This window comes from Streptomyces sp. NPDC048257, assembly GCF_043201855.1.
Taxonomy (GTDB): domain Bacteria; phylum Actinomycetota; class Actinomycetes; order Streptomycetales; family Streptomycetaceae; genus Streptomyces.
Genome location: NZ_JBICZI010000001.1, coordinates 112,694 through 223,458, shown reverse-complemented (window position 1 = coordinate 223,458; position 110,765 = coordinate 112,694). Strand labels below are relative to the sequence as shown.

The following is a 110,765-nucleotide window of genomic DNA, read 5'->3' as shown; positions in this document are numbered from 1 at the left end:
CTGGACCTCCGGGGCACCACGCGCGAGGAACTCGCCCTCATAGGTTTCAAGTGCCTGGCGTTCCCGCTGCTGACCTGGGCGGTGTGCGGGCTGCTCGTCGGCGTACGGGGCGAGTGGCTGGCGTACCTCGTTCTGATCGCGGCGATGCCGACCCCACAGAACCTGTTCATCTTCGCGCAGCGCTACGACGTCGGCGTCGACCTCTCCGCGTCGATCGTGATCAAGAGCTCGATCGTGTCGCTCCTGCTGCTGCCCCTGTGGCTGCAGGCTGTTGCGATATGAACGCTCTGTCTCTGGCGCCGTCTCCGACTCGGCCGGCGGCCCCGCGTCGCCGGAGGCGCCTCCGTGAGCCTTTGCGCTGGGGGCGGCTTGGCTGTCGGCCTTCGCCGGGATGGGGTGGTGGCGGCCCGAACCGTTCCGGCCGGTCATGCCACTGACCTCCGATTCTCACCCGATGCAGAATCCCGTCGATCACCTGCGGGTCATCCCGCCCCCTCTTGCCAGGCCCGTAGCCGACCGGCAGGGAACGGCCGAGGAACCGGTTTCGCATGAATCGTTTGGAAGTCACCGGTACGGACATATGCGAAGCGTAAGACGTCTAAGGGGACGATATGGGCACTGGTGAGAAAGCGAAAGCTGAGATAGAACGAGTTGCGGGAAGGGCTGTGAAGAAAGCAGCCCACGCCATGGGCAAGGAGGACCTGGCCGCCAAGGGCGCCGCTCTGGAAGCCCGGGGCAATGCCCGGCGCGTCAAGGAGAAGGGCAAGGACGCGTTGAGTTGACTCGCGTCAGATCCTTGGTCGTGCGGGTAGAGCCTCGAAGGCTTGGACCCGCCTCAATGGCACAGAAGCAGAAGTGCACCGCTCATTTTCGCGACGGGACGGGAAGGAAACATGGGCATACTTGCTTGGATTCTTATCGGTCTGTTCGCGGGCATCATCGCCAAAATGCTGATGCCCGGGAAGGACCCGGGCGGCATCATCATCACCATACTGATAGGCATCGCGGGCGGCCTGCTCGGTGGGTGGCTCGGTAAGGTGATCTTCGGAGTGGACTCCATCGACGGCTTCTTCGAGATCTCGACGTGGATCGCCGCCATCGTCGGCTCCCTCATCCTTCTCGGGATCTTCCGCCTCTTCAGCCGTGCTAGGCACTAGCAGAAACGGCAGCCGGACGCCGGTCCCTTCGATACGCGAAACGGCTTCCCTGCGCGAGCGGGCGAAGCCGTTTCCTTCGTGCACCGCACGCGCGGCCCACGGTGGCCTGAGCCCGACGAGATCGCGCTGCGAGGGGTCGCTCCGAGCCCGGCGGACCCAATCGAACCTGGCATCCGCGCCCTGGCGTGGCGCGGCCTGTCTGTAACCCGTGCAGGACGCGTGTCATCCTACGGCGCAGCGCACGTCGAGCGGCCCACACCGTCACTCGCACTCCCCACATTGTCAGTCGCAAGAGGATCCGCCCCACGACAGGTCGTCGCATCCAGCGGACAAGCGTCCAACGCCGTCTCCATTGATGTCCGTGCCACCCCGGAGTGAACTTCACGCTTGCCTCCCCGCAGCTACGGGCCGGCGTTCTCGTCGTCGGCAAGACAAATTTCGGATTTATGGGAGAACCCTCTGTAAGTCCATGTGCGCCCCCTACCCGGTTTCAAACAACGAGAACGCTGCCAATTGCCGCAATCGTTGAGGTACCCCCGTGGCGCGCGCGGACCAGGCCAAACCATGTGGGCGGGCTACATGATGCGGGTGACGGTGACGGTGACGGTGACGGGCGCCGACCGGGGTGATCGTGATCCGGGTCGTCGAGGGGCAACATGGCGCCGAGTCGTACCGTGCTGCGGATCGCGTTGACGACCCGGGCGGCGAGGCCGTGGCCGGCCTCTCCCCGGGCGTATCCGTCACTTCCCGGTCCGGTCGGTCAGCGGCTGTTGCGCGGAGGTCGGTGGGGTGAAGAGCGCGCCCTTCGCCGTCTCCCTCGCCCGCTGACTCACCGAGACCGGGGACTTCTGTGGTCCGGCCACGCTGCATGTGGCGATGGGGTGCGCGGGGGGACGACTCCCATCCAGCGCGCAATGTTCGGCCGCGCCCGCTCCCCACTGCTCCGCAAACGCTCGTGCTGGCGTGAGCGACGCGCTGCCGGGGTGGGATGGGGCCGACCGGATTCGAACCGGCGTCCTCCCACATGCGGTGAAGGCGCGACAACCACTGCGCTACAACCCCATCCCGCCCTTGATCGTACGGGCCATCCGCACTCCATGGCTCTGAGTTTCCCACCCCGGCGGATCGCTCAGCGTGACAACGTCGGAAATCCTGAGCCGGAACCCGTTCCCGTGGACAGAGGCACCCGGGCCCGACCGTCGGACAGGGACACGGCGCTCCCACACGCCGAGGGAGGCGTCCTCACGGTCGGTGGCGAGAGCCGCCTACCGTCGGGCAAGAAGCCGAACACGCGATGACCCTTGTCCTAGATGCAAGGAAATGCGTATCCCCTCTCGCGAGGGGTAGGGGCTGAGCAGGCTTGTACTGCCACGTGCCGAGTGGCGGGAGGTGAGAGCAATGGGTGCAGGTAAGAAGGTCAAGAACGTCGCCAAGGCGACCAAGGGCAAGGTGAAGGAGAACACGGGCAAGGCGGTGGGAAACGAGAGCCTGGAGGCCAAGGGGCGGGGCGAGCAGATGATGGGTGACGCGAAGCAGACCGCCCAGAAGGCCAAGGACACGCTGAAGCACTGACACGCCGAGGTGAGGCTGGTACGCGAGGTGACGTGGGGGTGAGGGCCGATGGGAGATCTCCCACCGGCCCTCACTGTGTCCTCGCTGCTGCTTCGCGGGGATCATGCGGGCTGCCGGCGCCGGCGTCGGCGGGGCGGAGCGGGCTCGTCCTCCTCCTCTCCCTCCTCGTCCGGTTCGTCGTCCGGTTCGTCGTCCGGTTCCTCGTCCGGTTCCTCGTCCGGTTCCTCGTCCGGTTCCTCCTCAGGTTCCTCCTCCGGCTCCTCGTCTTCCTCTTCAAGTCCCTCGTCGCTGTACTGAGCGTCCTCGTCCTCGTCCCCTTCTTCGCCCTGCTCCTCGCCGTCCGCGTACTCCTCCTCGTCCTCCTCGGCGCCGCCGTCCTCGTAGTCGCCTTCGTCTGCCTCTTCGGCTTGTTCTTCTTCGAGGGCCTCTTCGTGTGTCCGGACGACTTCGCCGTCGCGGATCTCGCCGCGCCAGCCTTCCGGTTCGTCGGTGGTGAGCATGGCGTGGCGCAGGAAGTTCTTCAGGTCCAGGCGCAGGCGGCGGCCCTGCGCGCGCCAGATATTGCCGGTCTTTTCGAAGAGTCCGGAGGGGTAGTACTCGACGACGATGACGATGCGGGTCAGCGACGGCGCGAGTTCGTGGAAGGTGACGCAGCCGCGGGTGGTTCCCTTCGCGCCCTGAGAGGTCCACACGATGCGGTCGTCGGGTACCTGTTCCTGGACGGTGGCCTTCCAGCTTCGCGTGGAGGGGCCGACCTTGACCTTCCAGTCGCTGGTGGTGTCGTCGTCGCGGGAGACGTCGCGGACGCCCTTGGTGAATCCGCTGAAGTCCTCGTACTGCGTCCAGTGGTCGTAGACCGTGCGCAACGGCAGGCCGACGTCGAGGGCTTCGACGATGTTGACGATTTTGCCGCCACTACTCTTGCGGCCACGGCCCTTGCCGCCGCCGAACGCCTCGGTGACCTTGTCCTTGAGGTTGCCGAGCTTCTGGCCGGCAAACGCCTTCAGGGGGGAGTCGCCCTGCAGCAGCCGGCCGCCGATGCCGGCGACGTCCGAGAGGCTGCCGTTGTTGTCAGCGACGTCGTGGAGCTGGTCGGTGACGTCCGAGAGCTTGTCGGTGGCCTTGTCTGCCAGCTGGTCGGCCTGGGCGGCGAGGTATCCCGTGAGTTCCTTCAGCAGCTTGTCCATCCCGGTGGGGGACTCCGACGAGCCTGTGCGGTCTGAGGTTGCCATGACCTACCTCCGCGTGGACGGCTTGCGCGCCGCCGTCTTCTTGGCGGCCGTCTTGCGTGCCGGGCTGCGGCCGGTGGTCTTCTTGGCGGTGGCCTTGGTGGCAGCGCTCTTGCGTGCCGGGCTCTGAGAGGCGCTCCTCTTGCGCGGCGGGGCGCTGGTCTTCTTCGCGGCCCCCCTGGACGCGGCGCTCTTCTTGGCGGGCGCGGCCTTCTTCGCCGGCCGGCTGCCGGCCGCCTTCTTCGCCGCCGTTGTCCTGGCGGGAGAGGACTTCTTCGTCGCGGCCTTCTTCGCGGGTGCGGCCTCCCTCGAGGATGCTGCCTTCTTCGTAGGCGTCCTCTTGGCAGGTGCGGCCTTCTTCGCAGGGGCTGACTTCTTCGCAGGCGCTGACTTCTTCGCAGGCGCTGACTTCTTCGCCGGGGTGGGGCGCCGAGCGGTCCTTCGGGCGGGGGTCGCGGTCTTGCCGCTCCGTGCGCGAGCCGAGGTGCGAGTCCGGCGAGGCGGCGGGGGAGGCTCCTCCTCCTCCTCCTCCTCTTCTTCCTCTTCCTCCTCCGGCTCTTCCTCTTCTTCGGGTTCATTCTCTTCGGCTTCCGCCTCCGGCCCCTGCTCGCCCTCTTCCTCCTCTTCCTCCTCTTCGTCTTCTTCGGCCTCGTCCTCGGGCTCCGCGTACCCCTCCTCCTCGTCCTCTCCTGCGTAGTCCTCGGCTTCCTCGTCCTCGTACGGTTCCTGGTCCTCGTCCTCGTCCTCCTCCTCGTCGTCCTGACCGCTGCGGGTGAGCTCGAGGGTGCGCTCGTGCAGTACGCCGGCGAGGTCGGCGAGCTTCCGGTTGGCCGCGACAGCCAGCGCCTGCTTGCCTGCGTCGAGGGCTTCTCCGCGCAGCTGCTCGGCGAGTTCCTCGAACTGGGGCATCTCCTTGAGCCGGGAGGCGCCTTCCTTGAGCAGCTGGCCGGGTTCGAGCCCGAAGCGGCGACCGGCGAGATAGGTCGCCATGGTGAACGCCAGGCGGCCTTTCTTCGTACGGCCGAGTATGTATCCCCCAGCCACAGCGGCTGCGAGCGCGATCTTGGTGGTGTCCTCCATGATCATCCCCTGCCAGGGCGCTTTCGGTCTTGGTGGTGTCGCCCGGGGGCGGTGGAACGCCACGCTCACACTGCCCGCCGGCGAGAGGGAGGTCCGGCCGGAGGCCGCTCCCAAAAGGCTTCTGCCCCGATGTGGGGCTTATACCTGGATTTGGTGACATTCTAGTTTCTGTGAGGCCGTCTCCCCAAGGGAGGGGTATATGGCCGCAGCGGAACCTGCACGCCCCCGGCGGGCCTCTTCGCACGCCGTCGGCAACGGCGAAGGGCAGGACAGGGAAAGGCTCGGGCGCACTGCGCCCCGGCGCCGTTCCGGAAAGACGGGCGCGGCGGCGGCGATGCGTGCCGCGGCGCAGCAGCTCGCTGAACTACTGGGCCGGCCGCCGGATTCGGTCTCCTCGCTCAAGCCGACCGAGGACGGCTGGGAGGCGCAGGTGGAGGTGGTGGAGCTGGACCGCATCCCCGACACCACCAGCGTGATGGCCAGCTACCGGGTCGCGCTGGACGAGGACGGCGAGCTGATCTCCTACGAACGCACCCGCCGCTACACGCGCGGCATGATCGACCGGCAGCCCTGAGCGCTCGGGAAGGCCGGCGGAAGGAGGCGCCATGACCATGGTGCCGCAGGGCGGCGGCCCCGTCGCCCGAGGTCAAGGAGGCGGCACGAGCAGCCTCTACGACGTCCTGGAGCTCATCCTCGACCGCGGGCTGGTCATCGACATCTTCGTCCGCGTCTCGCTGGTGGGCATCGAACTCATCAAGATCGACGCGCGCATCGTGGTGGCCAGCGTCGACACCTACCTCCGCTTCGCCGAGGCCTGCAACCGCCTCGACCTCGAAGCAGGCCGCAAGGCCCCCGCCCAGCTTCCCGAAGTCATGGGCAACATGCTCGAAGGCGGGGCCCGCGGGAAGTCCAAGGGAGCCATCAGCGGTGCCGTCGAAGCCGTGACCGATTCCCTGACCGGTAAGCCCTCCAAGTCCAGGGAGCCGGAAGAGGAGGAAGAGGCGGAGGAAGAGGCACCCAGGAGACGCCGCCCTGCCGCCCGGCGCCCCGTACGGCGGGAGAAGGAGTAACCGATGCCGCTCTACGTGTACTCGATCGCCGCGAAGGACCACCCCCACCGCCTGGACGGCGTCAGCGGCGTCGGCTCCGACCCCTCGCCGCTGCGTACGGTCACTGCTGGATCCCTGTGCGCGGTGGTCAGCGACATCGTCGAGGAGATCCGGCCCAAACGCCGCGACCTGACCGCCCACCAGCAGGTCCAGGAGCTGCTGATGGCCGACGGGGTGATCCTGCCGCTGCAGTTCGGCTACGTCGCCACCGACGACCTCGCGGTCCGCCAGGCCCTCGAGTCCAACGCGGAGAGCTACCTCGGTGCGCTCCAGCGTCTGGAGGGCTGCGCCGAGTACCACGTCAGGGTCTCGCAGACCGATGAGGCACCTCTGCTGCAGCAGATCCTTCAGGACGTGCCCGAGGCGAGCGACCTCAACGACCGGATCCGTGGCGGAGACCGGGATCCGGGCCTGCCACTGGCCCTGGGCGAAGTCATCGCCCGTGAGGTGCAGGTACGGCAGGAGACTCTGGCGGCCGGCCTGACCGAGGCGCTCGCCCCCTTCTCCCGCGAATACCTGGCCCACCCGCCCTCGGGGAACGACGTCCTCAACCTCTCCCTCCTCGTCCCAGAAGAGCACAAGGAGGATCTGCGCACCGCGGAGGCCAATCTGGCCCGCGAGATCGGCAGCGGCATCGACCTGCGGTTTTCCGGCCCGCTGCCCCCCTACAGCTTCGTCCAGTAACCACCCCGCTCAGGAAGGGGGAACGCTATGGGACTCCTGACCTACCTGCTGACGCTCCCCGCAGCACCGGTACGCGCTGTCACCTGGGTCGCCCAGCGCGTGGTCGACAAGGCCGAAGAGGAGTACTACGACCCCGCTCCGATCTGGCGCCGGCTGGCCGAACTGGAGCAACAGCTCCTGCGCGGAGAGATCGACCAGGAGACCTTCGACCTCCAAGAGGACGAGCTGATCGACCGGCTGGAAGAGATCGCAGCGTTCCGGCAGCAGCTTCCCTGAGTCGACGACGCACAAGGAGGGGCCACCGTGACCGAATCCCTGCCCGGCCGACCCGGAAGCTTCGCCTCCCGCGCGCCGATGCCGTACGGGCAGTCCTCTTCCAGCCTCGCCGACATTCTCGAGCGGGTCCTGGACAAGGGCATCGTCATCGCCGGCGACATCCGCATCAACCTCCTCGACATCGAGCTGTTGACCATCAAACTCCGCATCCTGATCGCTTCCGTGGACAAGGCCAAGGAGATGGGCATCGACTGGTGGGAGCACGACCCTTCCCTGTCCACCCGGCACACGGGCAGCCCCCTGGAACAGGAGAACCGCCGCCTGCGCGCCGAACTCGAAGCCCTCCGCGGTCGGCTCGGACCCGGCGAGCACGACGAGTACGACGAGGAAGAAGCCCCGGGCGAGGAACGGGGCGGCCGACCGGCCGGCCGTCGACGGGAGAGCCCTCCGTGAACACCCCCGGCAGCCTCACCTACGTCTACGCGGTCACCCACCGGAGCGGCCCGTTGGGCGACGCCCTCGCCGGCCTGCACGGCATCGGCCAGGCGCCGCTCAGGTTCCTCCCGCTCGCCGCCGACACCGCCGACATCGCCCCAGGTACCCCGCACGCGTCGCTCGCCTTCGTGGCCGGCGACGTACCCGAACAGGACTTCAACGAGACCGCCCTCAAGAAGAACTTCGAGGACCTGGGCTGGCTTGAACACGTCGCGCGCACCCACCACGACGTCGTCCAGGCCGTCGCCGCCCGGGCCCCCGTCCTGCCCCTGCGCATGGCCACCGTCTACCAGGACGACCACCGGGCCCGGCAGGCGCTCTCCGCCCAGCAGGCCGTCTTCACACAGCGTCTCGACCAGCTGCGCGCCCACACCGAGTACGGCGTGAAGATCTACCTCACGCCCGACACCACAGAGCCCCCTCCTGCGGCCCCCGCCCCGCCCGCCAGCCCGGGCAAGGCCTACCTGGAGGCCCGCAGAGCCCAGCGCCACTCCCGCGACGCCGTCTACCAGCAGGCAGAGCAGGCCGCCGAGACCATCGAGGCCCTCGCTTCCCGCCATGCCACGCAGCGCGTACGCCACGCACCCCAGCGCGGCGAACTCACCGGTCCCCAGGAGAACGTCCTCAACGACGCCTACCTCATCCCCGACGACCAGGCCGGGCAGTTCCAGGCCGCCATCGCCGACGCAGCCCGCAGTTTTCCCGGCCTGCGCATCGAGGTCACCGGCCCCTGGGCTCCCTACTCCTTCGCCATGCCGGCACCCGACCCGGCCGACGCCCCCGAGCCGCCACGATGACCGTCAGCGAACACGGCGAACCCCTGCCCGGCCGACAGGTCGCCCTCGTCGACCTCCTCGACCGGCTCCTGAGCGGCGGAGTCGTCCTCACCGGCGACATCGTCCTGTCCATCGCAGACATCGACCTCGTCCGCATCTCACTGCGCGCCCTCATCGTCTCCGTCAGCTCCGAGACCGCCCCCGCCCCCACCCGGGCGCAGGAGACAGGACGGCGGACGCAATGAGCCATGAACATCCCCCGCCCCCACACTCCCGGCCCGGCCGAGTCCAAGACCTCGGCGACAACCTGTCCCAGGCCTTCCGCCTCATCCAGGCACCCCCCGCCCCTCACGACCAACCCTCGCGCCCCGCCCACCGCCTGACCACCGACCCGGACGCCGTCGGGGAAGACCTCCTGAAGCTCGTCCTCACCATCGTCGAGCTCCTGCGCCAGCTCATCGAACGCCAAGCCCTGCGCCGCGTCGATGCCGGGGATCTCACCGACGAACAGGAAGAAGAACTCGGCGCCACCCTCCTCGCCCTCCATGACAGCCTCGCCGACCTCTGCGAGGAACACGGCTACGCCCTGGAAGACCTCAACATCGACCTCGGCCCGCTCGGCCCCCTCCTCCCGCCGCGGGTCTGACGCCCGCCTCGACGACAGTGCCGGCGGCCGCGATCAGCGGGCCGCAAGCAGGTCCAGCTCGTCCTGGTACAGCAGGGCGGCATCACGTTCCATCCCGGCGAGGTGACCGCTGAGTTCCAGGGAGAGCACCCCGTGCAGCCGGGTCCGGAAGGAGATGGCCAGGCGCTGCGCCGACGCGGTGTCGGCCCGCCCTACCGACGACGGCCCAGGGCCATCGGCCAATGGGGCCTCGGGCGTACTCGCGGGCGCGTCAGGCAGATCGGCACAGGCATCGGTGAGTATGTCCATGATCTCCGCCGCCAGCGCGGCGACGTCGGCGGGGCCACGGTAGCCCGGCACCGGAGGTCCGTAGACGAGGAAATACCGTTGCGGATCATCGAGCGCCCACGCGCGCAGGGCCTGCCCTAGGCCGGCAAGATCCCCTTTTCCCTGCACAGTCGCAGCCCTGAGTGTCCCCACCAGACTCTGGTAGGCGTCATGCACCAATTCCGTGAGCAATTCGTTGCGGCTCGTGAAATAGCGATAGAGCCCGGCGCCGCTCAGGCCCATGACTCTGGCGATTCCGCTGAGGGAGAGCGCAGACGTCCCGGCAGCGGCGATCTGCTCCCAGGCCCGTTCCTTGATCTCCGAACGCACTTGTTGCCGGTATCGCTCACGGGGGGTTGTCGTCGAAGCTGCTTCACCCATGACAGCCTCCTCCTCGCGAGTTACACCCTATCGCTCGCGAGGGATTGCTGTGCTTCGCGCCCACCATGAATCCGGCAATGGAGCAGCCTCACCTCCGGGGTTCCCGTCCCGGTCGGACCGATTCGAGCGCAGCGATCTTCTACCCGCGTGTCCCAGCGGACACGACTCCACCGGAATGCGCCGTCGGCCGGCCGTTTGGTTGGCGACCGAGCCGGAATGCGACATGCGGGAGCGACAGCCGACCGATCACGGCAGCGCGCCCGAACCGTGGGAAGCTTGTTTGGCCGCTCCCCATGTACGCCGAGGAGGAGCGACCCCCCCCTGTATGCGGCCGGGCCCCGGCCTATGGACGATTCGGCCCTCCAGGATCGGCGACGGCAGGGACACGGGCCTGCAAGCCCGGAGGCGCGGGAGTACGACATGCCAAACAACCCCGATCCGAAGGTCGGAGCGAGGCTGTACGACGCGGCCTACTACCAGGGGAACGCCCTCACGGTGCGCCCCGACGGATGGGACAGGGGGGAGGGCGCAGTCGTGTACTCCCTCGCCTACCTCGGATTGCGGCGCCTCGGCTCCTTGCAGGCCCCCATCGAGGCCTCCGACCCCGACAACCCGTTCCACCAGGCCATCGGCTGCGTCACCCACATCACCGTGTGGGCGTACAGGCCCGGCACCTGGCCAGACCACTTGGACGAGCTCGGAACGACCTGGCAGCAGTACAGCGCTGATACCGCCGACCTCGGCGCTTGGGCGGCGAGAACCAGGTACGTACGCGTCTGGCAGCAGACGAATGACGGAGTCTTCGACTTGGACCTGCTCACGGAGGACAGCTTCAGGGCTCCGATCACGATCATGGAGTGACAAGCAGCCTCCGGTGGTCCTGGCGGCCCGGATCCGGTCTTCCGCCCGGGCGTGCATCCGGTGACGGAGCTCGATTCCACCGAGTCCGGAGCGTGGGCTCGCACCGCAGCACCGCGACCGCACCGGCTTGCAAAAACACCCCGCGACCGCTCGGCCGTCAGTTCTTCTTCAGCTCCTCGGCGAGCATCACGAGGATGCCGCTGGGACCGCGGAGGTACGTGAGCTTGTAGAGGTCCTCATAGGTGGCCACACCGCGAAGGGGAAGGCATCCGTGCTTTGCGGCTGCCTCAAGGGCTTTGTCGATGTCGTCGACTGAGAAGGCGACGCGATGCATGCCAATCGCGTGGGGACGAGTGGGCTCCGACTCGATCGCTTCGGGGTGGATGTACTCGAAGAGCTCAAGGCGGCCGTGACCGTCTGGCGTCTGGAGCATCGCGATCTTGGCGTGATTGCCATCAAGGCCGACGGCGGTGTCGGCCCATTCACCACTGACCGTGTCGCGGCCGATGACCGTGAGGCCGAGGTCGATGAAGAAAGAGATCGTTTCTTCGAGGTCGCGAACGGCAATGCCGACGTTCTCCAGTTTGATGGCCATGCGTTGCATGCTACCGAGCCGGGCCACCGCCGCCCTGAGCACCAGTCGCCGCTCCTGGTGTGCGGTGGGCAGGCACGTCGGCCCCCACGCTGCCCCCGCCTCAGGCGGGCTGGTCATCGCCGCCGGTGATGGGGACCCTGCGCGGCTTGGTTGCCCCCGACTTGTAGATGCGGACCGTCAGGACGCCACTGTCCAGGGTGGCCTCGGTCCTCTCGCTGTCGATACCCCCCGACAGGCCGGCGCGGTAACAGAACTTGCCGGTGCGGTGGGTGAGAACCTTGTCGGACCTCCTGTCGAGCTCGCCCGTGATGCACAGATCGTTGCCGTCCATCTCCACGGCGATGTTCTCGCGGGGAATGCCGGGCATCTCGGCTTTGATCACGTACGCGTCGTCGGTCTCCTCCTCTTCGGTCAAAGGCGTCCACCACCCTTGACCGGGCTGGGTGAGGGTGGCCTGCTCCAGGAAGTGGCCCATTTGGTGGCGCATGGACCCGAAGGGGTGCCGGGGATCCAGCCAGCCCGGGCTGGGGCGGCGCCACGTGGTGTCGCTGGAAGTCCGTCGAACCGAGAAGTTCATCACGGTATCCCCTTCCCTCGTCACGCTTGGTACATAACGGTCTCAAGCGAGCGGGTAACGGCATGCTCCTGCAGGATGCGCCTTCCCCGATACCCGCCCGCCATGCGCATCGGAGCGGGGCAAGACGATCGGCGAGGCGGCCGCGACACGCCGCAGCAGGGCGGCGGCCCTGGTCGGTGGGGGATCAGGGACCTGCCTGCAGGTTTCGGCGACATCACGGCTGGATCACGAAGCGCCCCGAATGCTTGCCCCCGTAGCCAAGGTGCAGTCGCCGACCGATGTTGTGTGGACGCGGACGACGCGAGCAGTCCGTGGACGGGGTGGGCAGGGCCAACAGGTCCCTGTCCTGCGGGAGCCGGGCAACGCCGGGCTGGTGCGGGACAGTATGGGCAAGTCGGTTTCACCGAGCCGGAGTTCGGCGAGCGTCCGCAGGGTGGGCCCGGGGAGGGCCCGTAGCAGGGCGGTCTTGCCGTTCCCCCCGCTCGCCGACGACGGCGATGGAGCGCCGGGGCGTCAGCTCGGCGTGTCACGGTCGGGACGGGCCCCTTCTGCGTAGGTGAGACCTCAAGCGGGGCCGTCGAGCCTCCGTTCGGGTGGCGTCACTCCTTAGCCGACGGCAAGTGCCGCTGAAGGCAGGTCGGTCCGTGCTGTGCTGTGGCCACGGCCCGAAGGTGGTCGTGCGCGAGCCCGTCCGCCGTTCGTGGCAGGCCCGCCCCAACAGCGAAGGAGGACTGATGTCACACCAAAGCAAGGACCGGCGAAGCCGGCGCGCGATCGGCCAACTGCTTGCCTCTGTAGTCCTGTTGACCGTCGCCCTGCTGAACGTCTCCGGGGCTGACGCCGCTGCGGTCCACTCCAAACCGAACCGCGACTGGGACGCCATCGCACGGTGTGAATCCGGCGGGAACTGGCGGGCGAACACCGGCAACGGACATTACGGCGGATTGCAGTTCACCCAGTCGAGCTGGAACGCGGCAGGAGGCCGCAAGTACGCACCACGCGCGGACCTCGCCACAAAGGCGGAGCAGATCGCGACGGCGAGGAGACTCGCCAAGATCCAGGGCATGGGGGCCTGGGCCTGCGCACGCCGCCGCTGACACGCCCGTTCCGACAGGGGAAGTGGGGCCGCCCTGCCGGGGAGCCCCGGCCTGGACGCGCCGACGGTCACCCGTCGTTGCCGATCGCGTCCGTCTTCTCGCCGCACCACCCTCTCCGGTGGTTGGAGCACGGTCACTGACCTGCGCCGGATATCAGTGCTCGGACGTCATCTCACGGCGGTGCTCGTGAAGGCGAGGAAGCTCCCAGCCGCGCTGGGTTGACGTCCAGGTGCTTTGCCTGCTTTGCCTGCGGCGACGCGCCTCACAGAGGGAGGGACGCGGTGGCCGAGCCCGACGGCGGGGCGTCGAGGCGTTGTCGCCGCTGCACCGGCTCGGCTTCGTGAGCGTCAACGGTCCCGAAAATCCCGTGCCGGTGTCGAGTGGGCCCTCCATGTGGCCGGCCATGGCCGCTCAGCCGTGAGCAGGTGGGTGCAGGGCGAAGCGGCGGACGGCATCGGTGAAGGCCTCCGGATCGCCGAAGTTCGCGAGACGTCCCGCCCGCGGGATCAATTCGATGCGTGCATACGGATACGCGCGGACGAAGTCCATCTCGCCGGAGCGGAAGACGGTGTCCTTCTCGCCGTTCAGGATGAGCACGGGAGCCGCCACATGATGCATCGCATCCGCGTCGAAGCGGCCCGGTACCTCGCCCCAGGCGGCCGGCAGGGTGTGGAAGGCATAGCCGGCGCGGATGGCGGCGTCCACCACCTCGGGGCCCACGCACCACGTGTCGAGGCGCTGGCCCCCGCGAGAACCAGCGCCCGCAGCCGCGCCGGGCAGCGTCGCGCGAACTCGAGCGAAGCGTATCCGCCGGGGGAGTGCCCGACGACGGGAGACGGTCCCCGGTCGGGCGAGTCCACCGCAGAAGCGATGATCTCCGCCGCCGCGTTCAGACTCCAGGGTTGAGCAGAGCGCGCGCCTGGCCCGGCAGGTCAACGGCGGCCACCCGAAATTCCTCCTGGAGCGCGGCGAGCTGAGGGCTCCCTTGGCCCGCGCTGAGCCGCGTCCCGCGTACGAAGACGATCGCCGGTGCATCCGCAGCGTAGCCGTGGTGAGTCCCCCCGATCCGCGCCTTCCTCGGACCGAATCTACTGGCGGGCGGTCCCCGGCGCCCAGGCCGGGGAAAGCTTGGGGAAAGCTTGCCCGCCCGGCGGATCCACCGGGGCGCCGCCGCGCGGTGGCGCCGGGGCATGCCCTCGTACCCCGGGCGGCATCGGCTCGTTGACCCGGCATGGAACTGCCGACCATCGCGGCGCCGGGTGTCGGGGAACGGGCCGACGCCGTGGCCGATGCCGCCTGCCACCTCTACGACACCATCGCCCCCTGGGGGACCGGCGCGCCCGGCGGGTGGAGCCGGACCGCCGCGGAGGACGCCGCCGAGGCGATCGAGACCACCGCGCACGCCCTTGCGTCCATCGACCCGGGCGCCGAGGTCGTCCTCGCGCCCGTCCACGCCGCCCTCGCCGACCTGCGCCGCCGCCTCGGTCTCGCGCCCGCGGACGCGCTGACCGGCGACGGGCCCGCCACGACCCCGCGTACGGTCGGCAACCCGCGCCGGACCCGCTGGGTGCGGGTGCTCACCGCCGCGCCTTCGCCCCGGCAACCGCCTTCTCGTACAACTTCCTGATGTCCGCACCGAAGTAGGAGCTGTAGGAGGTGTCGGTCTTGTCCCCGCCCGTCTTCCAGCCGCCGATCACCCCCACCACGTCTCCGGTCCCGGTGCGGGCGTCGTAGCGGGTCAGGAACGGGCCGCCGCTGGTCCCGCCGGGATAGCCGGTGCAGTCGATCCGCAGGAAGGATCCCGGGATCCGCGCGTCGGCGCTGGTGAACTTCGTGGTCCGGTTGACGCACAGGCGCGGCCGGGCAGCGGAGGACGGGTAGCCGATCAAGGTGACCCGGGCGTGCGCGTAACCGGCGCCGGTCACCAGCCGGTTGCCACCGACCACGGCCTCCACCGGGAACCCGCGGGCGTCCGGCCCCACCTGGGCGAAGGCCACGTCGAGGGCGGCCGCGCGGTCGGCGCCCTGGGACCGGTAGCGCGGGTCGATCCAGATCTTCGAGTGCCCGCCCGCGTCCCGCAGGACCGGGAACATGCCGTACGGCTGCGGTTTGGCCTTCGTGTACTTCGGTACGAAGGCCACCTGCTGGGTGTCGGAGCCGAGCAGGCAGTGCGCCGCGCTGAGCACGAGGTTGCGGCCGGGGGAGGAGACCACGCTCGCGGTGCAGAAGTAGGCCCCGCCGCCCTTGACGAGGAACATCCGGCCGGCGACCGGGACACCGTCGAAGTTCTGCCCGATGCCGGCGGTAAGGGCCGGGAGCCGCGGGACGGCCGCCGGTGCCGGGGCCGGAAGCGGAGCTGGAGCCGACGGCGTACGGGTGGGCCTGGGGGTGGGCGTGGGCGTGGGCGTGGGCGTGGGCCTAAGGCTCGGTGTGGGCGCGGGTGTGGGTGTGGGTGTGGGCGCGGGCGTGGGTGTCGCGGCCGGAGTCGCGGACGGCACCGGCTCGGGCAGCTCGGACGGCAGCGCGGGCATCGGTTCCGGTTCCGGCATCGGCATCGGTGCGGACGGTTCGGGCGGCGCGGGCTCCACCGGCTCCGGTGGCGCGGGCGGCAACGGCCGGGCGGCGGCCATCCGTTCGGCGGTCCAGAAGGACTGCGCCTGCTGCGCCGACCAGCGGCCGACGGCCACCGGGGCGGCGGCGGTGCTCCCGGCCTCCGCCACGGGCAGCGGCCCTCCCGGCACCAGCAGGGCGGCCGCCACCGCGGCCATCGTCAACGTACGTCGCATGCCGGACACTCCCTAAACGGCCTGGGGGAAACGGAAGAGCCGGTCCGGGTCGTAGGCACGCCGGACCTCCTGGAGGCGGGCGAGATTCCGGCCGTAGTAGGCCTCGCCCCAGCCGATGAGTTTCGGGTCGGTGTAGTTCTGGTACGCCCGGCCGCTCGCCCAGGGGCGCAGGTCCTGCCAGAGCCCGTCGAGCCAGCGCTGATGCCGGGCCACCTCGGCGGCCGGTGCGGCCTCGGGCCAGTAGACGAGGTACTGGGCGAGGAAGGCGCTGTCGCGGTGCACGAAGGCGGTGCTGCCGGCCGGGACCCGGTTCACCGCGCCGCCGCAGACCCCGTCGAACTGCACCACCCCCCGGCCGCCCCGGGGAACGCTCGTCCCGTACCGCCGCACGGCGTCCAGGACCGTGCCGATCGCCGCGTCGGGCAGTCCGCCGCCGGCCCAGAAGTCCGACCGGGCGGCGTACGAGTCCCGGCCGAGCCGTCCCTGCGGGTCCCGGCCGGGCAGGGTGCCCGGCAGCCGGCACTGCGCGGGACTCAGCTCCGGGCAGCCGGACATGGCCCGGACGGTGTCCTCGTGGCTGAGCACGGCGATCCGGCCGTCCCGCGGCGCCCCGCCGGCCAGGTCGGCCAGCCGGGTCAACTGCCGTTCCAGCTCCGGCCGTCCGTCGAGGCACACCACCCGCACCGCCGGGGCCTCGCTCCCCCCTTCGAGGGTGAATTCCACCTGGCTCCAGAAGGGGTCCGGCAGTTCGGCCAGCCAGCGCTGCCAGCCGCGCAGCACGGCCGCGGAGTCCCCGCCGTGCCAGTGGAGTTCGGCGAAGGCGCACGCGCCGACCGGATGTGTCCGGAAGCGGAACTCGGTGACCACGCCGAAGTTGCCGCCCCCGCCGCCGCGCAGCGCCCAGAAGAGCTCCGGATCGCGGTCGGCGGAGACCTCGCGGACGATCCCGTCGGGGGTGACCACCCGGGCCCCGGTGAGCCGGTCGGCGGTGGTGCCGTACGCGCGAGAGGCGAGTCCCAGGCCGCCGCCGAGGGTGAGCCCGGCGATGCCGACGGAGGGACACAGCCCGGTCGGGACGGACCGCCCCCGCCCGGCGAGGGCCGCGTGCACCGCTCCGAGCCGGGCCCCCGCACCGATCCGTACGCCGTCCCCCTCGAGCGACACCGCCGCCATGGCCCCGGTGTCGATGACCAGCCCGGCGGAGCGCGTGGACCAGCCGGCGTAGCTGTGGCCGCCACCGCGCGGGACCACGGGCGCGGCCGAGCGGCGGGCGAAGTCCAGGCAGACGGCCACGTCCGCGGCATGTGCGGGATAGGCCACCGCGGCCGGGGCGACGCCGTCGTACCGGGGCTGGAACAGCCGGCGTGCCTCGGGGTAGTCCCGGTCCCCGGGGAGCACCACGCGCCCGTCGATCCCGCGCGCCAGCGCACCGTAGTCCGGGGTCCGGGCCGCCGCTCCGACGGTGGCGAGGACGGCCGCGGCCGCGCTGCCCAGGAGGTGGCGGCGATGGAGACTCATAACTCCTTCCTGCCACCGCCCGGGCCGATAGCCGTGCAGGCGGGTCCCACACGCACCGGCCTGCCCCCTGAACGGCGCACAGCGGAAACGGTTCTACTCGTCTGATATCCGGACCGGGGGCCGTGAGGGAGGATGAGATCGTGATCTCCGAGGAACGTGCCGTCGAGCTCGTCGAGTCCTTTCTGGCCGAAGAGCGGCTGACATGGCCGTGGAGCGGACCGGCACCCGAGCTCGTCGCCGGCGGGGTGGAGGAACACGCGGTCGGCTGGCTCGTGTTCTGGAACACCGCGGGGTACGCGGACCGTCCCCGTGAGGTGGGCGAGGGTGTCATGGGCGGCGGTCACTACCTGGTGGACCGGCACGACGGGAGCATCCACCACGTGCCCGCCGCCTGGTGGCCGGACGAGGGCTGGGAGGAGCAGTACCTCCTGCAGACCAAGGGCATCCGGCCACCTGATCCACTGGCCTGCGCCGTTCGCGAGCTCGCGCGGTCCGCGGGTGGCGTGGCCGCGATGAGCCACCTGCGCAGACAGGCCCCGCGCCTGAGCCTGCGGGAGGCGAAGGCCTACGTCACGGCCGTTCGGGAGGGTGCCGAGCCACCGGAGGAGCTGGCGCGCCGCACCCGCGAAGAGCAGAAGTGGCAGGCGCCGCCCTCGAAACGGTGGCCGGTCCGGTCCGGTAGGGCGCCGGCCCGGGGGCCGCCCGGCAAGGTCTGGAAGACGCCCCTACCCCTTGCGCGCCAGCAGGAAGCCCTGCGGGGACTTCTCGTCGGCGTCCGCCTCGCGGACCAGCCGGGCCACCTCGGTCAGTCCGGCCCCGGCCAGCAGCTCGGCGATCAGGCGGGGCGGGGTCCGGTACACGTCGAGGTCGACCGGATGCCCGTACGCGTGGTCCAGCCGGATCCGGTCGTCGCCCGCCTTGAAGGCGATCAACAGGTGGCCGCCCGGCGCCAGGACCCGGGCGAACTCCGCGAAGACCGCGGGCAGCTCCGAGGGCGGGGTGTGCACGGTGGAGTACCAGGCCAGTACCCCGCCGAGGACCCCGTCGGCCACGTCCAGGGCGGCCATCGAGCCCACCTCGAACCGCAGCCCCGGATACGTCCGGCGGGCCACCGCCACCATCGCCGGGGACAGGTCGACGCCGAAGGCCCGTACACCCAGCCCGTCCAGATGCGCCGTCACCCGGCCCGGACCGCAGCCCAGGTCGGCCACCGCCCGGCCCCCGTCGTCGGCGCGCACGTACTCGGCGAAGGCGGCCAGCATGGCGCGGTCCAGGGGCCTTGTGGCCAGTTCGGCGCTCAGCAGCCGCGCGTAGTCGACGGCGACGGCGTCGTAGGACGCCCGTACGGAGCTCAAGTACGAGGTCTCTGTCATGCCCCTGAACAGTAGCCTCCGAAGCCCCTCCGAGGGGAAACCGGCCGGGTGCTCCCGATCACCCCGCGATGAGCGGATTGGGCAGTTCCGCCCACAGGTCGCCCGGAACCCCGGGGCTCAGCCGCATCAGCGTGAGCGCCTTGGTGGGCAGCGGCCCGGTCAGCAGTGCCTCCGTGTCCGCGGTGGCCGGCAGCGAGCCCGCCTCGGCGAGGGCCTCGGCGAAGCCTGCGGCCGAACCCGCCGTGGCGCCGAGCGCCCCCGTCAGCAGGGACCCGAACAGCTTGCGCCGCAGGACGGCCACGTCGTCGGTGACCAGCCTGCCGGACAGGGGCGGCACCGGCAGTCCGTGCCGGGCCAGCCGGGCCGGGCTGATCCGGATGTCGGCCAGGTCGCGGTAGACCAGCCGCAGCGGGGCGCCGGTGGGGGAGAGGACGACGAGGAGGTTCTGGCCGTGGGCCTCCAGGGCCACCCCGAGGTCCAGCACCCGCAGGCACACCGAAAGGGCGAGCCGGGCGAACTCGGCCCGCCAGGCCGCCGAGCGCGCCGGGGCGTACATGGCCAGGGCCGCCACCGGCAGCACCCGCTCACCGGCGGCGGCGTCCGCGTACACCTCCGGCGGCTCGCGCAGCACGGCCGCCAGGTCCGGGCTGTGCGCGCTCGCCGCGCCCAGCGTGCGGGTGATGTGCAGCCGGCCGTCGAGCCGCTCGGTCAGGCCCTGGGCGAAGGCGGAGACGGCCGCCGCGGTCTCGATGGAGTAGACGGAGATGTCCCGTACGGACGAGGTCAGCCGGGTGCTCAGCGCGGTCTTCACGTGCGCCCCGCCGTCGGCGGGGGCCAGGGTGCGCAGGGCCATCAGCGGGTGCGCCGCGAAGCCGGACCCCACCCGCTCGTGCTTCAGGACGTGCGCCGCCTGCCACGGGTGCACCGGGACCAGGATCCGCCCCCTGTCCCGCAGCCCCTCCGGCCAGTCGCCGGTGACCAGGCACTCCTCGGTCCGTACGGCGACCAGCCCGAGCTCCACCTCGGGCCGGTGCTCGGGCGCGTACGCCAGCTGCTCGGCCACCGAGAACCCGGGCCGGGAACGGCAGTTCGGGTGGTAGGGATGCCCGTCGACCACCCGCTGCTCCCATTCCCAGGTGGTCCGCGGAGCCGGCTCCTGCGCTACGGCCGGCCGGCCGGCCCGGGAGAGCGCGAGGGAGGCCGTGCAGCCGTCCAGTTCGGCGGCGAAGTCCTCCCCGTGCGGCACCCGGAGGGCCGTCACCAGCCGTGTGGGCTGCCGGTAGGGCCTGCCGTCGAGCAGCAGCTCGCTCACGTACGGGCCGGTCGCGTAGGGATCCGGCAGCGGGCCCTCCAGCCGGGCGCCCCCGGCCAGCTGCAGCGCGAGACCGTCCGGCCCGCACTCGCGGCCCACGATCCAGGGCAGCGGTTCGAAGGCCAGGGCACGCCAGAGCCGGGTCAGCACGGCCGCCCGGGCGCCGTCGAGCGCAGCGGCGTACGAGGGTCCGAGCGACGGTCGTACGTCCGCCAGTCCGGCGGCGACGGCCTCTTCGGCCGGGGAGGGGGAAGGATGCATGCTGAGGCTCCGGCATCGGAATATCGCTTTACGGGATGATCAAGTAATGATTGCCGATACCGAAGATCACGGCTGGTGGTTACGCCCTGCGAACCTCCGGCGCACCGGATGGACCGAATGGAACCAGTGGACCTCAACGCCGCCGCCGACGCGTACGCCGCCACCCCGCTCCTGAACTGCCTGCTCAGGGAGGCGGCCGAACCCGTCGCACCCGTCGAACCCGGCACCCCGGACGCGCTGCGCGTCCACCGGCTGCACGGTAGCGGGAGGCTGCTCCGGGTGCGCGGCGGGCGCCGGCCCGTACGCCCCGAACTGCGCGCGGCGGACGGCTGGCACCCGCTCGGGCACGCCGAACTGGTCAAACTCGTCTCCGACGAACTGGGCCGGTTCACCGGGGTCCCCAACGACGAACTCCCGGTCGAGATCACCGACAGCCGGGACGCGATCGCCGCGCTCCTGGCCGCCCGGGCCACCGCCGAACCCCCGGCGGACCCCTACCTCCTCTCCGAACAGTCCCTGGTGACGGGCCACCCGCACCACCCCGCCCCCAAGGCCCGCGGCGGAGCCCCGGCCGGAAGCTGGCTGGCGTACGCGCCCGAGGCCTACGCCCGCTTCCCGCTGGTCTTCCTGGGGCTGCGCGAGGACCAGACGGTGGAGGAGGGCGGCCCGGCCGCCTCCGGCGGCGTCGACGCCCTGGCCGACGCCCTCGACGGGCCGCACGCTCCCGCCGGATACCGGCTGCTGCCCGCCCACCCCTGGCAGCTCGACCTGGTCGGCGACCGGCCCGCGGTGCGCGAGGCCTTCGCCGACGGGCGGCTGCTGCGCCTCGGCGAGAGCCGGCGGCCGGCCTGGCCGACCGCCTCGATCCGGACCCTGTACGTACCGGATCCGGCGGCCGACCTCTTCGTGAAGTTCAGCCTCGACGTGCGGATCACCAACGACGTGCGCCGGCTGTGGCGCCACGACCTGCTGAAGCTGCGTCGTACCGACGCGGCCGTCGAGGCCGGTTTCGCCGCCCTGCGCCGGACCGGCTCGGCCGCGGCCTGGCTCGCCGACCGCGGCTACCGCACGGCCGCCTTCGCCTTCGAGGAACTCGCCGTCCTGGTCCGCGACGGCCTGCACGCCCACACCGTGCCCGGGGCCACGGCCCTGCTGGCGGCCGCGCTCGCCGAGGGCTACCCGGGCAGCCCGCCGGCCGGGGGCGCCGACCCGGTCCGGTGGTGGCGGGCCTACCTGCGCCAGGTCGTACCGCCGGTGCTGGAACTGTTCGCCCGGCACGGCATCGTTCTGGAGGCCCACCTCCAGAACACCCTGGTCGCCGTCGACGCGGACGGTCTGCCGGTACAGGCCCTCTTCCGGGACGCGGAGGGGGTCAAGCTGCTGCCGGACCTGCCGCGGGCGGATGCCTGGCAGCGGCTGGTCTACTGCCTGGTGGTCAACAACCTGACGGAGATCGCGGGGGCGCTGGCCGGTCGGTATCCGGACATCTCGGCGCTCTTGTGGCCGGCCGCGCGGGAGGAGTTCCTGCGCTACGAGGCCACCCGCGGGCTCCCCGAGATCGCGGAACTGCTCTCCGCGGCGACCCTGCCGGGCAAGACCAACCTGCTGCTGCGCTGGACGCGGGCGGACGGAGCGGACGCCCGCTACCTGCCGCTCCCGAATCCGCTGCGCGGGTAGCACCGGCGGGGAGGGGATGCGGAACCGGCCAAGGTGGGTCGCGGGCCCTGATCCCCTCTCACCCAAAGGTATAGACCAATGCTACGTTGGTCGGGCAGACCGCGCAGTCCTTGACCACCCGTCAGAGGAGAAGCCATGCCCTCCCCTTCGCGGGGCGGCGGCCAGGCCGCCATGCCCAAGTACCAGCGGATCGCCGCAGCGCTGCGCCGCGATCTCGACCGCGCCGTACACACCCCCGGCGGCACGCTGCCCTCCGAGCGCAGTCTCGCCGCCCGCTACCAGGTCAACCGGCAGACGATCAGGGCCGCCCTCCAGCACCTGCGCGAGGACGGCCTCGTCGTCACCGGTCGCCGCGGCACCCGCCCCGCCGTCCCGGCCGGGCCGGTGGCCGCGGCGACCGCACCCCCGGCATCCCCCGCACTCGCCCCGACCCGGAGCTGGGTCACGCTCGTCACCGTCCCGCCCTCGCTCGCCGCACTCCTCGGCATGGCCGGCGGGGACCGCACCCTGGTCCATCACCACCGCGAACGCGGCCCGGCCGGGGAGACCCTCCGGCACGCCGTCACCTACTTCAGCCCCGGGGCGCTCGCGCGGAGCCCGGAGCTGGCGGCCCTGCGCAACCGCACGGCGAACATCCGCGAACAGGACCTGATCGTCCTGCACCGATGGCTCGACCTGGCCGCAGCGGGCGGCAGGGTCGCCGAGACCCTCACCATGACCCGCGTCACGCATGCCCCGGCCACCGCCCCGGCCTGCGGCCTGACCGTGCGCCGCACCCTGCGCGACACTTCCGGCCGGCTGCTGGCCCTCACCGACCTGGCCTTCCCCACGTGGGACCGCCTCACCTTCCACCGCGACCACCGCGACCACGCGACCACCGGCTTCCGCATCAACTGAGAGTCCCTGTGGCCTCGGCCACACCCCGGGCGGCGGTGCACCGGGCCCGGCGGTCGCACAGGCCGCCGGGTTGCGGACCCAACTCCCGCGCAGGGGGCGGGCGTAGCCGTACGAGGCCACCCGCGGCCCGCGGGACCGGGGCGCGAATCCGCGTACCGGGCCCCGGCGGGCCGTACGTGAGGAGGATCACCCTTGTGTTTGCACGGGTGAATGCAGGGCATCGGCGCAGCTGGAGCGGAACCACGTCCTCCGGCCACTCGCGCCGGGGGACGCGGCGCACGCGGGCAGATCCCGTCCCGCTCCACGGCCCGCCGGTCCGCCGGTGCGCGCCGTACTTCCTGCGACCCGTGAGGTATATGTGTCCACGCTCCAGGCCGAGCATGTCTACAAGGTGTTCGGGAGGCGCCCCGCCGACAGCACAGCCGCGGTCCGCGCCCTCGAAGGCGGCGCAAGCCGCGACGAGTTGCGTGCCGACGGCACCACTGCCGCCGTGATCGACGCCTCCTTCAACGTCCAGCCCGGCGAGATCTTCGTGGTCATGGGTCTGTCGGGATCGGGCAAGTCCACCCTGCTGCGCATGCTGAACGGCCTGCTGGAACCCACCGCGGGACGCATCCTCTTCGGTGGCCAGGACCTCACCGCGCTGAGCGCGAGTGAGCTGCGCCACGTCCGGTCCACGAAGATCTCCATGGTCTTCCAGCACTTCGCGCTGTTCCCGCACCGCAACGTGCTGGAGAACGCCGCCTACGGACTCGCGGTGCAGGGCGTGCCCCGGCCCGAGCGTGAGCGGCGCGCCGCCGAAGCCCTGGCCCTGTGCGGCCTGGAGGGCTGGGAGAAGTCCTGGCCCGACGAGCTCTCCGGCGGCATGCAGCAGCGGGTCGGCCTCGCCCGGGCCCTGGCCACCGACGCCGAGCTCCTGCTGATGGACGAGTCCTTCAGCGCCCTGGACCCGCTGATCCGCCGCGACATGCAGGACCAGCTCCTGGAGCTCCAGCAGCGCCTGAAGAAGACCATCGTCTTCATCACCCACGACCTCAACGAGGCCATGCGCCTCGGCGACGGCATCGCCGTCATGCGCGACGGCCGCATCGTCCAGCAAGGCACCGCCGAGGACATCCTCACCCGCCCCGCCGACGACTACGTCGCCTCCTTCGTCCAGGACGTGGACCGGTCCCGGGTCCTGACGGCCGACGCCGTCATGGACGATCCGGGACCGGCCGCCGACGCCTGCGACTGCCCCACCGTCACGGCCGGGACCCCGCTGGCCGACCTGTGCGCCGTCAGCGCCCGCGTCCCGCACGCGGTCGCCGTCACCGGCGCGGACGGCTCCGTCGTCGGCTCCGTACCCCAGGACCGCCTCATCGCCTTCATCGGCGACGAACAACGGCCCCCGATGGCCTGTACGGAGGTGGCTGCCTGATGCCCCGCCTGCACCTCGGCGCCTGGGTCGACAGCGGAGTCGACTTCCTCCAGAGCCACCTCTCCTGGCTGTTCGACGCCATCAGCGCGGTCGTCAACGGCCTCTACGACGGCATCGACGCCGTCCTCTCCGCCCCCGCCCCGCTGCTCTTCGCGGGCATCCTGGCCGTCGCCGCCTGGTGGCTGCGCGGTCTGCTGGCGGGCCTGCTCGCCTTCGCGGGCTTCGCACTGGTCGACTCCCTCGGACTCTGGGAGGACGCCATGTCCACCCTGTCCCTGGTCCTGGTCGCCACCCTCGTCACCCTGGCGATCGCGATCCCGCTCGGCATCTGGGCCTCCAGATCGGACCGGGTCAGCGCCGTCCTGCGGCCGGTCCTCGACTTCATGCAGACCATGCCGGCCATGGTCTACCTGATCCCCGGCATCATCTTCTTCGGGGTGGGCGTGGTGCCCGGCATCATCGCCACCATCATCTTCTCGCTGCCGCCGGGCGTGCGGATGACCGAGCTCGGCATCCGCCAGGTCGACGCCGAACTGGTCGAGGCCGCCGAAGCCTTCGGCACCAGCCCGCGCGACACCCTCGTACGCGTCCAGCTCCCGCTGGCCCTGCCCACGGTCATGGCGGGCGTCAACCAGGTCATCATGCTGGGCCTGTCCATGGTCGTCATCGCCGGCATGGTCGGCGGCGGCGGACTCGGCGGCGCCGTCTACAAGGCCATCGGCAACGTCGACATCGGCCTCGGTTTCGAGGCGGGCGTCTCCATCGTCATCCTCGCCATGTACCTGGACCGGATGACCGGAGCGCTCGGCCGCCACGTCTCCCCGATCGGCCGCCGTACGCTCGCCAAGGCGCGGGCCGCCGCGAGCGGTGCGGCCAAGCTGTGGAACCACCGTCCCCAGCCCGCGTACGCGATCAGCGGCGCCGTCGTCCTGGCGCTCGTCGCGGGCGGCCTGAACACCTTCGGCGGCTCCGCCGCCGAGGACGGACCGGCCGGGGCCGCGAACATCGGCAAGGGCCGCACCCTCTCCGTCGGCTACATCCCGTGGGACGAGGGCATCGCCTCCACCTTCCTGTGGAAGGAGCTCCTGGAGCGCCGCGGCTTCAAGGTCGACGCGCGCCAGCTGGAGGCCGGGGCGCTGTACACCGGCCTGGCCGGAGGGCAGCTCGACTTCCAGACCGACGCCTGGCTGCCCGTCACCCACGCCCAGTACTGGGAGAAGTACGGGAACAAGATGGAGGACCTCGGCTCCTGGTACGGCCCCACCTCCCTGGAGCTGTCCGTGCCCTCCTACATGAAGGACGTGCGCTCGCTCGCCGACCTCAAGGGCAAGGCCGACCGGTTCAAGGGCCGGATCATCGGCATCGAGCCGAGCGCCGGTGAGATGTCGATCCTCAAGGACAAGGTCCTCAAGGAGTACGGCCTGGACGGCGAGTACAAGGTCGTGGACGGCTCCACGCCGGGCATGCTCGCCGAGCTGAAGCGAGCCTACGAGAAGAAGGAGCCCGTCGCGGTCGTGCTGTGGTCCCCGCACTGGGCGTACTCCTCGTACGAGCTGACCAAGCTCGAGGACCCCCAGGGAGCCTGGGGCAAGGGCGACGGCATCCACACCCTGGCCCGCAAGGGCTTCGCGGAGGACGAGCCGAAGGTCGCCGAATGGCTGAAGTCCTTCAAGCTCACCGAGGAGCAGCTGACCGGCCTGGAGGCGAAGATCCAGGAGACCGGCAAGGGCAAGGAGCAGCAGGCGGTCCGCGCCTGGCTCCAGGACCACCCCGAGATCGACCGGCTCGCGTGATACGGCGGGCGGCCTGAAGACCGGAGGCAGCCCGAGAGCGAAGGCGCCGCCGCGCGCAGGACCGTACGACAGTACGGGGTCCTGCGCGCGTCGGCGCCTTTCGTGCGTCCGGGCGGCTCAGCCGACCGGCACCCGGTCCGGGGTCCGCCGGGCGTTGCCGTCGGCGCCGGCGCCGGCGCCGGCGCCGTGCGTGCGGTGGCGCGGGCGCACCGGCCACCATATGGACCGGCCCAGGAGCGTGGCCAGCGCGGGCACCAGCACGATCGACAGGACGAAGGCGGACAGCATGATCCCGAGGGCCGTCGCGAAGCCGATCTGCTGAGTGGACGGAGCGGGGGTGACGGCCAGGCTCCCGAAGGAGGCGGCCAGCACCAGACCCGCCGTGGCGATGGCCGGCGCCGTGTGCCGCACGGCGCGGCCCACCGCGGCGCGGGCCGGACCGGGTCGTTCCATCTCCTCCCGGATGCGGTCGCTCATCAGGATGTTGTAGTCGGTGCCCAGGGCCACCACGAACAGGAACAGCACGAGCGGCAGCGTGAAGTCCACCCCGGGCCGGTCCAGGGCGTGCTGGAACACCAGGGTCGAGGCGCCGAGGGTGGCGGCGAAGCCGAGCCCGACCGAGGCCAGCAGGATCACCGGCGCCAGCAGGCTGCGCAGCAGGGCGAGCAGGATCAGCCCGATGAGTGCGGCGGCCACCGGGAAGACCACCTCCAGGTCCTTGTCCACGGCGGTCGCGATATCGGCGAAGACCGCCGCCGTGCCGCCCACGTGCGCCTCCGTACCGGTGGGTGTGTGGGCTGCGACCGCGGCCCTGACCGGACCCGTCACCAGGTCGCGCGCCTCCTGGCGCTGCGGGTCGGCTGTCAGGAACAGGTCGATCCGTGCCGCCCGCCGGTCCTCCGTCAGCACGGTGTCCGCGACCTGGCCCACCCCGCCGACCGCGGCGAGCGCCTTCGACAGCCCGCCGAGGCCCTCGGTGGTCAGGGCGCCGCCGGTGGTGGCCGTGACGAACACGCTCGTCGGGTCCGACACCCCGGCCGGCAGGGCGCGCGATATCTCGGCCGCGGTGGCCACGGCGGCGGTGCGCTCCCCGCCCGCGCCGCCCTGCCCGTAGTCCATCCGCATCCCCACGACCCCGGCGGCCAGCGTGCCGAGCAGTGCCACCGAGGCCAGGACCAGCGTCAGCGGCCGACGGGCGACCCGGTCGCCCATCCGCGAGGCCGACCCCGCGCGGGGCTCGCGCTGCAGGCTCCGGGAGGGCCAGAACATCTTGCGGCCGGTGACCGCGAGCAGGGCCGGCATCAGGGTCAGGCTGCCCAGCAGCATCACGAGTACGGACAGGGCGATGGCCGGCCCGAGGACCCGGAACTGGCCGAAGGAGGCGAGACCGAGCGTGGCGAACGCGGCGACGATGGTCAGCGCCGCGGAGGTGATGGCCGTACCCACCCGCCCGGCGACGTGCGCGGCCGCTTCGCGCCCGGACTGCTCGGGGTGCCGGCGCAGTTGCTCCCGGAAGCGGAACAGGAGGAACAGGAAGTAGTCGATGCCGATGCCCATCAGCACCACACTGATCAGGCTCGGTGTGGATTCGGACAGCCCGATCCCGGTCAGCAGCGCGGCGCCGACCACCGCGCCCGCCGCGGCGCCTCCGATGACGGTGACGGCCAGCAGCGGCAGCAGGGCCGCCAGGACGCTGCGGAAGACGAGTACGTGCAACAGGACGATGACCGCGAGCATGATGATGCCGACGACCGTCGAGCGGGTCTTCTCCGCGTCCATCGTGTCGACACGGTCGGCGATCGGGCCGGTGAAGCCGGTGCGCAGGCCCTCCTCGGCCAGGGTGTCCCGGGCCGAGTCCCGGAAGGCCCGGTAGGTGCTCTGCACCCCGGGATCGGCCGGGTTCCCGGTCAGTTCGACGGACAGCAGCCGGAAAGAGCGGTCGGGCGCCGTCATGGCCGGGCTGACCCGGGGGATCTGCGAGTGGTCCTGTGCGAGCGGCATCGTCTCCTCGGTCCTGGGCATGGCGATGCGCTTCCGGGACAACTGCGCGGCCTGCGCGTCGATGCGCTGCTCGTCGGCGGCGGTGAGCGGAGCCCCGTCCGACCGGGCCACGAGCACGGTCAGGAGGTTGGCGTCCGGTTTCGCCCCGAACCGCTCCTCGGCGATCTTCAGAGCGGCCGCCGAGTCGTACTGCGCGGGCAGGAACCCGCCGTTCCCGGTCTGGACGGCGCGGAAGACGAACGCCTGGCCCAGGACGGCCGCTGCCATCCCGAGGACCACCCACAGGGCGATGACCTTCCACGGACTTCTCGTCGAGAATCCGGTCAGGGCGCGGATCACGTTTCCTCCGGTCTGTGTGGTGCGGGCCGGGGGTTCCCGGCCTGACTCCAGACCATCAGGGGCGAACGGGCGAAACGTCCGGTCGGGGGAGGATCCGTACCCCGGGACCAGGGTCCGGCCTGCCGCGCCGACCAGGACTCCGGTCCTGGTACGGGCCCCGACCGTGGTCGGGCGCCAGGGGCGGCGGCCGGTGCCAGAATGGATCACCGGGGGACCGGACGGGCGGCACGGGGGCGGGCATGGGGGCGATGGACATGGGTACGGACACGAGGGCGGGCACGGACACGGCGGCGGGTAAGGCCACAGGCGCGGACCGGGGTGGCGAGCGGGGGCCGTGGACGCGCAACGACGCGCTCGTGGCGATCGCGGCCGGCGCCACCGACCTCGTCGGCTTCTCCCTGGGAACCCTGACCGAGGGCGGGTCCCTCACCCTGACCGCAGCCGCCCTGCTGATCGTCTCGGCGATGACCCTGCTCGCCCGGCGCGTCCACCCGCTGCCGGTCCTCGCCGCCGTACTGGCCCTGGGCGCCCTGGTGAACGTGGCCGCCCCGCTGTCCCCGCACTTCACCCTCAGCCTCACCGTCGCCCTCTACTCGGTGGTCAGGGTCAGCCGCCCCGCCGTGGTCGCGGTGACGGTGCTCGCAGCGATACCGCTCGTCTCGGCGGGCCAGAGCGGCTGGCCGCTGCCCTACGGCTGGTGGGGGCTGGCCGGCAACGCGGTCGCCGCCCTCATCACCGTCACCGCGGCCGTGGTGGTCAACCACCGCCAACGGGAGGCCGAGGCCCAGCGGACGCGGCTCGCCGACCGGGCGGTGGCCGAGGAGCGCCGCCGGATCGCGCGCGAACTGCACGACATCGTCGCCCACCACATCACCACCATGCAGCTGATGGCCGGCGGGGCGCGGGCCAACCTGGCGCACGACCCCGAAGTGTCCCGGGAGGCCCTCGTCACCCTGGAGGACTCCGGGCGGATGGCCCTGCGCGAGATGCGCCAACTCCTCGACGTGCTACGGGCCGGGGAGGAGCCGGAACACACCCCGCCGGCGCCGCAGCCCGGGGCCGGCGACCTCGCCCGGATCATCACCGAGTCCCGGCTGGCCGGGACGGAGACCGAGTTCACCGTGGACGGCCCGGTCCGCCCGCTGCCGCCCACCGTGGGCCTCACCGTCTTCCGTATCGTCCAGGAGGCCCTGACCAACACCCGCAAGCACGCGGGCCGGGCGCGGGCCCACGTACGGCTCACCTACCACGGGGACGAGGTGGGCGTGGAGGTGCGCGACGACGGAGCGGGAGCGCAACCACCGCCCGCCCGCCCCGCGGCGCGCTCCGGGTACGGTCTGATCGGCATGCACGAGCGGGTCGCCCTGCAGGGCGGAACCCTGGAGGCAGCCGCCCTCGCGGGCGGCGGATTCCGGGTGGCGGCCCGGATCCCTCTCCCGGCCCAGGACACCTTCTAGAGAGAGGCGCCACGGATGATCCGTGTACTCATCGCCGACGACCAGCCGCTGGTACGGCGCGGCCTGGCCCTGATCCTGGGCCCCGACCCGGAGTTCGAGGTCGTGGGCGAGGCCGAGGACGGAGCCCGGGCCGTGGCCCTCGCCCGGCAGGTACGGCCCGACGTGGTCGTCATGGACATCCGCATGCCGGTCATGGACGGGGTCAAGGCCACCGAGGAACTCGCGCGCACCCTCCCCGGGACCCGGGTCCTTGCCCTCAGCACCTTCGACATGGACGAGTACGTGGTCGCGGCCCTGCGCGCGGGCGCGTACGGCTTCCTGCCCAAGGACATATCCCCGGAGGAGCTGATCGCCGCGGTCCGCATCGTCCACACCGGCGAGGCGGCGGTCGCGCCGCGACTGCTCAGCCGCCTCCTCTCCGCCTACGTGCGCACCCCCGCGCGGACGCGGTCGTGGGCGGCCGCGACGCCCGTCGAACTCACCCCGCGCGAGCTGGAGATCTGGCGGCTCATGGCCACCGGCCGGGGCAACGCCGAGATCGCCACGGAACTGGACATCAGTGTCTCCACGGTCAAGAACCACATCACCGGCATCTTCGGCAAGCTGGGCGTCCGCGACCGCGCGCAGGCGGTGATCGCGGCGTACGAATCGGGCCTGGTGGAGGCGGGCAGCGCGAGCGGTTGATCACCAAGTGCCCGTAAGAGGACCGGATTCCGCCTGCAGACCACACCTCTGACCAGCCAAAACACTGGACGATTCGCCCGTGCGCACCAGGGCCCGTCCATGGCACAGTGCGATCAGCCCAACCGCACGACCAGGGAGCCTCCATGCGCGATCCGCACGCCACGCCGCTCACGGCCGCCCCCGAGTGCCTGCCGGAACCGAGGCCGCTGCCCTGCTGTCCGGTGTGCGAGGGCGCGCCGGAGCGCATCTCCTGGCGCCAGCGCCCGGGGCGGCCGGTGGTCCTGGTCTTCGACCCCTGCGGCCACCGCTGGTCCACCCCGGCCCCGCCGGTTCTGGCGGTCGTCCGGCCCTTCCCGACGGGCTGACCCAAGAGACGCGGGTGTCCTGCCGATCAGACCGGGCGGGGCCCGGCGACCGCCTCGGCGAGCAGGTGGCGGCCGGCCGACGCGGTGAGCGCGGCGCGCACCGCCGTGTCCCGGACGGGGCGGGCGGGCGCCGGGCGCAGGGTCCAGGCGCGGGTGGCGAGGTCGGTGCGGGCGAGGACGCCCAGCGCGTCGGCGCGGCGGGCGCGGCGCCGGGCCGCGAGCCCCTCATACGCCGGGCCGGCGCGGGCGGCGGTCGCACGGGGCAGCGCCGCCGCGAGGGAGACGGCGTCCCGCAGGCCGAGGTGATTCGGCCAGTCCGCTCGGGGTCAGGGCCTCCAGGGTCCGTGCGTGCACGTCGGTCGCGCGGGATTCGGTGACCGGTCCGGGACGGCGTTCCAGCACCACCACACGGAGCCCGGCCCGGGCGAGCAGCAGGGCGGCGCTCAGCCCGGCCGGTCCGGCCCCCACCACCGCCACGTCGGCGTCCACCACCATGACCGGCACTCCAGCCCGGCCGGCACAGGCAGCTGCTGGATGCTCAAATATGCGTGATTGCAGCCGATTTCGAGCATCATCTTTCACTGGGGCCGTCCGGGCGCTATCTTGCCGGGTGCATGCCAAAGAGCTGTGTCCGTGTCCCGGACCGCACGAGGAGCTGCCCCATGAGACTGCCAAGCATCCGCCGGAGCCAGGGTCGGCAAGGCCCGTTGGGCAGCCGAGTCCACGCGGCGCGGCGGCGCCGACGGCGCACCCCGGCCGCCGCCGCTCTGCTCGCCGCCGCCCTCACCGTCTCGGGTCTGGCCGCCGCCGGACCGCTTGCCGCACCCGCCTCCGCCGCCCCTGCCGAGGCCGCCGGGGCCACGGCCACCGCGGGCGATGTCACCGGCTTCAGCCGGTCCGGGAACACCTTCACCGTTACGGCGTCCGGCGGGGCCAAGGCCCGCGTGGTCGTCGCCCGCGCCGACATCTTCCGCCTCTGGCTCTCGCCCGACGGGTCCTTCACCGATGACCCGGCCGGCTCCGACCTCGCCCCGACCACCGACTTCGGTTCCGTGGCCACGAGCTACTCGGACGCCGGCGCGTACTACCGGATCACCACCGGATCCCTCTCCATCCGGGTCAACAAGAAGCCCCTGCGCTTCTCCGTCTACCGCGCCGACGACACCACCCCCGTCTGGCAGGAGACCCAGCCCACCAGCTGGACCGGCACCCGGACCACCCAGTACCTGGCCCGGGGCGCGGACGAGCAGTTCTACGGCACCGGCCTGCGGCTCGGCGAATGGGCGCTGCGCGGCAAGACCGTCCCCATCGCCGTCGACAACAAGTGGCGCGAGAACGACAACGCCAGCCCCGCGCCCTTCTACATGTCCACCAACGGCTACGGCGTCATGCGCAACACGTGGGCTCCCGGCTCCTACGGCTTCAACGCGCCCACCACCCTCACCCACGACGAGAAGCGCTTCGACGCCTGGTACTTCACCGGCGACTCCCTCAAGTCCGTGCTCGACGCCTACACCGACGTCAGCGGCAAGCCCTTCATGGCCCCGATGTGGGGCTTCGAGCTCGGCAACGCCGACTGCTTCAACGCCTCCAACCCGGACTACCAGGGCGATCACGACCGGCTGCGCCACCAAACCACCCCCGACGTCGTCGGCTACGCGGCCGACGCCCGCGCCGCCGACATGCCCTCGGGCTGGTTCCTGCCCAACGACGGCTACGGCTGCGGCTACACCGCGCCCCTCAAGTCGACCGTGGACGCCCTGAAGGCCAAGGGCTTCCAGACGGGCCTGTGGACCTCCACCGGCCTCGGCTCCATCGCCGACGAGGTGGGCACGGCCGGCAGCCGGGGCGTGAAGACGGATGTGGCGTGGATCGGCAGCGGCTACAAGTACGCCTTCAACGGCGTGCAGCAGGCCGTGGACGGGATCGAGAAGAACTCCGACGCCCGCCGCTACGTCTGGACCGTCGACGGCTGGGCGGGCACCCAGCGCAACGCCGTCGTCTGGACCGGCGACACCCACGGCACCTGGGACGACATGCGCTGGCACGTCCCCGCCATCACCGGAGCGGGCCTCTCCGGCCTCAACTACGCGGCCGGCGACATCGACGGCATCTTCGGCGGCAGCCCGAAGACGTACACCCGGGACCTCCAGTGGAAGGCCTTCACCCCGGCCTTCATGACCATGTCCGGGTGGGGCGCGACCAATCCGGCCGCCGGCTACCAGGACAAGCAGCCCTGGCGCTTCGCCGAGCCGTACCTCTCCATCAACCGCAAGTACCTCCAGCTCAAGATGCGGTTGATGCCCTACCTGTACACGATGAGCCGCGTCGCCCACGAGAGCGGCGTACCGAGCACCCGCGCCATGGTCCTGGAGTACCCCGACGACCCCGTGGCCCGCGGCAACGCCACCAGCGGCCAGTTCATGGCCGGTGACTCCCTCCTCGTCGCGCCCGTCGTCTCCGACACCTCCGTCCGCGACGGCATCTACCTCCCCGCCGGGACCTGGACCGACTACTGGACGGGCCGTACGTACGCGGGCCCGGGCTGGCTGAACGGCTACCGGGCGCCGCTCGACACCCTGCCGCTCTTCGTCAAGGGCGGCGCCATCGTGCCGATGTGGCCGCAGATGAACTACTCCGGCGAGAAGCCCGTCTCCACCCTCACCTACGACATCCACCCGCGCGGCACCTCCTCCTTCAGCCTCTACGAGGACGACGGCCGCACCCGCGCCCACCAGTCGGGTGCCTACGCCCGCCAGCAGGTCGACGTCACCGCCCCGAGCACCGGACCCGGCACGGTCACCGTGTCCGTGGGCGCCCCCACCGGCAGTTACACCGGCAAACCGGCCTCCCGCGGCTACGAGTTCACCCTGCACGTGGCCACCGCGCCCACCACCGTCACGGTGGGCGGAGCGCCCCTCGCGGGTCTGGCCTCCAAGGCCGCCTACGACTCCGCCGCCTCCGGCTGGTACTTCGACCCGGCCGACCGCTCCGGAGTGCTCTGGATCAAGACCGCCGCGCAGGCGGGCGCCTTCCGCGTCTCGGCGACCGGCACCAGCGTCCCCGCGACCGCACCCCTGCCCTCTCCCGGCCCGATCGACCGCTCGGCCTGGTCGCTGCTCCACGCCGACAGCCAGGAGACCGCCGCCGAGAACGGCGCCGCCGCAAACGCCATCGACGGGAACCCGGCCACCCTGTGGCACACCGCCTGGTCCTCCGGCACGCCCGCCCCGCTCCCGCACGAGATCCGGATCGACCTGGGCGCCCGGTACGCGGTGGACGGCCTCGGCTACCTGCCCCGCCAGGACGGCGGCGTCAACGGCCGGATCGGCGGCTACGAGGTCTACGTCTCCGACAGCACCACCGACTGGGGCCCACCGGTGGCGACCGGTACCTTCGCCGACACCGCGGCCGCCAAGACCGCCGCCCTCTCCCCGAAGAGCGGCCGCTACCTCCGCCTGAGGGCGCTGAGCGAAGCGGGCGGCCGCGGCCCCTGGACCAGCGCCGCCGAGATCACCCTGACCGGCCGACCCGCCCCCTGACTCAGCCGCCGAGCACGGCCCGGCACTCCCGCCGGGCCGGCTCGCTCAGCAGGGCGCGCCACCGCGTGAACAGGGCGAGGAGTTCGGCTCCGCGGGCGACCCGGAAGGCGGGATCGATCCGCGCGAGGTCGAGCTCGTTGGCCGCCGACAGCTCGGCGAGGTCCCGCCGCAGCTCCAGGGCGGGGGAGTGGACGCGGCCGGTGAACCGGTCCCGGAACGCCGCCTCTTCGCGGGCGAGCGCCGGATGCGAAGCCGCCCGGTCGCAGGCGGCGTACAGGTACACGATCTCCTCGGCCTCGTCGCCGATCAGCGAGGCCAGTTCGGCCCGCCGGGCGAGCGGCAGCAGGGCGGTGGGGAACCCGTCCGTACCGTAGAACGCGTGGCACAGGCCCGCCCCTTGGAGCGCGGGCCGCGCACCCCACGACGCGAGGAGCTCCCGTACGCGCTCGACATGGGCGAGGAGGGTACCGCCCGGGTGGGCGATCTCCCGCGCACCGAGTTCCCGCAACCATGCGACGGCGTGTTCCGACACCGGTGAGTCCCTCCGATCGGTGATGGCGGGCCGGCCGGATCAGCCGGGTGGGGCGGGCCGGGTGGGGCGGGTCGGCGGGGTGGGTCGGCACCCGTGCCCGCCCGTACCCGGGTTCCGGACCCCGTGGCGAAGGCAGGGACGGGTTGCCGCCCGGGCCCTGCACCGATCCTGGCCCCCTCGGAAACCCAAGTCAATCCTCCGGTTTACTCCTCACATCCAAGCGATACCTTGGGTCTCATGACCCTCGACGATCTTCGTGTGTTCGTGGCGGTCTGCCGCGCCGGCAGCCTCAGCGCCGTGGCCCGCGACCTCGGCTGCACCCAGTCGGCCGTCAGCCAGCACGTCCGCCGCCTGGAGAGGCAGACCGGCACGAGCCTGCTGGAGCGCCACGCCCGCGGCGTCGTACCCACCGAGGCCGGCCGCATCCTCCGGGCGGCCGCCGCCGACGGCATCGCCGGACTCGACGGCGCCCTGCGCCGCGTCGACGACCTCGTCCGGGGCGGCGGCGGCACGGTCCGTGTCACCACGGGTGCGACGACGGTGCGGCACTTCATGTCCGAAGCCGTCGTCACCTTCCGCCGCAGCCACCCCGGGGTGAGCCTTGAGTTCCAGACCGAGAACTCCAGCCGCAGCTGCTTCGACGCCCTCGCCGCCGACGACCTCGACCTCGCCTGGATCACCATCGGCGGCCCGGTCCGCGGCATCGAGCAGCGCCCCGTCATGGAACTGCCCTGGGTGCTCGCCGTCGGCACCGACGACCCCCTCGCCGCCCGCGAGCACATCGCCCCCGCCGACCTCGCCGGCATCCGCCACATCCGGCTGCCCGAGAACTCCGCCTCCCGCGCCCACCTCGATGCCGCGCTGGCCGAATCCGGCATCCGGGTGGACTCCGACACCAGCGTGGCCGACTGGGACACCGCCCTGCTGCTCGCCGAACTAGGCCTCGGACACGCCGTCGTGCCCGCGCTGCCCGGCTGGCAGGTCCCCGGCTCCGACGGCCCGCTGCGCCTCGTGCCGATCCCCGCGCTGCCGCCGCTCGCGGTCGGCTGGGCCGTCCGCCGCTGGGCCGCCCTCACTGCGCCCGCCCTCGTCTTCGCCGACGAGGTCGCCCGCAGTTGCCGGGCGCGCGCCGCCGGGCAGCAGTGACGCCGCCGCCAGCCCTACGGCGGCCAGCGCGGCCAGGACCACCAGCGACGAGCCGTGCAGCCGGGCGCCGGCGGCGACCGCGATCCCGAGCGCCGGGCCGACGTTCATGGCCGTCTGCTTGAGCCCCCCGACCACCCCGGCGTAACCGGCCGGTGCCTCGCCGACCACGGCCCCGGTGGCGGTGACCATGACGGTGGTGAACCCGGCGCCGAGCACCCCGAAGGCCACCGCGGACGCGGAGCCCAGCCCGGCGATCCCGGCGACGACCAGCGCCGTACCGGCCAGCGCGGTCCGGCGCGGCCCGAACCGGCGCAGCGCCAGGCCCGCCACCGGCGCCCCCGCCACCATCAGCGCGGTCAGCGGCAGCACCCGCACCCCGGTGGCGAGCGGGTCCAGCCCCTGGACGTCCTGGAGCTGGAACGTGGCCGTGAAGAGCGCCCCGAACATGCCCGCCGAGACCACCAGCAGCAGCGCCATCGAGGCCGTCACCGCCGTGGACCGGGCCACGGCGTGCGGGACGAACGGCTGCGCGGTCCGCCGCTCACGGCGTACGAACAGGGCCGCGAGCCCGGCGGCGGCCCCGAACCCGATGAGCGTGGGCGCGGCGGTCCACCCGTACTCGGGCACGCCGACCAGCGCGTGCACGAACACCGCGAGGGCCGTCGCGAGCAGGGCGGCGCCGGTGAGCTCCAGCCGCCCGCGCTGCGCACGCGGCGGCGCGGGGGCCCGTACGGCCAGCGTCAGCGCGGCGATCACCAGGGCCACCGGCACGTTGATCACGAACACGGCCCGCCAGTCCCACTGGGCGACCAGCACGCCGCCGAGCAGGGGACCGGCCGCCGCGGCCACCCCGATCGAGCTGGTCCGCACGGCGACCGGGGTGGAGAGCCGGTCGGGCGGGTACGCGAGCCGCAGCAACGCCAGCGTCGCGGGCTGCAGCAGCGCGCCGAACACGCCCTGCGCGGCGCGCAGGGCGATCACCCAGCCCACGCCGGGCGCGCACACGATGCCGGCCGAGGCCGCGGCGAAGCCGAGCACGCCGACGAAGAGCAGCCGGGGGTGCCCGTACCGGTCCCCGAGCCGCCCCGCGACGACCAGGAAGGCGGCCACGGCGAGCAGGTAGGCGGTGCTGGTCCACTGGACCTGCGCCACGCTCGCTCCCAGATCACGCCGGAGGCTCGGCTGCGCCACGGTCAGCACGGTGCCGTCCAGCGCGACGAGCATGGCTCCCGCGACGCTGACCAGGAGGGAGATCCGCTGCCTCATACCGGCTCCGGACCGAGGTGCGCGTCGACGGCCGCGCCGACGAGCCGTTCGACGCCGTCGGCCGGGGCGCCGCCGAGGACCAGCGGCAGGCTGCCCCAGCGCCACAACTGCGCCACGCCGTGCAGGTTGGCCCACAACGCGGCGGCGGTGACGGACGGTTCGGGCGCCCCGCAGCGGCAGACGAGCGCGACGAGTTGGTCGAACATCGAGAGCGTCGACTCCCGCAGCCGCGGCCCCTGGGAGGGTCCCTGGCCGGTGCTGTCCAGCAGGTCGTGCCGGAACATCAGCTCGAACATCCCCGGGTGCTGCAGCGCGTAGCCGACGTAGGCGCACCCGATCGAACGCACCCGCTCCCGCGGGGGCATCTCCCGCGCGGGAGCCGCGGCGCTCGCGAAGCGCACGCCGAGATCCTCGAACCCGCGCCGGGCGATCGCCGACAGCAGGGACTGGTGGGTGGGGAAGTACCGGCGCGGCGCCCCGTGTGAGACACCCGCCCGGCGGGCGATCTCCCGGAGCCCCAGCGCGCCGGTGCCCTCGCTCATGACGAGTTCCACCCCTGCGTCGATCAGCCGCTCCCGGAGCGGTCCCCCCTGGTCCATGGACACTGTCTACCAGGAGGAGTAGACAGTGTCTACTCGCCCGGCGCTGCGCCCGGAGGCCCTGTCCCGCGGTGCGGGGGATGATGGACTGTGGCCCCACGGCCCGGTGGAGGAGGTGCACGTGCCATGACGGAACACGACGGCGGTCCGGCGGCGCGGAAGCTGGAGGAGGGCCGACTGCTCAAGGAGCTGGAGGCCATTCACCGCACGCGCCACGAGACCCTGTTGCACGGGTCCGACGACGCCCTGGTCACCCACACGAAGCGGATGAACGAGCTGGAGCACGAGTACGTCCGCCGCCACCCGCAGCGGGCCCAGACCGCGAGCCGTACCCGCACAGGCGCCCGCGCCCGCACCAGCGACGAATAGCCCTCGCGAGCGGCCGGCGCACGGGGGCCGGAGGGCGCCGCCCGGCGCCGCCCGCGCAGTCAATGACGCAGGTGTGATGGGTCATCTTTGCCTCGATTGAGACAATCTTGTATCGTTCGAGGCGAAGGAGGCTCATTCATGGTGCAGGAAGAAGAACTGCTGGACGGCGCGGCCCGCGTTCTGGCCGGTGATCACAGCGCCTCGATGGTGCAGATCGCCGCCGGTATCGGTACCAGCCGCGCCACGCTGAGCCGCCGCTACGCGACCCGTGAGGCCCTGCTCAAGGCCGTCGCCGTCCGGGCGATCGAGGTGGTCGACGGGTGCCTGGCCCCGCTCGACCTCGCGCAGAGCGCCGACGCGGCCGCATTCGACGCGGCCCTCGAGGAACTGGTCATCGCCCTCATGCCCGCCGCGCACCTCTACGGCTTCACCTCACGCGACGCCACCGTCCTCGCGGACCCCGAGTTCCGGGCCGGCGTCGACCGGCAGGACCGCCGGGCCCTGGCCTTCCTCGCCCTCGGCCAGCGGCTGGGGCGGCTGCGCGCGGACCTGCCGCCGTACTGGATCTGGTACTCGCTCTGGGGTCTGCTCGACGCGGCCGCCGAGGGCGTGCGCGACGGGCACCTCGCCCCGCGCCAGATCGGCCACCTGGTCCTGACCTCCTTCCTCAGCGGGACGCGGCCGGTCACGCGGCCCCCCGCCGGCGCACCCGCGCCCTGAAACTCCTCTCCACCCCGTGCGCACCCGCACCTCTGAACGGAACCTCATGCACACCCCCGCGCTGGACCCCCGCAGGTGGATCGTCCTGGCGATCCTCTCCGGCAGCCTCCTGCTCATCTCCATGGACACCACGATCCTCAACGTGGCCTTCCCCTCCCTCGTCGGCGACCTCCAGCCGGGCGCCGTACAGCAGCTGTGGATCATCGACGTCTATGCGCTCGCCCTGTCGGGCCTGCTGGTCACCGCCGGTGCGCTCGGTGACCGCTGGGGGCGCAAGCGGCTGCTCATGGCGGGCTTCGGCATCTTCTCGCTCGCCTCGCTCATCGCCGTCTTCTCCACCGAGGCCTGGCACGTGATCGCGGCCCGCGCCCTGCTCGGCATCGGCGGCGCGGCCATCATGCCGTCCACCGTGTCGATCCTGCGGACCGTGTTCACCGACGCCAAGGAGCGCGCCTTCGCGCTCGCCGTCTGGGCGGCCGTCTTCGGGGGCGGCATGGCCTTCGGGCCCGTCGTCGGCGGACTCCTGGTGCAGGACTACGGCTGGCACTCCGCCTTCCTCCTCAACCTCCCCGTCGCCGCCGTCATCGTCGCGGCCGGCCTGCGCTACCTGCCCGAATCGCGCTCCCCGCGCAGCACCGGCCGGTGGGACTGGTGGGGCGTCGGCCAGTCCGTCGTCGGCATGCTCGCCCTCGCGGGCGGTATCAAGCAGCTCGGCAAGAGCGGAATGGGCGACCCGCTGCCCTGGGCGCTGCTCCTGCTCGCCGCCGTCGCGCTGACCGTCTTCGTGCGCCGCCAGCTGAGCCTGGACCACCCGCTGCTGCAGGTACGGCTGTTCGCCAAGCCGGCGTTCAGCGTCGCGGCCACCGCGATCTTCCTGCCCATGGTGGGCATGGGCGCGATCCTGTTCCTGGTCACCCAGTGGTTCCAGTACGGCGAGGGCTACACCCCGCTGGAGGCCGGACTGCGCCTGCTGCCGGCCCCGCTCGCACTGATCGCCGCCTCGATGGTGGCCCCGCCGCTGATGCACCGCTTCGCGATCCGCCACGTACTCGGCGCCGGCCTCCTCGTCCTGGCCGTCGGCATGGCCCTGCCCTGGACCCTCCAGCAGTTCACCGATCTCGGCTACCCGGCCTTCGCGGCCGCCCTCACCGTGATGGGCCTGGGCGCCGGACTCGCCACCACCGTGGCTTCCGTGACCCTGGTCTCCGCGGCGCCCGCGGCCGAGGTCTCCAGCGCCGCCGCCATCGAGGAGACCTGCTACGAGCTCGGCTCGGCCATGGGCGTTGCCATCCTCGGCTCCACCGCGGCCGCGCTCTACCGGGGCAACCTGCCCGCCCTGGACCTGGACGGTCCGAGCGCCGCCGCCGCACGGGACTCCGTCGGCGAGGCCGCGCACACCGCCGAACGGCTCGGCGGCGCCGTCGGTCAGGCCCTGCTCGACACCGCCTCGCACGCCTACACCCTGGCGATCACCCCGGCGTTCCTGCTGGCCGCGGGCCTCGTGGTCGCCGCGGCGACCACGACCTGGACGCTCATTCCCCGGGACCTCCAGCCCACCGAGAACCACTGACCCGGGCGGGCCGCACGGCGGGCGCGGCGGGCGCCGGGCCCAGGGTCGTGGTGCCGGGCGCCGCCCGGTGGCCCAGTCCCGTGCGGTACGCGTCCATGGCCGCCTCGACCCGGCCCGTACGACGCAGCAGATCGCCCAGCAGCCGGCACAGGTCGGCGAGATCGCCGCTCGCCCCGCTGCGCTCCAGCAGCGCCAGCGCCTGTACGTAGTGCTCCTCGGCGGACTCCGGCTCGCCGCGCTCCTCGGCCATCAGGCCGAGGAGCCGGTGCGCGCCGCCCGCGTGCACGGCGCCGTGACTGTCCCCCAGCTCCAGCAGAGCCGAGAGCAGGCCGGCGGCCTCCTCGTACCGGCCGAGCTGGCGCAGTACGTCGGCCAGCTCGACCTCCACCTGCGCCGTGTAGAGCCCGGCCCGGCGAGCCGACAGCATGTCCCGGGCTATCCGCAACTCCCGCTCGGCCGAGTCGAGTTCCCCGTTCTGGGCCTGTACGTAGCCGCGCATCCAGTGGCAGTGCGCCAGATCCGTCCGCAGCCGCAACTGCCCGTATATCTCCTGCGCCTTGGCCAGTGAGGCGTCGGCGTCGGCCACCCGGCCCCCGGCCAGGAAGGTCCGGGCCACCTGCCGGTGCATGCCCGCCACCAGCGCCGGGTCGCTGACCTGCGGAGCCAGTGCGAGCGCCAGCTCGGCGGCGCGTGCGGCGCGGGCATGCGCGCCCATGTCGAGGTACGGCCCGATGATCGCGGCGTTGAGCAGCACCAGGGCCTCGGGATCGGCCAGGCCGCTCGCGCCCAGCTCGTCGATGGTGGATTCGAGCAGGTAGCAGGCGTAGCGCAGCTCGCCGCCGAGCAGGTGCGCGACGGCCCGGCCGCGGATCGGCCGGGCCCGGCGGGGGAGCGGCTCGTCCGCCAGCAGGCGCTCCGCCGCCTCGAAGTGGGCGATCGCGTCCGGTAGTTCGCCGGACTCCAGCGCGCATTCACCGAGCCCCAGCCGCGCCTCGGCCTGCTCGGGGACCAGCCCGAGCTCCTGCGCCTCGCAGAGCAGTCGCCGGTAGCGCACGGCGGCCTCGTCGGCCGCACCCGTGGCGAGCGTCTGCTGGGCGTCGGTGAGGGCGAGCCGCAGCTCGGTGGCCAGATGGGCGGAGCGGCCGGTGGCCAGCTCCTCGTACGAGGTGCCCAGGCGGGCGGCGAGGAAGCGCAGCGCGGTCTCCGAGGGGCGCACCTTGCCCGACTCCAGCGTGGAGATGTAGGCGGAGGTGTAGGAGGGCTCCGCCAGCTGCCGTTGGGTCAGACCGAGTTCACCGCGCATGCGCTGCACCCTGCGGCCGATCCGGGCCGGTTCGTCCATGAAATCCCCCTGGTTGCTCGAACTCCCCAGTATTCCGGGGGAGCAGGCATTGCGCACCACTCGCGCGCCACCTAGTTTAAGCAACCGATTCAGTGCACTTAACGCACCGTTTAACAAGCCGCACAACTTCCGTTCCTGGGGGAGGACTTCATGAATCCAGTCAGACGTCCGGTCGGGCGTCCCGCCCTGCGCCCGGCCACGCGCTCGGCGCTGCGCGGAGCCGTCGCGGCCATCTGTGCGACCGCCGCGCTGGTGGCCGCCGGACCCGCGGACGCGGCCGACGCTCCGGCGAAGTCCCGGGTGGAGGTCGAGATCCCGGGGCCGGAGCACGGCGGTGACGCCGGATCCGGCCATGCCCGGGTACCGGCCGCCGGCGGCCCCGCGAAGGCCTCGGGCCGCCTCTCCGCGGCCGAGCGGGCGGCCGACGGCGAGGTCACCAAGATGATCGACAACGGCTCCACCGCCGACCGCCTCGACGTCGTGGTCATCGGTGACGGATACACCGCCGCCGAACTGGCGAAGTTCCACACCGACGCCGAGCAGAAATGGGCCGAGGTGACCGCCGTCGAGCCCTACACCACGTACCGGAACCTCTTCAACGTCTGGACGGTCGACGCGGTCTCGCACGACTCCGGGGTTTCCGGCGACCCCGACCCGGCCGCCGTCCGGGACACCGCGCTCGGCTCGTACTTCTGGTGCGACGGCATCGAACGGCTGCTCTGCATCGACCAGCCCAAGGTCGACGCGTACGTGGCGAAGGCACCCGCAGCCGACCTCGTCATCGTCCTGGCCAACAGCGCCAAGTACGGCGGCGCCGGCTACAACGAGCCCAGCGCCACCCTCGGCTACGAGGGGATATCGACGGCTTCCGCGGGCCACGCCAAGTCCGGCCAGGTCGCCATCCACGAGACCGGCCACTCCCTGGGCAAGCTCGCGGACGAGTACTTCTACCCGGGCGTCCCGGAGTACGAGAAGTACACCGGCCCCGAGCCCGCCGAATCCAACAGCTCGGCCCTGTCCGCCGCACGCATGGCCGCGCGGCGGACCAAGTGGTACCGCTGGCTCGGCGAGGAATCACCCGACGGCGGCACGGTCGGCGCGTACGAGGGCGGCAACTACTTCGTGACCGGCCTGTACCGGCCCACCGACAACTCGCTCATGCGGGTCCTCGGCAAGCCCTTCAACCTGCCCGGCGTCGAGTCGATGATCGCCGGGTTCTACCAGCACGCGCGGATCGCCAGCCCGATCACCCCGACCGACCGCACGCTGCGGCTGCGCCACACGGCGAAGGTGTCCGTACCGAAGCTGGCCGGCGCGGACGGCCGCCAACCCCTGGTCCGCTGGTACCTCGACGGCCGGGAACTGCGGCGCTTCGAGGGCCGCACCGAGGTGCGGGTGGCGGAGCTGTGGCTCTTCGACCTCCGCACGCACCGCCTGTCGGTCACGGCCGAGGACCGCACCCCGTCGGTGCGCGACCCGAAGGTCATCCGCACCCTGCGCTCCACGGTCGAGTGGAACGTCCGGCTCTAGTCTGGGCCCCGGCCCGGAACCCGTGACGGCCGGTGGCCGCGGCGACAGGGGTCGCGGCGGCCACCGGCCGGTGCCGGGCGAGGGGGCGGCGTACGGGCTACATGGGGTCCATGCCCCGGTCGTCCATGCGGCCCTCCTGCTCGCTCTGCTCCTGAAGGCGGCGGGCCTTCTCCTTCAGCCGGCGGCGCTCTTCCGGGTCGGTGGAACGCTCGGCCGCATCGTTCAGCTCCTGGGCCTTGGCGCGCATCTGCTGGGACCGGCCGCGGGACTCGCCTGAAACGCTCATGATCGCTCCTTGGATCTGTGGGAGAGCGGGCGGATTCAGCGAACCAGCACTGCCGTGCGCCCGCATCTCGAAGCGTCACCGAGTGTGAAGCGCACCGCCCCACCGGAGGCAGGCGGGCGGGCAGGCGGGCGGGCGGTCACGCCGTGTCCGTCCCCAGGGCGGTGGTGAGGGTGAACAGGGCGCCGTCCGGGTCGCGGAGCGTCACCCACCGCTCGACCGCGTTCGAGGTGATGTCCGAGACCTGCCGCCCGCCCAGCGAGACGGCGGCCTCCATCGCCGGCTCCAGCTTCGGCACGCGGAAGTGGACGTGCCAGCGGGGCCGGGTGTGCGGGGAGTACGAGGCCATCTCCACGGGGCCGCTGTTCAGGCGCGCGACGGGCTCGCCGTCCTGCCTCAGCACGACCTGGTCGTCCTCGTACGAGACCTCGCAGCAGCCGGCGCGGCCGGTCGCCCACTCCAGCACCGCGCCGTAGAAGATCGCCGCGTCGAGGGCGTTCCTGGTGCGCAGTTCCAGCCAGGCGGGTGAGGGGCCCCGGCCCACCCGCCAGTCCGCCTCCACATTGCCCTCCCAGATCCCGAAGACGGCGCCGTCGGGATCGGCCACGAGCGCGGCGCGGCCGCCGGACTCGAAGGAGACCGGACCGACCGCGATCGTTCCCGTCCGCTCCCGGATCCGGTCCACCGCCACATCGGCGTCGTCGACGGCGAAGTACGGGGTCCACGCCGCCGCGACTCCCAGGTCCGCGGCCAGCGCCCCGATGCCCGCCACCGGCACCCGGCCCTGGAACGCCACCGCGAACGCCTCGCCCAGGCGGGTCGGGCGGAACCGCCAGCCCACGACCGCACCGTAGAAACGCTGGGCCGTGCCGAGGTCACGCGTCATCAGGCTCACCCAGCACGGGGCCCCGAAGACCTGCCTCGTCGAAATCTCCACCATTCGCTCCGTCCCTGGTGAGCCGCTCGCCCTCCCCCTCATTCTGGTACGTGTCGTGACGATCTACGCGAACGACGGCAGCGAATGCACAGAAGGTGGCCGAGAATCACGCTCCGTGTCGATCCCGTCCCGTGGCGCGCGGCGATAGCTTCGGTCCCGGTCGCCCCACAGCCCCGGAAGGCAGGTCTCCCATGGCCGGATCCCAGATTCCCGTGATCGATCTCGGGCCGTGGCGGTCCGGCGGACCCGAAGCGCGCGCCCGTACGGCCGCCCGCGCCGACGAGGCCCTGCGCGCGGCCGGCTTCCTGCTGGTGACCGGGCACGGCGTGGACCCCGCGCTGCCCGCGCGGATCCGGGAGGCGGCGGGCGAGTTCTTCCGGCTGCCCGCGAGCGCGAAGGCGCCGTACGCCGTCACGGTCGGCGGCCGGGGCTGGCTCGGCCCCGGGGCGGAGGCCAACAGCTACGCCGAGGGGACGGCCTCGCCGCCCGACCTCAAGGAGTCCTGGTCCTTCGCGGCCGACGAGCCCACCGGCGTCCCCGCCGTGGACGACGCATGGTTCGCGCCCAACGCCTGGCCGGCCGAAGTGCCGCAGCTCCGGCCGCTGGTGACGGAGTACCTGCGCCTGATGCGGACCCTTTCCGACGAACTCCTGGAACTCCTGGCCGGCGCCCTCGGCCTTGCCGAGGACCACTTCACCCGCCACACCTCACACCCCACCTGGGGGTTCAACCTCAACTGGTACCCGGGCACCGAGGTCGTCGGCCCGCCGCTGCCCGGCCAGTTCCGCATCGGGGCCCACACGGACTTCGGGACGGTCACCGTCCTCGACCGGCAGCTCGGCGCGGGCGGGCTCCAGATCCACACCGATGCCGACGGCTGGCAGGACGCGCCGTACGACCCCGCGGCGCTCACCGTCAACATCGGTGATCTGATGGCCCGCTGGACGGGCGACCGCTGGCGCGCGGGCCGCCACCGCGTGCTGCCCCCGCCCGCCGACACCCCCACCGAGGAACTGATCTCCCTCGTCTACTTCTACGAGTGCGACCCGCACACCCGGGTGGAGTCCCTGCCCGCGCCGGTCGGGCGGGTGGTGCACGACCCCGTCGACTCCCACACGTACCTGCGGGGCAAACTCGACTCGATCAGCGTGGGTACGCCCCAGGAGTGACCCGGCGACCACCCCCTCCCCCCGGGGTCGGACGGCGGATCCCTCCCCGGAGCTGACGATCCGCCAGGACCGCCCGCCTAGCGTGAAGTTCATGAAGAACCGCAGAACAGCCACCGCTGCCTCCGTGACTCTCCTCGCCCTCCTCCTGCCGCTCCCGCTCGCCACCGCGGGTACCTCGTTCGCCGCGGGCACCTCCGCCACTGCCGGGCCCGCCACCGCCGGGACCGAGAGCCCGCGCACGACGGTGGAACTCCCGCGCCCCACCGGCCGTTTCGCGGTCGGCCGGGAGGATCTGCACCTGGTGGACCGCAGCCGCACCGACCCCTGGGCCGGCTCCGGGCCGCGCGAGCTGATGGTCACCCTGCGCTACCCGGCCCGGCACGACTCCGGCCGGACCGCGCGCTACCTCACCCCCGAGGAGGCCCGGCTGCTGCTGGTCGACCGCGGGCTGGACCAGGTGATCCCGGTCGAGGCCCTGACCGGGACCCGGACCCACGGCCGGACGGACGCCCGCCCCGTCGCCGGACGGTACCCACTGGTCGTCCTCTCGCCGGGCTTCACCGTTCACCGCGCCACCCTCACCGCGCTCGCCGAGGACCTGGCCTCCCGCGGTTACGTCGTCGCCGCCGTGGACCACGCGTACGAGAGCGTCGGGACCGCCTTCCCCGGCGGGCGCGTGCTGCAGTGCCTGGCCTGCGAGAAGGTCCAGGACGAGGCGGGCTACCGGACCGTCGGCGACACCCGGGCCCGAGACGTCTCCTTCCTCCTGGACCGCCTCACCGGCCGCAGCCCCGCCTGGCGCCACGCCGGACTCATCGACAAGAACCGCATCGCGATGGCCGGCCACTCCATCGGCGGCGCCTCGACCGCCGCCGCGATGGCAGCCGACCGGCGGATCCGCGCCGGAGTCAACATGGACGGCGGATTCTCCACACCGGTCCCCGCGGCCGGGCTCGGCGGACGCCCCTTCATGCTGCTCGGCGCGCAGCAGCGCGGCCCCGGCGGCAACGCGAGCTGGGACCGCGACTGGCCGCTGCTCGACGGCTGGAAGCGCTGGATCACCTTCGCCGACTCCGCCCACTTCACCTTCACCGACTTCCCGGCGATCGCCGAGCAGCTGGGCCTGCCCGACGCCGAGGCCCCGCTGCCCGGCGCCCGCTCCGTGGAGCTGACCCGGCGCTACGTCGGCGCCTTCTTCGACCGGCACCTGGGCGGCCGCCCGCAGCCCGTGCTGGACGGCCCGTCCCCCGACGCGCCCGAGGTCCGCTTCCACACCCCTTGAGCGGCGGTCCGCCGCCCGGTCAGACGACCGTCACCGGGTGGCGGACCACGGCGTCGAAGAGATAGCCCTGCGTGTTGTGGACCGACCGGTCGGGCTGCGTCCGTCCGGTCGCGTCGGTCGCCCGCGCCAGCAGCGAGGTGGCACCCGTGGCCCGCGGGGTCCACGGCACCGACCAGCGCACCCAGCCGCCCCGGCGCGGCGTGTCGTGCAGCCGGGCCCGCCGCCAGTGGGCGCCGCCGTCCGTGCTGACGTCGATCCGGGTGACCGGGGCCGCGGCCGACCAGGAACGGCCGGTCAGCAGCCGGTTCCGGTGCACGGGAACGGTCGCCCCCAGCTCCAGCTCGAAGGCGCTCTTGATGGTCTGCCGGGTCAGCGGGTCGCTGCCCTGCGCCGGGTGCTCGGGCCCGAACAGCCGGTACAGGTCGGTGTTCCACGGCGAGTACAGCGGCTCGTCGCTCACCTCGATGTCCCCGACCCACTTGATCGACGAGATCCCGACCCAGTCCGGCACCACGAGGCGGACCGGCCCGCCGTGGTCGGGAGGCAGGGGCTGCCCGTTCATCTCGTAGGCCAGCAGTACGTCGTCCAGCGCCTTCGAGACCGGCAGCGGGCGCCGCACCCGCCCCAGGTTCACCCCGTCCGCGACCACCTCGTCGTCCAGCCCGCGCGGCAGGACGTCCACGGCGCCGCGCGTCACGCCCGCCAGGCGCAGGACGTCCGACAGCCGCGCGCCGCGCCAGCGCGCGACGCCGATCGCGCCCAGGGTCCAGGCGGTGCCGGTCACCGGCTGGCCCTGCTGGGTGGTGTAGAAACTCCGGCCGTTGCCCGCGCATTCGATGAACAGCGTCCGCTCCACCGGCCGCAGCGCGCGCAGCCGCTCGTACGACAGCTCCAGCGGGTCGCCCGCGAGCCCGTCGCCCCACACCTTCAGCCGCCACCCGCCGGCGTCGATGCGTGGGGTGGAGGTGTGGTTGCGGACGAAGAACCGGTCGATCGGGGTCAGCGGGCCCGTGCCGCGCAGCGCCGCGAAGTTCGTCTCCGCGTTCGTGCCGCGGAGGGTGAACAGTTCGGGCGGCAGCGGCTTGACGGTACGGGGCACCGGGTCGGCGACGGGTACGGCCGTCGCGGCCGAGGCCGCGCCGCCGCCCGCGGCCACGCCCAGCGATCCGGCGGCGGCTCCCACCGCGAACAGCTTCAGCAGATCACGGCGGTCCACTCCGGCGGAGCGGGCGCGGCCGCGCGCCCACTGCCGCAGGCGCGTGCGGTCGTACCGGCTCTCGTCCGAGTCCGACAGATCGAGGGGCATGGCAGCAGCACTCCTTGGTCGCGGTTCCCACGGACCGTAGGGGTCCGGGGCGAGCCGCGGAAACCTCCCCACCGTGATGGCCACGAACCCGCAACACTGCCGCAACGGCCGATTACCGCTGGTCGGCGGATTTTCGGCAGGATGTGGGGCATGACCGAGATCCGTACCCCCCGACTCCTCCTCCGCCGCTGGACCGACGACGACCTCGTCCCCCTGTCGGAGATCAACGCCGACCCCGAGGTGATGCGCTGGATCGGTGAGGGCTCCACCCTCGGCCTGGACGAGACGGCCGAGGAGATCGAGCGCTGGGAGGAGGAGTGGGACGACGAGGGCTTCGGGCTCTTCGCCGTCGAGCTCCTCGGCTCCGGCGAGCTCATCGGCGCCGTCGGCCTCTCGGTCCTCGAGAACCTGCCGGACGCCCGGGCGGACGTGCAGATCAGCTGGCGCCTCGGCCGCCAGTACTGGGGCCAGGGCTATGCCTCCGAGGCCGCCCACGCCACCTTGGAGTTCGCCCTCCAGGACCGCGGCCTGGACCGGGTCGTCGCGATCAACCGGATGAGCAACACCGATTCCGAGAACGTGATCCGCAAATTGGGCATGGTGATGGAACGCGACACCACCGACCCCCGGTACGGGACCTCGGTGCGGGTCCACGGCATCGACCTCACCGAGTACGAGGCCTGACCCGGCCGTCCCGCATCAGCCGATCGGTCGACCCCGGTGTCCTCCGGACCGCCCGCACGCTCCGTCCGCCGGTCGGACCCGCCGGGAGCCCCGGCGCGGCGAGCACGGACCGGGGGAGCGGCGAGCGGCTCGCCGTGGTCGACCCGCGGACCGGGCACACCGCGATCGAGCCGATGACCGCCGACACCCACCAGCACGGCGCCGCGGTCACGGCCGACGGCCGGCTCCTGGTGGTCGGCACGGGTGCCGTGCAGCCGGGCGACGGCAGGGGCCCGTCCCTGACGGTCCGTTCCCCGGGCGGCGCCGAACGGGTGTACCCGCTCCAGGGCCCGCACGAGGACATCGCCGTCTCCCGGGACGGCCGGACCGCGTACCTCACGGGCGGCTACACCCGGGACGGCTACTGGAACGGCATCACCGTCGTCGACCTCGACACCGGAGCCACCCGCCGGCTCGCGGCGGGCGCCCGGCCGCTGGGCATCGCCGTCCTCTGAACCGCGGCGCTCACCCCCGACCTCATCCGGGCGGCGCGCCCGGGGCCTGCGCCGCGCCGCCCGCGCGGACCGCGGCGAGGGCGGCGGCGTGCGCGGCGGCCGGGGCGCCGTGGTGGGCCCGCGGGCTGCCCGTGAGCGTGTACCACTCGTCGGCGTCCTTGTACTGGACGTCGAACCGGACCAGACCCCCGGCCACCGCCGTGGTGCGCAGGGTGAGCGGGCCGGTGATCACGCCGACCTCGTCGGTCATGGCGCCGCCGGGCCCGGCGAGCACCTCGTCCTGCCATTGCCTTGCCTGCGTCATGAGCCGCAGGTGTCCAGCATCGTGGTGAGCATCGTCTTCTCCGGTTCGGTGACGGTCAGTCCGTACGTGGACTTCACGGTGGTCCAGGCCCGGCCGTACTGGCACCAGCTCGCCTTGTCCGGCGGCTGCCACAGGTCAGGGCTCTGGTCGCCCTTGGAACGGTTCGAGGCCGCGGTCACGGCCAGCAGCTGAGGATTGGTCAGATCATTGGCGAAGGCCTTGCGCCGGGCCGAGTCCCAGCCGGCCGCGCCGGAGCGCCAGCCCTCGGCGAGCGGGACCACGTGGTCGATGTCCATCTTCCCCGCGTCCGTGACGGCCACCCCGTCGTAGAGGCTCTTCCAGTGGCCCGAGACGGCCTTGCACTCGGCGTCCTGAGTGACCTCGGTGCCGTCGCGCTTGAGGACGGCCTCACGGGTGTCGCACTTGTTGCCCTGCTGCGCCCAGTGCGTGAACTTGTCCCTGCTGTAGCCCGCCATCGTGCCGACCGGCGCCACCTTGAGCGCCGAAAGCCGGGTCCGCGCCTCGGCGACGCCGACCATGCCGGGCAGTACGTCCCCGCCGGCCGGTTTCGCGTCGTCACCCGGCGACTTCGGCGCCGCGGTGGACGGCGCCCCCGCGGGGGCCGACGGCTTCGCGTCCCCGCCGCCCGGCGCGGCCGGATCGGAACACCCGGCCGCGGCTGCCAGCAGCAGCGCCACCAGCACTGCGCCGGACACCCGTATCTGACGTCCCATAACCCCACCCCGAGCCGGTACCGCTCCGCACGCTGTCCCCGGAACACTACCCAGAACCGGACAATCAACCTACCGAGGGCCCTCCGGTGGGCGTTGTCAGTGGCCCTCGCTAGTCTCCCGGCATACCGCAGCTCAGGGGGGTCGGCTCCCCCCTGTCAGGGCTGCGCGGAACCGGACGGGACAGGCGGAGGGGCACGGTCTGATGGCTTGGCTGGCGGCGGGCGAGGGGTACGAGATCGCCCTGGTGGAAGGGCGGGTGGCGGCGCGGTCCGCCACCGGGCGGACGGCGGGACGGCAGTTGAAGACACTGCCCAAGGCACTGAAGGACCATCCCGAGGTGGACCGGCTGCGCAGGCTGGCCGAATGGCTCGACCGGCACGAGGCGGCCTGCGTCGCACAGGTCGACGGCTGGATGGTCTCCTCGCTGCCGGTGCCGACCGAACTGCTCGCCCGGGTCTGGCCGGACGAAGCCTGGCAGAACGCCCTGCGCGATGTGGCCGTCGTCGGCGACGACCCGGACGAGGTGGGCTTCCTGCGGGACGCCACCGCCTCCGGTGAGCTGAAGGTGGTCAACCTCGACGGTGAGACCGTACGGCTCTCCCCGCGCACGGTGACCCTGCCGCACCCGGTGCTGCTGCCCGACCTGGACGACGTACGGGACTTCGCGGCCGAGCTGGGCATCGTGCAGCGCGTCGAGCAGATCCACCGGGCCACCTGGCACAAGCCCGCCGAGCTCGCCGCCACCGCCACCGAGGTCCGCGACTACGCGGGCGGGGTCTTCCCCACCCGCTTCAGCCTCGCCGCCCGGGCCACGAGCCTCGGCTACCGGGTCTCCGGCGGCTACGCCACCTGCAAGGTGCGGGACTCCGGGTCCGGCACCGAGGCGGCCGTCTGGATCGGCGAACCCTACTACGAGGACGAGATGACCACCGGCGCCCTCAGCTGGCACGACGAGGACGGCCGGGCGGTACCCCTGACCGCGGTCGGACCGGTCGCCTGGTCCGAAGGCATGCGGATGGCCGCGGCGCTGTACGCCGGGCGCAAGATCGAGGAGGGCGGGGACGCGTGAGCACCAACCAGGAAGACACCGAGATGAACAAGGCCGAACTGCTGCTCAAGGCCGGTGCCGTACTGCCGCACGGCACCACCGGTGCCGGTCCGGGCGCCGTGGAACTGACCGCGCGCTCCTACCGGCACCCCGGCCTCGGCGACGACCGCGTCGTGGTCCGGCTCGCACCCGCCGAACTGGGCGCGGCCGAGGACCTCGCCGCCGGCTTCCTGGGACTCGTACGGGACGAGGGCGAGCCGCCCGTCGTCGGCCTGAGCCGGCGTCAGGCACTCGGCTTCCCCGAATGGGTCCTGGTGCACCACCCCGAGGACGGCCACCACGCCCTCGCCGTCGTCCCCGAGCTCGACCGGATCGCCCGGCAGGCCAAGACCAAGCCCAAGGCCGCCCTCGACGCCTGCCTCGAACTCGCCGACCGCCTCGCCGCATCCGTTCCGCACTTCCTGCCCCTCTTCCACGAGCAAGCGGCGCGCCTCTTCCTCGGCGTCGAGAACACCACCTACGCCGCGCAGCTGTTCGGCCGGGCCCGCGCCGCCGAGGCCCAGTACGGTCTGGGCGTCGACGAGGACCGCCTCGACGCCGTCTTCCTCGAATTCGCCCTGGCCGGCGCCCTGCCGGTGAAGGTGCTCACCGGCTACGGCAAGGCCCTGGCCGGACGCGTCACCCCCGCCGATGCCTACGAGCGCTTCCGCCGCCTGTGCGTACGCCGCACCGCCGGCGGGCTGCCGCCCTCCGCCCAGGCCGCCACCGAACTGCGCCGCCTCGCCCGCGCCGCGGGCCTGACCGGCACCGAACCCGAGCAGGACTACCTCGCCGAACTGCTGCCCCTGCCCGCCACCCTGCGCGCCGCGATCGGCTGGTGGAAGGCCCACCGCGGCGCCCTCGTCGCGCTCGCCCGCCGCGTGCCCGCCGCCCGGGGCACGCTCCTGGGGCTGACGCCGCCCAGCGGCGGCGACGGCGGCAACGGGTTCACCGCACTGTGGCTGGAGGTCCTGGAGGAGTCCGGCGCCACCGCCGGGCTCGCCGAGGCAGACCTGCCCGCCGAGCAGCGCTGCGCCGACGGCACGGCCGGCTGGCTGGAGCGCTTCCACGCCGCCCGGCACGCAGGCTGGGGCCGGCGCCCCACGCTCCCGCTCCTCCTCGAACTCGTCGAGCGCTGCGCCGCACAGCTGCGCACCGAACTCGCCCGGCCCGAACGGGAGGCGGGCCTGCGGATCGGGGTCGAGGACGTCGACCTCCTCGACCTGCTGCTCGCCCTGGACATTCCGGTCACCGACCCCGAGGCCGAGAAGGGGAACCGCAGGCACGACCACCTGGGCCTGTCCGAATGGGCCGACCGCGACCAGCGCCGCGACCTGCTCGCCCTCGCCGCCGACCAGCGCTTCCACCCCGCCTTCCGACGTGCGCTGAACGGCTTGAACGACGGCTGCGCCGACGTCGTCCGCCGCGTCGCCGCCTCGCCCGGCGGCCGCCCGCTGCTGACCGACTGGGTGCGCGACGTCGCCGTCGCGTCCACCGCCGCCGGTCTGCCCGGAGTCCCCGACGCCATCGCGCGCCTGTCCTGGCTGCCCACCGAAGCCCTCGAACTCGCCCCCGGGGAAGTGGCCGCCGCGGCCGCCGCGGACCTCGCCGAGACCCTCGCCCGTACTCTGCGCGGCGGACTCTTCGAGGAGCTGGCCTGGCCCTCCTGGGAGAGCGCCCTCGACGAACTGGCCCCCGGCCGGGGCCGGGAGGCCCTGAACGTGGTGGAGGCCTGGCCTTACCTGATCGTCGCCAACGAGACCCAGGTCCGGGTCATCGACGCCGACTCCACCGTCCTCACGCACGACCTGCGGGTGCCGACCGGGAACGCCTACCGCCACGGCTTCCACTACGTCGACGGGGAACTGCTCGTCTTCTGGTCCTCCTGGAACACCCACGGAACCCAGGGCTACTGGCACGAATCGCCCGGCACCGTCTTCACCCTGGAGACCGACCGCAACCACTGGTCGCTGCGCAGCGACCACCTCTCCCTGCCGCTCCCGGGCGGCGGGCGCGCCACCGGCGGCGGTGTCCTGCACCGCGGAGACACGAAGCTGCCGGACGAGCGGCCCCTGCTGTCCGACGGCACCTCGTACTGGGTGTGGCAGCGCCGCGACCAGCAGACCGACAGCGGCTGGCTCGAGTACGATCCGGCCGGCGGGACCTACGGGAGGCCCTCCCTGCCCGCGTTCTTCGCCGAAGCGCTGCGCGCCGACGCGGACACCGGCCGCCGCGGCGGGTACTCCAACTGGCTGCGGCCCGCGCCCACCGTGACCGGCTCGGTGCTCGGCGTGCCCGCCGGCGGCCTGCTCGGCTGGCGCACCGCCCGTGTCGCCGGCCACGGCTGGCAGGGAACCGACACCGGCGGCCGTACCGTCACCGTGCCCGAGGGCCGCGACATGCCGCTGGCGGCCCTCACCTTCCCCGGCGACGACCGGCTCCGTGCGCTGTCCCAGCACTGGCAGGAGCTGAGCATCAGCGACCCGGACGGGGTGGTCACCGCCCGGTCCCGCGGCGACCACCGCCGCCGCTCCGCCTTCGGCACGGGCAGCGTGGACCTGCCGCCGCTGTCGCACTGGTACGCCCTGCGCCCCCGCGACCCCGAGGGCTCGGCTGCCCTGCGCACCGCCGACCGGGAGACCCTCGCCGCACTGCTGAAGTCCGCCGCCGCGGCCGAGAAGGCGGCCGACCTGCCTGACCTGGTCAGCGCGGCCCTGCCGCGGATCACCGCCCCCCAGCTGATCGGCGGCATCGTCGAGGTCCTCCGCTTCACCCTCACCCAGCAGAAGGCCCTGGACGCGATCGCCGCCCGGCTCCACCCGGACGACACCCCCACCGAGGAGCGCGAGCAGGGCCCCGCCGACCGCCTGATCGCCGACGGGCTCAGTGGCCTCACCGGCTCCCGGTACCACCGCTGGAGCGGCGAGGGCGACGCCGCCCACTACACGCTGAGCCAACTCGCCGTGGCCCGTGCGCGGACCGGCGACGCCCCGGTGCCCGGCCTGCTGCACTTCGACACGCCCGCGCTGCCGTACTTCCCCTTCACATGGACACCGCTGCTCGACCAGCCCGCCGCCGTCGCCTACCGCGCCGCCACCGTCACCCCCACCGACGAGGAGCGGGAGGCGCTGCTCACCCTGCTCGGCACTGTCGACGCCCTCGGCCTGGCCTCGGCCGAAGGCTCCGCCGACCGCTGGCGCCGGGTCCTGCTGCGCCTCGACCGGCGGCACCTGCTCACCCCGGACGGCCTCGAACGCAACGTCCATCACCGCAGCCTGCTGCCGCTGGGCGGCGGAGCCGTCCTCGCACTGACCGAGCACGGCGAATCCGTGCCCGAGGGCCACGAGTTCGGCGCCCTCCTGCACGACCCCACCGGCCGCTTCACCGTCCCCGGCCCCTACACCGTGCGCAGCGAAGCCCCGCTCGGCGACCGGGAACGCGGCGCCGACTGGCTGACCGCCTTCCTCGGCGCGGCCGCCGAACACGGCGCGGCGCCCTTCCGGCAGGAGGACGCGGAGGAGTTCGCCCGGCTCACCGGAGTCTCCGGCACCCTCGCCCGCCTGGTGATCGCGGGATTCCCGCGCATCGACAGCCACGAGCGCAACTTCCTGTCCCCCGAACTGCGCACCGCCCTCGGGGTCAAGGCCACCGACGCCGCGTACGCCCGCGACGAGCTGAGGAACCTCGACGCCGAGGTGCTGCGCGCCGTGGCCGCGGCCCTGCTGCCCGCCGATCCGGCGAAGCTGTGGAGCGAGGGACCCGACGTCGTCGCCGCCGCCGAGATCTGGAACCGGCGCGTGGGACGGCGACCCCCCGTACCCGACTGGCTGGCCACGGAGGCCGCGCGCGCCGTCGGCGGCACCTGGCCCGCGCACCGCGCCCTGGCCGCCCTGCTCGACCCGGCGGCCTCGCCCGAGCTCTCCGTCGACGTCCCCTGGGCGGTGAAGGGCGACCACGTCGAGCCCCGCGAGCCGGCCACCCGCCCCTTCACCGCCCACGTCCTGACCGGGACCCTGGCCATGGCGGCCTGGCTCGCCCACCGGCTGCCCGCGGGCGATCCCGTACGAGCGGCCCTGCCGCCCGCACTGACCGCCGTACGGCAGCGGCTCGCCGCACCCGAACTGCTGCTGGAGCTCGGGCACTACACCAGCCTCCCCGCCTTCCGCTCGGCGGCCGGTACGCCCACCGAGACCGGCGAGGGATACGAACGGTACGGCGCCGTCGTCATGGCCACCCACGACGACCAGCCCAAGCCCGCACTGCGCCCGGCCCTGCTCGACTCCACCGGCTCCGACCCGTACCTGCCGGCGCTGCGCGGGGACGACCAGCGGCCCTCCGGCACCGAGAGGGCCCTGCGCACCGCCCACGACCCGCGCTTCGCCGCGCTGCTCGCCGACCCGGGAGCCCCGGCGGCCGGCGCCGTGGACGCGGACGGCACCTGGTGGCCGCAGGACGCGAGCCGCTCCGTTCCCGAACTGGTGGAGGAGGCGAGCACCCGGCACGGCCTGGGCGCCGACGCGGCCACCCTCTACCTCGCGCTGCTCGCCATGCCCGACCCCACCGACCGCAACACGGCCCGGTGGACCGGCTGGAAGCCCGCCCGCCTCAAGGCCGCCCGCGCCGAACTGGCCGCCACCGACCTGGTGGTCTCGGCCGGCCGCAGCCGGGCCGGGCGCTCACTGTTCCTGCCGGGCGGATGGGCCGACATGCCCTCCCCGACACTGCCGGTGGAGCAGTGGAAGCTCGCGATGTACGGCCTGAACACCGGTGAGCGGCCGCTGCTGGGCGTACTGGTCCCGGCCGAACCGGCCGCGGAGCTCTACCGGCGGGCCTGGCAGCGGGTCCGGGAGGGCGACCTGCCGCGCTTCGAGGAGCTCAAGGTGAAGCGCACCCGCGCCCGCCGCCGCTGAACCGGCCGCCCCGGCACACCCGTACGCGCGGCCGCCCCGGCCCGCCCGTACGCCCGGCGCGGCGCCCCTGCCCACAGGTGCGCCGCGCCCCCGGACCATCCCCGTACACATTCCAGAGGACCCCGATGACCGTCACCGAAGAAACCGCCCCCGCCGCCCGGCAGGTGCTGCCCGCCGAGGAACGCCACGCCGCCGAGCTCGCCTTCCTCGCCGCCCAGGACTCCGGCCCCCGGCCGCCCGGCTGGGCCCTGACCCCGCGCGCCGTCGTCACCTTCGTCTGCGGTAGCGACGGAGCCGAACTGGCCCTGCCCAAGCGCCGCGCCGGACTCCCCGCCAAGCTGGTCATCGCCCCGAAGTTCGTGGGCGAGCGCGCCCTCGTGGAGCGCTGCGTCGTCACCCTCGCCGGAGAGCGCGGCCTGCTCCTCACCGGCGAACCCGGCACCGCCAAGTCGATGCTGTCCGAGCTGCTGGCCGCCGCCGTCAGCGGCACCAGCGCCCTCACCGTGCAGGGCACGGCCGGCACCACCGAGGACGCCTTCCGCTACGGCTGGAACTACGCGCTGCTGCTCGCGCAGGGCCCCACCTCGCAGGCCCTGGTCGACTCACCGGTGCTCTCCGCCATGCGCACCGGGCGCGTCGTCCGCGTCGAGGAGATCACCCGCTGCCTCCCCGAGGTGCAGGACGCGCTCGTGTCGATCCTGTCCGACCGGCGGCTCAGCGTGCCCGAACTCACCGCCACCGAGGACGCGGTGGTCTCCGCGGCCCCCGGCTTCACCGTCATCGCCACCGCCAACCTGCGCGACCGCGGCGTCTCGGAGATGTCCGCCGCCCTCAAGCGGCGCTTCAACTTCGAGACCGTCGCCCCGATCGCCGACGCGGACGCCGAGGCCACGCTGATCCGCCACCAGGCGGTCGCCGCCGTCCAGCGGGCCGGCGCCGCCTTCGGGGTCGACGACGCCGTGCTCGACGCCCTCGTCACCGTCTTCCGTGACCTGCGCTCCGGACGCTCCGCCGAGGGCTGGGACGTGGAGCGCCCCGGTACGGTCATGTCCACCGCCGAGGCCGTCCAGGTGGCGGCCTCGCTCGGGGTCGCCGCGGCGTACCTGCCGGGCGGGGACGTCCTGGACCTGCTGCCGGGACACCTGCTGGGCGTCGTGCGCAAGGACGACCCGGCCGACCACGGGCGGCTGCTGGGGTACTGGGACGGCCCGGTCCGGCGCCGCGCCGAGGACGGTTCGCCCATGTGGCGCCGCCTCTGGGACCTGCGCGGGAGCCTGCGTTGACGCACACCGACCCGCGCGCCGCGGTCGACGCGCTCGCCGCGGCCAGTGAGCCGTACCTCATCGGGGTGCGCCACCACAGCCCCGCGCTGGCCGCGGTGGTGCCCGCCCTGCTGGACGCCTCGGGCGCCGACGTGGTCTGCGTCGAGCTCCCGGCGGAGTTCCAGCCCTGGCTGGAGCACCTCGCAGACCCGGAGACGATCGCCCCGGTCGCCCTCGCGGGCACGGGGGAGGACGGCCGCCTGGCGTTCTACCCGTTCGCGGACTTCTCCCCGGAACTGGCCGCGATCCGCTGGGCCCACCGCTGCGGCGCGACGCTCATCTGCTGCGACCTCCCCCTGTCCGACCGCGCCTGGACCACCCCGGCCCCGGCCCCCGCCCCGGCCGTGGACTTGGACCCGGACCCGGGCACCGGCTCGGACTCGGACGGGACCGAGGGCCACGCCGTGGATCCCGGCTCCGGACCGCTCGTCGCGCCCCGGCACGGGGGGTCCTTCGCGGACGCCCTCACCGCCGCCGGTACGGGTCGGGACGGTGACGACATGTGGGACCGGGCCGTCGAGGTGCTCGCCCCCGGCTGCACCCCGGACGCCGTCCGGCGGGCGGCCCTCGGCGTCGGCTGGGCCCTGCGCGCGGACGCGTCCGTCGTCCCCGCGACGGACCTGGCCCGCGAGGCCCACATGCGGGCCGTGATCGCGGGCGCCGCCGACGGGGGCCACCGGGTGGCCGCGGTCATCGGAGCGTTCCACGCTCCGGCCCTCCTGGACGCAGGCGCCGGGGCGGCCCCGGCCGAGCTGCCGGAGCCCCGCTCCGGCGACGACGCCGCCACCGGCCCGGTGACTCCGCCCACCGAGGCCGCCGTGACCTCGGCCGCGGCGCAGACCCCGGCCGGCACCGGACCGGTGGCATCGGCCCTGCCCGCGCAGCCGGGTGCGCCCGCCGAGGCGGCCGTGACCTCGGCCCCGGCGCCGGCCCCTGCCGCCACCGGCCCGGTGACTCCGCCCACCGAGGCCACCGTGACCTCGGCCGCGGCCCCGGCCCCGCCCGCCGACGAGGCCGTCACCTCCCTCGTGCCCTACTCCTTCGACCTGCTCGACTCCCGTTCCGGATACCCCGCCGGGATCCGCGACCCCCGCTGGCAGCAGGCCGTCCTCGAGGCCGGCGGTGACCCCGGCCTGGTCCGCGAGGCCGCCTCCGTCGCCGTCACCGGGACCTGCCGCGAGCTGCGCCGCGCCGGGCACACCGCGGGCACCGGCGAAGCCGCCGAGACCCTGCGGCTCGCCTGCGACCTCGCCACCCTGCGCTCGCTCCCCGCGCCCGGCCGCGGCGAGCTCCTCGAGGCCGTCACCACCGTCCTCGGCCAGGGCGAACCGCTCGGCCGGGGCCGGGCGCTGGCCCGCGCCCTCGAGGCCGTGCTCGTCGGCACCGCCCGCGGGCGGATCACCCCGCACGCCCCCCGCTCCGGCCTCGGCCCCTCCGCCGAGTCCGAACTCGCCGCGCTGCGGCTGCCGTCCCCCGAGGACCCGGCGCCCCGCGAGATCCGCCTCGACCCGCTCCGCTCCGCCCTCGACGGCCGCCGTGAGGTCCTGCTGCAACGGCTCCTCGTGTGCGGCGCCTCCTACGGCGAGCCCCTCACCGTCGCCGCCACCGGCGACGGCACCGCACTCGGCACCAAGTGGCGGCTGTCCTGGACGCCTTCCGTCCCGGCCCGGCTGGACCTCGCCGGGGTGCGCGGCGTCACCGCCGCCCAGGCGGCCGCCGGAACGCTGCGCGACACCGCCCGCCGCGCCGCCGCCGAGGGCGGGCCCACCCCGGCGCAGATCCTCGCCGGGCTGGCCGCGGCCGCGCGGTGCGATCTGCCCGAGCTGGTCGGCGTACGCCTCCACGAGGCGGCCACGGCCCTGCCGCAGACCGCGACCCTGCCCGAACTCCTCGACGCCCTCGACCTCCTGGAGGCCCTGCACCGCGGCCACCTGCCCGGTACCTCAGCCGCATCCCGGGCCGCCTCCGCCGCATTGGCCGGTGACCTCATCGAGGCGGCCGTGCGCTGTCTGCCCGGCCTCGCCGGGAGCGAGGACCCCGCCGACGCGGCCGCCCTCGTGGCCCTCGCCGACCGCGCCGCCGCCCACCACCTGGGCCTGCGCACGGACGACGCGCTCGCCGCCCTGGCCGCCTCCGCCTCCCCGCTGATGCAGGGCGCGGCCCTGGCCGTACGGGTCCTCCTCGACCTCGACCCGGCCGCCGAGCTCGGCGGCCGCGCCGCCGGATGGATCGACGGCGCGGGCACTGCCGACAGCCGGCGCGCCCTGACCCGTCGGCTCGGGGGCCTCCTCACCGCCGCCGGCCCTTTGCTGCAGTCCTCCCCGGCCGCCCTCACCCCGCTCCTCGACCGCGTCGAACACCTCGCCGACCAGGATTTCCTCGACCGGCTCCCCGCCCTGCGCGGGGGCTTCGACGCGCTCTCGCCCGCTGCCCGCGACCGGCTGCTGGACACCGTCACCGAACGGCTCGGCGACCGCATCGACCTCGCGCTCGACGCGTCACCGGCCCTGCTCGCCCTCTGGGCCGCCGCCGACGCGGCCGGGCTCGCCGCCCTCAAGGCCCTCCCGCTGCCCGGAACATCACCACCCGACTCGGACGCGCCCACCCCGGCCCAGGTCCCGGCCCCGCAGGCACCCGGCGCCCCGAGCGAGCGGCCCCCCGTGGCCGACGCCCCGCGGCTCGCCCCCGCCGACCGCTGGCGGCTGCTCCTCGGCCGCGAACGCGACCGGCTCCCCGCCGGCGCCCGCCGCTACGCCCACGCACTGGACGAGCTCTACGGCGCCGGTCGCGGCGAAGGAGCCTCCGACCTCGACTTCGGTCAGGGCCCGGGCGGGGGCCGGGGCGGCGGCCAGGAGGCCTCCTTCCCCACCGCCCGCGAGTGGTCGCAGGAGCTGGAGGCGCTGTTCGGCGCCGACGTACGGGAGGAGGTGCTGGCGGGAGCGGCCGAAACGGGCCGCACCGACGTCCTCGCCCAGCTCGACCCGGCGGCCGTGCGGCCCTCCGTGGAACTGCTGAGCTCCGTACTGTCCCTCGCCGGCGGCCTGCCGGAGGCCCAACTCGCCCAGCTGCGCCCCCTGGTCAGGAGGCTCGTCGACGAACTCGCCAAGGAGCTCGCCACCCGGCTGCGCCCGGCCCTCTCCGGCCTCGCCACCCCGCGCCCCACCCGCCGCCCCGGCGGCAGGCTCGACCTGGCCCGCACCTTGCGCGCCAACCTCGCGCACACCCGGCGCCGGGCCGACGGCAGCGTGGTCGTCGTCCCGGAGCGGCCCGTCTTCAGCACCCGGGCGAGCCGCGAGGCCGACTGGCGGCTGGTCCTGGTCGTCGACGTCTCCGGCTCCATGGAGGCCTCCGTCATCTGGTCGGCCCTGACCGCGGCCGTACTGGGCGGAGTACCGACCCTGTCCACCCACTTCCTCGCCTTCTCCACCCAGGTCGTCGACCTCACCGACCGGGTCGAGGACCCGCTCTCCCTGCTGCTGGAGGTCCGCGTCGGCGGCGGCACGCACATCGCCGCCGGTCTCGCGCACGCCCGCTCCCTGATCACCGTCCCGAGCCGCACCCTCGTCGTCGTGGTCAGCGACTTCGAGGAGGGCGCGCCGATCGGCGGGCTCCTCGGCGAGGTCCGTGCGCTGGCCGCCTCGGGCGCCCACCTGCTGGGCTGCGCCGCGCTCGACGACGAAGGGACGCCCCGGTACTCGGTCCCGGTCGCGCGGCAACTCGTGGCGGCCGGTATGCCCGTGGCCGCCCTCAGTCCCCTCGCCCTCGCCCGCTGGGTGGGCGACCGCCTCCGTGGAGAGTCCCGTTGAGCACCGAACTGCCGCCCGTCGCCCCCGAGGTGCTCGCCGAAGCCGTCGAGAACCTCACCGCCCGCCTGCGCAAGAAGCTGGACGCCGCCACCGAGGGCTGCGCGGCGGGCGCCACCCACGGGGCGGACGGTACGGTGACCCTCCGCTTCGGCGAGGACGCGCTCGTCACCCTGCGCCCCGGTCCGGCGGGCACGATCAGCACGGCGGAACAGGCCACGTGCAGCTGTCTGTTGGCCCCCCGCTGCCTGCACCGGGCCGCCGTTCTGGGCGCGGCCCCGCTCGCGGACACGTCCCCGGAGCCGGCCACGGCAGTCGAGCCCCCGGAGTCCACCGAGCCCACGTCGGCCGCCGGTCCCACCCCAGCCACGGAATCCGGCGAGCCCACCTCGGCCGCCGGATCCGGCGAGCCCGCGCCGGCCCTCACCGGAGCCCAGCAGCGCGCCGCGGCCGCCCTCTGGCACGTGGCCGCCGAAGCCCTCGCCGCCGGAGTCACCGCCGGGGGAGCGGTGGTCCAGGCCGAGCTGCTGCGCGCCGCGCACACCGCCCGCCTCGCCGGGCTGCCGCGCGCCGAGGCGGCCGCCCTACGGGTCGTACGCGGCTTGCGCGCCGCCCGTGAACGCCGGGCGGGGCAGCGGCTCGGCGACCTCACCGGAGCCTTCCGCGAACTCCTCCACACCGCAGGGGTGCTGGCCTCCGGCTCCGCCGACCCCGCCCTGACCGGCACCGCCCGCCGCACCTACGCGCCGGGCGGCAGCCTCCAGGTGCACGGCCTGTGCCGGGAGCCCGTGCTCTCCGCCACCGGATACGGCGGCGTGGTCACCCACCTGCTGGACCCCGACGGCACCCCGTATTCGGTCTCCGACGTCCGGCCCGGCGGCCTGGCCCGCGCCCGCGGAGCAGGTTCCGCCTCCGTCGCCCTCGGCGGCGCCGTCCTCGACCATGCCGGTCTCGCCCGCGGGGGTTTGCGTATCGTCGGCGCGACGGTCTCCCCGGAAGGCCGGCTCGGCGCCGGGCGCGGGGTCAGGGCGACCCCGCTGCCGGGTACCGCCTGGACCCGGCAGCCCGCCGCGCGGCTCTTCGCCCGCCCGGCGGCCGAGGCCGTCGCCGAGCTGCTGGCCGCCCCGGACACAGCCGGGTCCTCGCTGCTCGGCTGCGATGTCACGGTCGTCGGCGCGGCCGGCGAACACCTCCTCGTCCGGGAGACGCGCCCGGACGCGCCCCTGCTGCGACTGCTGCCCGCCCATCCGCACCCGGAGCTGGCGCACACGGAGAACCTGCGCCGTATCGCCTCGTATCCCGGGCTCCTGCTGCGCGTCCTCGGCCGCCCCGACCTGGACCGCGCCGCCACGCTCCGCCCGCTGGCCGTCGGCCCGGTGCCGGGGGCGCGGTACACACTGCGGCTGCCCGAGGAATGGCTGGGCCGGGCCGACCTCGGCTACGACCGCCTCCAGGGCATGCACTTCCCGGCCGGGGAGGCCGCCCCCGCCGCACCGGCCCCGGCGGCCGAGGGCCCGGACCCGCTGGCCGACTCCCCGCTGTGGCGGGTGCGCCGCCTGCTGGAGACCGGGGTCGCGGGCGGCCGCCGGGCCGTCGCCGAGGCGGCCCGCGGCACGGCTTCCCTGGCTGCGGCCTCGTACGGCCCGCTGCGCCGGGCCGGGTTCACCGCGGCGGCCGACCTGGCCGGTGCCCTCGCCGCCGAGGCCGACCGCCGCCCCCGCGACGTCTTCGGCCGCCTGGCCGACCCCTCGTCCGACGGGTACGCCTGGGCCTGGCTGGCCGCGGCCAGCCACTTGGCGGCGGCGGAACGCTCCCTGATCGCCGCGTCCTGGGCAGCCACGCCGGGCGCGGCCACGCCTCCAGCGGCAGGCTGAGGCCCGGTCCCGGGCCCGGTCAGCGGGCCCCGGTCAGCGGGTGGCGATCGACGGGGTCAGCCGACGGGCCAGCAGGGCCAGGGCCTCGGTGACCTCGCGGAGGGTCTGCGGGTCCGGGGCGGTTCCGCCGGGACCGGTCAGCGCCGCGGCAAGGGCGTCGTCGACGGTGGTGGCGCGGACCTCGGCGACCCGCTCGGAGGGCTCGGCGGCGGGGCGGATCAGCCGACGGCGCCGGTCGGCCGGGTCGGACTCCGCGTCGACCGAGCCCGCCTGCTCCAACCGGGCAACGGCCGTGGAGACCTGACTCTGGGGCAGGCCGGTCCGCGCCGCGATCTCGCCGACCGTCGTCCCGGGATGGGAGACGACGTCGCCGAGGACGACGACCACCGAGCGAACCGATCCCGGTGCCCCAGACGGTCCCGACTTCGGCTGCGGCATGGCCTGTTCGCCGATCTTCATGAGAGCGCGGCCCAGCAGGAACACTTCGACTCCGTTCATGCGGCACAGAGTACATCGGAATAGATGCATCTATCTTGATGTATCGATCTCGATGGATTAGCGTCGTGGTGTCAGCCGGAGATCCCGATGACGCACCAGCAAGGGAGAATCACCGTGCTCACGACCGCCGCCGCCATCCGCACCCTCTCCGTCCCGGGCGCCACCCTGCACTTCCAGGTCGCGGGCCGCGGCCCCGTCCTCCTCCTCTCCCAAAGTGGTGAGGGCGACGCCGACCGCACGGTCGATCTCGTCCCGCACCTGACCGACGCCTTCACGGTCGTCACGTACGACCGCCGCGGCCTGTCGCGCAGCGTTCGCCACGACCCGGCCCGGCCCGTCACCATGGCCGACCACGCGGACGACGTCGCCCGGCTGCTCGCCGAGGTCACCGACCGGCCGGCGCTGATGGCCGGCTTCAGCATGGGCGCGGCGATCGGCCTGCAGGTGGTGGCCCGCCACCCGGGCCTGCTGAGCACGCTGATCGCGCACGAGCCGGTGATGCCGCGCCTGCTGCCCGAGGCGGACCGCGCGGAGCACGTGGCCGAACTGACCGCCATCCGGGACACCTACGCGGCCGGGGGCCTGACGGCGGCTTTCCCGGCGATCGCCCGGCACCTCGGCATCGACCCGTCGCACGACGAGACCGAGGACGGCCTCACCCCCCAGCCGTTCACCCCGCGCCGACGGGCCAACTTCGGCTTCTTCATCGGGACCGAGTTCACGGCCGTCACCACGGACTGCCTGGACCCGGCGGAGCCGCTGCGGGCCGCGGCACGAGCCGGTACGAGGATCATCGCGGCGACGGGCCGGACGACCCGGCCGACGGTCCACACCTACCGCTGCGCACTGGCGCTGGCGGCGCGACTGGGCGCGGAGCCGGTCGAGTTCCCCGGCGGCCACAACGGGAACACCGCCTTCCCCCGGGCGACGGCACGGGGGCTGAAGTCCGTGCTCGGGCGATGACCCGGCTCCGGCGCGGTCAAGGGACGTCCGACCGTAGCCACGCCCGCAGCACACCGAGGTCCGCCTCGGTCAGGCCGAGCCCCGGTTCGACCCGGTGCAGCAGCGCCCGGCCGGGGTGCCGGTCGGCCACCCAGGTCCGGTCGGCGCCGGTGATCTCGTCGTCGACCCAGATGAAGGGCCGCCCGGCCGCGTGGTCGACGAGGGCGGGGGTCTTCCAGTGGACGCCGCCGCGCCCGTCCTCGTCCGACGGCTCCGGCCACGCCACCACGGGCAGCTCCGGCAGGCCGAGCCGGGGTGAGACGCACTCGTTCGCCTCCGCCATCCAGGTCGTGGCCCACACCAGCTCGCACGAGAGCGCCGCCAGCCGCGGCCCGAGCGTGGGATCGACCCGGGCCAGCAGGGGATTGGCGTCGTCGCCCGTCGGGTACGGGCCGGCCCCGAAGGGGATCAGAGGTCCGTCGACGTCGAGATAGAGCAGGGGCCGTCCCGCGGAACCGGTCATGAAGCCACCCTAGTCCTCCTGGGCATGGACAATGATCTTGGCGGAGCGGGCGTGATCGAGCGGTTGTGGCGGTACCCGATCAAGTCGACCGGCGGCGAACGGCTGCGCAGCGTGGAGGTCGACGAGCGCGGCCTCACCGGCGACCGGCTCTACGCCGTGCGCGACGCGGAGGGGAAGTTCGGCTCGGGCAAGAACACCCGGCGCTTCCGGCGGATGGACGGCCTGCTCCACCTGAGCTCCCGCTACCCGCGGAGCACCCCGGAGCCCGGTCCGCCGGAACTCCTCGACCCGCACGGGAACGTGGTGGCCGACCCCACCGCGTACCTGCGTTCCCACCTCGGCCGTGACGATGTCGAGCTGGCCCGCGAGGGGGAGATCTCGCACTTCGACCAACTGCCGCTCAGCGTCCTCACCACGGCCACCCTCGACTGGATACGCCAGGAGGTCCCCGGCGTACCGGTGGACGAGCGCCGCTTCCGGCCGAACGTCCTCGTGCGCACCCCGCCCGGCACCCCACCGTTCGTCGAGGACGAGTGGACCGGACGCACGGCCCGGATCGGGGACACCCTCCTCATCGAGTTCCTGCGCTCCAGCGAGCGGTGCGTCATGACCAACCAGGCCCAGCAGGACCTTCCGCACTCGCCGCTGGTCCTGAGGGCGATCGCCAAGGCGCACGACAACCGGCTCGACGTGCTCGCCAGGATCGTCACACCCGGTACGGCCCGGGTCGGGGACGTCCTCGAACTCGCCTCAGGGCCTGACCGGCCGAAAGACGGAACCCCGGACGGCGTCATCGCCTCTTGATGGTCGAGGGGGATGTACATGATGAAGACAGCAAGGTCCGTGACCGGGCGGGTGGTGGTGGCGGGGTTCCTGTGCGCCGCCCTGGCGGCGTGCGGGACCACACGGGCGGGGCAGGCCGCACCGCCCGCGGGCGTACCGACGCTCGCCCCGGCCGACTGCGATCTCGACCCGCCGACGGACGAGGGCTCCGGCTCGAACGCCGGTCCGCCCACGGATCAGGAGACGGGCGCCTACGCCGGTCCGCCGACCGATGAGGAAACGGGTGGGTACGCCGGTCCGCCCACGGATGAGGAGACGGGCGGGTACGCCGGTCCGCCCACGGATGAGGAGACGGGCGGGTACGCGGGCCCCCCGACCGATGAGGAGACGGGTGGGTACGCCGGTCCGCCGACCGATGAGGAGACGGGCGCCTACGTAGGCCCGCCGACCGACGGCGAGATGACCAACGGCGGTGGCCCCTGCGGCCCGGCGGACTGGTTCGACATGACCCGGGACTTCACGGCCTACTACGCTCGGCACCGGAACACGTCCGGGAGCGGGTACACGCCCCCCGAGGTGATCAAGGAAGCCCGCGTCCGCAAGGTCCACACGGTCGGCGAAGCCAGGATCACCTTCACCACCCGGGAAGTCGGCAAGGGCCGCGGCGAGGCCGCCCGCAGGCTCGCCGGCGCCTTCGCCGCCTGGCGGCACAAGGTCTACGGCGACACCGGCACGGTGACGATCCTGATGCCGGACGACGGGGTGATCGTCACCGAGTCGTGGTGACCCCGGGCCACCGTGCGTCCCAGAGGGCGCAGTGGTGTTCCGCCCGCGCGTTCACCCGACGGATCCCGCCCGCCCCCGGCGCCAGCGACAGCACCGGGGCCGGGGCCGGCTCGCGCGGCCACTGCGGGGCTCCCGCCGCCGCCGGGACACCGGTGCGGGCGAAGGCGGTCCAGTAGCCGGTCATCCGGTCCGCGAGCTGTCGCTGCGGCTCCGTCAGCGGAGCGATCGTGAACAGATAGGGCAGTTCGAAGCCGTGGGTCGCGCCGTACGGCAGCTCGGGCGGCTGCGGCTGCCCGGTGAAGTCGGGCGCGCCCCGGTCGCTGAACCGGTACGCGTACACCGGCACGTGCCGGCCCAGCGCCGCGCCGTCCCGCAGCGTCGGGCAGATGAACGACGCGTCGGTCAGTACGGTGGCCCATGCCAGCGCCGGTGTCGGGAAGGCCGACACCGGGTAATCCGCCTCCACCGCGCGGGCGGTCGGCGCGTCGAAGGACCCCTCCAGCCGGGCCCGGTAGGCGGCCTCGTCGGGGATCGGGTACGCCGCCAGGGTCTGAGCGAGGAACAGGCGCATCTCGTCCCGGGTGGTGCCCTGGATCACCGGCACCCGGTGGAACCGGCCGGCCTCCAGCGCCCGCCGGGGCTCCGTCGGCAGCACGCCGTTGCCGTAGGAGACCAGCGAGAAGCGCTGCATCAGTTCGGCGGTGGCCAGGGCGCCGGTGTCCAGCCGGCGCAGGCAGTCCAGCGCGCCGCCGGGTTCGTCGCAGCCGAGGCGGGCCGCCGTCAAGGCGCCGTCCGCGACCGTGCGCCGCTCCGGCACGAAGGGCTCGTACGTGCCGAGGCCGGGCAGCAGGGCCCGCGGGGGCGCCGTGGTCGAGCACGATCCGCTCTGCACGATCGCCCGGTGGAACAGGCCCGCCGAGGCCGGCGAGGTGAGGTGCGCGCACACGCTGAGCGCCCCCGCCGATTCCCCGAAGACGGTGACGTTGCGCGGGTCGGCGCCGAAGCGTTCCGCGTTCGCCCGCACCCAGTGCAGTGCCGCCCGCTGGTCCGCGAGGGCGAAATCGGGGGCTCCGCCGAGCTCCGGATGGCCGAACAGGCCGAAGACGCCCAGCCGGTAGTTCACGGTCACGACCACGACGCCGCCCTGCACGGCGAGCCGATCGGGCCGGTAGACATCGCCCGCGCCGGTGAAGAAGCCGCCGCCGTGGAACCAGACCATGACGGGCCGCAGCCGGCCCCCTGCGGCGCGGTCCGCCGGAGCGGTCACGTTGAGGTACAGGCAGTCCTCGGAGTCGGTCGGCCCGCCCGGCCCCACCGCGGGCAGCTGCACACAGCGCGAACCCGCGGCCCCGGCGTCCCGCACGCCCACCCAGCGCGGCGCCGGCTCCGGCAGCCGCCAGCGCAGCGCGCCGGTCGGGGGAGCAGCGAAGGGGATGCCCTCGAAGGTGTCGTACGCGCCGTGCGCGAGGCCCCGTACCGGCCCTCGATCGGTGTCCACGACGGGCCGGCCGGTGCCGGCCGCGGCGCCCAGCAGCAGCAACATCAGCGGCAGCAGGAGCGCGCACCGGCGGCGGACCCCGCGAGCGTCGGGCACGGTCGACTCCCCTTCTCCGTGGGACCCCGGGCCCCGGGGGAGATCCCCCGTTTGCCCGCCCCGAATGGCGCAGTGAGCGGAAGTGGCACTCAATGTAACAAAGCGTGCGCTTCCCATGACGCACGATGACCGGCGCGCGATTGCGTAGACCCGCGCGTCGGCGAACGGAGCTTTCCATGAATGACCCCATCACCCTCGCGGCGAAACAGCACGAAGACCGCCACGGGACCCCCGACCCCATCGCACCGGACGAGCCGACCACGCCGCCCATGCGGACCCTGCTGGAGACGGCGGCCACCTACCGTCCGGTCGAGGAGGTCACCGCACTCGTGAGCCTCCTCAAGGAGGACGGCCCGCTGCCCGACGCCGGACACGACGCGCTGCGCACGGCCGCCGTGACCCGGCCCGTGCAGGACGTACGACGGATGGTCGCCCTCCTGGGCGAGTCTCCGCAGGAGGGGGCCGAGGCGGACATCACGCTGCGCGCCGCCGCCGTCGGACGGTCCATCGAGGACGTCGCCCTGCTGGTGACCATCCTCGGCAAGGAGGACGCGGCCCAGGCCGAGCGGCAGCGCCGGACCGGGCCCGCCGGTCCGGTCCCCCCGCACGCCGCCGCGTACCCCGGTTCGCCCGAAGAGCCCTACGAGGAGCCGTACGAGCCCCCGTGCGCGGAGCTGTACGACGCTCCGTACCAGGAGCGTCCCCGCCGCACCGCCGCAGTCGACCCGCCCGCCGCCCCGCCCTCCCGCGACCGGGCGCTGCGGCACGTCCTGCGCTGGCCGGTGGCGGTCGCCCTGCTGGTGAGCGGCGCCCTGCACCTGCCGAACGACCTGACGGCCCTGCAGTCCGCGGCCCCCGTCGACTACCTGCCCCTCCTCGTGACCGTGCTCTGCCTGGTGAGCGGCGCACTGGTGGCGCTCCGGGACACCGCGACCGTGTGGCGGGCGGGCGCGGTGACCGCTCTGGGCGTCGTCGCCCTGCACGTACTCGGCGGGTCGCTGCAGTACGACCCGCTCGAGGGCGCGGTGGGCGGCGCCCTCGCCTGGGCGGGCGTGGCCGTCATGCTGTGCGCGGCGGCCTGCGCCGTCCTCGCGGGCCTGGCCCTGCGGAACCACCGGGAGGGCCCGGCCTGACCAGCAGGCCGGCCCGACCGGAACGGCACCCCGCGCCCCGTGCGCGGGGTGCCGTTCCGCATGCGCTCGCACCCGCTCACGCGAGGAGGTTCACCGCCCCGGTGAACACGCGCGGCAGGCGTGCCGCCAGCGGGACGATCCGTGGTGCGAGCCGCGGCTGGTGACGGGCCCACAACAGGGACGCGGTGAGGGTGCGGTAGCTGCGCGAGAGATCGCGCCAGGCCTGCTCGTAGGCCTGCGGACGCCCCTCCCGGACGCACCGCACCAGCTCGCCCGCCGCCGTCACGGCCAGGGTGAGCCCCTCGCCGGTCAGCGCGTCCACGTACCCCGCCGCGTCCCCCACGAACAGCACGCGCCCGGCCACCCGCACACGGGCCGACTGGCGCAGCGGCCCGGCCCCGCGCACCGCCGTTCCCGTAGCCGCTGCCAGGCGCGCCGACAGCATCGGGAAGCGGGCCAGCTGTACGTCGAAGGGGGCCTGGTCCGAGGTCAGGACGGCCACGCCGATCCGGTCGGGGGCCAGCGGGGTGACGTACGCCTCGCAGCACGCCGCCCAGTGCACCTCGACGAGGTCGCTCCACGGCTCGACGGCGTAGTGCCGGCGCAGCCCGTAACGCGGCGGGCGGCGGGGCGTGCGCGGCGCAGACAGGCCGAGCCCGCGCCGGACGGGGGAGTGCAGTCCGTCCGCAGCGACGAGGTAGCGGGCGGTGAGCCCGGCCGCGCCGACCTCGTGGACGTCCTGGCGCACCTGGCCGACGCGCCGGGGGAGCACCCGTACGCCGAGCTGCGCGGCACGTTCGGCCAGCGCGGCCTGGAGCTCCGTGCGCCGGGCACCGAGGCCGGGGCCGGAGCGGAACAGCCCCTCCGCGTGGCGGCCGCTGACGCCGTCGACGTAGCGGATGCCGCGGAAGGGCTGCCCGGCCACGGCGACGCCCAGCTCCCGCAGGTGGCGTACGCCCCCCGGCATCAGGCCCTCCCCGCAGGCCTTGTCGATGGGGGTGGGCCTCGGCTCCAGGACCACCACCTCCAGACCGGCGAGCGCACCGTGGATGGCGGTGGCAAGTCCGGCCGGGCCGCCGCCCGCGATCAGCAGGTCGATCACGAGGCGGCGCCGGCCGAGTGGACGGAGGCGGGCGCGCGCAGCCGGCCGCCGTCCGTGAGGGCGGCGTCCTCGCAGCCGATCCGGACGCGCAGCAGCATCAGGTTGAGCACGGTGAAGCCGAGCGCAGTCACCCACGCGGAGTGCACCAGCGGCAGCGCGACGCCCTCGGCGACCACGGCCACGTAGTTGGGGTGGCGCAGCAGCCGGTACGGTCCCGACTCCACCAGGGGCAGGCCGGGAACGACGAGCACCCGGGTGTTCCAGCGCCGCCCGAGGGTGGCGATGCACCACCAGCGCAGGCCCTGGGCGGCCACCGCGACGGTGAGGGCCGACCAGCCGAGCAGGGGGACGAACGGCCGCCCCGCCGCCCAGGGTTCCACCACACAGCCCACGAGCAGCGCGGTGTGCAGGGCGACCATGGCCGGGTAGTGGCTGCGGCCGTACTCGCGGCCGCCGCGGGCCAGGCTCCACGCGGTGTGGCGGCGGGCCGTGATCAGCTCGGCGAGCCGCTCGGCGACGACGAGGCCGATGAGCACGAGGTACAGGCCCAGGGAGGTGGTGGCGGCCAGGGCGGGCAGGGAGATCGGGTCCGTGGGGATCGCGCTCATCGAGATCGCGGTCGTCGGGATCGGGTCCGTCGAGATCATCGGGGTCACCAGCGCAGGAGGACGAGTTCGGAGGCGAAGCCCGGACCGAAGGCGAGCATCAGCCCGACCGATCCGGGCGGGGGCGGTCCCGCGCTCTGGACGCCGTCCAGGATGTGCAGGACCGAGGCGGAGGAGAGGTTCCCCACGGCCGCCAGCGAGGCCCGGCTCGCGGCGAAGGCCGACTCCGGCAGCGCCAGCGCGTCCGAGAGCGCGTCGAGGATCTTCGGGCCGCCGGGGTGGCAGATCCACGCGTCGACGTCGCCCGGCTTGAGGTCGTGCGCGGCGAGGAAGGACTCGACCTCCTCGGCCACGTGCAGCCTGACCAGGTCGGGCAGTTCGTGGCCGAGCACCATGCGCATCCCCCAGTGGCCGATGTCCCAGCCCAGGAGGTGCTCGGTGCCCGGGTACAGGCGGCTGCGGGCGGCCACCACCTCGGGTCCGGCGCCGGTGGCGTGCAGGGGATGGTCGCGGCCCACCGCCACCAGGGCGCCGGCCCCGTCGCCGAACAGGGCCCCGGCCACCAAATTCGCCATCGAGGCGTCCGTGGACTGGAGGGTGAGCGAGCACAGCTCGGTGGACAGCAGCAGGGCCGCGTGCCCGGAGCGGCCCGTCAGATGGTCGTGGACATGGCCCAGTCCGGCGGCGCCGGCCGCGCAGCCGAGGCCGAAGAGCGGCACCCGCCGTACGTCGGGGCGCAGGCCCGCGCGGGTGGCGAGGCGGGCCTCCAGCGAGGGCGTCGCGAGCCCGGTCACGGTGGTCGACATGACCAGATCGAGCTCCCGGGCCGTCAGGCCGGCGTCGGGGAGGGCGAGTTCGATGGCCCGGGCGCCGAGCTCCAGGGCCGTCTCGAGGAAGAGGGCGTTCGTCGCGCCGAAGTCGTTCGCCGGGCCGTACCGCTCCAGCGGGAGCGCGAGATGTCGGCTGTCCACGCGCACCGAGCGGTGGACGCGACGCAGCAGGGCGGTGTCGGAGCCCGGGGGCAGGAAGCGGGCGAGCGCCTCCGTGATCTCGGCCTGGGCATGGCGATGAGGCGGGAACACGCTGCGCACTGCCAGAACACGTGTCATTCGTTCACCATAGGAAACAACTGACACGTCGTTATGAATCAGGCGAACCGGGCGCGGCGCAGCATAGCGTGTCGCCGTGCCCGCGCGAATCACGCAGACCCACGCTACCCACGAGACCCACGCCACCCACGACGCCTCTGCCGCCATCGGGAGCGCAGCGCCCCGTCCCACCACCAGGGGCGGCCTGTCCGCGGCCTGTCACCCGCTGCCCGCGGCCGCCGTCACCCTCTTCGCCGCCGCCCTGACGGCCGCCGCCGGACACGCCCCGGCGGCAGCCGCCCTCACCGTGGGCGCCGTGGCCGCCGGCCAGTTGTCGGTGGGCTGGTGCAACGACCGGGCCGACCTGCGACGCGACCTGGCCACGGGCCGACGTGACAAACCGCTGGTCGCCGGTACGGTGTCACCCGCCGCCGTGACCAGGGCCGCGGCCCTGGCCCTGCTGGTCTGCGTCCCGCTCTCCCTGGCCTGCGGGCTCCTCGCCGGCGCCGTGCACCTCGTCGGTGTGGCGGCCGCCTGGGCGTACAACCTCCGGCTCAAGAGCACGGCCGCCTCCTGGCTCCCGTACGCCCTGGCCTTCGGGCTGCTGCCCGCCTTCGTCACCCTCGGCCTGCCCGGCGCCCCCTGGCCGCCCCCGTGGCTCACGGCCGCCGCGGCCCTCCTCGGTGCGGGTGCGCACTTCGCCAACGTACTGCCCGACATCGAGGACGACCTGGCCACCGGGGTGGCGGGACTGCCGCAGCGGCTCGGCGTACGCGCCTCGGCCGCGCTGGCCGGACTGCTCGTCCTCGGCTCGACCGCCACCCTGGTCGTAGGACCACCTGGGCGGGTGACGGCGTACGGCTGGACGCTGCTGGCCGTGACCACGGCGGCGCTGCTGCTCGCGGCCCGCCGTCCCGCCGGACGCCTCCCGTTCCTCACCACGGTGGCGGTCGCCGGGGCCGATGTGATCCTCCTGGTGGTCGAACTCCGCTCCTGAGCCGCCCGGCCCGTCGCCGGCATCACCGCGCGGTGCAGGGCGAGAGCGCGCGGTGCCCCGCCCGGACAGGGCCTAAGGCATTTTCCGGGTGCGGGTCCAGGTGAGGAGGACGTCGGCCGGCCAGGTGTTGATGACGCGGTCGGCCGGAACTTCGCACTCCACGGCCCTTTCGCAGCCGACCTGCTGCCAGTCCAGCTGGCCCGGGGCGTGCGCGTCCGTGTCGATCGCGAAGAACGTTCCGGCCGCCGCGGCGAGGCGCAGCAGCCGCCGGGGCGGGTCCAGCCGTTCGGGCCGGCTGTTGATCTCCACGGCGGTACCGCTCTGCGCGCAGGCCGCGAAGACCGCCTCGGCGTCGAACTGCGACTCGGGCCGGGTCCGGCCGGTGACCAGCCGCCCCGTGCAGTGGCCCAGTACGTCCATCAGGGGGTTGCGCACGGCCGCGAGCAGCCGCCGGGTCATCGCGGGCGAGTCCATCCGCAGCTTCGAGTGCACCGAGGCGACGACCAGGTCGAGCTGCTCCAGCAGCTCGGGCTCCTGGTCCAGGGAGCCGTCGTCGAGGATGTCGCACTCGATTCCGGTGAGCAGCCGGAAGGGCGCCCAGGTGTCGTTGAGCTCGGCCACCACCCGCAGCTGCTCGCGCAGCCGCTCCGGAGAGAGCCCGCGCGCGATGGTAAGCCGCGGTGAGTGGTCCGTCAGTACGGCCCATTCGTGGCCCAGTGCGGCCGCCGCCCGGCCCATCGCCTCGATCGGACTGCCGCCGTCGGACCAGTCCGAGTGCACGTGGCAGTCCCCGCGCAGGGCCGCCCGCAGCGCGGTGGCGGCGGGCGTGGCCGGCGGTCCCTCGGGGAGCGCGGCGGCCTCGTCCTCCAGCGCCTGCAGATAGGCCGGCACGGCCCCGCCGAGCGCTTCCCGGACGACCTGGGCCGTCTTGGGGCCGATGCCCTTCACGGCCTCCAGGGAACCGGCCGCGGCCCGCTCGGCCACCTCGCGCTCGCCCATCCGCGTGACCTCGGCCGCCGCGGACCGGAAGGCCCGTACCCGGTAGGTGGGCGCCTGCGCACGTTCCAGCAGGAAGGCGATCCGGTCCAGCGCCGCAACCGGGTCCATCGCATACCTCCCGCCTCCGCCTCCTCTTCCCGGACCCAGTGTCCGGCGCGGGAGGCGGCTACGCCTCTCCGGCCTCCCGGGGCACGGCGGCGTCGAGGGCGGCGGTGAGGCGGTTCAGGCGGGCCTGGAGGTCGAGGACCTCGGTGAGCTCGAAGCCGGTCGCGGCCGCGATCCGCCGGGGCACCTCCACCGCGCGGACACGCAGCGCGGCGCCCTCCTCGGTCAGGTGGGCGTGCACGGACCGCTCGTCCTCGGTGCTGCGCTCGCGGCGGACCAGTCCGGCCGCCTCCAGCCGTTTGAGCAGCGGCGACAGCGTTCCGGAGTCCAGTCGCAGGTGCTGCCCGATCTCCTTGACCGGCATCTCGCCGTGCTCCCAGAGCACCAGCATCACCAGGTACTGGGGGTAGGTGAGCCCGAGGTCCTTGAGGACGACCCGGTAGAGGCCCCCGAAGGCACGGCTCGCGGCGTTCAGCGCGAAGCAGATCTGGCCGTCGAGGCGCAGGAAGTCCTGGTCGGGGTGGGTCGCGGTGGGCTGCTCGGTCATGCGGTCCAGTGTACCCGGGAAGGACTTGCGAGGCATTGAATTGTGCACAACTGAATTGTGTGCTCTAGTAGTGGAGCGCGGCCGACCACCGGCCGCCACCACGGTTCATTTCTGCGAGAGGACCTCTCATGGACGCGCTCTACACCGCTGTCGCCACCGCCAACGGCCGCGAGGGCCGCACCGTCAGCTCCGACGGTCAGATCGACCTCGCCCTCGCCATGCCCCCGGCGCTCGGCGGCAACGGGCAGGGCACCAACCCCGAGCAGCTCTTCGCGGCCGGCTACGCGGCCTGCTTCGCCAGCGCGCTCGGCCTGGTCGGCCGCCAGGCAAAGGCCGACACCAGCGAGGTCTCGGTCACCGCCGAGGTCTCCATCGGCAAGGACGGCGCCGGCTTCGGCCTCGGCGTCACCCTGCGCGTCGAGCTCCCGGAATCCCTGGCCGGCGAGACGGGCGCCCTGCTGGTCAAGCAGGCGCACGAGGTCTGCCCGTACTCCCGCGCCACGCGCGGCAACATCGACGTCGACCTCGTGATCGAGTAAAGATGCCGGACACCCGGCGCGCGGCCACCATGGAGGGGCATCCACTCGTACGGGGGCCGCACGCCGGGAGGCGCCAGTGGCGCACACCTACGCAACGGACGTCCTGGTCGTCGGCGCCGGTCCGGTCGGGCTGACCGCCGCCGCCGAGCTGCGCAGGCGGGGTGTCTCCTGCCGGATCGTCGACCGGCTGCCCGGCAGGCTGCCGTTCGCGAAGGCCGTGGGCATCCAGCCGCGCACCCTGGAGGTGTGGGACCGGATGGGGATGGTCCGCGCCGCGCTGGAGGCGGCCGTCCCGATGCGGGGGCAGATCCTCTACGTCAACGGCGCCGAACAACCCCGTATCGACCTCTCCGTACCACCCGAGGTGCCCTACGGCTTCGCCTGCCTGCCGCAGTACGAGACCGAGCGCATCCTCGACGAGTTCCTGGGCCGGTTCGGCACCGCCGTCGAACGCGGCACCGAACTGGTGTCGTTCGGCCAGGACGCCGACGGCGTGACCTGCCGCCTGAACACCCCGTCCGGTGAGGAAGAGCTGCGGACCCGCTTCCTGATGGGCTGCGACGGCGCCCACAGCATCGTCCGCAAGGGACTCGGCCTCGGCTTCGAGGGCGGCGCCTTCGCCGAGGAGTACATGCTCGCCGACGTACGCGTCGACTGGGACCTGCCCTCCGGGTACGCCCTGCGCTGCATGCACCAGAACGGTGACGGGGCGGTCGACGACCTGCTGGTGTGCATCCCGCTGCCCGGCCGGGGCCGGTACCGCATGTCGATGATGGTCCCGCCCGAACTCTCCACCGCGCGGCAGGCCGTGGGCGAGACCGCCGCCGACGGCATCACCCACGGGCTGCAGAACGGCCGGGGGCCCGGCCTGGCCGACGTCCAGGCCGTGCTGGACCGGCTCTCACCGAAACCCACCACCGCCTACGACATCCGCTGGACATCGGTGTTCCGCATCAGCCACCGCATCGTGGACCGCTACGGCGACGGCCGGGTCTTCGTCGCCGGGGACGCGGCCCACATCCACCCGCCGACCGGCGCCCAGGGCATGAACACCGGTATCCAGGACGCCTGGAACCTGGCCTGGAAGATCGCCCTCGCGACCGAGGACGGCGCGGCCCACCCCGCCCTGCTCGCAAGCTACGACGCCGAACGGCGCCCCGTCGGCGAGGAGGTCGTCGGCCGCACCGTGCGGCACGCCGTCGAGGGGATGGAGAAGGACCCGGACGACCCGGCGACCCTGATGATGCGCGAGGCCCAACTCCTCGTCGGCTACCGGGGAAGCCCGATCGTGGACCCGGCGGGCAAGGGCCCGGGGCCCCGGCCGGGCGACCGCGCACCCGACTGCGAGGGCCTCACCGGCCGGATCACCGCCTACCCGCTGCGCCTGTACGACGTCCTGCGCGAGCGGGAGCACGTACTGCTGCTGTACGGGGCCGGTTTCGCGACCGGGCCCGGCCTGGAGGCCCTCGTACGCACGGCACTCCGGTCCTCCGGCGGCCGGCTGGAGGTCTGCGTGGTGCTCCCGGCCGACGCGGACCCGGACGCGGAAGCCGGCATCGAGGCCGATGGGACACCGCTGCCGGTGTACCGCGACGGACGGGGCGAGTTCGCCCGCCTCTACGGGGCCGGGGAGCCGACGGCCTTCGTGATCCGCCCGGACGGCTACCTCGGCGCCCGGCTCACCCCGCCCGCCCCCCAGCCGCTGGCCGACCACCTCGCGTCCGTCTTCGCCGCGACCGCGCCCGGGAACGCGCAGGACTGACCCGTCAGGCGCGGGCGGCCTCCCGGCGCTGCCGCTTGCCCAGCGGAGCCTGCGACATGTCCTGGGCCTGCGACTTCAGCTGCTTGAAGCCGTACCCCCGCTCGGCCAGCCAGCTCTCCGCCGCCAGCTCCGCGCGGGCCGTCGCGTCGAGGATGTCGTCCTCGGCCTCACCCGACTCGAGGAAGCGGAAGGTGAAGAAGGGCCGGGCCGCGATGTCGTACGAGAGGTGCCCCTCGGCGGTGAACTCCGCGCGCAGCATGTCGTGCTCGGGCGCGGCGGCGAGCAGCCGGGCCGTCTGCTCGTCCGTCAGGGAGTCGAACGAGCCGCGGACGGTGATCCGGAAGGTGCGAATGGTACTCATCCCGGGACCTTAGAACGGGTGGTCCGCCCGATGCACCCGGATATCCGCCGGTCCGGCCCGTCCCACTCCTCGCGGACGTCCTGCGCAGGGCCCCGTACAGCCCTGGACGGACGACCCCGCCACCCCGAAAGCCGAGGCCGGGCACCCGTTTTGGATTGCCGGACGATCCTCAATACGATCCGGCGATGATCACAAGAAAACGGCTGGCGGCCCGGGCGTGCGGCCTGCTCGCCGCCCTGGCCGTCGGGCTCTTCCCGGCGAGCGCCACCGCCGCCGACGGACCGACGGCCAAGGAACCCCCCAAGGTCGACCTCGTCCTCGACGTCAGCGGCTCCATGCGGGCCAACGACATCGACGGACAGTCCCGCATGGCCGCGGCCAAGCAGGCCTTCAACGAGGTCATCGACGCGGTCCCCGCCGAGGTGCGCCTCGGCATACGGACCCTGGGGGCCAACTATCCGGGGGAGGACCGGGCGCTCGGCTGCAAGGACACCAAGCAGCTCTACCCGGTCGGACCGCTCGACCGGACCGAGGCGAAGACCGCCGTGGCGACCCTCGCCCCCACCGGCTGGACGCCGATCGGCCCGGCCCTGCTCGGCGCGGCCCAGGACCTCGAGGGCGGTGACGCCACCAAGCGGATCGTGCTCATCACGGACGGCGAGGACACCTGCGCCCCGCTCGACCCGTGCGAAGTGGCCCGCGACATCGCCGCCAAGGGCATCCACCTGGTCATCGACACCCTCGGCCTGGTCCCGGACGCCAAGACCCGTGCCCAGCTCACCTGCATCGCCGAAGCCACCGGCGGCACCTACACCTCGGTGCAGCACAAGGCGGACCTGTCCAGCAGAGTGCGCCAACTCGTCGACCGCGCCGCGGACCCGGTCGTCAACCCGGTGGCGACCGAGGGCGCCAAGCAGTGCGCGGGCGCCCCGCAGCTGAAGGCCGGCCTCTACAGCGACCGCGAGACCTTCGGCGAACACCGCTGGTACCGGGTCGACGTCCTCCCTGGCCAGGAACTGCGCGCCTCGGTCAGCATCGGCGCCGACCGCGCCGTCAACAACGACTACGGCGTCCTGCTGCGGGCCACCACCGTCCACGGGCGCGAGATCGTACGCGGCTCGGAGGCGGGCGACGGGCGTACCGACGTCCTCTCCACCGGCCTGCGCTACCCGAAGGCCGAGAGCGACGGCGAGGACTCCGACGCCAAGCCCGTGCCGGAAACCGTCTGCCTCCAGGTCAGCAACTCCTTCTCCGCTCCCGCGACCGTCAAGACCACCCCGGGCATGCCCGTCGAGCTGACCATCGACCTGGTGGACGGACCCGACGAGGCCTCCGACGTGGCCGCCTTCGGCCTCGGGCGGGGCTGGTGGCTGCTGGCCGTGCTGGCGCTCGCCGGGCTGCTGGCCGGTCTGGTGTGGGGATGGATCTCCCGCTGGCGCATCTCCGTCTGGAGGACCAACTGATGCGTAGAGTAGGCACACTGACCGCGTCCCTGCTGGCCTCGGCCGCCGCTCTCACGGTGGCGGGTACGGCCGTGGGCACCGCCGTCGCGGACACGCCCTCGCCGAGCGCCACGGCCACCGCGAGCCCGGGTGCGGCCAAGGCCGAATCCGCTCCGACCGAGGCGGGCACCAGCTTCCGCACCGCCACGGCGTTCCGCCCCGGCCAGAAGGCCACGGCCGGCGCCTCCAGCGGCGACTACCTCTACTGGGTGATCCCGATCGACGCGCAGCAGCGCGCCACGGTGAAGGCCGCCGTCACGCTGCCCGAATCGGCCGCCCGGCACGGCGCCTCGACCTGGCAGCTCGACGTCTACGACGGACTGCGCCGCCGCCAGGCGTGCACCTACGGCAAGCAGAGCGCGGCAGCGGCCAAGGAGGCCGCCACGGTCGAACTGTCCTGCACCCTGCGCACCGTCCACGCCGGCGCCGAGCCGTGGGCCAACGACCCGCTGCCGGGCAGCTACTACGTACGGCTGACGGTCGTCGACCTGCCGGACGAGGACCTGGGACTGCCGGTGCGTGCGGCCGTCGAGGCCGAAGTGAAGGAGACCGGCGGCATCCACGCGGTGGACGGCACCCTCTCCACCCCGCTGGTCGCGGGAACCGTCACGGCGACCCTGCGCGAGCCGGAAGACGGCTGGTCCGGCGGCTGGTGGTCGGACCGCTGGATCTGGACCGCCGCCGGCGGAGTGCTCGCGGCCCTCGCAGGCCTCTTCGGCCACTCCCTGACGCGCGGCTCCGGCCGTCCGTCCCGGGCCTGAACGAACGGGAGGTCGCGGCCCCTCGGGCCGCGACCTCCCGCACGACCGGCCGCCGGCTAGCGGCCGCGGGTGAGCCGCGTCCCGAACGAGGGCTCGGCCAGGGCACCCTTGACCGCCACGGGCACGCTCCTCGTCCCCTCCCCGCTGCCGACCGTCAGCACGGCCACCTCGGAGCCGTCCTTCGCGGTGTGCGGCAGCGGTCCGGCGCCGACGGTGAGCGACACCTTCACCTGCTGGCCCGGTACGCCGATGATGTTCACGTCCTTGGTGGCCACCAGCGGCGTACGGCCACCGAGCCCGTCGTTCACGTACCCCACGAGGTCGCCCTTGCGGACCACCGGGACCGACGCCAGTGCCGTTCGCACCGCCTCGATGATCTTCTGGCTGTTCGCCTTCACCAGCGACAGGCTGTTCATGGCGTCCGGGTCCGGCCCGTCCACGCGCTGCTCCATCAACGTGCCGAGGATCAGCGGGGTCTCGTCGCCGATCGACTTGTACGCCGCCCACATCAGTGCTCCGCCGGCGGGCGTGCTGGAACCGGTCTTGATGCCCCGGACGCTGAGGCCCTGGACGGTGAGCAGGCTGTTGTTGTTCTCGATCCGCTGGGGCAACCCCTTGATGGTGGCGCTCGGCAGCGCGACGATCGCGCGGAACGCCTCGTCCTTCATGACGGCTTCGGCGAGCTTCAGCTGATCGGTGGCGGTGCTGACGGTGCCCGCGTCCAGACCGCTGGGGTCCGTGTACGTGGTGTGCTCCATCCCGAGCTCCTTGGCGGCGGCGTTCATCTTCTCGACGAACGCGGCCTCGGAGTCGGTGCCGGTGTCCCAGCGGGCCAGCAGGCGCGCGACGTTGTTGCCCGAGGGGATCATGAGCATCTTGAGCATGTCCTGCTGGCTGAACTTCGACCCGGCGGTCAGCCCCACGATGCGGGACTCGTGCTCGGAGTTTCCGTCCGCGACGGTCTTCGCGTCGACCGTGATGTCGGGACCGGGGTCGGTCTTGCGCAGCGGGTGGCCCTTCAGGATCACGTAGGCGGTCATCACCTTGGCGACACTGGCCGTCGGGACGGGCTTCTGCTCACCGAACGTACCGAGGTCGCCGGAGCCGGGGACGCGGACGGCGCCCTGGCCCTTGGCGGGCCAGGGGATGGTGAACTGCCCGTCGACGGTGCGGTCGGTCGCGGACGCGACGAGCTGCGGGGCGGGCAGGGGACGCAGCAGCTGCGCGCCGACGCCGGCGCCCGCGAGGAGGAGCAGGATCGGCGTCCATATCCTGACGCGACGCAGCGCGGTCCGGCGGGGGGTCTCCGTGGGGGGAGGGGTGTTGGTGAGCTCGGCCAGCAGGCCGAGCGGGGGGAGCGGTGCGGAGGGGGCGGGCGCGGGTGCCGCTGCCGGTGCGGATGCCGGTGCGGATGCCGGTGCCGGGAGGGCGTCGGGGTCCTTGAGCGCGACGAACTGGCTCGTCCGCTCGGCCTCCGGCTCCACGTCCCGCACCCACGAGGGCGCCTCCCGCGGCCCACCACCGGGCACGGGCCGAACGATGACCTGCGTCTCGTCGGCCGGAGCCTCACCGTCGGGAACGGCCTCGCTCCCGCGCTCCGCCGGCCCCGGGCCCTTGGCTTCGGCCTTCGGCTCGGATCCGGCCTTGGGCCGGGCGTCGGTGTCACCCTTGGCCTCGGGAACGGCTGCGCCCCTGGGGTCCTTGGGCTTGGCTTCGACCTCGACCTCGGCCTCGGGGCGGGCTGAGCCCTCCTGTTCGGCCTTGGGGCCGGTTTCGGCCTCGGCCTTGGAAACGGCTTCGCTCCCGGTCTCGGCTTGGCTCCGGTCGTCCGCCTCGGCCCTGGTGCCAGCCTTCGGCTTGGATCCGGCCTTGGGCCGGGCGTCGGTGTCGGCCTCGGAGCGGGATGCACCCCTTTGCTCGGCCTTCGGGCCGCTTGCACCTGCGGCTTCGGGAACGACTGCGCGCCTGGGGTCCTTGGGTTTGGCCTCGACCTCGGCCTTGGGGCGGGCTGAGCCCTCCTGTTCGGCCTTGGGGCCGGTTTCGGCCTCGGCCTTGGAAACGGCTTCGCTCCCGGTCTCGGCTTGGCTCCGGTCGTCCGCCTCGGCCCTGGTGTCAGCCTTCGGCTCGGATCCGGCCTTGGGCCGGGCGTCGGTGTCACCCTTGGCCTCGGGAACGGCTGCGCCCCTGGGGTCCTTGGGCTTGGCCCCGACCTCGACCTCGACCTCGGGGCGGGCTGAGCCCTCCTGTTCGGCCTTGGGGCCGGTCTCCGCCTCGGTCTCGGGTTCGGCCTGGCCCCGGTCCTCCGCCTCGGCCTTGCCCTCGGCGTCGGCCTTCGGCTCGGATCCGGCCGCGGGGCGGGCGTCGGTGCCGGCCGCGGAAACGGTTTCGTCCCGGGGCCCCGACTCGGCCTCCGGGTCGGCTCCGGCCTCGGGTCGGGCGTCCGTGCCGGACTCGGGGTGGGCTGCGGCTCCCCGTTCGGTCTCCGCCTTCGGTCCGGCGTCGGCCTCCTGTTCGGTTTCGCCGCCGGGCTGGGCCTCGGCGTTCGGGCCGTCGTCGGCGCCGGCGGCCGCCGGTCCCGCTTCGGTCATCGGCTCGGCGGACACCTGTTCCGGCTCCGCCTTCAGGACGGCGGTCCCCGCCTCGATCTCCGGGTCGTCCGAGGAACCGCCCGCCACCGTTACCGCCTTCATCCCAGCCCCGCCTTGCTGCTCACACCGTGCCGATACGTGCGGCGAGACCCCACGGGGCCTCGCCGCACTGCTAGATGCCCCCACGACCCCACTCGTTCCGCGCGCGGGATCTTGTGACCGTTCGGTCATATTCGGTGAGTACGCCTACTCATGACCGTGCCCGCCGCGCAAGCCGACCATGGACGCATCAGCAGCGCACCACCACCGCACCATCCGAACGGGGACGTCCATGCTCAGCCGAATCGCCGCCGCCCTCGTACCCGCCTTCGGGCGGCTGACCGTCACCGCCGACCTCGGGTCGCAGCCGGCCCCCGGCGTCATCCTGGTCGCCAACCACACCTCCCTCGCCGACCCGGCCGTCGTCGTCGCCGCGCTGCGCCGGCACGGCATCGAGCCGGTCATCCTGGCCACCAGCGGGCTCTGGCGCATCCCGCTGCTCGGCTCCGCGCTGCGCCGCGAGGGGCACATCGCCGTCCACCGCGGCACCGCCCGGGCCGCCGACTCCCTCGACGCCGCAGCCGTTGCTCTCGCCTCGGGCCGCAGCGTGATGCTCTACGGCGAAGGCGGCTTGCCCGTCCGCCGCGACGCGGGGGAGACGGCCCCGGGCCCCTTCCGCAGCGGACTGGCCCGGCTCGCCGCCGCGACCGGAGCCCCGGTCGTACCCGTCGGCCAGGCGGGTGCCCGCCGCCTCTGCTCCGGGAGCGGCGCCAAGCAGCTCGCCGGCGTCTTCACCGCCCCGCTGCGCAGGCCCTGCTTCCACGTGCACATCGGCTCGCCGCTCCAGCTGCCCGACCGGGTGCCGGAGGCGACGGACCGGGCTCGCGAGGCCGTCACCGCCGCCTGGCGGACCGCCGCGTTCGCCCTCGGGGAGGCGGCCTGAGGCGTGGCGGGGGACGCCGATCGGCCCCTCGGCACGTGTCGCCGAGCCCGTGACCGGTCACATCGTGCGACCGTCTCCGCATGACCGAAGGCTCGACACCTCACATGTCCCCGGCGCGCATCACCGTCCGGGGGGTGCAACCCGGAAACCCGCCCTTCCGCATCGTGGAGGTCGACGGCGAGTTCGTCGGCAGGGCGATGTCGATGACGGACGTGCTGTTGGTCGCCGCGGAGGTCGGGATCACGATCCACGACCTCGACGACCTGGACGTGGTTCGGTGGGTCGGCGGCGGCAAGTTCATCTGGACCACGCACTAGGTGGGTGTGTGGCCGATCAGGCCGGGCTCATCCGGCACGATCCGAACGAGACGGCCTAACGGGTGCTGTGCCCGAGGATCGCGTGGGCCGCGACCTCACGCTCGGCATCCGTGTCGATGAAGGACACCACCACCGGACTGCTGCCCGTGGGGCCGCCGGCCGTCGCGCGCAGTCGGTAGCGCTCGACGCGGACGGCGTCGCGGGCGAGTGGGCTGCCGCCCCTGAACAAAGACGCGGGCTTGGTGTCATTGGCGATGCGGAAGTCGGCCGGGCGCCAGCTGCCCGAGGCCGGGTCGAAGCGCTCCAGCAGGAAACCCGGGCCGCTGCCGGGCCGGACACCGGGTTCGCCGACCAGGATCTCCATCTGGAAGGCCACCAGCACGTGCCGGTACTCGGCGGAGTTGCCGTTCCGCAGGGTGACGGTGAACTCCTGCGGGGCGCCGCCCCGTACGAGCGAGAGCCGGCCGCCCGCGGTGTCGACCGCGACCGTGAGCCGGGTCGGGGCCGGGGGCGGGGTCGGCGGCGGTGTGGTCACCGTCCGGGTCGCGGGCGGGGCCGGAGGTGCGGAGGAGCCCGCCGGCGGGGAGGCAACGACCGAGGCCGAGGCCGAGGCCGAGGCCGCGGCCGAAGCCGAAGCCGAAGCCGAAGCCGAAGCCGAGACCGGCTCCGCGGCGCTGCCGGCCTTGTCCCCGCACCCGGTGTTGACCGCCAGCAGGACCGCGGCCACGGCCGCCGCGCTCATGGCCCTGCGGGGGCCTCGGGATACGGGCATCAGATCGGTCCTCCGGGTCGGCTTCGGCAGGAAGCTAGCAAGCCGGTCCCCCCGCCGACGAGGCCGATCGCGCTTCGACGCGGCGACGGTTCGGTCACGGCCGGGAGGTCCACTGAGCCGTGCGGGTGGCCCTCGGCCGAAGCCGTTGCGCAAAGCCGTGGCCGACGTGTCGAAATGGGAAGGACGGCTCCGACGTCCCCTGCGAAAGGCTCCCGATCCCGGAGCCGCCGCGCAGAACAGAAGGAGTGGCACCCCATGAAGTACATGCTGATGGTTCTCGGGAAGCAGGCCGACTACGACGCCATGGGCGGCGCGGCGAACATCGACAGCCCCGGATGGTCCGAAGCGGACCTCAAGGCGATGTTCGACTACATGGGCGCCCTCAACGACGACCTCGCCGAGTCGGGCGAGTGGGTCGACGGGCAAGGCCTGGCCGACCCCCGCCAGGCCCGCCTGGTCACCGCTGCCGGCGACGGCAGCCCCGTGATCTCCGACGGTCCGTACGGGGAGGCCAAGGAAGTGCTCGCCGGGTACTGGATCGTCGACGTCGCGGACTTCGACCGCGCCGCCGAGATCGCCGCCCGCGCCTACGCCTGCCCGGTCCCCGAGGGCGCACCCAACTACCCGGTCGTCGTCCACCCCGTCGACAGCCGCTCGGGGACCGAGATGTGACGACCGCCCCCGGGCCCGAATCCACCCCGGCGAGCGAGGACCTGCTGCGCCGCCTGGCGCCGCAGGTCCTCGGCGCGCTCGTCCGCCGTTACGGACACTTCGACGCCGCCGAGGACGCGGTACAAGAGGCCCTGCTGGCCGCCGCCCGGCAGTGGCCCGAGGAGGGCCGCCCGGCCAATCCGCGCGGTTGGCTGATCCGGGTGGCCTCCCGCCGGCTCATGGACCAGCTGCGCAGCGAGGACGCGCGCAGGCGCCGCGAGGAGACGGCCGCCGCGCTCACCCCGCGTGACGAGTTCGTGGCGCCGCCCCCGGGGGAGAGCCGGGCCCCCGCCGAGGACGACACCCTCGCGTTGCTCTTCCTCTGCTGCCACGCCGAACTGGCCCCCGCCGCCCGGATCGCCCTCACCCTGCGCGCCGTCGGCGGCCTCACCACCGCCGAGATCGCCCGCGCCCTCCTCGTGCCCGAGGCCACGATGGCGCAGCGGATCACCCGGGCGAAACGGCGTATCAAGGCCTCGGGGGCGCCGTTCGGCAGGCCGCTGGGCGGCACCGAGGCCGGCGGGGCCGGCCCGGAACACGCCGAACGGCTCGCCGACGTGCTCCACGTGCTCTACCTGATCTTCAACGAGGGCTACACCGCCACCTCGGGCGACGATCTGCAACGCGCCGACCTCGCCACCGAAGCGGTCCGCCTCACCCGCGCCGTCCACGCCCTGCTCCCGGCCGACGGAGAGGTGGCCGGCCTGCTGGCCCTGATGCTCCTCACCGACGCCCGCCGTGCCGCCCGCACCGCCCCCGACGGCAGTCTGATCCCCCTCGCCGAGCAGGACCGCACCCGCTGGGACCGCGCCGCCATCACCGAAGGCGTGGCCCTGGTCAGCGACGCCCTCACGCACACCGCGCTCGGCCCGTACCAGCTGCGCGCCGCGATCGCGGCCGTCCACGACGAGGCGGCGAGCGACGAGGACACCGACTGGGCGGAGATCCTCGCCCTGTACGAGGTGCTGATCCGCCTGGTCCCCGGCCCGGTGGAGCGCCTGGGCCATGCGGTCGCGGTGGCCATGGTGCACGGGCCACGGCGGGCCCTGGCCCTGCTCGACGTCCTGGACGAGGACGAGCGGCTGGCCGGCCACCACCGTCTCGAAGCCGTACGGGCCCACCTGCTGGAGACGGCGGGCGACCGGGCGGCGGCGCGCGCGGCCTACGCGAAGGCTGCCGGCCTCACCCTCAGCATCCCGGAGCGCCGCTACCTCCAGTACCGGGCCGCGCGCATCGCGGAAGGAGCGGAGGGAGCGGAGGGAGCGCAATGAGCGGGAACACCCCCGTTCCGGCCGTCCGCATGACGGACATGGTCCACCGTTGTCAGACGTGCCGCCTACTCTTGATCACGTGAGCCCGACCCCTGACGATCACCCGGTACCCGAGCGTTCCCTCGCCGAGATCAACGCCGACATCCGCTGCCTCTTTGCACGCGCCGAGGGCCGCCTCTCCGACGCGGAGCGGATCCGCCACGCCGTCCTGCTGGGCGAGTGGGCCTCGGCGATACGCGCCTCGGTCGTACCGGCCGCCTAGGGGGTGTCCGGGCGGTCTTCGCGGGCCCGTGCTGCCCGGCACGGCGCCTCCGCGCTGTCGTATCGCGCGAGTACGGCCACCTACGAGCTGCGATCGTCCGCCGTGCGAAGCACCGCGCCGGACAACCGGGCCGACCCGCGAAAACCGCCCGGACAGGGCCCAGACCCAACCGGGGCCGGTCGTGTCGGACCGATGAATCCGCCGCCCGACGGCAGTCTTCCCTACGAGCATCCGCGCGTACGAGAAGCGAGAAGGTGGACCATGAGCGACCTGCGCAGCCTCCTGGAAACCCACGTCGGTGACGGATCACTGCCCGGCGCGGTGGCCCTCGTGGCCCACGGCGACGACGTGGAGGTCGCGGCCGTCGGCTCGCTCGACACGGCCGGCGCCGCACCCATGGCCCGCGACACCCTCTTTCGGGTCGCCTCCCTCACCAAGCTCGTGACCGCCGCGGCCACCATGATGCTCATCGAGGAGGGGCTGCTCACCCTCGACGCCCCCGTGGCCCCCCGGCTGCCGGAACTCGCGGCGCCGACGGTCGTCCGCACCCCGTCCTCGCCGGTCGACGACGTGGTGCCCGCCGACCGCCCCCTCACCGTCGCCGACCTCCTCACCTCCCGCGCCGGGTACGGCTTCCCCACCGACTTCTCGCTGCCCGCCCTGGTCCCGCTGATCGGCGAACTGAAGCAGGGGCCGCCCCAGCCCCAGGACGTACCGGCGCCGGACGAGTGGATGGCGACCCTCGGGCGGATCCCGCTCCTGTACCAGCCCGGCGAGGCGTGGCTCTACAACACCTGCTCCGACATCCTCGGGGTGCTCATCGCCCGTGCGGCCGGACAGCCCTTCCAGGACGTCCTCGCCGAGCGCGTCTTCGAGCCGCTCGGCATGCGGGACACCGCGTTCGCGGCACCGCAGGGGCAGCTGCACCGGTTCGCGAGCTACTACCGGGCCGCTCCCGACGGCGGAGCCCTGGAACTCGCCGACGCGCCCGACGGCCAGTGGAGCAGCCTTCCCGCCTTCCCGTCCGGCGCGGGCGGGCTCGTCTCCACCGTCGACGACCTGTTCGCCTTCTGCCGGATGCTGCTCGCGGGAGGCTCGTACGGGGGCCGGCAGCTGCTCTCGGCGGACTCGGTGCGGCAGATGACCACCGATCACCTCACCGCGCCGCAGCGCGAGGCGAGCGACCTCTTCCTGGAGGGCCAGGGCTGGGGCTTCGGCGGCTCGGTCGACGTGGCACGCCGCGACCCGTGGAACGTACCCGGCCGGTACGGCTGGATCGGCGGCACCGGCACCGCCGCCCACATCGTCCCCGCCACCGGGACCGTCACGCTGCTCCTCACCCAGCGCCAGATGGGCGGTCCGGCCTCACCCGAGGTGATGCGGCAGTTCTGGACCTACGCCGCCGCACGGCCCTGACCCGGAGGCCGCCCCCTTGGGGGTGTCTTGCCCGCCGGACCGGGCTCGCCCGACCGACAAGACACCTCCCCAGGGCTGTCCCGCAATCCCAGGCGGGCGCGCGAGGCCGGCTACGGCACCTCGCCGCGTTGTCGGAAACGTCCAGATACGCCCAAAATGAGGACGTGCCTCCGCCTTGCGACGCACCGCATCTGACGCCGCGCGCTGATCCACCCGGGATGACGGGACAGCCCTTAGGCCCGCGCCGCCCACTCCCGCAGCAGGCGCTTGTCCGGCTTGCCCCGCGCGGTCAGCGGGATCGCCCGTTCCCAGAACACCGCTGTGGGCCGGTGCGCCGGGGCCAGGTCCTTCGCCACCAGGTCACAGGCCTCGGCGGCCTGCTCGGCGCCGAACGCGTACCCCGCCGCCGGCACCAGGAAGGCGCACACCTCCTCGCCGCTGAGGTCGCTGTGCCGGCCGACCACCACGGCCTGCGCGACCGCCGGATGCCGGGCGAGCGCGGCCTCGACGGGCACGCAGTACACGTTGTCCCCGTGGACCATCACCACGTCGTGGACCCGGTCGTCCAGGTACAGGTAGCCGCCGGCACCGAAGTGCCCGACGTCCCCGGTCCGCAGCCAGCCGTCCCGCAGCACCCCGGCCGTCAGCCGCGGCCGCCCCCAGTACCCGGTCATCATCGCCGCCGACCGCATCCACACCTCGCCCGTACAGCCGGGCGCCACCGCCGTGCCCCGCTCGTCGCGCACCTCCACCTCCACCCCCTCGACGGGCCGCCCCACCGAAGCGAGCAGCTCCGGCCGCCCGCCCACCGCCGCATCGTGGTCGGCGGCGGAGAGGCGGCAGATCACCGCCGCCTCGTTCGTGCCGTAGCCCTGCCGCCACCGGCCGCCCCAGCGGGTCACGGCCTCCCGCAGCCGTCCGGGGTGGACGGGCGAATCGCCGTAGGAGACCGCCTCCAGCCCCGGCACGCCGTGCGCGGTCGCCGGGTCGTCCAGCAGCCGGTACACCATCGAGGTCGTCAGGTACGTGGCCACCGGCTCCAGGCGCCGGCAGGCCGCCGCGAACTCCCCCGGGGAGAACGGTTCGAGGATCTCCACCCGGCCCCCGGCCCGCCACTGCTCCAGACACCGCCCGCCGGACCGCTGCGCCAGCGACGTGACCGACAGGTAGACCGACTCGGCCCAGGCCGCCGGCCGTACGGCGTTCCGCGCGGCCATCGCGGCGAAGGTGGAGGCGACCCCTTTGGGCCGCCCCGTCGTCCCGCCCGTGTACGTCACGCGCGCCACGTCCTCCTCCCGCGCCCGTACGGACACGGCCGCGGGCCCGTGGCCGGCGGCCCGGCGGAGCAACTCGTCCAGGCCGAGCCGGGGCGCCCCGGTGTCGGGCACCGGCACATCGTGCACGACCAGGTCCGGGCGGCAGTCGCGCAGGACGAAGTCCAGCGCGTACAGGGCCGGTCCGGCCAGCACCTGGGTCAGCCGCGCGCCCAGCAGGTGCGCGGCGATCCGTACCAGCAGCACCTCCGGCCGGTTCGAACCCGCCACGCAGGCCAGGCCCGAGCCGCGCCAGACCCCCGCATCGGAGAGCACTCCGGCCAGCCGGCAGGCCCCGTCGAGCACCTCCCGGAAATCCAGCACGACCGGGCCGGACCCGAGCGCGGGCTGCCCCGCGTACCGCTCCAACGCCCCTACCAGCGATGTGACGTACCGCGCGGCCACCATGTGCGACTGCCTCTCCGCGCCGCTCCGGGACACCGGCATCATGGACGCCATGACGAACGAATCCCGTGCTCGTTCCTTCAGCTCCGCGGCCGCACGCTACGCCGCACACCGCCCCGCCTACCCGCCCGCGCTCTTCGACACGCTGGCGGAGATGGCCGGCTTTCCGCTGGCCGGAGCACGGGTCGCCGACGTCGGGGCGGGAACGGGAATCGCCACCGCCCTCCTGGCGGCCCGCGGCGCCCGGGTGGTCGGGGTGGAGCCGGGGGAAGGCATGGCCCAGGAATTCCGGCGCCGCAACCCCCACCTGCCGCTGGTCCGCGCGGACGGCAACAGGCTGCCGCTGGCCTCCGGTTGCCTGGACCTGTTGACCTACGCTCAGTCCTGGCACTGGACCGACCCGGCCCACGCCGTCCCCGAGGCGCTGCGCGTGCTGCGTCCCGGCGGGGCGCTGGCGGTCTGGCAGAACGACCCGGACGTCGAGGTGGACTGGATCGCGGACCAGCAGAACCGGATCCAGGAGCGGTTCGGCCCGGGCTGGTACATCAACGAGCGCGCCCTCTCGCAGGAGGGGCTGCGCTTCACCGACCGCCGCCTGGCATGGTCGCGCCGCGTCCCGGTCGACACGCATCTGGCCAAGCTGTCCACCCACTCCCTCTTCCTCATCGGCGAGCCCGGCACGGACGCCTTCCTGGAGGAGGAACGGGGCCTCCTCATGGGCCGGTTCCCGGACGGATGGGTGGAGGAGCACTACGTCGTCGAGGTGAGCGTGGCTGTTCGGGGCCGCGAGACGCGATAGGGGCTGTTCGGGTGAAGCAGCGCAACCTGTGGTCGACCCGGCCGTTGATCAAGGTGCTTATCACCGTGCACTCGTGCGACAGAAGGACCACTGATGATCAAGAAGTTCATGGCCACCGCCGCCGCCACCGCGTCGATCGTCGGCGCGGGCGCGGCCATGGCCGCCCCGGCCATGGCCATCGGCAACGACAACGGGATCAACACCGTCAACGGCAACGGCGCCGTGCAGGCGTACGGCAACCAGAAGACCGCCGGTGACCTGAGCCCGCAGCTCGGCCTGGTCCAGGGCACCCTGAACAAGCCCTGCATCGGCCTGCCGGCGAAGGTCAACGCCCAGTCGATCCTTGCCCTGGTCAACGTCGGTGTCCAGGACATCAACATCCTGTCCAACCCGCAGAACCAGCAGTGCACCGAGAACTCCACCCAGGCCAAGGGCGACGAGCCGCTCTCGCACATCCTGGACAACATCCCGGTCCTCTCGGGCAACGTCTCGGCCGGCAGCTGACGCGGTCCCCTTCTGCGAGCCGGGGCCTCCGACGCCTGCGCGAGTGCCCACGGGGCCCCGGCTTGTTCCACCCGGATCCACGCTCCCACGGATCCATCTCCTCCACCGGCGCGCGTCGGCCGAGCGGCCGTCACGGTGGGCACCGACCGTATGTCCCAGAGCCTCCTGCCCGAGCGGGCCGGAGGCTCTGTTCGTGTCCCTGCCGTCCTTGTCAAGACACGAATGTTCGAGACGTGACGCACGGTGTTCCGATCATGCCCACTTGAATCTCCTGCTTCACCCGGACGGCGTGAGGCCCATCAGGCCCAGGAGGCGAGTGGCGATGAATGCGGAATTCGGAGAAGTGGACCGCTGGGCGGCCACCGGGCACGCGAACGGGGAGCTGGACGGAATCCACCTGGCCCGTACCGTCACGGAAGAGGTGCGGCGAACCGGGAAGCATTTCCTGCCGCAGTCCCTTCTTTCCCAGCTCGGTGAAATCCAGAACCGCCACGCCGTGGTCCGCCGCCCCTTTCTGCAGGCATTTCTCGACTGCATGCTCGACAAGCACGAGGGACGTTACGCAAACCGGACCTACCTTTCGCTGCCCCTGCTGGAGCTCCTTGTGGACGAGGCGGACGAAGCGCCGGATCCGAACCGGATGGCCACGCTGCTCATAGCCGACGTCATGCGCTTCGAGATCCGCTCGAAAGCCCTGTCCGGGGAATCCGAGGACAGGGATCCGCCGGACCCGGTGACCCTGCGCAAGCGACTCCGTCACGCCCTGCGGTTCGTGGCGGACGATCTCGACGCAGTGGATGCCGATGACCTGATGTCCCGGGCGTCCCAGGTGTCCTGGTCCGACTGGGCCGACGTCGCCGAGCTCCTTCCCCGGCCCGGCGCCGCGGAGGCCGGCCACTGGTTCGACGTGACGGTTCAGCCCGTGTACGTGCTGCACGACGAGTACTTCTTCATCAGGGCCCTCCAGGCCCACGAAATGATCTTCACGGCGATCGCGACGGACGTACGGACGGCGATCGAGGCACTGCGTGACGGCCGCCTGGAAGCGGCGGCGCACCAGGTGGACCGTGCCGCCGGCCTCTTCGACCGGGCCTCGGCGCTCTTCCGGATGGTCGCCACCATGCGGCCGGAACACTTCGAAGGGTTCCGGCAGTTCACCCAGGGCGCCAGCGCCATCCAGTCCGAGCAGTACAAGCGCTTCGAGATCCTGTGCGGCCTCCCGACCGCTCCGCGGCTGCGGTCGGAGGCCTTCACCAACGTCCCCGCCGTACGGGCCGAGGCCGAGGACGACGGCCACGACACGGTGGTCCGGGCCTATCTCGACCTCCGCCGCTCGGCCCGCTTCAGCGCGGCGGAGTGGAACCACTTCCGTACCGCGCTGGGCACGCTGGAGGAAAGGCACCAGCGCTGGAAGGCCACCCACCGGAGCCTCGCCGCACGCATGCTCGGCGACGAGCAGGGATCGGGTTACACCGCGGGCGTCCCCTACCTGGCCGAATGCCTGGACAACCGGCTCTTCTGGCAGCTCGGTGAGCGGCGCGGCGCCGGGTGCCCGACGGGTGCGTCCCCCGCGGGCGAGTGCGCCTGACGCCGATCAGAACGGGCGTGTGGGCAGGTACTTGCCGTCCATGGTGATGACGGCGCGCTCACCGCCCTCGGGGTCGGCGACCTTCCTGACGTCCAGCTTGAAGTTGATCGCGCTGATGATGCCGTCCCCGAACTGCTCGTGGACCAGTGCCTTCAGGGTGGTGCCGTAGACCTGCAGCATCTCGTGGAAGCGGTAGATCGTCGGATCGGTCGGGATACCGCCGGGGATGGACCCGCGGGTCGGGATCGTCTGCAGGAGCAGCGCCGCGTCCTCGTCCAGGTCCAGCCGTTCGGCGACCGCCTTCGCGGCGGTCTCGGGCAGGGCGTGCTGGCCCAGCAGGGCGGCGGTGACGAAGGCGACCGAGAGACCGGCCGCGTCGGCGAGCTGCTGCCAGGAGAGGTCCTTGCGGGTCTTGGCGTCGACGACGGTGACGGCCAGGGCCTGGCGGGCGGAGGGGTCGACCTGGGCGTGCGGCATGAAGGTGTCCTTCGGGGAGAGGGGAGAGGGGAGAGGGGAGAGGGGAGAGGGGAGAGGGGAGAGGGGGAAGAGGCGGGGGAGGGGGTCAGGCGGCCGTGGTGGGGCCGACCTCCGTGACACCGCCGGAGCGGATGTCGTAGACCCAGCCGTGCAGCGTGAGGGTCCCCGCCGCCTGCGCCCGGGCGACCGAGGGGTGGGTGGCCAGGTTCGCGAGCTGGGCGCGTACGTTCTCGCGGATCAGGGCGGCCAGCCGGTCGGGGCCGGCCCCGGCCGCGGTACGGGCCACCGAGGCGTGCGCATGCCGCAGCCAGCCCGCGACGGAGGCGGCGGTGCTCAGGTCGGCGCCCTCGGCCAGGGCGGTCATCGCCCCGCAGGCGGAGTGCCCGCACACGACGACGTCGCCGACACCGAGGACGGCGACGGCGTACTCGATGCTGGCCGCCACCCCGTCCGGGCCCGGTGCGTGGGCGGGGACCAGGTTTCCGGCGGTGCGGACGACGAACAACTCGCCCGGCTCGCTCTGGGTGATCAGTTCCGGCACCACGCGGGCGTCCGAACACCCGATGAACAGGGTCGCCGGCCGGTGTACCTCGGCCAGACGGGCAAAGAGCCCCGCCTTGGCCGGAAACACCTCGCGCTGGAAACGGGCGACGCCGCCGGCGAGATCGCCGGGGGTCTGCGTGGTCTCGGACCGCATGGTCTCGATCTGCATGGTCCCTCCCTCCGTGGGATGCGCCCCGTGCGGGGCTTGACGTGTTCCACCATGCATGACCTGCATCTATTGTGTCCAGGACGCATTAACCATGTCTGCCATCGATGTCATCTATAGTCGCGTCCATGGCTCTGGAACTGCGTCACCTGCGCTACTTGATCGCCGTCGCCGAACACGGCAGCTTCACTCGCGCCGCCGAAGAGCTGCGGATCTCCCAGCCCACCCTGTCCCAGCAGGTCAAGCAGCTCGAACGCACCGTCGGTGTCCAGCTGCTGGACCGTACGGGGCGCGCCGTGCGGCTCACCGACGCCGGCGCGACGTACGTCCACTACGCGCGCGGCGCCCTACGGGACCTCGCCGCCGCCGAGCGCGCCGTCCTGGACCTGGCCGACCTCTCGCGCGGCCACCTGCGCCTCGCGCTGACCCCCACCTTCACCGCGTACCTCGTCGGCCCGCTCGTGGCCGGACTGCACGCCGACCATCCCGGCATCACCCTGGACGTCCGGGAAATGCCGCAGGACCGCATCGAGGCCGGCCTGCTCGCCGACGACCACGACCTCGGCCTGGCCTTCGAGGGGCCGCACCTGCCGGGTATCGCCGCGACCCCGCTGTTCACCGAGACCCTGGGCCTGGTCACCGCCGCCGCCGACGTGGATCCCGGCCCGCTGCCCGTACGCGACCTCGCGACGCGCCGACTGGCCCTGCTCAGCGGGGACTTCGCCACCCGCGAACACGTCGACGCCTACCTCGCCGCCCATGGCGTCCGGCCCCACATCGCGGTCGAGGCGAACTCCGTGCACGCCCTCACCGAGATCGTCCGGCGCACGTCACTGGCCACCGTCCTGCCGGACGCGGTCACCCACGACCACCCGTACCTGCGCCCCGTTCCGCTGGATCCCGCCCTCCCGTCCCGGACGGTCGTGCTGCTGCGCCGGGAGAGCGCGTACGAGAGCGCCGCGGCCCGGGCCTTCACCGGGCTCACCGCCCGGCTGGTCCGCGCTCGCGGGTACCGCCCCCCGCTGCGCGCGCACGCGGAGCGGGGGGCGGCCGGGAGCGGGGTGGATCACTTACCGGGACATTCCTTCCAGGCCAGGTGGTAGATGGTGTTGATGCTGCCGTCGGTGGAGTCCATCGTCATGTAGCTGGTGGACGAGGGGGACGAGGTGCCTCTGGTGACGCGCAGCTCGGTGTTGATGTTGAAGTTCCGCTGCACCCCGCACGGCGCCCAGACCAGTTGCGCCCAGTCGGTCACGTCGGTGGCCTGCCAGTTGTCCTCCTGGGGGCCGCTGAACGTGTGGGTGTGCGAGGCGGTGTCCGGCGAGCCCTGGAAGTAGTACGAGGCCTTCTCGGTGCTCTTCGCGCCCGGCGCCAGCGAGGCGTAGCCGCGGTAGTCGGCGCTGGCGACCGCGTAGGTGAATCCGCTGGGCACGTGCACGATCAGGCTGAGCTGGCAGTTCTTGCGCGCCGCGGTGGGCGGGGCGCCGCCGCCGATCTGTGCGAGGTACTGGCTGTAGGTCACGGTGAACGCGGTGTTGTCCTGGGACACGGCGACTTCCGCGGTGTCCTTGGGGCATCCGGATCCGTTGACGGTGGCGACTTCGATCACGATGCGGTCGGGCGGCGGGTCCACGATGGTGGAGGGGCTGGTGTGGGTGGGCAGGGTGGCGGTGAGCAGGGCGCCGATCGCGCCGCTCACGAGGAATGCACCTGACATGGTTCTCCGATCCACTGCTTCGGTACCGGGCGGCGCGCAGGCGGGGGTGCCTGGGCGCCGGAGGGTGGGGGGTGCGGCCGGCCGGACGGGGCCGGGTCGTCACATACCGGTGTGCAGGGTGGAACGGGGCAGGCCCAGGAAGGGGAATCTGGGCATGCCCCTGACAATGTCCGGTCGGTGAAGACCGGGTGCCCGAATCGTAGGAATCCCGAGCGGGCCGGACCAGGGCGATGTCCGGCCAATCGCACTCCCCGGCCCGGACCGGCCGGATCCCGACGACCGGCCGGAGGCCGAAGAGCGGAATCAGGCCGCGGCCGGCCGGACCAGATGCTCGACGCGCGCCAGGAACTCCGTGGGGTGGAACGGCTTCGCGAGGCAGTCGCTCACACCGGCCTCCAGCGCGTGGACCGTGCACTCCGGATCCGCGGGCGGCAGCGCGAGGATCGGCACCCGTCCGTGATCGGGGTGCCGGCGGATCTCCTCGAACAGTGCCACCTCGTCCAGGCCCGGCCCGGTGCGCTCGCAGATCACCAGGTCGATCGGACCGGCGCTGCCCAGCAGGGAGACGGTGTCCGCTCCGGTTCCGCCGTCGACCACGGCGAACCCCCGGGTCACGAGGAGGCGCTCCAGCAGGCCCCGGAGGGTGGGCTCCTTCGCGACGAGGAGGATCCTGCTCGGGGTGTCGCCGCTCATGTCGTTCCTCTTCATCCGTGTGCGGGGGTCCCGCAGAGCCTACGAGGCGGGGCGTGTGCACACCCGCTCCGGGGCGCCTGATCCGGTAGCGTCGGTCCATGACCACTGAGCCGCAGAGCTTCGAGATCCTGCTGGTGCCCGAGCACATCGAGAACCTGCGCGGCGAGTCCGCGGCGGACAGGGCCTTGCGGTCGGCGGTGGTCGAGGCGACCGGCGAAACGGGCGCCTCCGGGTACCCCCGCTACCGCGGGCAGGGCGTGGAAGCCGACATCGACCCGAGCACGCGCGCGGTCGAGGCCTTGCTCGTCGACGGGGCGGAGCTGGACTACGGACTGATCGCGATGATCGCCCCCGACCGGGGCCCCGGCAACCGCTGACCGGTCCCTCCGGAGGATCCGGTCGTTCTCGGTAGCCGCACGCGACACGGGCCCGGCCCGGTCCCCGTGGTGCGGAGGGCCGGGCCGGGCTGCTGGTGCTGTGGGGCGGGAGGCCGGGTGGGCGTCAGCTCACCTGGAGGGTGACGTCGTCCACGACGAAGGAGGTCTGCAGGGACTGGTCCTCCGTGCCGCTGAACTTCAGGGTGACGCTCTGACCGGCGAACTGCGAGAGGTCGTAGGACTTCTCCGCGTAGCCGGAGTTCGCGTTCAGGTTGGAGAGGGTCTCCAGGGTCTGGCCGCCCACCTGGACGGTGAACCGGTCGTAGACGACGTTCTCGTCCTCGTCCGTGTCGATGTGCAGGAAGAAGCCGAGCCGGTACGTGGAGCAGCCCGACGGGATGGTCAGCGTCTGGGAGGCGCTGTCCGTGTGGGTGGAGCCGTACCCGTTCAGCCACGCCTTGTAGCTGCCGCCGTGCGGGGCCTGGCCGGACTGGTTGGTGATGACACCCGTGGTCGCACTCCACGGGGTGGCGCCGCTCTCGAAGCCGCCGTTGACCACGACCTGGCGCGGGGTGCAGGTGCCGCCACCGGTGACGGTGAGCGTGTAGGTGGTGGTGTGGCTGACGGTGCCGGAACCGGTGATCGTCAGGGTGTAGGTGCCGGGCGCGGTGCTCGCCCCGACCTGGACGGACAGGGCCGAGGAGCTGCCGGACTGGACGGAGGCCGGGCTGAGCGTTGCCGTCACACCGTTCGGGGCGCCGGAGACGGCGAGCGCGACGGTCTGGGCGGCGCCGCTCACGGTCGCGGTGTTGACGGTGGCGGAGGCGGAGCCGCCGGGGGCCGCGCTGCCCGCGGACGGGCTGACGCCGATGGAGAAGTCCTGCGCGGGGGTCTCACCGCCCACCGCCTGCTTCCAGACGGCGTAGGCGACACCGTCGGCGCTGCGGTTCAGCACCGTGGCGTTGATGTTGTTCGTGGTGTCGCAGGAGCTGTGGTAGCAGGGGTCGTAGGCGGCGTTGGCCGTGCCGCCCCACTTCGTCGCCTGCGCCGAGGTCTTGCGGGCGCTGGCGCCGGCCGCGTAGCCGGAGGTGGGGATGCCGGCCTGCTGGAAGGAGTAGTCGTCGCTGCGGCCCTGGCCTTCGGTGTTCTCCTCGGGCGCCAGGTTCAGGGAGGTCCAGTACGCCTTCAGCGGCGCGGCGGTGGCGGAGTTGACGTTGTTGATGAAGTAGCCGCCGTTGGTGGAGCCGACCATGTCGAAGTTGTAGTAGCCCTTGATGGCCGAACGCTGGGCGCTGCTCAGCTGGTTGACGTAGAACCGGGAGCCGTTGAGGCCCTGCTCCTCGTCCGTCCACCACGCGAAGCGCACGTGCTTGGTCATCGTCGGGTTCTTCTGGGCGAGGACGAGGGCGTTCTCCAGCAGGGTGGCGGAGCCCGAGCCGTTGTCGTTGATGCCGGGGCCGGCGGAGACGCCGTCGAGGTGGGCGCCGAACATGACGGTCTGGTCGGCGGGGCCGCCCGGCCAGTCGGCGATCAGGTTGTTCGACGGGTAGGTGCAGGAGGAGCAGTTCTGCTCGGTGACGGTGTAACCGGCGGCCTGCAGCTTGCCCTTCACGTAGGCCAGCGACTGGGTGTAGCCGGCGCTGCCCGCACGGCGGTGGCCGCCGTTCTGGCTCGCGATGGTGTTGAACTGGGTCAGGTGCGCCTGCACGTTGGCGACGTTGATGTCCGGCGGGTCGTTGCCGGGCTGGGTGCCGCCGACGTTGAGCGAGTAGTCGACCGTGTGGGAGAGGGTCGTGCCCTGGCCCTTGACGACGATCGTGGACGCGCCGGGCGCCGCGTTGGCGGTGGCGGTCAGGGTCAGCACCGAGGACTGGCCGGACTGCACGGTGGCCGGGTTGAAGGAGGCACTCACTCCGGCCGGCAGGCCGGTGGCGGACAGGGTCACCGACTGGGCGGTGCCGGTGGTGACGGCGGTGCCGACCGTGGTGGTGACGGAGCCGCCCTGCTGGACGGTGCCCGACGACGGGTTCAGCGACATCGAGAAGTCGTTGTTCTGGCCGCTCGGGGTACAGGTCGGATCGGCGGACTGGGCGGGCACGCTGATCGCGTCCCAGGCGCCCTTGGTCTTGTTGAAGAGGTCACAGCTGGTGTCCAGCGACTTGGCGGAACTCAGCGTCGCCGTACGGTACTTCTTGTAGGACATGCTGCTGGTCTTGAGCAGCATGCCGCCGTAGAAGATCTTGCCGGCGTTCTGCACGCCCACACCGGTCAGCGTGGACCCGTTGCAGGTGCTGCTGTTGGGCTTGCCGCCGCCCGGGCTGGTGCCCTCGGCCAGCAGGTAGAACCAGTGGTTCAGCGGGCCGGCCGCCGCGTGCACCTCCGTGCCGGGTATCGCGGAGCTGTAGCAGGCCGGGTCGTTGTTGACGGCCGGCGGGTTGTACATGTTCCGGATCGGGCCCCGGCCCTGGAGGTTGATGACCTCGCCGACCGTGTAGTCAGGGGTGTCGTACGGGGCCGGCTCGTTGGCGAAGGCCTCGGTCAGCGCGCCGAAGATGTCGCCGGTGGCCTCGCCGAGCCCGGACTCCTGGCCGCTGGTGCCGCCCGGGGTGTTGGAGTCGATGGCGTGCCCGTACTCGTGGGCCACCACGTCGATGCCGGCGATCCACTCGTTGGCGCTGTTGCGCCCGATGGTGACCGAGCTGCCGTCCCAGTAGGCATTGAGGTCGCTCAGACCGACCTTGGCCGGGAAGCTGCGGCCGTTGCCGCTGACGCCGTTGCGGCCCAGCCACTGGGAGAGCATGTCCCACTGCTTCTGCGCGGCGAACATCAGGTCCACGCAGCCGGTTTCCCTGCTCGTGGGGTTGCCGGTGCCCCAGGAGTCGGAGGACTTCGTGAAGACCGTGCCGGTGCTGTAGTCGGCGCAGCTCAGGCCGGTCCGGTTCGGGTCGCGCAGGGTGTACGTGGAGCCCGAGTTGGTGGTGTCGATGGTGAGCGGGCCCGGTCCGTTCCACTTGCTGTTGCCGGTGCCGGCGACCACCTCGTCGTAACTGTCGACGAAGGCACCGCTCCGCGCGTCCACGAAGACGTGCAGCCTGCTGGGTGCGGTCTTGGTACGGCCGCTCAGCACGGTTTCCCAGGCCAGCACCGCCTTGTCGTCCTTGAGCCGGACCACCAGCCGGCTGTTCTCCACCTTGTCGACCGAGGTGAGTTTCGCCCGCGCGGTGGACTCGGCGTCCCTCGCGGAGACCGACGCCCGGGTGGAGACGTCGATGCGCACGGAGGAGGCGGACTGGAGCGCGCGCACCTTGCCGGTGCCGTCCGCGAGCACGACCGCATCGCCGCCCACGACCGGCAGGCCGCGGTAGCTGCGCTCGTACGAGACGGAATAGAGGTCCTTCACCCAGGGGGTGACGAGCCGTCGTTCGTACTGTTCCTGGGCGGAGTTGACCAGGGAGTCGAGGCCGCTGTCGACGGCCTGGTCGGCCGCTGCGACCGCACGTGCGGCCGGTGTGTCCTTCTGTGACGGGGAGGGCTGCGCCTGTTGCGCCGCCGATGCCGTCCCGGCCAGGGCGCCGGCAAGGCTCGCGGTCAGCGCCATCGCTGCCACGGCCGCCGTCCATCTGCTGGGATGCAACGTCCACTCCGATCGTGGGGGGTTCGGGGATGGGTGTTCGTTCGCGGCCGAGTATGAGCGTGAACATGACGAGATTGGGACATCCCGGCAGGCATAAGGTCCGCGTTATGGTGCCGCGGCGGCGCGGCTCGTACGCTGCCCGGATGCAGCTGGAGTTGAGGCATCTGCAAGCCGTCTGCCGGATCGCGGAGGCGGGCAGCCTGGGGGGCGCGGCGCGGCGTCTCGGCGTGTCCCAGCCCGCACTCTCCGCCCAGCTGCGCCGCATCGAACGGGTCACCGGGGGCGAGCTGTTCTTCAGGGGCCGCAGCGGGGTCGAACCCACGGCACTGGGCCAGTTCGTGCTCGCCAAGGCACGGCGCGTCCTCAGCGAGATGGACGCATTGGGAGCGGAGGCGCGCGCGATCGCGGCCGGCAGCCCGCTGCGGCTGGGCTGCATCATGCTCGTGCTGCTCGACGGCCTCCTCGCCCAGACGGACCTGTCCATGTCGGGCCGGGAGATCGCCGTGGACCTGGAGGACTCGGTCACCGTGCTGGCGCGGATGCTCGGCGCCGGGCGCTACGACGCCATCGTGTACGGGGAGGTCAACGACCACGAGGTCCAGCTGCCGGAAGGAACCCTGGCCAGGACGCTGATCCCGAAGGAACCCTTCTGCATCCGGCTGTCCGCCCACCATCCGCTCGCGGTCCTGGACCGCGTCGAACTGGCCCACCTGGCCGGGGAGTCGTGGATGACCCTGGTGGAGGACGACGACGGCGGCCCCGAGGCCCTTGTCACTGCCTGCGCGAAGGCCGGATTCAGCCCGTCACTGCGCTACCGGATCACCGACCGCAAGATGCAGCACGACCTGATCGCCGCGGGCCGCGCGGTCGCGCTCAGCCAGCCGACGGCCCCGTCGGGGGAGGGTACGGTGATGCGCCCGCTCGTCGGCAACCCCATCATCGGCCGCATCCGCCTCGCCTGGAGCCGCGCGGCGCTGTCGGCCGGGCAGGCGGAACTGCTCTACCGCGCCGCGGCCCGCGCCTACCTGGCCAATGTGGACAACAACCGCTTCCACAAGGAGTGGTGGGACGCCCACCCGGAGGTGCATCCGGTCCTCGACTGACCGGCGAGGTGGGGCGGGTGCGGGGCGCTGTGCTGCGGTGGGCCGCTTCGCGGGGTCAGCTCCGGCGGTGCGCCGTCAGCAGCAGGTACTCCCACTCCATGATCCCGTCCACCGTGTGCTCGGCGGCGAGGGCGTCGAGCGCCGCGTCCAGCTCGGCGACCAGGTCCGCATCGTCGGCGACGTTGCGGTAGACGGCGACGGTGGGTCCGTAGCAGGCCTTGAAGAACTCGCGGAAGTCCGTGGGTCCCGTGAAACGGTCCACGCGGACCGTCCGGCGGCGGGAGTCCACGTCGGTGACCGCGTCACCGAGCAACTCGTGCACGTGCTCCTCGTCCCCCCACAGCGGGGGCGGCTGGGCTCCGGGCGGCGGCGGGGGAGCGTACGGCTTCATCGTGGCGAACAACTGGCCCACGAAACCCTGCGGGGTCCAGTTGACCAGCCCGACCGTGCCGCCGGAACGGCAGACCCGCAGCATCTCCTCGGCGGCGGGCCGGTGGTGCGGGGCGAACATGATGCCGACGCAGGACATCACGACGTCGAACTCGCCGTCCGCGAAGGGCAGGTGCTCGGCGTCCGCCTCCCGCCACTCCAGCCGGGCGTCGCGCACCGCCGCCAGGTGCCGGCCGATCTCCAGCAGTTCGGGGGTGAGGTCGGACGCCACCACGTCGGCCCCGGCCAGGGCGGCCGGAATCGCGGCGTTGCCCGAGCCCGCCGCGATGTCGAGCACCCGGTCGCCCCGTTGGACGCCGCACTCCTTCACGAGCACGGCGCCCAGGTCCGGAATGACGTGGGAGGCCACCGACTGATAGTCGCCCAGCGCCCACATCGCGCGGTGCCGGGCCTTCAGGGCGCGGTCCGCCTGGGCCGCATCGCTCGCCTCGGTCATGACAGCCGTCCTCCAGGGCTCGGAGCGCCCCTTTCTCGAGCATAGGTACGTTTCGCGAACCCGGCTCGCCGGGGCTCGGCCGGCCCGGGCGGCCGGGTTCGCCCGCCCCGTCAGTGGCGGGACGCCGGTCCGCCGAAGTCGCGCGCGAAGCCCTCGCGGAAGCCGGGCCGCTCCAGAGCCCTCTCGAAGGCGCGTGCGGCCCGCGCGCGTGCGGCCTCGTTCTCCTGGGCGGCGGCGAGTTCGGCGAGGTACGCGCGCAGGCTCAGACCGCGGTCCGCGGCGAGCACGGCGAGGCGGTCGTGCACATCGGTGTCGACCTCGACGGTGGTGGTGTCGGCCATGCTCCGAGTATGCGCGCCCGGTGACCGGGCGGGGGCCCGTTCGCCGCAGGCGTGCTGCCTGCGGTGACCGCACCGCTATCCCGTCAGGGAGTTCCCGGGCGTCAGGGCCTTCGCGATACGGCCCGCGATGGTCTGGGCCGTGTTGTCCTCAGGACCCTTGGGGCCGACCGTGGTGGAGACCGCGATGGCGAGCCGCTCGCCCGGGAGGTAGGCCTGGATGGCCGCGTATCCCGCGAACGAGGGATTCGACTGGATCCAGCCGTTCTGGACGATCACGCCGTAGCCGAAGTGCCGGGCCGGAAGCTGACGGAAGCAGTCCTTGGGAGGGCACCCGGGGGTGTTGCCGCCGAGGCCCACCGTGCCCGGGTCGAGCTGGGTCCTGAAGCTCGCCGGCGAGAGCAGCTCACCCGTACCCACGGCCTCGGCCGAGCGGGCCAGGTCGCAGACGTGGGTGTTCAGGACCGCGCCGGGGGCGGTGGTCCAGGAGGGATTCCAGTAGGTGGACTCCTCGTACCTGCCGCGCTCCGCGTCGTAGGAGTGCAGGACGGGCTCCTCGATCTCGGGCGTGAAGCTGTTGAGGGTGCTGTCCAGCCCGGCCGGACCCGTGATCTGCTGCTTCATCACCTGGGCCAGCGGTACGCCGGCGATCTTCTCCAGGGCCTCCCCGAGGAGGACGAAGTTCGCGTGCGAGTAGCTCCAGCTCTTCCCCGGCTCGTACAGCAGGGGGTGGGCAGCGGAGATGCCCACGAGCTCGTCGGGGGTCCACTGGCGGAACGGGTCGGCGTACAGGGCCGAGAGGAACTTCGGATCGGGTACGTAGTCGCGCAGGCCCGAGGTGGAGGCGCCCAGCATGCGCAGGGTGATCTCGTCGGCGTGCGGTGCGTCGGGGAGCCAGCGCGCGATCGGGTCGTCGAGGGCGGCCTTGCCGTCCTCGACCAGCTGCAGCATGGCGATCCCCATGTAGACGATGGCCACCGAACCGGCCCGGAAGTGCATGTCGGCCGTCACCGGGACACCCGTCATCGACTCGCCGAGGGCGCCCGTGACGACCTCCCGCCCGTCGCGCGTGACCCGCAGCACGACGCCGTTCAGGTCCAGTTCCTTCTGCGCCGCCTTGGCGATGTCCAGGATCTGCTTCGCCTCGCCGCCCGACGGTGCGGGCGAGGCCACGCACGACGCGGGCGCGGCCCGGGTGCCGCCGGCGGGCAGGGCCGTGCCGAGCAGTGCGGCGGCGCACAGCAGCACCAACCGGGCGCGACCCGGCGCGCGGTCACGGCTCCGGCAGGTCCCCGGGGCCTGCCGCACGGGTTGCGAGGACCATGGCGATCTCCTGCCGTGACGAGCCCCTCGGACAAGGCCCACCTTTCGATGGAACGCCCGCCGTGCCGGACGGGCCAGTCGGCGGCACGGGAGCCCCGGACCGGCGGGCGGCCACCTGCGGGCTCGGAGTCCTATCCGGCCCAGCGCCCCGTGAGGAAGGTGATGGCGACCGTGACGGAGAGCGGACCCACGACGTACAGGTAGGCGCTCTGTATCCGGGGGTGCTTCAGGCTCCAGGCGGCGAGGCCGATCCAGAGCGGCCACCACAGCAGGGTGGAGCGGGGCACCGAGGTGTACCAGTACGAGGTGCCCAGGGCCCACAGGGTGAGGGCGAGGTAGAGGGCCTCGGGCCAGCGGCGGGCCCGTACCAGCAGGGCCAGCAGTACCACGCCGGCCAGCATGGCCAGGAGTTCGGCCTGCCACATGAACGCGTACCCGGTGGCCTGGGTGTGCTGGAAGGCGGCCTCCCACGTGTTGGCCCAGGCCTCCCACGGCGCGTGGAAGTCCCGGTACCAGCCGCGTTCCTGGGCGTGCTTCCAGGCCATCCAGTCCCCGGTCCGCGTGTGCAGGTACCAGCTGTAGAGAGCGGGGGAGAGGACGGGCAGGCACAGCCACGGGGCCGCGCGCCACGCCCGGCGGCCGCGGGCGGTGAGGACGAAGTGCAGGGCGAGCGCGGCCACCAGGAACAGCCCCGTGATGCGCACCGAGCAGGCCAGGCAGGCCAAGGCCGCGGCCGCCGGCCAGTTCCGGCGCTGCGCCGCCAGCCAGGCGGGCAGGGCCAGGGCGAGGAAGAGCGCCTCGGTGTAGCCCGCGGCGAGGAACACGGCGCACGGCGAGAGCAGGAAGAACACCACCGCGCGGCGGCCCGCGTCGAGGTCGGGCAGATGGAGGTGGGCGATACGGGCGAGAGCCAGGACGGCGACGCCGCCCGAGAGGAAGGAGATCAGTGCTCCGGCGGCGGCCCAGTCGGGGACCACCGAGTGGACGGCGCGCAGGGCGAGGGGGAAGCCGGGCAGGAAGGCCTCCCGGTTGTCCCAGCCGGCCGTCCAGGGTCCGGCCTGGGCGGGGAAGTAGCCGTCCTGGGCTATGTGGAGGTAGTGCCACCAGTCCCATTGCTGCCAGGGGGAGAGCAGAGATCGGGGCCTGCGGGTCTCGCTGTCGGCGGGGAACAGCCACCCGACGGCGCCCGCGGTGGCCCAGACGCCGACGCGGGTCAGGAGGTAGAGCCACAGCACCTCGCGGTCGGCCGGGCCGAGCCGGAGCAGCGCCGGGCGGGCACGGCGGCCGGGGCGGCGACCGGTGTCGGACACGGGCGGCCAGGTGGTGGAGGCGGTGGGCGAGCCGGGAAGCTCGGCCGGCCGACTGGGGGCGGAAACGGGCATGTCGGGATCTCCTGGCCGTCTGGAGGCGTGCGGGGTCACCGGCCCTGGTTCGGGGTCCAGGCCGGTGCCGGCGGGCCGTGTGGTGCGGGGAGGGGAAGGTGAAGGAGCTGAGGAGCTAGCGAGGGGCCTGGGTGGAAGTCGAGGTCGAGGACGGCGGGGCGCTCACCATCCGGGTGGGAGTCGAGGACGTGGGCGGCGTGGGGCTCATCGACCCGGTGGGGTCGAAGGGAGGTGTCGTGGTGCTGCGCGGTGCGGGCGGCGCGGAGGACGGGGACGGGACCGGGAGGGAGGGGGAGGGGGTGGTCGCAGGGAGGGTCGGGCCCGCGTCGCCCGGCAGGAACGCGGACAGGACCGCACCGGATCCGGCGAGGGCCAGGAAGCAGGCTGCGGCGATTCCGGCGATCCGGCGCCGCCGGTGCCGTTCACCGCGCCGCTCGATGAGGGAGACGGGCGGGGGCGTGGTGGCGGACTGCCCGGCGGAGGCCGCCTCCCGGAACAGTGACCGCAGCGGGTCGTCGTGGGACTCAGGCATCGGGAGCCTCCTCAATGCGGGGGTCCTGCAGATGGCGGGACAGGGTGACCCGGCCCCGGGAGAGGTGGGTCTTGACGGTGCTCGCGGACAGCGAGGTCTCTGCGGCGATCTGTTCGACGGTCAGATCACACAGGTAGTGCAGCGCCATGGTCCGGCGCTGTTTCAGGGGCAGTTGCCGCAGCGCCTCCACGAGCGCCACCGCCTCCGGTCCGGGCCCCTCCACATGGCCGGCGGGGGCAGTGCGCTGCCAGGCGTCGGCGCTGCGCCGCCGACCGCGCCAGCGGCTGACGGCGAGCCGCCACGCGACCGTACGGATCCACGCCTCGGGCCGGCCGTCGCGGTCCAGCTGAACTCGGCGGCCCCACCCCCTGACGAAGGCCTCCTGGACCACGTCCTGGGCCTCGTGGTGGTCACCGAGCATCACGTAGAGCTGTCCTGTGAGCCGTCCCGCCGCTTGCGCGTAGAACTCCTCGAACTCCTCGATGGTCAAAAATCGCTCCCGAATCCATGTATCCCTCTCACCGGGCATACGCCTGCCACACCGCATCCGGTCGACACCGGACGGCAGATCGTTCTGTGAGGGCCGTCACACGGCGGGCGGGGGGTACCCATCGTCGCGGCGGCAGGGGCGCGGACGGGCGGCGGCGCAACGGGCCACCGGGTGATGTGGACCCGGGCGGGCGCGGGCAGCCGGGCCCGGGATCCGGCGGGCTGCCGGGCCACGGCAGAGGGCGCCCGGACAGCGGAGGAAATGCGGAAGGGCCCGGATCCATGAGGATCCGGGCCCTTCCGAGCAGTAGCGGGGACAGGATTTGAACCTGCGACCTCTGGGTTATGAGCCCAGCGAGCTACCGAGCTGCTCCACCCCGCGTCGGTAGACCTCACCCTACGGCATTCCCGGGGCCGTACTCGACGCGTTTACGGGCGGCCACGCCCGGAGTGTGGGCGAAAGGACTGAATCCCGCCGCGAAGGCGAGATCATTCCCCCTGGTGACAGTGCGTGCAGGCGTGTACCTTCACGGGTAGCTGTCGTGGTTCCAAGTGCCTTGCCCGTGCCCTTTGGTGTGGGCAGTTTTGCTGTGTTGTGCCGTAGGACCAGGGCGATCACCTCCGTCTTCCACGCCGTGTGGAAGACGTACGTCAACGGGAAGGCATGAACATGGCTACGGGAACTGTGAAGTGGTTCAACTCGGAGAAGGGCTTCGGCTTCATCGCCCAGGACGGCGGCGGCCCGGACGTTTTCGCCCACTACTCGGCGATCAACGCGTCCGGCTACCGTGAGCTCCAGGAGGGTCAGGCCGTGACCTTCGACATCACGCAGGGCCAGAAGGGCCCGCAGGCGGAGAACATCACCCCCGCCTGATTGCCGGACGACGGACCGGTCTGATCACCGGGCTCCGGAGAACCGTTTCCCCGCCCCTTCGCCGAACGGGCTGCGGAAAAGATCAGGGCCGTGCGGCCACCGCCGCACGGCCCTGATCCGTTTCCCCGGCGCCGCGCGGCAGCCCGACCCGGACCCGCCCGGTGGGCGGCGCGGCGTCCACAGCCGACCCGATGGTGGCCGACGAGGTCGGATCAGCCGTCAGCCGGAGCAACGGGTCCTGAAAGGCGGCGGGACGAGGCCGCCCGACGCCGGCTCCAGGCCCACAACGCGGCCCCGGCGACGGCGAGGACGACGGTCGCGACCCCCGAAGCCGCCAGCACCCGCCGGGGCCCGAGGAGCGCGGTCAACGGGCCGCCGAGCGCGGTGCCCACCGGCCCCGCGGTGAGGAGCGCGGCGCTGCGGGCGGCGAGGACCGTGGTCAGCCAGGCGGCCGGGGTGCGTTCCTGGAAGAGGGTGTAGGACAGCGCCGTGAACGGTCCGTAGACCAGGCCGCCGAGGGTGAAACAGGCCAGGGTGACGGCTGCGGACGCGCCGAGGCCGAAGGGCACCAGGGCCAGCCCCCAGCCCGCGACGATCCCCAGGGTGACCGGCCAGAGCGGGAACCGCCGCAGGGCCCCCGCGGCCAGGCCGCCGAGCACCGCGCCCACTCCGAACAGCGCCCAGTAGAGCCCGAGCAGACCCGCCCCGGCATGCAGGTCGTCGGTGACGTGCAACGGGAGCGCGACCTCCGCCGGGCCGTAGAGGAAGTTGAAGAACCAGGTCAGGGCCAGGACACCGAGGAGCTCGGGCTGCTTGCGCAACAGGTGCAGGCCGGCGGCCGACCGGTCGGCGTCGACCGGCGCGGCCGTCGCCTCCGTCACCGGCCCGCCGGCCTCCTCCTCCTTCTCCTCCTTTCCGGCCGCCTTGCCCCGCAGCCGCCCGACCTGGAAGGCGAGCAGGGCGAAGGACAGGGCGTCGAGCCCGATGAGCCAGGCGGGACTGATCGCCGCCGCCAGGAATCCGGCGAGGGCCGGCCCGATGACGATCGAGGCCGAGGTGCTGGAACTGACCAGCGCGTTGGCGGCCAGCCGCTGGTCGGGCGGAAGAATGCGGGCGAGCAGGGAGTACTTGCCCGCGTTGCCCCAGGCGTGCAGGACGGACGAACCCGCGAGCAGGGCCACGTACAGCGCCGGGTGCAGCACCCCCGCGGCCCAGGCCAGCGGCACGCAGCCGAGCAGCACGGCGCGGATCCGGCTGTCGGCGGCCAGCAGCTTGGCGGCGGGGAGCCGGCGCAGCCACCGCCCGAAGAGCAGCGCTCCGGCGGCTCCCGGAAGCGCGTAGGCGGCGAGCGCGGCACCCAGGAGCATCCCGGACCGTCCCGGGGGTGCGATCTCGATGGCCAGCCAGGCCACCGCGACGACGCTCATGCCGTCACCGAGATCGGAGGCCGCCAGCGCGGGCAGCAGCCGGCGGAAGTCGGCATGGGCGAACAGTGGCCGATAGGCCGGGGGCAGGAGGCGAGTTGTCCGAGCGGGAGTCACCAGGTCAGACTCATGGTTCAAGCGCACGTGAAGTCAAGGGGGAGTGGCGGGTGCGACAGCTCGGTATCGGTGAGCTCGCTCGGCAGGTCGGGATGCGGCCCTCGGCCCTGCGCTACTACGAGAGCGTCGGCCTGCTGCCGACCGCCGAACGGGCCGCGGGCCGGCGCGTCTACCCGGCCGGCACCGTGCGGCGGATCGCGCTGATCAAGATGGCCCAGCGGGCCGGCTTCACCCTGGCCGAGATCCGCGGTCTGCTGGACACCGACGCCGACCGCGGCGCCACCCGGCAGTGGCGCGCCCTCGCCGAGAGCAAGCTCCCCGAACTGGACCTGTTCATCCGGCAGACACAGACCCTGAGGGATGCCGTCGCCGACTGCCTGGCCTGCGGGTGCATGAACTTCGAGAAGTGCCGGCTGCTCGCCGCCGGTGGTCCCGGCTCCTGACCCACGCGCCCGGCCCCGCTCAACGGCTCCGGCCGGCCAGCCCCGCCTCGTGCGCGGCGATCGCCGCCTCGACCCGGTTGCGTACGCCGAGCTTCCCCAGGATCGCGCTGACGTGGGCCTTCACCGTGCCCTCGACCAGCCGCAGCCGAGCGGCGATCTCGGCGTTGGAGAGCCCGGCACCGAGCAGCGCCAGGACGTCGTTCTCCCGTTCCGTCAGCCCCTCGACGGCGTGCCGCGCGGGTGCACGGCCCGCCATCCGGCCGCTGCGCAGTCCGGCGACGACGCGGGCGGCGACCTTCGGCGAGAGGTACGCGCCGCCCGCGGCCACCGCGTGCACGCCCGCCAGCAGTTCCCGCGGGTCGTCCGCCTTGAGCAGGAATCCGCTGGCACCCTCGCGCAGGGCCCGGGCGATGAACTCGTCCTCGCCGAAGGTGGTCAGCATGATCACCGCCGTGCCGGGCAGCTCGTGGTGGATCCGTGCGGCCGCCGCGATCCCGTCCAGCCGGGGCATCTGGATGTCCAGCAGGGCGACGGCGGGCCGGAGCCTGCGTACGGCGTCGAGGGCCTCGTGCCCGTCGGCCGCCTCCGCGACGACCTCGATCCCCGGATCCCTCGCCAGGATGGCGCGCACGCCGGCCCGGACCATCGCCTCGTCGTCTGCCAGCAGCACCTGAACCACCGGCGCAGTCTAACGGCGGGCCGAGAGCGGGCCGTTCGTCGGGGGACCCCCGACGAAAGTAGGGGTCCCGATCGCCGACCTGCGAGCGATGTGTGCAGGGCCGGGCGATTCCTACGGTCGTAGCAGTACCGCGAAGCACTACCGAGCACACCGGAGGGACACCCGTGATCACCCTGCGAGGCCTGACCAAACGTCATGGCGACACCGTCGCCGTGGACGGACTGACCCTGGACATCGAGGACGGGAGGGTGACCGGCTTCCTGGGCCCCAACGGCGCCGGGAAATCGACCACGATGCGGATGATCCTCGGCCTGGACCGTCCCACTGCCGGCCAGGCACTCATCGACGGCAGGTCCTACGCGTCGATGCGCCATCCCGTCCGCGAGGTCGGAGCCCTCCTCGACGCGAAGGCCCTGCACCCCGGCCGCTCGGCGCGCAGCCACCTGATCGCCCAGGCCCGCAGCAACGGCATCCCCGTGCGCCG

At 73.1% G+C, this 110,765-nt stretch carries 103 protein-coding genes, 2 tRNA genes and 3 pseudogenes (2 of these 108 running past the window's edge); 60 read left to right on the top strand and 48 right to left on the bottom strand.

What is annotated here, in order from left to right; all coding sequences use genetic code 11:
• Both ACGFZK_RS01050 and ACGFZK_RS01045 read left to right on the top strand, forming a co-directional pair.
• Positions 1-282, top strand: partial view of an AEC family transporter gene (locus tag ACGFZK_RS01050; RefSeq protein ID WP_393846706.1) — the end only. Its footprint begins 666 nt before the window's first position; the window shows 282 of its 948 coding nt (coding positions 667-948); the start codon falls outside the window, past its left edge; the stop codon is at positions 280-282.
• 611 nt (positions 283-893) lie between these two features.
• Positions 894-1,157 (top strand): GlsB/YeaQ/YmgE family stress response membrane protein, encoded by a 264-nt coding sequence (locus ACGFZK_RS01045; protein WP_393846705.1) that lies wholly within the window; start codon positions 894-896, stop codon positions 1,155-1,157.
• 989 nt (positions 1,158-2,146) lie between these two features.
• On the opposite strand, the gene ACGFZK_RS01040 is transcribed toward ACGFZK_RS01045, so the two are convergent.
• A tRNA-Ala gene (locus tag ACGFZK_RS01040) sits at positions 2,147-2,219 on the bottom strand.
• A gap of 336 nt (positions 2,220-2,555) precedes the next feature.
• Between ACGFZK_RS01040 and ACGFZK_RS01035 the strand changes: the two genes are divergently transcribed.
• Positions 2,556-2,729, top strand: a complete 174-nt coding sequence (locus tag ACGFZK_RS01035) for a CsbD family protein (protein WP_393846704.1) — start codon at positions 2,556-2,558, stop codon at positions 2,727-2,729.
• 101 nt (positions 2,730-2,830) lie between these two features.
• Here the strand turns inward: ACGFZK_RS01035 and ACGFZK_RS01030 are convergent, their stop codons facing one another.
• Together ACGFZK_RS01030 and ACGFZK_RS01025 are read right to left on the bottom strand one after the other, a co-directional pair.
• A complete protein-coding gene (locus tag ACGFZK_RS01030) occupies positions 2,831-3,961 on the bottom strand; it encodes an SRPBCC family protein (RefSeq protein ID WP_393846703.1) in 1,131 nt (376 codons plus the stop codon).
• Positions 3,962-3,964: 3 nt separating this feature from the next.
• On the bottom strand, positions 3,965-5,038 hold the full coding sequence (locus ACGFZK_RS01025) for a histone protein (RefSeq protein ID WP_393846702.1): 1,074 nt from the start codon (positions 5,036-5,038) through the stop codon (positions 3,965-3,967).
• 199 nt (positions 5,039-5,237) lie between these two features.
• Between ACGFZK_RS01025 and ACGFZK_RS01020 the strand changes: the two genes are divergently transcribed.
• From ACGFZK_RS01020 to ACGFZK_RS00985, 8 genes are all read left to right on the top strand, one after another.
• Positions 5,238-5,612: a gas vesicle protein gene (locus ACGFZK_RS01020; RefSeq protein WP_393846701.1), complete on the top strand. Its 375-nt coding sequence runs from the start codon at positions 5,238-5,240 to the stop codon at positions 5,610-5,612.
• Positions 5,613-5,643: 31 nt separating this feature from the next.
• Positions 5,644-6,108 carry a gas vesicle structural protein GvpA gene (locus tag ACGFZK_RS01015; protein WP_393846700.1) on the top strand — a complete coding sequence of 155 codons (465 nt, stop codon included), beginning with the start codon at positions 5,644-5,646 and terminating at the stop codon, positions 6,106-6,108.
• Between the two features lie 3 nt (positions 6,109-6,111).
• The gene (locus ACGFZK_RS01010) at positions 6,112-6,831 is read left to right on the top strand and encodes a GvpL/GvpF family gas vesicle protein (RefSeq protein WP_393846699.1); all 720 of its coding nucleotides are present in this window, start codon (positions 6,112-6,114) and stop codon (positions 6,829-6,831) included.
• 27 nt (positions 6,832-6,858) lie between these two features.
• Positions 6,859-7,107 (top strand): gas vesicle protein GvpG, encoded by a 249-nt coding sequence (locus tag ACGFZK_RS01005; protein WP_393846698.1) that lies wholly within the window; start codon positions 6,859-6,861, stop codon positions 7,105-7,107.
• Positions 7,108-7,185: 78 nt separating this feature from the next.
• Positions 7,186-7,560 carry a gas vesicle protein gene (locus tag ACGFZK_RS01000; protein WP_393847254.1) on the top strand — a complete coding sequence of 125 codons (375 nt, stop codon included), beginning with the start codon at positions 7,186-7,188 and terminating at the stop codon, positions 7,558-7,560.
• Positions 7,557-8,399: a GvpL/GvpF family gas vesicle protein gene (locus tag ACGFZK_RS00995; RefSeq protein WP_393846697.1), complete on the top strand. Its 843-nt coding sequence runs from the start codon at positions 7,557-7,559 to the stop codon at positions 8,397-8,399. The genes ACGFZK_RS01000 and ACGFZK_RS00995 overlap by 4 nt, the downstream gene beginning before the upstream one ends.
• Entirely contained in the window at positions 8,396-8,623 is a 228-nt protein-coding gene (locus ACGFZK_RS00990) for a gas vesicle protein (protein WP_393846696.1), read from the top strand. Before ACGFZK_RS00995 ends, ACGFZK_RS00990 begins: the two co-directional genes overlap by 4 nt.
• Positions 8,620-9,024, top strand: coding sequence for a gas vesicle protein K (locus ACGFZK_RS00985; RefSeq protein ID WP_393846695.1), 405 nt, complete (start codon positions 8,620-8,622; stop codon positions 9,022-9,024). Before ACGFZK_RS00990 ends, ACGFZK_RS00985 begins: the two co-directional genes overlap by 4 nt.
• Positions 9,025-9,057: 33 nt before the next feature.
• Here the strand turns inward: ACGFZK_RS00985 and ACGFZK_RS00980 are convergent, their stop codons facing one another.
• Positions 9,058-9,711: a TetR/AcrR family transcriptional regulator gene (locus ACGFZK_RS00980; RefSeq protein ID WP_393846694.1), complete on the bottom strand. Its 654-nt coding sequence runs from the start codon at positions 9,709-9,711 to the stop codon at positions 9,058-9,060.
• Positions 9,712-10,131: 420 nt separating this feature from the next.
• Here ACGFZK_RS00980 and ACGFZK_RS00975 point away from each other — a divergent pair, with 420 nt between their 5' ends.
• Positions 10,132-10,572: a hypothetical protein gene (locus tag ACGFZK_RS00975; protein ID WP_393846693.1), complete on the top strand. Its 441-nt coding sequence runs from the start codon at positions 10,132-10,134 to the stop codon at positions 10,570-10,572.
• Positions 10,573-10,729: 157 nt separating this feature from the next.
• Here the strand turns inward: ACGFZK_RS00975 and ACGFZK_RS00970 are convergent, their stop codons facing one another.
• Together ACGFZK_RS00970 and ACGFZK_RS00965 are read right to left on the bottom strand one after the other, a co-directional pair.
• Positions 10,730-11,167 carry a VOC family protein gene (locus ACGFZK_RS00970; RefSeq protein WP_393846692.1) on the bottom strand — a complete coding sequence of 146 codons (438 nt, stop codon included), beginning with the start codon at positions 11,165-11,167 and terminating at the stop codon, positions 10,730-10,732.
• 100 nt (positions 11,168-11,267) lie between these two features.
• On the bottom strand, positions 11,268-11,744 hold the full coding sequence (locus ACGFZK_RS00965) for an Hsp20/alpha crystallin family protein (RefSeq protein WP_393846691.1): 477 nt from the start codon (positions 11,742-11,744) through the stop codon (positions 11,268-11,270).
• A gap of 734 nt (positions 11,745-12,478) precedes the next feature.
• Between ACGFZK_RS00965 and ACGFZK_RS00960 the strand changes: the two genes are divergently transcribed.
• Positions 12,479-12,841, top strand: a complete 363-nt coding sequence (locus ACGFZK_RS00960; RefSeq protein ID WP_393846690.1) for a transglycosylase family protein — start codon at positions 12,479-12,481, stop codon at positions 12,839-12,841.
• Positions 12,842-13,252: 411 nt separating this feature from the next.
• On the opposite strand, the pseudogene ACGFZK_RS00955 reads toward ACGFZK_RS00960, so the two are convergent.
• Positions 13,253-13,907: pseudogene (locus ACGFZK_RS00955) on the bottom strand (alpha/beta fold hydrolase).
• 165 nt (positions 13,908-14,072) lie between these two features.
• On the opposite strand from ACGFZK_RS00955, the gene ACGFZK_RS00950 reads away from it, so the two are divergent.
• Positions 14,073-14,468, top strand: a complete 396-nt coding sequence (locus ACGFZK_RS00950; RefSeq protein WP_393846689.1) for a hypothetical protein — start codon at positions 14,073-14,075, stop codon at positions 14,466-14,468.
• Here ACGFZK_RS00950 and ACGFZK_RS00945 read toward each other — a convergent pair.
• The 4 genes from ACGFZK_RS00945 to ACGFZK_RS00930 all read right to left on the bottom strand — a co-directional run bounded on the left by ACGFZK_RS00945 (position 14,419) and on the right by ACGFZK_RS00930 (position 20,091).
• The gene (locus ACGFZK_RS00945; protein WP_393846688.1) at positions 14,419-15,627 is read right to left on the bottom strand and encodes a serine protease; all 1,209 of its coding nucleotides are present in this window, start codon (positions 15,625-15,627) and stop codon (positions 14,419-14,421) included. The two genes, ACGFZK_RS00950 and ACGFZK_RS00945, sit on opposite strands and share 50 nt — an antisense overlap.
• Before the next feature lie 12 nt (positions 15,628-15,639).
• Positions 15,640-17,145, bottom strand: coding sequence for an FAD-binding oxidoreductase (locus ACGFZK_RS00940; protein ID WP_393846687.1), 1,506 nt, complete (start codon positions 17,143-17,145; stop codon positions 15,640-15,642).
• Between the two features lie 725 nt (positions 17,146-17,870).
• Positions 17,871-18,518, bottom strand: coding sequence for a class I SAM-dependent DNA methyltransferase (locus tag ACGFZK_RS00935; protein ID WP_393846686.1), 648 nt, complete (start codon positions 18,516-18,518; stop codon positions 17,871-17,873).
• A 58-nt stretch (positions 18,519-18,576) separates the two neighbouring features.
• Positions 18,577-20,091 (bottom strand): IucA/IucC family protein, encoded by a 1,515-nt coding sequence (locus ACGFZK_RS00930; protein WP_393846685.1) that lies wholly within the window; start codon positions 20,089-20,091, stop codon positions 18,577-18,579.
• A gap of 108 nt (positions 20,092-20,199) precedes the next feature.
• Here ACGFZK_RS00930 and ACGFZK_RS00925 point away from each other — a divergent pair, with 108 nt between their 5' ends.
• From ACGFZK_RS00925 to ACGFZK_RS00910, 4 genes are all read left to right on the top strand, one after another.
• Positions 20,200-21,768 (top strand): IucA/IucC family protein, encoded by a 1,569-nt coding sequence (locus ACGFZK_RS00925; RefSeq protein ID WP_393846684.1) that lies wholly within the window; start codon positions 20,200-20,202, stop codon positions 21,766-21,768.
• Between the two features lie 135 nt (positions 21,769-21,903).
• Entirely contained in the window at positions 21,904-22,665 is a 762-nt protein-coding gene (locus ACGFZK_RS00920; protein ID WP_393846683.1) for a GntR family transcriptional regulator, read from the top strand.
• A 358-nt stretch (positions 22,666-23,023) separates the two neighbouring features.
• A complete protein-coding gene (locus tag ACGFZK_RS00915; RefSeq protein ID WP_393846682.1) occupies positions 23,024-24,085 on the top strand; it encodes a glycine betaine/L-proline ABC transporter ATP-binding protein in 1,062 nt (353 codons plus the stop codon).
• Positions 24,085-25,878, top strand: a complete 1,794-nt coding sequence (locus ACGFZK_RS00910) for an ABC transporter permease/substrate binding protein (protein ID WP_393846681.1) — start codon at positions 24,085-24,087, stop codon at positions 25,876-25,878. The genes ACGFZK_RS00915 and ACGFZK_RS00910 overlap by 1 nt, the downstream gene beginning before the upstream one ends.
• A 117-nt stretch (positions 25,879-25,995) precedes the next feature.
• Here the strand turns inward: ACGFZK_RS00910 and ACGFZK_RS00905 are convergent, their stop codons facing one another.
• Complete coding sequence (locus ACGFZK_RS00905; RefSeq protein WP_393846680.1) at positions 25,996-28,218, bottom strand: MMPL family transporter; 2,223 nt, start codon at positions 28,216-28,218, stop codon at positions 25,996-25,998.
• A 254-nt stretch (positions 28,219-28,472) separates the two neighbouring features.
• Here ACGFZK_RS00905 and ACGFZK_RS00900 point away from each other — a divergent pair, with 254 nt between their 5' ends.
• From ACGFZK_RS00900 to ACGFZK_RS00890, 3 genes are all read left to right on the top strand, one after another.
• Entirely contained in the window at positions 28,473-29,675 is a 1,203-nt protein-coding gene (locus tag ACGFZK_RS00900; protein ID WP_393846679.1) for a sensor histidine kinase, read from the top strand.
• Positions 29,676-29,690: 15 nt separating this feature from the next.
• Positions 29,691-30,359: a response regulator gene (locus ACGFZK_RS00895; protein WP_393846678.1), complete on the top strand. Its 669-nt coding sequence runs from the start codon at positions 29,691-29,693 to the stop codon at positions 30,357-30,359.
• Between the two features lie 143 nt (positions 30,360-30,502).
• Positions 30,503-30,724: a hypothetical protein gene (locus tag ACGFZK_RS00890; protein ID WP_393846677.1), complete on the top strand. Its 222-nt coding sequence runs from the start codon at positions 30,503-30,505 to the stop codon at positions 30,722-30,724.
• 225 nt (positions 30,725-30,949) lie between these two features.
• On the opposite strand, the gene ACGFZK_RS00885 is transcribed toward ACGFZK_RS00890, so the two are convergent.
• Positions 30,950-31,219 (bottom strand): FAD-dependent oxidoreductase, encoded by a 270-nt coding sequence (locus ACGFZK_RS00885; protein WP_393846676.1) that lies wholly within the window; start codon positions 31,217-31,219, stop codon positions 30,950-30,952.
• A gap of 167 nt (positions 31,220-31,386) precedes the next feature.
• Here ACGFZK_RS00885 and ACGFZK_RS00880 point away from each other — a divergent pair, with 167 nt between their 5' ends.
• Positions 31,387-34,266, top strand: a complete 2,880-nt coding sequence (locus ACGFZK_RS00880; protein WP_393846675.1) for a TIM-barrel domain-containing protein — start codon at positions 31,387-31,389, stop codon at positions 34,264-34,266.
• 1 nt (position 34,267) lies between these two features.
• Here ACGFZK_RS00880 and ACGFZK_RS00875 read toward each other — a convergent pair whose 3' ends face one another.
• Positions 34,268-34,798: a DUF6817 domain-containing protein gene (locus ACGFZK_RS00875; protein WP_393846674.1), complete on the bottom strand. Its 531-nt coding sequence runs from the start codon at positions 34,796-34,798 to the stop codon at positions 34,268-34,270.
• A gap of 237 nt (positions 34,799-35,035) precedes the next feature.
• On the opposite strand from ACGFZK_RS00875, the gene ACGFZK_RS00870 reads away from it, so the two are divergent.
• The gene (locus tag ACGFZK_RS00870) at positions 35,036-35,944 is read left to right on the top strand and encodes a LysR family transcriptional regulator (protein ID WP_393846673.1); all 909 of its coding nucleotides are present in this window, start codon (positions 35,036-35,038) and stop codon (positions 35,942-35,944) included.
• On the opposite strand, the pseudogene ACGFZK_RS00865 reads toward ACGFZK_RS00870, so the two are convergent.
• Positions 35,921-37,210: pseudogene (locus ACGFZK_RS00865) on the bottom strand (MFS transporter); the annotation flags it as partial. The gene ACGFZK_RS00870 and the pseudogene ACGFZK_RS00865 overlap by 24 nt on opposite strands.
• On the bottom strand, positions 37,207-37,809 hold the full coding sequence (locus ACGFZK_RS00860) for a TetR/AcrR family transcriptional regulator (protein ID WP_393846672.1): 603 nt from the start codon (positions 37,807-37,809) through the stop codon (positions 37,207-37,209). The gene ACGFZK_RS00860 and the pseudogene ACGFZK_RS00865, both read right to left, overlap by 4 nt.
• Before the next feature lie 126 nt (positions 37,810-37,935).
• Here ACGFZK_RS00860 and ACGFZK_RS00855 point away from each other — a divergent pair, with 126 nt between their 5' ends.
• The 3 genes from ACGFZK_RS00855 to ACGFZK_RS00845 all read left to right on the top strand — a co-directional run bounded on the left by ACGFZK_RS00855 (position 37,936) and on the right by ACGFZK_RS00845 (position 40,468).
• Entirely contained in the window at positions 37,936-38,178 is a 243-nt protein-coding gene (locus ACGFZK_RS00855; RefSeq protein WP_393846671.1) for a DUF6158 family protein, read from the top strand.
• Positions 38,179-38,316: 138 nt separating this feature from the next.
• Positions 38,317-38,898 carry a TetR/AcrR family transcriptional regulator gene (locus ACGFZK_RS00850; protein ID WP_393846670.1) on the top strand — a complete coding sequence of 194 codons (582 nt, stop codon included), beginning with the start codon at positions 38,317-38,319 and terminating at the stop codon, positions 38,896-38,898.
• Between the two features lie 46 nt (positions 38,899-38,944).
• Positions 38,945-40,468, top strand: a complete 1,524-nt coding sequence (locus ACGFZK_RS00845) for an MFS transporter (protein WP_393846669.1) — start codon at positions 38,945-38,947, stop codon at positions 40,466-40,468.
• On the opposite strand, the gene ACGFZK_RS00840 is transcribed toward ACGFZK_RS00845, so the two are convergent.
• Positions 40,431-41,810, bottom strand: a complete 1,380-nt coding sequence (locus ACGFZK_RS00840; RefSeq protein WP_393846668.1) for a tetratricopeptide repeat protein — start codon at positions 41,808-41,810, stop codon at positions 40,431-40,433. The genes ACGFZK_RS00845 and ACGFZK_RS00840 overlap by 38 nt on opposite strands.
• Positions 41,811-41,960: 150 nt before the next feature.
• Between ACGFZK_RS00840 and ACGFZK_RS00835 the strand changes: the two genes are divergently transcribed.
• Complete coding sequence (locus ACGFZK_RS00835; protein ID WP_393846667.1) at positions 41,961-43,340, top strand: M64 family metallopeptidase; 1,380 nt, start codon at positions 41,961-41,963, stop codon at positions 43,338-43,340.
• 97 nt (positions 43,341-43,437) lie between these two features.
• Here ACGFZK_RS00835 and ACGFZK_RS00830 read toward each other — a convergent pair whose 3' ends face one another.
• Positions 43,438-43,626: a DUF6381 family protein gene (locus tag ACGFZK_RS00830; RefSeq protein WP_030384902.1), complete on the bottom strand. Its 189-nt coding sequence runs from the start codon at positions 43,624-43,626 to the stop codon at positions 43,438-43,440.
• A 136-nt stretch (positions 43,627-43,762) separates the two neighbouring features.
• On the bottom strand, positions 43,763-44,509 hold the full coding sequence (locus ACGFZK_RS00825) for a VOC family protein (protein WP_393846666.1): 747 nt from the start codon (positions 44,507-44,509) through the stop codon (positions 43,763-43,765).
• A gap of 242 nt (positions 44,510-44,751) precedes the next feature.
• Between ACGFZK_RS00825 and ACGFZK_RS00820 the strand changes: the two genes are divergently transcribed.
• Positions 44,752-45,729: an isopenicillin N synthase family dioxygenase gene (locus ACGFZK_RS00820; protein ID WP_393846665.1), complete on the top strand. Its 978-nt coding sequence runs from the start codon at positions 44,752-44,754 to the stop codon at positions 45,727-45,729.
• A 91-nt stretch (positions 45,730-45,820) separates the two neighbouring features.
• Positions 45,821-47,011 carry an alpha/beta hydrolase family protein gene (locus tag ACGFZK_RS00815; protein ID WP_393846664.1) on the top strand — a complete coding sequence of 397 codons (1,191 nt, stop codon included), beginning with the start codon at positions 45,821-45,823 and terminating at the stop codon, positions 47,009-47,011.
• Positions 47,012-47,030: 19 nt separating this feature from the next.
• On the opposite strand, the gene ACGFZK_RS00810 is transcribed toward ACGFZK_RS00815, so the two are convergent.
• On the bottom strand, positions 47,031-48,317 hold the full coding sequence (locus tag ACGFZK_RS00810) for a sulfite oxidase (RefSeq protein WP_393846663.1): 1,287 nt from the start codon (positions 48,315-48,317) through the stop codon (positions 47,031-47,033).
• 150 nt (positions 48,318-48,467) lie between these two features.
• On the opposite strand from ACGFZK_RS00810, the gene ACGFZK_RS00805 reads away from it, so the two are divergent.
• The gene (locus ACGFZK_RS00805; protein WP_189965211.1) at positions 48,468-49,001 is read left to right on the top strand and encodes a GNAT family N-acetyltransferase; all 534 of its coding nucleotides are present in this window, start codon (positions 48,468-48,470) and stop codon (positions 48,999-49,001) included.
• A 119-nt stretch (positions 49,002-49,120) separates the two neighbouring features.
• Positions 49,121-49,495 (top strand): annotated as a pseudogene (locus ACGFZK_RS00800) (hypothetical protein); the annotation flags it as partial.
• 22 nt (positions 49,496-49,517) lie between these two features.
• On the opposite strand, the gene ACGFZK_RS00795 reads toward ACGFZK_RS00800, so the two are convergent.
• Together ACGFZK_RS00795 and ACGFZK_RS00790 are read right to left on the bottom strand one after the other, a co-directional pair.
• Entirely contained in the window at positions 49,518-49,799 is a 282-nt protein-coding gene (locus ACGFZK_RS00795; protein ID WP_393846662.1) for a hypothetical protein, read from the bottom strand.
• Entirely contained in the window at positions 49,796-50,533 is a 738-nt protein-coding gene (locus tag ACGFZK_RS00790; protein ID WP_393846661.1) for an HNH endonuclease family protein, read from the bottom strand. Before ACGFZK_RS00790 ends, ACGFZK_RS00795 begins: the two co-directional genes overlap by 4 nt.
• Positions 50,534-50,735: 202 nt before the next feature.
• Between ACGFZK_RS00790 and ACGFZK_RS00785 the strand changes: the two genes are divergently transcribed.
• From ACGFZK_RS00785 to ACGFZK_RS00765, 5 genes are all read left to right on the top strand, one after another.
• On the top strand, positions 50,736-51,602 hold the full coding sequence (locus ACGFZK_RS00785) for a DUF4132 domain-containing protein (RefSeq protein ID WP_393846660.1): 867 nt from the start codon (positions 50,736-50,738) through the stop codon (positions 51,600-51,602).
• Positions 51,599-56,530 carry a DNA-binding protein gene (locus ACGFZK_RS00780; protein WP_393846659.1) on the top strand — a complete coding sequence of 1,644 codons (4,932 nt, stop codon included), beginning with the start codon at positions 51,599-51,601 and terminating at the stop codon, positions 56,528-56,530. The genes ACGFZK_RS00785 and ACGFZK_RS00780 overlap by 4 nt, the downstream gene beginning before the upstream one ends.
• A gap of 125 nt (positions 56,531-56,655) precedes the next feature.
• On the top strand, positions 56,656-57,813 hold the full coding sequence (locus ACGFZK_RS00775; protein ID WP_393846658.1) for an AAA family ATPase: 1,158 nt from the start codon (positions 56,656-56,658) through the stop codon (positions 57,811-57,813).
• Complete coding sequence (locus ACGFZK_RS00770; RefSeq protein WP_393846657.1) at positions 57,810-61,658, top strand: DUF5682 family protein; 3,849 nt, start codon at positions 57,810-57,812, stop codon at positions 61,656-61,658. Before ACGFZK_RS00775 ends, ACGFZK_RS00770 begins: the two co-directional genes overlap by 4 nt.
• Positions 61,655-63,529: a hypothetical protein gene (locus ACGFZK_RS00765; protein ID WP_393846656.1), complete on the top strand. Its 1,875-nt coding sequence runs from the start codon at positions 61,655-61,657 to the stop codon at positions 63,527-63,529. Before ACGFZK_RS00770 ends, ACGFZK_RS00765 begins: the two co-directional genes overlap by 4 nt.
• 33 nt (positions 63,530-63,562) lie before the next feature.
• Here ACGFZK_RS00765 and ACGFZK_RS00760 read toward each other — a convergent pair whose 3' ends face one another.
• Positions 63,563-64,027 carry a MarR family transcriptional regulator gene (locus ACGFZK_RS00760; protein WP_393846655.1) on the bottom strand — a complete coding sequence of 155 codons (465 nt, stop codon included), beginning with the start codon at positions 64,025-64,027 and terminating at the stop codon, positions 63,563-63,565.
• Between the two features lie 114 nt (positions 64,028-64,141).
• On the opposite strand from ACGFZK_RS00760, the gene ACGFZK_RS00755 reads away from it, so the two are divergent.
• Entirely contained in the window at positions 64,142-64,990 is an 849-nt protein-coding gene (locus ACGFZK_RS00755) for an alpha/beta fold hydrolase (RefSeq protein WP_393846654.1), read from the top strand.
• Positions 64,991-65,006: 16 nt separating this feature from the next.
• Here ACGFZK_RS00755 and ACGFZK_RS00750 read toward each other — a convergent pair whose 3' ends face one another.
• Positions 65,007-65,492 (bottom strand): HAD domain-containing protein, encoded by a 486-nt coding sequence (locus ACGFZK_RS00750; RefSeq protein ID WP_393846653.1) that lies wholly within the window; start codon positions 65,490-65,492, stop codon positions 65,007-65,009.
• Positions 65,493-65,516: 24 nt separating this feature from the next.
• Between ACGFZK_RS00750 and ACGFZK_RS00745 the strand changes: the two genes are divergently transcribed.
• On the top strand, positions 65,517-66,296 hold the full coding sequence (locus ACGFZK_RS00745) for an MOSC domain-containing protein (protein ID WP_393846652.1): 780 nt from the start codon (positions 65,517-65,519) through the stop codon (positions 66,294-66,296).
• Positions 66,297-66,314: 18 nt separating this feature from the next.
• On the top strand, positions 66,315-67,061 hold the full coding sequence (locus ACGFZK_RS00740; protein ID WP_393846651.1) for a hypothetical protein: 747 nt from the start codon (positions 66,315-66,317) through the stop codon (positions 67,059-67,061).
• Here ACGFZK_RS00740 and ACGFZK_RS00735 read toward each other — a convergent pair.
• Entirely contained in the window at positions 67,045-68,655 is a 1,611-nt protein-coding gene (locus tag ACGFZK_RS00735; protein ID WP_393846650.1) for a carboxylesterase/lipase family protein, read from the bottom strand. The genes ACGFZK_RS00740 and ACGFZK_RS00735 overlap by 17 nt on opposite strands.
• 176 nt (positions 68,656-68,831) lie before the next feature.
• On the opposite strand from ACGFZK_RS00735, the gene ACGFZK_RS00730 reads away from it, so the two are divergent.
• Entirely contained in the window at positions 68,832-69,788 is a 957-nt protein-coding gene (locus ACGFZK_RS00730; RefSeq protein WP_393846649.1) for a hypothetical protein, read from the top strand.
• A 76-nt stretch (positions 69,789-69,864) separates the two neighbouring features.
• On the opposite strand, the gene ACGFZK_RS00725 is transcribed toward ACGFZK_RS00730, so the two are convergent.
• The 3 genes from ACGFZK_RS00725 to ACGFZK_RS00715 all read right to left on the bottom strand — a co-directional run bounded on the left by ACGFZK_RS00725 (position 69,865) and on the right by ACGFZK_RS00715 (position 72,604).
• A complete protein-coding gene (locus tag ACGFZK_RS00725; RefSeq protein ID WP_393846648.1) occupies positions 69,865-70,890 on the bottom strand; it encodes an NAD(P)/FAD-dependent oxidoreductase in 1,026 nt (341 codons plus the stop codon).
• Positions 70,887-71,441 (bottom strand): isoprenylcysteine carboxyl methyltransferase family protein, encoded by a 555-nt coding sequence (locus ACGFZK_RS00720; RefSeq protein WP_393847253.1) that lies wholly within the window; start codon positions 71,439-71,441, stop codon positions 70,887-70,889. The genes ACGFZK_RS00725 and ACGFZK_RS00720 overlap by 4 nt, the downstream gene beginning before the upstream one ends.
• 101 nt (positions 71,442-71,542) lie before the next feature.
• Positions 71,543-72,604 (bottom strand): type III polyketide synthase, encoded by a 1,062-nt coding sequence (locus ACGFZK_RS00715; protein WP_393846647.1) that lies wholly within the window; start codon positions 72,602-72,604, stop codon positions 71,543-71,545.
• Positions 72,605-72,680: 76 nt separating this feature from the next.
• Between ACGFZK_RS00715 and ACGFZK_RS00710 the strand changes: the two genes are divergently transcribed.
• Positions 72,681-73,580, top strand: coding sequence for a UbiA family prenyltransferase (locus ACGFZK_RS00710; RefSeq protein WP_393846646.1), 900 nt, complete (start codon positions 72,681-72,683; stop codon positions 73,578-73,580).
• Between the two features lie 72 nt (positions 73,581-73,652).
• On the opposite strand, the gene ACGFZK_RS00705 is transcribed toward ACGFZK_RS00710, so the two are convergent.
• Together ACGFZK_RS00705 and ACGFZK_RS00700 are read right to left on the bottom strand one after the other, a co-directional pair.
• On the bottom strand, positions 73,653-74,687 hold the full coding sequence (locus ACGFZK_RS00705; RefSeq protein ID WP_393846645.1) for a PHP domain-containing protein: 1,035 nt from the start codon (positions 74,685-74,687) through the stop codon (positions 73,653-73,655).
• A gap of 58 nt (positions 74,688-74,745) precedes the next feature.
• Positions 74,746-75,231 carry a MarR family winged helix-turn-helix transcriptional regulator gene (locus ACGFZK_RS00700; RefSeq protein WP_393846644.1) on the bottom strand — a complete coding sequence of 162 codons (486 nt, stop codon included), beginning with the start codon at positions 75,229-75,231 and terminating at the stop codon, positions 74,746-74,748.
• A gap of 128 nt (positions 75,232-75,359) precedes the next feature.
• On the opposite strand from ACGFZK_RS00700, the gene ACGFZK_RS00695 reads away from it, so the two are divergent.
• Positions 75,360-75,770 (top strand): organic hydroperoxide resistance protein, encoded by a 411-nt coding sequence (locus ACGFZK_RS00695; RefSeq protein ID WP_030770995.1) that lies wholly within the window; start codon positions 75,360-75,362, stop codon positions 75,768-75,770.
• A 76-nt stretch (positions 75,771-75,846) separates the two neighbouring features.
• On the top strand, positions 75,847-77,532 hold the full coding sequence (locus ACGFZK_RS00690) for an FAD-dependent monooxygenase (protein ID WP_393846643.1): 1,686 nt from the start codon (positions 75,847-75,849) through the stop codon (positions 77,530-77,532).
• 4 nt (positions 77,533-77,536) lie between these two features.
• On the opposite strand, the gene ACGFZK_RS00685 is transcribed toward ACGFZK_RS00690, so the two are convergent.
• On the bottom strand, positions 77,537-77,893 hold the full coding sequence (locus tag ACGFZK_RS00685) for a DUF6204 family protein (protein ID WP_393846642.1): 357 nt from the start codon (positions 77,891-77,893) through the stop codon (positions 77,537-77,539).
• A gap of 185 nt (positions 77,894-78,078) precedes the next feature.
• On the opposite strand from ACGFZK_RS00685, the gene ACGFZK_RS00680 reads away from it, so the two are divergent.
• Together ACGFZK_RS00680 and ACGFZK_RS00675 are read left to right on the top strand one after the other, a co-directional pair.
• Positions 78,079-79,356, top strand: a complete 1,278-nt coding sequence (locus ACGFZK_RS00680; RefSeq protein ID WP_393846641.1) for a VWA domain-containing protein — start codon at positions 78,079-78,081, stop codon at positions 79,354-79,356.
• On the top strand, positions 79,356-80,156 hold the full coding sequence (locus ACGFZK_RS00675; RefSeq protein WP_393846640.1) for a hypothetical protein: 801 nt from the start codon (positions 79,356-79,358) through the stop codon (positions 80,154-80,156). The genes ACGFZK_RS00680 and ACGFZK_RS00675 overlap by 1 nt, the downstream gene beginning before the upstream one ends.
• A 56-nt stretch (positions 80,157-80,212) precedes the next feature.
• Here the strand turns inward: ACGFZK_RS00675 and ACGFZK_RS00670 are convergent, their stop codons facing one another.
• Positions 80,213-82,846 (bottom strand): serine hydrolase, encoded by a 2,634-nt coding sequence (locus tag ACGFZK_RS00670; RefSeq protein ID WP_393846639.1) that lies wholly within the window; start codon positions 82,844-82,846, stop codon positions 80,213-80,215.
• A gap of 229 nt (positions 82,847-83,075) precedes the next feature.
• On the opposite strand from ACGFZK_RS00670, the gene ACGFZK_RS00665 reads away from it, so the two are divergent.
• Both ACGFZK_RS00665 and ACGFZK_RS00660 read left to right on the top strand, forming a co-directional pair.
• Positions 83,076-83,726: a lysophospholipid acyltransferase family protein gene (locus ACGFZK_RS00665; protein WP_393846638.1), complete on the top strand. Its 651-nt coding sequence runs from the start codon at positions 83,076-83,078 to the stop codon at positions 83,724-83,726.
• 80 nt (positions 83,727-83,806) lie between these two features.
• On the top strand, positions 83,807-84,043 hold the full coding sequence (locus tag ACGFZK_RS00660; protein ID WP_393846637.1) for a hypothetical protein: 237 nt from the start codon (positions 83,807-83,809) through the stop codon (positions 84,041-84,043).
• A gap of 55 nt (positions 84,044-84,098) precedes the next feature.
• Here ACGFZK_RS00660 and ACGFZK_RS00655 read toward each other — a convergent pair whose 3' ends face one another.
• On the bottom strand, positions 84,099-84,815 hold the full coding sequence (locus tag ACGFZK_RS00655) for a hypothetical protein (RefSeq protein WP_393846636.1): 717 nt from the start codon (positions 84,813-84,815) through the stop codon (positions 84,099-84,101).
• Positions 84,816-85,070: 255 nt separating this feature from the next.
• Between ACGFZK_RS00655 and ACGFZK_RS00650 the strand changes: the two genes are divergently transcribed.
• The 4 genes from ACGFZK_RS00650 (at position 85,071) to ACGFZK_RS00635 (ending at position 88,475) form a co-directional block, all read left to right on the top strand.
• On the top strand, positions 85,071-85,487 hold the full coding sequence (locus ACGFZK_RS00650; RefSeq protein WP_393846635.1) for a YciI family protein: 417 nt from the start codon (positions 85,071-85,073) through the stop codon (positions 85,485-85,487).
• A complete protein-coding gene (locus ACGFZK_RS00645; protein WP_393846634.1) occupies positions 85,484-86,797 on the top strand; it encodes an RNA polymerase sigma factor in 1,314 nt (437 codons plus the stop codon). Before ACGFZK_RS00650 ends, ACGFZK_RS00645 begins: the two co-directional genes overlap by 4 nt.
• 79 nt (positions 86,798-86,876) lie before the next feature.
• A complete protein-coding gene (locus ACGFZK_RS00640; RefSeq protein ID WP_393846633.1) occupies positions 86,877-87,059 on the top strand; it encodes a hypothetical protein in 183 nt (60 codons plus the stop codon).
• Between the two features lie 261 nt (positions 87,060-87,320).
• Entirely contained in the window at positions 87,321-88,475 is a 1,155-nt protein-coding gene (locus ACGFZK_RS00635) for a serine hydrolase domain-containing protein (protein WP_393846632.1), read from the top strand.
• Positions 88,476-88,708: 233 nt separating this feature from the next.
• Here the strand turns inward: ACGFZK_RS00635 and ACGFZK_RS00630 are convergent, their stop codons facing one another.
• Positions 88,709-90,247: an AMP-binding protein gene (locus tag ACGFZK_RS00630; RefSeq protein WP_393846631.1), complete on the bottom strand. Its 1,539-nt coding sequence runs from the start codon at positions 90,245-90,247 to the stop codon at positions 88,709-88,711.
• On the opposite strand from ACGFZK_RS00630, the gene ACGFZK_RS00625 reads away from it, so the two are divergent.
• From ACGFZK_RS00625 to ACGFZK_RS00615, 3 genes are all read left to right on the top strand, one after another.
• Positions 90,246-90,992 carry a class I SAM-dependent methyltransferase gene (locus ACGFZK_RS00625; RefSeq protein WP_393846630.1) on the top strand — a complete coding sequence of 249 codons (747 nt, stop codon included), beginning with the start codon at positions 90,246-90,248 and terminating at the stop codon, positions 90,990-90,992. The two genes, ACGFZK_RS00630 and ACGFZK_RS00625, sit on opposite strands and share 2 nt — an antisense overlap.
• Before the next feature lie 93 nt (positions 90,993-91,085).
• A complete protein-coding gene (locus ACGFZK_RS00620) occupies positions 91,086-91,496 on the top strand; it encodes a rodlin (RefSeq protein ID WP_393846629.1) in 411 nt (136 codons plus the stop codon).
• Positions 91,497-91,818: 322 nt separating this feature from the next.
• On the top strand, positions 91,819-93,084 hold the full coding sequence (locus ACGFZK_RS00615) for a tryptophan 2,3-dioxygenase family protein (RefSeq protein ID WP_393846628.1): 1,266 nt from the start codon (positions 91,819-91,821) through the stop codon (positions 93,082-93,084).
• 6 nt (positions 93,085-93,090) lie between these two features.
• Here ACGFZK_RS00615 and cynS read toward each other — a convergent pair whose 3' ends face one another.
• Together cynS and ACGFZK_RS00605 are read right to left on the bottom strand one after the other, a co-directional pair.
• A complete protein-coding gene (gene cynS / locus ACGFZK_RS00610; RefSeq protein ID WP_393846627.1) occupies positions 93,091-93,561 on the bottom strand; it encodes a cyanase in 471 nt (156 codons plus the stop codon).
• A gap of 85 nt (positions 93,562-93,646) precedes the next feature.
• A complete protein-coding gene (locus ACGFZK_RS00605) occupies positions 93,647-94,273 on the bottom strand; it encodes a carbonic anhydrase (RefSeq protein WP_393846626.1) in 627 nt (208 codons plus the stop codon).
• A 125-nt stretch (positions 94,274-94,398) separates the two neighbouring features.
• Here ACGFZK_RS00605 and cynR point away from each other — a divergent pair, with 125 nt between their 5' ends.
• A complete protein-coding gene (gene cynR / locus ACGFZK_RS00600) occupies positions 94,399-95,373 on the top strand; it encodes a transcriptional regulator CynR (RefSeq protein WP_393846625.1) in 975 nt (324 codons plus the stop codon).
• Here cynR and ACGFZK_RS00595 read toward each other — a convergent pair.
• Both ACGFZK_RS00595 and ACGFZK_RS00590 read right to left on the bottom strand, forming a co-directional pair.
• Entirely contained in the window at positions 95,337-95,987 is a 651-nt protein-coding gene (locus ACGFZK_RS00595; protein ID WP_393846624.1) for a DUF4360 domain-containing protein, read from the bottom strand. The genes cynR and ACGFZK_RS00595 overlap by 37 nt on opposite strands.
• A gap of 303 nt (positions 95,988-96,290) precedes the next feature.
• The gene (locus ACGFZK_RS00590; RefSeq protein ID WP_393846623.1) at positions 96,291-96,680 is read right to left on the bottom strand and encodes a PleD family two-component system response regulator; all 390 of its coding nucleotides are present in this window, start codon (positions 96,678-96,680) and stop codon (positions 96,291-96,293) included.
• A 98-nt stretch (positions 96,681-96,778) separates the two neighbouring features.
• Here ACGFZK_RS00590 and ACGFZK_RS00585 point away from each other — a divergent pair, with 98 nt between their 5' ends.
• Positions 96,779-97,057, top strand: a complete 279-nt coding sequence (locus ACGFZK_RS00585) for a hypothetical protein (protein WP_393846622.1) — start codon at positions 96,779-96,781, stop codon at positions 97,055-97,057.
• A gap of 124 nt (positions 97,058-97,181) precedes the next feature.
• On the opposite strand, the gene ACGFZK_RS00580 is transcribed toward ACGFZK_RS00585, so the two are convergent.
• Positions 97,182-100,655, bottom strand: coding sequence for a M28 family peptidase (locus ACGFZK_RS00580; RefSeq protein WP_393847252.1), 3,474 nt, complete (start codon positions 100,653-100,655; stop codon positions 97,182-97,184).
• A 179-nt stretch (positions 100,656-100,834) separates the two neighbouring features.
• On the opposite strand from ACGFZK_RS00580, the gene ACGFZK_RS00575 reads away from it, so the two are divergent.
• Positions 100,835-101,794, top strand: a complete 960-nt coding sequence (locus tag ACGFZK_RS00575) for a LysR family transcriptional regulator (protein WP_393846621.1) — start codon at positions 100,835-100,837, stop codon at positions 101,792-101,794.
• Positions 101,795-101,849: 55 nt separating this feature from the next.
• On the opposite strand, the gene ACGFZK_RS00570 is transcribed toward ACGFZK_RS00575, so the two are convergent.
• From ACGFZK_RS00570 to ACGFZK_RS00540, 7 genes are all read right to left on the bottom strand, one after another.
• Complete coding sequence (locus ACGFZK_RS00570) at positions 101,850-102,680, bottom strand: class I SAM-dependent methyltransferase (RefSeq protein WP_393846620.1); 831 nt, start codon at positions 102,678-102,680, stop codon at positions 101,850-101,852.
• A gap of 110 nt (positions 102,681-102,790) precedes the next feature.
• Complete coding sequence (locus ACGFZK_RS00565; RefSeq protein WP_393846619.1) at positions 102,791-103,021, bottom strand: antitoxin MazE7; 231 nt, start codon at positions 103,019-103,021, stop codon at positions 102,791-102,793.
• Between the two features lie 75 nt (positions 103,022-103,096).
• Positions 103,097-104,266, bottom strand: coding sequence for a serine hydrolase domain-containing protein (locus ACGFZK_RS00560; protein WP_393847251.1), 1,170 nt, complete (start codon positions 104,264-104,266; stop codon positions 103,097-103,099).
• A 206-nt stretch (positions 104,267-104,472) separates the two neighbouring features.
• Positions 104,473-105,723 (bottom strand): mannosyltransferase family protein, encoded by a 1,251-nt coding sequence (locus ACGFZK_RS00555; protein WP_393846618.1) that lies wholly within the window; start codon positions 105,721-105,723, stop codon positions 104,473-104,475.
• 115 nt (positions 105,724-105,838) lie between these two features.
• Positions 105,839-106,255, bottom strand: a complete 417-nt coding sequence (locus ACGFZK_RS00550) for a hypothetical protein (RefSeq protein WP_393846617.1) — start codon at positions 106,253-106,255, stop codon at positions 105,839-105,841.
• Positions 106,248-106,784 (bottom strand): SigE family RNA polymerase sigma factor, encoded by a 537-nt coding sequence (locus tag ACGFZK_RS00545; RefSeq protein ID WP_393846616.1) that lies wholly within the window; start codon positions 106,782-106,784, stop codon positions 106,248-106,250. Before ACGFZK_RS00545 ends, ACGFZK_RS00550 begins: the two co-directional genes overlap by 8 nt.
• 268 nt (positions 106,785-107,052) lie before the next feature.
• Positions 107,053-107,126 (bottom strand) — tRNA-Met (locus tag ACGFZK_RS00540).
• A gap of 288 nt (positions 107,127-107,414) precedes the next feature.
• Between ACGFZK_RS00540 and ACGFZK_RS00535 the strand changes: the two genes are divergently transcribed.
• Positions 107,415-107,618, top strand: a complete 204-nt coding sequence (locus ACGFZK_RS00535) for a cold-shock protein (protein ID WP_030384970.1) — start codon at positions 107,415-107,417, stop codon at positions 107,616-107,618.
• Between the two features lie 212 nt (positions 107,619-107,830).
• Here the strand turns inward: ACGFZK_RS00535 and ACGFZK_RS00530 are convergent, their stop codons facing one another.
• The gene (locus ACGFZK_RS00530) at positions 107,831-109,180 is read right to left on the bottom strand and encodes an MFS transporter (protein WP_393846615.1); all 1,350 of its coding nucleotides are present in this window, start codon (positions 109,178-109,180) and stop codon (positions 107,831-107,833) included.
• A 29-nt stretch (positions 109,181-109,209) separates the two neighbouring features.
• Between ACGFZK_RS00530 and ACGFZK_RS00525 the strand changes: the two genes are divergently transcribed.
• Complete coding sequence (locus ACGFZK_RS00525) at positions 109,210-109,602, top strand: MerR family transcriptional regulator (protein ID WP_393846614.1); 393 nt, start codon at positions 109,210-109,212, stop codon at positions 109,600-109,602.
• 19 nt (positions 109,603-109,621) lie between these two features.
• Here ACGFZK_RS00525 and ACGFZK_RS00520 read toward each other — a convergent pair whose 3' ends face one another.
• Positions 109,622-110,272, bottom strand: a complete 651-nt coding sequence (locus tag ACGFZK_RS00520) for a response regulator (RefSeq protein WP_393847250.1) — start codon at positions 110,270-110,272, stop codon at positions 109,622-109,624.
• Between the two features lie 173 nt (positions 110,273-110,445).
• On the opposite strand from ACGFZK_RS00520, the gene ACGFZK_RS00515 reads away from it, so the two are divergent.
• Positions 110,446-110,765, top strand: partial view of an ABC transporter ATP-binding protein gene (locus ACGFZK_RS00515; protein ID WP_393846613.1) — the 5' portion only. The gene runs 616 nt beyond the window's last position; the window shows 320 of its 936 coding nt (coding positions 1-320); its start codon is at positions 110,446-110,448; the stop codon falls past the right edge of the window.

Bases quoted from the DNA above. Each gene is read 5' to 3' on its own strand.
- ACGFZK_RS00630 (WP_393846631.1), bottom strand. From the start codon at position 90,247: ATGGCGTCCATGATGCCGGTGTCCCGGAGCGGCGCGGAGAGGCAGTCG.
- ACGFZK_RS01045 (WP_393846705.1), top strand. From the start codon at position 894: ATGGGCATACTTGCTTGGATTCTTATCGGTCTGTTCGCGGGCATCATC.
- ACGFZK_RS00685 (WP_393846642.1), bottom strand. From the start codon at position 77,893: ATGAGTACCATTCGCACCTTCCGGATCACCGTCCGCGGCTCGTTCGAC.
- ACGFZK_RS00810 (WP_393846663.1), bottom strand. From the start codon at position 48,317: ATGCCCCTCGATCTGTCGGACTCGGACGAGAGCCGGTACGACCGCACG.
- ACGFZK_RS00650 (WP_393846635.1), top strand. From the start codon at position 85,071: ATGAAGTACATGCTGATGGTTCTCGGGAAGCAGGCCGACTACGACGCC.
- ACGFZK_RS00910 (WP_393846681.1), top strand. From the start codon at position 24,085: ATGCCCCGCCTGCACCTCGGCGCCTGGGTCGACAGCGGAGTCGACTTC.
- ACGFZK_RS00615 (WP_393846628.1), top strand. From the start codon at position 91,819: ATGAATGCGGAATTCGGAGAAGTGGACCGCTGGGCGGCCACCGGGCAC.
- ACGFZK_RS00675 (WP_393846640.1), top strand. From the start codon at position 79,356: ATGCGTAGAGTAGGCACACTGACCGCGTCCCTGCTGGCCTCGGCCGCC.
- ACGFZK_RS00575 (WP_393846621.1), top strand. From the start codon at position 100,835: ATGCAGCTGGAGTTGAGGCATCTGCAAGCCGTCTGCCGGATCGCGGAG.
- ACGFZK_RS00870 (WP_393846673.1), top strand. From the start codon at position 35,036: ATGACCCTCGACGATCTTCGTGTGTTCGTGGCGGTCTGCCGCGCCGGC.
- ACGFZK_RS00980 (WP_393846694.1), bottom strand. From the start codon at position 9,711: ATGGGTGAAGCAGCTTCGACGACAACCCCCCGTGAGCGATACCGGCAA.
- ACGFZK_RS00665 (WP_393846638.1), top strand. From the start codon at position 83,076: ATGCTCAGCCGAATCGCCGCCGCCCTCGTACCCGCCTTCGGGCGGCTG.
- ACGFZK_RS01025 (WP_393846702.1), bottom strand. From the start codon at position 5,038: ATGGAGGACACCACCAAGATCGCGCTCGCAGCCGCTGTGGCTGGGGGA.
- ACGFZK_RS00950 (WP_393846689.1), top strand. From the start codon at position 14,073: ATGGAACTGCCGACCATCGCGGCGCCGGGTGTCGGGGAACGGGCCGAC.
- ACGFZK_RS00715 (WP_393846647.1), bottom strand. From the start codon at position 72,604: ATGACACGTGTTCTGGCAGTGCGCAGCGTGTTCCCGCCTCATCGCCAT.
- ACGFZK_RS00825 (WP_393846666.1), bottom strand. From the start codon at position 44,509: ATGACGCGTGACCTCGGCACGGCCCAGCGTTTCTACGGTGCGGTCGTG.
- ACGFZK_RS00890 (WP_393846677.1), top strand. From the start codon at position 30,503: ATGCGCGATCCGCACGCCACGCCGCTCACGGCCGCCCCCGAGTGCCTG.
- cynS (WP_393846627.1), bottom strand. From the start codon at position 93,561: ATGCCGCACGCCCAGGTCGACCCCTCCGCCCGCCAGGCCCTGGCCGTC.
- ACGFZK_RS01005 (WP_393846698.1), top strand. From the start codon at position 6,859: ATGGGACTCCTGACCTACCTGCTGACGCTCCCCGCAGCACCGGTACGC.
- ACGFZK_RS00740 (WP_393846651.1), top strand. From the start codon at position 66,315: ATGATGAAGACAGCAAGGTCCGTGACCGGGCGGGTGGTGGTGGCGGGG.
- ACGFZK_RS00680 (WP_393846641.1), top strand. From the start codon at position 78,079: ATGATCACAAGAAAACGGCTGGCGGCCCGGGCGTGCGGCCTGCTCGCC.
- ACGFZK_RS00850 (WP_393846670.1), top strand. From the start codon at position 38,317: ATGGTGCAGGAAGAAGAACTGCTGGACGGCGCGGCCCGCGTTCTGGCC.
- ACGFZK_RS00945 (WP_393846688.1), bottom strand. From the start codon at position 15,627: ATGCGACGTACGTTGACGATGGCCGCGGTGGCGGCCGCCCTGCTGGTG.
- ACGFZK_RS00845 (WP_393846669.1), top strand. From the start codon at position 38,945: ATGCACACCCCCGCGCTGGACCCCCGCAGGTGGATCGTCCTGGCGATC.
- ACGFZK_RS00985 (WP_393846695.1), top strand. From the start codon at position 8,620: ATGAGCCATGAACATCCCCCGCCCCCACACTCCCGGCCCGGCCGAGTC.
- ACGFZK_RS00835 (WP_393846667.1), top strand. From the start codon at position 41,961: ATGAATCCAGTCAGACGTCCGGTCGGGCGTCCCGCCCTGCGCCCGGCC.
- ACGFZK_RS00935 (WP_393846686.1), bottom strand. From the start codon at position 18,518: ATGACAGAGACCTCGTACTTGAGCTCCGTACGGGCGTCCTACGACGCC.
- ACGFZK_RS00775 (WP_393846658.1), top strand. From the start codon at position 56,656: ATGACCGTCACCGAAGAAACCGCCCCCGCCGCCCGGCAGGTGCTGCCC.
- ACGFZK_RS00990 (WP_393846696.1), top strand. From the start codon at position 8,396: ATGACCGTCAGCGAACACGGCGAACCCCTGCCCGGCCGACAGGTCGCC.
- ACGFZK_RS00925 (WP_393846684.1), top strand. From the start codon at position 20,200: ATGGACCGAATGGAACCAGTGGACCTCAACGCCGCCGCCGACGCGTAC.
- ACGFZK_RS00695 (WP_030770995.1), top strand. From the start codon at position 75,360: ATGGACGCGCTCTACACCGCTGTCGCCACCGCCAACGGCCGCGAGGGC.
- ACGFZK_RS00535 (WP_030384970.1), top strand. From the start codon at position 107,415: ATGGCTACGGGAACTGTGAAGTGGTTCAACTCGGAGAAGGGCTTCGGC.
- ACGFZK_RS01000 (WP_393847254.1), top strand. From the start codon at position 7,186: ATGCCGTACGGGCAGTCCTCTTCCAGCCTCGCCGACATTCTCGAGCGG.
- ACGFZK_RS00975 (WP_393846693.1), top strand. From the start codon at position 10,132: ATGCCAAACAACCCCGATCCGAAGGTCGGAGCGAGGCTGTACGACGCG.
- ACGFZK_RS00635 (WP_393846632.1), top strand. From the start codon at position 87,321: ATGAGCGACCTGCGCAGCCTCCTGGAAACCCACGTCGGTGACGGATCA.
- ACGFZK_RS00795 (WP_393846662.1), bottom strand. From the start codon at position 49,799: ATGACGCAGGCAAGGCAATGGCAGGACGAGGTGCTCGCCGGGCCCGGC.
- ACGFZK_RS00595 (WP_393846624.1), bottom strand. From the start codon at position 95,987: ATGTCAGGTGCATTCCTCGTGAGCGGCGCGATCGGCGCCCTGCTCACC.
- ACGFZK_RS00585 (WP_393846622.1), top strand. From the start codon at position 96,779: ATGACCACTGAGCCGCAGAGCTTCGAGATCCTGCTGGTGCCCGAGCAC.
- ACGFZK_RS00655 (WP_393846636.1), bottom strand. From the start codon at position 84,815: ATGCCCGTATCCCGAGGCCCCCGCAGGGCCATGAGCGCGGCGGCCGTG.
- ACGFZK_RS00830 (WP_030384902.1), bottom strand. From the start codon at position 43,626: ATGAGCGTTTCAGGCGAGTCCCGCGGCCGGTCCCAGCAGATGCGCGCC.
- ACGFZK_RS00700 (WP_393846644.1), bottom strand. From the start codon at position 75,231: ATGACCGAGCAGCCCACCGCGACCCACCCCGACCAGGACTTCCTGCGC.
- ACGFZK_RS00620 (WP_393846629.1), top strand. From the start codon at position 91,086: ATGATCAAGAAGTTCATGGCCACCGCCGCCGCCACCGCGTCGATCGTC.
- ACGFZK_RS00790 (WP_393846661.1), bottom strand. From the start codon at position 50,533: ATGGGACGTCAGATACGGGTGTCCGGCGCAGTGCTGGTGGCGCTGCTG.
- ACGFZK_RS00745 (WP_393846652.1), top strand. From the start codon at position 65,517: ATGGACAATGATCTTGGCGGAGCGGGCGTGATCGAGCGGTTGTGGCGG.
- ACGFZK_RS00550 (WP_393846617.1), bottom strand. From the start codon at position 106,255: ATGCCTGAGTCCCACGACGACCCGCTGCGGTCACTGTTCCGGGAGGCG.
- ACGFZK_RS00625 (WP_393846630.1), top strand. From the start codon at position 90,246: ATGACGAACGAATCCCGTGCTCGTTCCTTCAGCTCCGCGGCCGCACGC.
- ACGFZK_RS00880 (WP_393846675.1), top strand. From the start codon at position 31,387: ATGAGACTGCCAAGCATCCGCCGGAGCCAGGGTCGGCAAGGCCCGTTG.
- ACGFZK_RS00965 (WP_393846691.1), bottom strand. From the start codon at position 11,744: ATGAACTTCTCGGTTCGACGGACTTCCAGCGACACCACGTGGCGCCGC.
- ACGFZK_RS00900 (WP_393846679.1), top strand. From the start codon at position 28,473: ATGGGTACGGACACGAGGGCGGGCACGGACACGGCGGCGGGTAAGGCC.
- ACGFZK_RS00885 (WP_393846676.1), bottom strand. From the start codon at position 31,219: ATGGTGGTGGACGCCGACGTGGCGGTGGTGGGGGCCGGACCGGCCGGG.
- ACGFZK_RS01010 (WP_393846699.1), top strand. From the start codon at position 6,112: ATGCCGCTCTACGTGTACTCGATCGCCGCGAAGGACCACCCCCACCGC.
- ACGFZK_RS00580 (WP_393847252.1), bottom strand. From the start codon at position 100,655: ATGGCGCTGACCGCGAGCCTTGCCGGCGCCCTGGCCGGGACGGCATCG.
- ACGFZK_RS00570 (WP_393846620.1), bottom strand. From the start codon at position 102,680: ATGACCGAGGCGAGCGATGCGGCCCAGGCGGACCGCGCCCTGAAGGCC.
- ACGFZK_RS00930 (WP_393846685.1), bottom strand. From the start codon at position 20,091: ATGCATCCTTCCCCCTCCCCGGCCGAAGAGGCCGTCGCCGCCGGACTG.
- ACGFZK_RS00840 (WP_393846668.1), bottom strand. From the start codon at position 41,810: ATGGACGAACCGGCCCGGATCGGCCGCAGGGTGCAGCGCATGCGCGGT.
- ACGFZK_RS00805 (WP_189965211.1), top strand. From the start codon at position 48,468: ATGACCGAGATCCGTACCCCCCGACTCCTCCTCCGCCGCTGGACCGAC.
- ACGFZK_RS00760 (WP_393846655.1), bottom strand. From the start codon at position 64,027: ATGAACGGAGTCGAAGTGTTCCTGCTGGGCCGCGCTCTCATGAAGATC.
- ACGFZK_RS01030 (WP_393846703.1), bottom strand. From the start codon at position 3,961: ATGGCAACCTCAGACCGCACAGGCTCGTCGGAGTCCCCCACCGGGATG.
- ACGFZK_RS00730 (WP_393846649.1), top strand. From the start codon at position 68,832: ATGAATGACCCCATCACCCTCGCGGCGAAACAGCACGAAGACCGCCAC.
- ACGFZK_RS00565 (WP_393846619.1), bottom strand. From the start codon at position 103,021: ATGGCCGACACCACCACCGTCGAGGTCGACACCGATGTGCACGACCGC.
- ACGFZK_RS01035 (WP_393846704.1), top strand. From the start codon at position 2,556: ATGGGTGCAGGTAAGAAGGTCAAGAACGTCGCCAAGGCGACCAAGGGC.
- ACGFZK_RS01015 (WP_393846700.1), top strand. From the start codon at position 5,644: ATGACCATGGTGCCGCAGGGCGGCGGCCCCGTCGCCCGAGGTCAAGGA.
- ACGFZK_RS00940 (WP_393846687.1), bottom strand. From the start codon at position 17,145: ATGAGTCTCCATCGCCGCCACCTCCTGGGCAGCGCGGCCGCGGCCGTC.
- ACGFZK_RS00860 (WP_393846672.1), bottom strand. From the start codon at position 37,809: ATGGACCAGGGGGGACCGCTCCGGGAGCGGCTGATCGACGCAGGGGTG.
- ACGFZK_RS00815 (WP_393846664.1), top strand. From the start codon at position 45,821: ATGAAGAACCGCAGAACAGCCACCGCTGCCTCCGTGACTCTCCTCGCC.
- ACGFZK_RS00820 (WP_393846665.1), top strand. From the start codon at position 44,752: ATGGCCGGATCCCAGATTCCCGTGATCGATCTCGGGCCGTGGCGGTCC.
- ACGFZK_RS00590 (WP_393846623.1), bottom strand. From the start codon at position 96,680: ATGAGCGGCGACACCCCGAGCAGGATCCTCCTCGTCGCGAAGGAGCCC.
- ACGFZK_RS00545 (WP_393846616.1), bottom strand. From the start codon at position 106,784: ATGCCCGGTGAGAGGGATACATGGATTCGGGAGCGATTTTTGACCATC.
- ACGFZK_RS00670 (WP_393846639.1), bottom strand. From the start codon at position 82,846: ATGAAGGCGGTAACGGTGGCGGGCGGTTCCTCGGACGACCCGGAGATC.
- ACGFZK_RS00705 (WP_393846645.1), bottom strand. From the start codon at position 74,687: ATGGACCCGGTTGCGGCGCTGGACCGGATCGCCTTCCTGCTGGAACGT.
- cynR (WP_393846625.1), top strand. From the start codon at position 94,399: ATGGCTCTGGAACTGCGTCACCTGCGCTACTTGATCGCCGTCGCCGAA.
- ACGFZK_RS00855 (WP_393846671.1), top strand. From the start codon at position 37,936: ATGACGGAACACGACGGCGGTCCGGCGGCGCGGAAGCTGGAGGAGGGC.
- ACGFZK_RS00750 (WP_393846653.1), bottom strand. From the start codon at position 65,492: ATGACCGGTTCCGCGGGACGGCCCCTGCTCTATCTCGACGTCGACGGA.
- ACGFZK_RS00785 (WP_393846660.1), top strand. From the start codon at position 50,736: ATGGCTTGGCTGGCGGCGGGCGAGGGGTACGAGATCGCCCTGGTGGAA.
- ACGFZK_RS00895 (WP_393846678.1), top strand. From the start codon at position 29,691: ATGATCCGTGTACTCATCGCCGACGACCAGCCGCTGGTACGGCGCGGC.
- ACGFZK_RS00960 (WP_393846690.1), top strand. From the start codon at position 12,479: ATGTCACACCAAAGCAAGGACCGGCGAAGCCGGCGCGCGATCGGCCAA.
- ACGFZK_RS00970 (WP_393846692.1), bottom strand. From the start codon at position 11,167: ATGGCCATCAAACTGGAGAACGTCGGCATTGCCGTTCGCGACCTCGAA.
- ACGFZK_RS00660 (WP_393846637.1), top strand. From the start codon at position 83,807: ATGACCGAAGGCTCGACACCTCACATGTCCCCGGCGCGCATCACCGTC.
- ACGFZK_RS00605 (WP_393846626.1), bottom strand. From the start codon at position 94,273: ATGCAGATCGAGACCATGCGGTCCGAGACCACGCAGACCCCCGGCGAT.
- ACGFZK_RS00920 (WP_393846683.1), top strand. From the start codon at position 21,904: ATGCCCTCCCCTTCGCGGGGCGGCGGCCAGGCCGCCATGCCCAAGTAC.
- ACGFZK_RS01020 (WP_393846701.1), top strand. From the start codon at position 5,238: ATGGCCGCAGCGGAACCTGCACGCCCCCGGCGGGCCTCTTCGCACGCC.
- ACGFZK_RS00555 (WP_393846618.1), bottom strand. From the start codon at position 105,723: ATGCCCGTTTCCGCCCCCAGTCGGCCGGCCGAGCTTCCCGGCTCGCCC.